This window comes from Fodinibius salinus (assembly GCF_008124865.1).
GTDB classification, from domain to species: Bacteria; Bacteroidota; Rhodothermia; order Balneolales; family Balneolaceae; genus Fodinibius; species Fodinibius salinus.
In genome coordinates this window covers 115,344-230,686 of sequence record NZ_VNHY01000002.1, presented here as the reverse complement: position 1 = coordinate 230,686, position 115,343 = coordinate 115,344, and the positions used below count along the sequence as shown (strand labels likewise).

104 protein-coding genes (2 of these 104 cut by a window edge) are annotated in these 115,343 nt (G+C 42.5%); 53 read left to right on the top strand and 51 right to left on the bottom strand.

The window, feature by feature from the left end; all coding sequences use genetic code 11:
* From LX73_RS05865 to rho, 3 genes are all read left to right on the top strand, one after another.
* A protein-coding gene (locus LX73_RS05865; protein WP_148898558.1) for a hypothetical protein crosses the window boundary here: on the top strand, positions 1 to 1,247 show its 3' portion. The gene continues 40 nt to the left of window position 1, outside the view; only the last 1,247 of its 1,287 coding nucleotides appear in the window; the start codon falls outside the window, past its left edge; the stop codon is at positions 1,245 to 1,247.
* Positions 1,248 to 1,306: 59 nt separating this feature from the next.
* A complete protein-coding gene (locus LX73_RS05860; RefSeq protein WP_148898557.1) occupies positions 1,307 to 2,629 on the top strand; it encodes a tetratricopeptide repeat protein in 1,323 nt (440 codons plus the stop codon).
* A gap of 177 nt (positions 2,630 to 2,806) precedes the next feature.
* Positions 2,807 to 3,994 (top strand): transcription termination factor Rho, encoded by a 1,188-nt coding sequence (gene rho / locus LX73_RS05855; protein WP_148898556.1) that lies wholly within the window; start codon positions 2,807 to 2,809, stop codon positions 3,992 to 3,994.
* A 56-nt stretch (positions 3,995 to 4,050) separates the two neighbouring features.
* Here rho and LX73_RS05850 read toward each other — a convergent pair whose 3' ends face one another.
* The 6 genes from LX73_RS05850 to miaA form a co-directional block, all read right to left on the bottom strand.
* On the bottom strand, positions 4,051 to 4,383 hold the full coding sequence (locus LX73_RS05850) for a rhodanese-like domain-containing protein (RefSeq protein ID WP_148898555.1): 333 nt from the start codon (positions 4,381 to 4,383) through the stop codon (positions 4,051 to 4,053).
* A 92-nt stretch (positions 4,384 to 4,475) separates the two neighbouring features.
* Positions 4,476 to 5,249, bottom strand: coding sequence for an LPS export ABC transporter ATP-binding protein (gene lptB / locus LX73_RS05845; RefSeq protein ID WP_148898554.1), 774 nt, complete (start codon positions 5,247 to 5,249; stop codon positions 4,476 to 4,478).
* Between the two features lie 21 nt (positions 5,250 to 5,270).
* Positions 5,271 to 5,972, bottom strand: a complete 702-nt coding sequence (purQ, locus tag LX73_RS05840; RefSeq protein ID WP_148898553.1) for a phosphoribosylformylglycinamidine synthase subunit PurQ — start codon at positions 5,970 to 5,972, stop codon at positions 5,271 to 5,273.
* Between the two features lie 4 nt (positions 5,973 to 5,976).
* Positions 5,977 to 6,318 (bottom strand): ATP-dependent Clp protease adaptor ClpS, encoded by a 342-nt coding sequence (locus tag LX73_RS05835; protein ID WP_148898552.1) that lies wholly within the window; start codon positions 6,316 to 6,318, stop codon positions 5,977 to 5,979.
* Between the two features lie 12 nt (positions 6,319 to 6,330).
* The gene (gene purS, locus LX73_RS05830; RefSeq protein ID WP_148898551.1) at positions 6,331 to 6,579 is read right to left on the bottom strand and encodes a phosphoribosylformylglycinamidine synthase subunit PurS; all 249 of its coding nucleotides are present in this window, start codon (positions 6,577 to 6,579) and stop codon (positions 6,331 to 6,333) included.
* A gap of 37 nt (positions 6,580 to 6,616) precedes the next feature.
* Positions 6,617 to 7,546 carry a tRNA (adenosine(37)-N6)-dimethylallyltransferase MiaA gene (gene miaA / locus LX73_RS05825; protein WP_148898550.1) on the bottom strand — a complete coding sequence of 310 codons (930 nt, stop codon included), beginning with the start codon at positions 7,544 to 7,546 and terminating at the stop codon, positions 6,617 to 6,619.
* 266 nt (positions 7,547 to 7,812) lie between these two features.
* On the opposite strand from miaA, the gene dnaN reads away from it, so the two are divergent.
* From dnaN to LX73_RS05795, 6 genes are all read left to right on the top strand, one after another.
* Positions 7,813 to 8,928 (top strand): DNA polymerase III subunit beta, encoded by a 1,116-nt coding sequence (gene dnaN, locus LX73_RS05820; protein WP_148898549.1) that lies wholly within the window; start codon positions 7,813 to 7,815, stop codon positions 8,926 to 8,928.
* Entirely contained in the window at positions 8,921 to 9,721 is an 801-nt protein-coding gene (locus LX73_RS05815) for an SAM hydrolase/SAM-dependent halogenase family protein (RefSeq protein ID WP_148898548.1), read from the top strand. The genes dnaN and LX73_RS05815 overlap by 8 nt, the downstream gene beginning before the upstream one ends.
* A 231-nt stretch (positions 9,722 to 9,952) precedes the next feature.
* Entirely contained in the window at positions 9,953 to 10,759 is an 807-nt protein-coding gene (locus tag LX73_RS05810; RefSeq protein ID WP_148898547.1) for a class I SAM-dependent methyltransferase, read from the top strand.
* A 204-nt stretch (positions 10,760 to 10,963) separates the two neighbouring features.
* Positions 10,964 to 11,350 carry a hypothetical protein gene (locus tag LX73_RS05805; RefSeq protein WP_148898546.1) on the top strand — a complete coding sequence of 129 codons (387 nt, stop codon included), beginning with the start codon at positions 10,964 to 10,966 and terminating at the stop codon, positions 11,348 to 11,350.
* 75 nt (positions 11,351 to 11,425) lie between these two features.
* Positions 11,426 to 12,229, top strand: coding sequence for a 6-bladed beta-propeller (locus LX73_RS05800; RefSeq protein WP_148898545.1), 804 nt, complete (start codon positions 11,426 to 11,428; stop codon positions 12,227 to 12,229).
* Complete coding sequence (locus LX73_RS05795; RefSeq protein WP_148898544.1) at positions 12,211 to 12,489, top strand: hypothetical protein; 279 nt, start codon at positions 12,211 to 12,213, stop codon at positions 12,487 to 12,489. Before LX73_RS05800 ends, LX73_RS05795 begins: the two co-directional genes overlap by 19 nt.
* A gap of 305 nt (positions 12,490 to 12,794) precedes the next feature.
* Here the strand turns inward: LX73_RS05795 and argS are convergent, their stop codons facing one another.
* The 3 genes from argS to radC all read right to left on the bottom strand — a co-directional run bounded on the left by argS (position 12,795) and on the right by radC (position 15,570).
* A complete protein-coding gene (gene argS, locus LX73_RS05790; protein ID WP_148898543.1) occupies positions 12,795 to 14,429 on the bottom strand; it encodes an arginine--tRNA ligase in 1,635 nt (544 codons plus the stop codon).
* 120 nt (positions 14,430 to 14,549) lie between these two features.
* Entirely contained in the window at positions 14,550 to 14,747 is a 198-nt protein-coding gene (locus LX73_RS05785; RefSeq protein ID WP_148898542.1) for a four helix bundle protein, read from the bottom strand.
* 103 nt (positions 14,748 to 14,850) lie between these two features.
* Positions 14,851 to 15,570 carry a RadC family protein gene (radC, locus tag LX73_RS05780; protein WP_148898541.1) on the bottom strand — a complete coding sequence of 240 codons (720 nt, stop codon included), beginning with the start codon at positions 15,568 to 15,570 and terminating at the stop codon, positions 14,851 to 14,853.
* A 219-nt stretch (positions 15,571 to 15,789) separates the two neighbouring features.
* On the opposite strand from radC, the gene LX73_RS05775 reads away from it, so the two are divergent.
* Complete coding sequence (locus LX73_RS05775; protein WP_148898540.1) at positions 15,790 to 18,084, top strand: carbohydrate binding family 9 domain-containing protein; 2,295 nt, start codon at positions 15,790 to 15,792, stop codon at positions 18,082 to 18,084.
* Between the two features lie 103 nt (positions 18,085 to 18,187).
* Here the strand turns inward: LX73_RS05775 and LX73_RS05770 are convergent, their stop codons facing one another.
* The 5 genes from LX73_RS05770 to LX73_RS05750 form a co-directional block, all read right to left on the bottom strand.
* Positions 18,188 to 18,973, bottom strand: a complete 786-nt coding sequence (locus tag LX73_RS05770; protein WP_148898539.1) for a hypothetical protein — start codon at positions 18,971 to 18,973, stop codon at positions 18,188 to 18,190.
* A complete protein-coding gene (locus LX73_RS05765; protein ID WP_148898538.1) occupies positions 18,970 to 19,707 on the bottom strand; it encodes an ABC transporter ATP-binding protein in 738 nt (245 codons plus the stop codon). The genes LX73_RS05770 and LX73_RS05765 overlap by 4 nt, the downstream gene beginning before the upstream one ends.
* A 136-nt stretch (positions 19,708 to 19,843) precedes the next feature.
* Positions 19,844 to 20,065, bottom strand: a complete 222-nt coding sequence (locus tag LX73_RS05760; protein ID WP_148898537.1) for a helix-turn-helix domain-containing protein — start codon at positions 20,063 to 20,065, stop codon at positions 19,844 to 19,846.
* Positions 20,066 to 20,067: 2 nt separating this feature from the next.
* Positions 20,068 to 20,709 carry a DUF2975 domain-containing protein gene (locus tag LX73_RS05755; protein ID WP_148898536.1) on the bottom strand — a complete coding sequence of 214 codons (642 nt, stop codon included), beginning with the start codon at positions 20,707 to 20,709 and terminating at the stop codon, positions 20,068 to 20,070.
* An 849-nt stretch (positions 20,710 to 21,558) separates the two neighbouring features.
* Positions 21,559 to 22,749, bottom strand: a complete 1,191-nt coding sequence (locus LX73_RS05750) for a phosphorylase family protein (RefSeq protein WP_148898535.1) — start codon at positions 22,747 to 22,749, stop codon at positions 21,559 to 21,561.
* Positions 22,750 to 23,294: 545 nt separating this feature from the next.
* On the opposite strand from LX73_RS05750, the gene LX73_RS05745 reads away from it, so the two are divergent.
* The 3 genes from LX73_RS05745 (at position 23,295) to LX73_RS05735 (ending at position 26,997) form a co-directional block, all read left to right on the top strand.
* Positions 23,295 to 23,768, top strand: a complete 474-nt coding sequence (locus LX73_RS05745) for a peroxiredoxin (RefSeq protein ID WP_148898534.1) — start codon at positions 23,295 to 23,297, stop codon at positions 23,766 to 23,768.
* Positions 23,769 to 23,780: 12 nt separating this feature from the next.
* The gene (topA, locus tag LX73_RS05740) at positions 23,781 to 26,324 is read left to right on the top strand and encodes a type I DNA topoisomerase (protein ID WP_148898533.1); all 2,544 of its coding nucleotides are present in this window, start codon (positions 23,781 to 23,783) and stop codon (positions 26,322 to 26,324) included.
* 103 nt (positions 26,325 to 26,427) lie between these two features.
* Positions 26,428 to 26,997, top strand: a complete 570-nt coding sequence (locus LX73_RS05735; protein WP_148898532.1) for a hypothetical protein — start codon at positions 26,428 to 26,430, stop codon at positions 26,995 to 26,997.
* On the opposite strand, the gene LX73_RS05730 is transcribed toward LX73_RS05735, so the two are convergent.
* The 11 genes from LX73_RS05730 to secA all read right to left on the bottom strand — a co-directional run bounded on the left by LX73_RS05730 (position 26,994) and on the right by secA (position 42,224).
* Positions 26,994 to 27,284, bottom strand: coding sequence for a hypothetical protein (locus LX73_RS05730; protein WP_148898531.1), 291 nt, complete (start codon positions 27,282 to 27,284; stop codon positions 26,994 to 26,996). The genes LX73_RS05735 and LX73_RS05730 overlap by 4 nt on opposite strands.
* 93 nt (positions 27,285 to 27,377) lie before the next feature.
* Positions 27,378 to 28,559: an NAD(P)-dependent malic enzyme gene (locus LX73_RS05725; protein ID WP_148898530.1), complete on the bottom strand. Its 1,182-nt coding sequence runs from the start codon at positions 28,557 to 28,559 to the stop codon at positions 27,378 to 27,380.
* Between the two features lie 210 nt (positions 28,560 to 28,769).
* Entirely contained in the window at positions 28,770 to 30,665 is a 1,896-nt protein-coding gene (locus tag LX73_RS05720) for a M1 family metallopeptidase (RefSeq protein WP_148898529.1), read from the bottom strand.
* Positions 30,666 to 30,738: 73 nt separating this feature from the next.
* On the bottom strand, positions 30,739 to 31,347 hold the full coding sequence (gene recR / locus LX73_RS05715) for a recombination mediator RecR (RefSeq protein WP_148898528.1): 609 nt from the start codon (positions 31,345 to 31,347) through the stop codon (positions 30,739 to 30,741).
* A 70-nt stretch (positions 31,348 to 31,417) separates the two neighbouring features.
* Complete coding sequence (locus LX73_RS05710; protein WP_246138175.1) at positions 31,418 to 31,750, bottom strand: YbaB/EbfC family nucleoid-associated protein; 333 nt, start codon at positions 31,748 to 31,750, stop codon at positions 31,418 to 31,420.
* 139 nt (positions 31,751 to 31,889) lie between these two features.
* The gene (gene dnaX, locus LX73_RS05705) at positions 31,890 to 33,794 is read right to left on the bottom strand and encodes a DNA polymerase III subunit gamma/tau (protein WP_148898526.1); all 1,905 of its coding nucleotides are present in this window, start codon (positions 33,792 to 33,794) and stop codon (positions 31,890 to 31,892) included.
* A 104-nt stretch (positions 33,795 to 33,898) separates the two neighbouring features.
* Entirely contained in the window at positions 33,899 to 34,981 is a 1,083-nt protein-coding gene (locus LX73_RS05700; protein ID WP_246138174.1) for an MBL fold metallo-hydrolase, read from the bottom strand.
* A 74-nt stretch (positions 34,982 to 35,055) separates the two neighbouring features.
* On the bottom strand, positions 35,056 to 37,155 hold the full coding sequence (locus tag LX73_RS05695) for a S9 family peptidase (RefSeq protein WP_246138173.1): 2,100 nt from the start codon (positions 37,153 to 37,155) through the stop codon (positions 35,056 to 35,058).
* 84 nt (positions 37,156 to 37,239) lie between these two features.
* Positions 37,240 to 38,010, bottom strand: coding sequence for a monofunctional biosynthetic peptidoglycan transglycosylase (mtgA, locus tag LX73_RS05690; RefSeq protein WP_148898525.1), 771 nt, complete (start codon positions 38,008 to 38,010; stop codon positions 37,240 to 37,242).
* 45 nt (positions 38,011 to 38,055) lie between these two features.
* Positions 38,056 to 38,814 (bottom strand): polyphosphate--glucose phosphotransferase, encoded by a 759-nt coding sequence (gene ppgK / locus LX73_RS05685; protein ID WP_148898524.1) that lies wholly within the window; start codon positions 38,812 to 38,814, stop codon positions 38,056 to 38,058.
* A 2-nt stretch (positions 38,815 to 38,816) separates the two neighbouring features.
* The gene (secA, locus tag LX73_RS05680) at positions 38,817 to 42,224 is read right to left on the bottom strand and encodes a preprotein translocase subunit SecA (RefSeq protein WP_148898523.1); all 3,408 of its coding nucleotides are present in this window, start codon (positions 42,222 to 42,224) and stop codon (positions 38,817 to 38,819) included.
* Between the two features lie 216 nt (positions 42,225 to 42,440).
* Between secA and rpmH the strand changes: the two genes are divergently transcribed.
* The 6 genes from rpmH to LX73_RS05650 all read left to right on the top strand — a co-directional run bounded on the left by rpmH (position 42,441) and on the right by LX73_RS05650 (position 47,520).
* Entirely contained in the window at positions 42,441 to 42,596 is a 156-nt protein-coding gene (gene rpmH, locus LX73_RS05675) for a 50S ribosomal protein L34 (RefSeq protein WP_148898522.1), read from the top strand.
* On the top strand, positions 42,577 to 43,008 hold the full coding sequence (gene rnpA, locus LX73_RS05670) for a ribonuclease P protein component (RefSeq protein ID WP_148898521.1): 432 nt from the start codon (positions 42,577 to 42,579) through the stop codon (positions 43,006 to 43,008). The genes rpmH and rnpA overlap by 20 nt, the downstream gene beginning before the upstream one ends.
* Positions 43,005 to 43,238 (top strand): membrane protein insertion efficiency factor YidD, encoded by a 234-nt coding sequence (gene yidD / locus LX73_RS05665; RefSeq protein WP_148898520.1) that lies wholly within the window; start codon positions 43,005 to 43,007, stop codon positions 43,236 to 43,238. Before rnpA ends, yidD begins: the two co-directional genes overlap by 4 nt.
* A 13-nt stretch (positions 43,239 to 43,251) precedes the next feature.
* Complete coding sequence (gene yidC, locus LX73_RS05660) at positions 43,252 to 45,066, top strand: membrane protein insertase YidC (RefSeq protein WP_148898519.1); 1,815 nt, start codon at positions 43,252 to 43,254, stop codon at positions 45,064 to 45,066.
* A gap of 119 nt (positions 45,067 to 45,185) precedes the next feature.
* Positions 45,186 to 46,109: a type I restriction enzyme HsdR N-terminal domain-containing protein gene (locus LX73_RS05655; RefSeq protein WP_148898518.1), complete on the top strand. Its 924-nt coding sequence runs from the start codon at positions 45,186 to 45,188 to the stop codon at positions 46,107 to 46,109.
* Positions 46,110 to 46,185: 76 nt separating this feature from the next.
* The gene (locus LX73_RS05650; RefSeq protein WP_148898517.1) at positions 46,186 to 47,520 is read left to right on the top strand and encodes an aminopeptidase P family protein; all 1,335 of its coding nucleotides are present in this window, start codon (positions 46,186 to 46,188) and stop codon (positions 47,518 to 47,520) included.
* A 49-nt stretch (positions 47,521 to 47,569) separates the two neighbouring features.
* Here the strand turns inward: LX73_RS05650 and LX73_RS05645 are convergent, their stop codons facing one another.
* The gene (locus tag LX73_RS05645) at positions 47,570 to 49,243 is read right to left on the bottom strand and encodes a UDP-N-acetylmuramoyl-tripeptide--D-alanyl-D-alanine ligase (protein WP_148898516.1); all 1,674 of its coding nucleotides are present in this window, start codon (positions 49,241 to 49,243) and stop codon (positions 47,570 to 47,572) included.
* A 117-nt stretch (positions 49,244 to 49,360) separates the two neighbouring features.
* On the opposite strand from LX73_RS05645, the gene LX73_RS05640 reads away from it, so the two are divergent.
* On the top strand, positions 49,361 to 50,368 hold the full coding sequence (locus LX73_RS05640; RefSeq protein WP_148898515.1) for a sugar phosphate nucleotidyltransferase: 1,008 nt from the start codon (positions 49,361 to 49,363) through the stop codon (positions 50,366 to 50,368).
* A 126-nt stretch (positions 50,369 to 50,494) separates the two neighbouring features.
* Here LX73_RS05640 and LX73_RS05635 read toward each other — a convergent pair whose 3' ends face one another.
* Positions 50,495 to 51,427 carry a cation diffusion facilitator family transporter gene (locus LX73_RS05635; RefSeq protein WP_170245597.1) on the bottom strand — a complete coding sequence of 311 codons (933 nt, stop codon included), beginning with the start codon at positions 51,425 to 51,427 and terminating at the stop codon, positions 50,495 to 50,497.
* 162 nt (positions 51,428 to 51,589) lie between these two features.
* Between LX73_RS05635 and LX73_RS05630 the strand changes: the two genes are divergently transcribed.
* From LX73_RS05630 to sucC, 7 genes are all read left to right on the top strand, one after another.
* On the top strand, positions 51,590 to 53,002 hold the full coding sequence (locus LX73_RS05630) for a CCA tRNA nucleotidyltransferase (protein ID WP_148898513.1): 1,413 nt from the start codon (positions 51,590 to 51,592) through the stop codon (positions 53,000 to 53,002).
* A gap of 213 nt (positions 53,003 to 53,215) precedes the next feature.
* Positions 53,216 to 54,091, top strand: a complete 876-nt coding sequence (ispE, locus tag LX73_RS05625) for a 4-(cytidine 5'-diphospho)-2-C-methyl-D-erythritol kinase (RefSeq protein WP_148898512.1) — start codon at positions 53,216 to 53,218, stop codon at positions 54,089 to 54,091.
* A 295-nt stretch (positions 54,092 to 54,386) separates the two neighbouring features.
* Positions 54,387 to 55,967, top strand: a complete 1,581-nt coding sequence (locus LX73_RS05620; RefSeq protein WP_148898511.1) for a BspA family leucine-rich repeat surface protein — start codon at positions 54,387 to 54,389, stop codon at positions 55,965 to 55,967.
* 168 nt (positions 55,968 to 56,135) lie between these two features.
* Entirely contained in the window at positions 56,136 to 58,589 is a 2,454-nt protein-coding gene (locus LX73_RS05615) for a glycogen/starch/alpha-glucan phosphorylase (protein ID WP_148898510.1), read from the top strand.
* A 150-nt stretch (positions 58,590 to 58,739) separates the two neighbouring features.
* Entirely contained in the window at positions 58,740 to 59,171 is a 432-nt protein-coding gene (locus tag LX73_RS05610; RefSeq protein ID WP_148898509.1) for a MarR family winged helix-turn-helix transcriptional regulator, read from the top strand.
* A gap of 7 nt (positions 59,172 to 59,178) precedes the next feature.
* Positions 59,179 to 59,532, top strand: a complete 354-nt coding sequence (locus LX73_RS05605; protein WP_148898508.1) for an antibiotic biosynthesis monooxygenase family protein — start codon at positions 59,179 to 59,181, stop codon at positions 59,530 to 59,532.
* Between the two features lie 162 nt (positions 59,533 to 59,694).
* On the top strand, positions 59,695 to 60,909 hold the full coding sequence (sucC, locus tag LX73_RS05600) for an ADP-forming succinate--CoA ligase subunit beta (RefSeq protein WP_148898507.1): 1,215 nt from the start codon (positions 59,695 to 59,697) through the stop codon (positions 60,907 to 60,909).
* 149 nt (positions 60,910 to 61,058) lie between these two features.
* On the opposite strand, the gene LX73_RS05595 is transcribed toward sucC, so the two are convergent.
* Positions 61,059 to 61,967: a DMT family transporter gene (locus LX73_RS05595; protein ID WP_148898506.1), complete on the bottom strand. Its 909-nt coding sequence runs from the start codon at positions 61,965 to 61,967 to the stop codon at positions 61,059 to 61,061.
* A gap of 152 nt (positions 61,968 to 62,119) precedes the next feature.
* Positions 62,120 to 63,265, bottom strand: a complete 1,146-nt coding sequence (gene bshA / locus LX73_RS05590; protein ID WP_148898505.1) for an N-acetyl-alpha-D-glucosaminyl L-malate synthase BshA — start codon at positions 63,263 to 63,265, stop codon at positions 62,120 to 62,122.
* 190 nt (positions 63,266 to 63,455) lie between these two features.
* On the opposite strand from bshA, the gene LX73_RS05585 reads away from it, so the two are divergent.
* From LX73_RS05585 to LX73_RS05565, 5 genes are all read left to right on the top strand, one after another.
* Positions 63,456 to 64,217, top strand: a complete 762-nt coding sequence (locus tag LX73_RS05585) for a YebC/PmpR family DNA-binding transcriptional regulator (protein ID WP_148898504.1) — start codon at positions 63,456 to 63,458, stop codon at positions 64,215 to 64,217.
* Positions 64,218 to 64,279: 62 nt separating this feature from the next.
* On the top strand, positions 64,280 to 65,017 hold the full coding sequence (locus tag LX73_RS05580) for a tetratricopeptide repeat protein (RefSeq protein WP_148898503.1): 738 nt from the start codon (positions 64,280 to 64,282) through the stop codon (positions 65,015 to 65,017).
* On the top strand, positions 65,001 to 66,773 hold the full coding sequence (locus LX73_RS05575; protein ID WP_148898502.1) for a BatD family protein: 1,773 nt from the start codon (positions 65,001 to 65,003) through the stop codon (positions 66,771 to 66,773). Before LX73_RS05580 ends, LX73_RS05575 begins: the two co-directional genes overlap by 17 nt.
* Positions 66,773 to 67,558 carry a tetratricopeptide repeat protein gene (locus LX73_RS05570; RefSeq protein ID WP_148898501.1) on the top strand — a complete coding sequence of 262 codons (786 nt, stop codon included), beginning with the start codon at positions 66,773 to 66,775 and terminating at the stop codon, positions 67,556 to 67,558. The genes LX73_RS05575 and LX73_RS05570 overlap by 1 nt, the downstream gene beginning before the upstream one ends.
* An 80-nt stretch (positions 67,559 to 67,638) precedes the next feature.
* Positions 67,639 to 69,009, top strand: a complete 1,371-nt coding sequence (locus tag LX73_RS05565; RefSeq protein WP_148898500.1) for a dipeptidase — start codon at positions 67,639 to 67,641, stop codon at positions 69,007 to 69,009.
* Positions 69,010 to 69,104: 95 nt separating this feature from the next.
* Here LX73_RS05565 and LX73_RS05560 read toward each other — a convergent pair whose 3' ends face one another.
* From LX73_RS05560 to LX73_RS05525, 8 genes are all read right to left on the bottom strand, one after another.
* A complete protein-coding gene (locus tag LX73_RS05560) occupies positions 69,105 to 69,296 on the bottom strand; it encodes a hypothetical protein (protein ID WP_148898499.1) in 192 nt (63 codons plus the stop codon).
* An 86-nt stretch (positions 69,297 to 69,382) separates the two neighbouring features.
* Entirely contained in the window at positions 69,383 to 70,435 is a 1,053-nt protein-coding gene (locus LX73_RS05555; protein ID WP_170245596.1) for a TPM domain-containing protein, read from the bottom strand.
* 296 nt (positions 70,436 to 70,731) lie between these two features.
* Positions 70,732 to 71,163: an aspartate 1-decarboxylase gene (panD, locus tag LX73_RS05550; protein ID WP_148898497.1), complete on the bottom strand. Its 432-nt coding sequence runs from the start codon at positions 71,161 to 71,163 to the stop codon at positions 70,732 to 70,734.
* A gap of 10 nt (positions 71,164 to 71,173) precedes the next feature.
* Complete coding sequence (gene panC, locus LX73_RS05545) at positions 71,174 to 72,022, bottom strand: pantoate--beta-alanine ligase (RefSeq protein ID WP_148898496.1); 849 nt, start codon at positions 72,020 to 72,022, stop codon at positions 71,174 to 71,176.
* A gap of 114 nt (positions 72,023 to 72,136) precedes the next feature.
* Positions 72,137 to 73,939 (bottom strand): 2-oxoglutarate dehydrogenase, E2 component, dihydrolipoamide succinyltransferase, encoded by a 1,803-nt coding sequence (gene sucB, locus LX73_RS05540; RefSeq protein WP_148898495.1) that lies wholly within the window; start codon positions 73,937 to 73,939, stop codon positions 72,137 to 72,139.
* A gap of 230 nt (positions 73,940 to 74,169) precedes the next feature.
* The gene (locus LX73_RS05535) at positions 74,170 to 74,733 is read right to left on the bottom strand and encodes a DUF3267 domain-containing protein (protein WP_148898494.1); all 564 of its coding nucleotides are present in this window, start codon (positions 74,731 to 74,733) and stop codon (positions 74,170 to 74,172) included.
* 46 nt (positions 74,734 to 74,779) lie between these two features.
* Positions 74,780 to 77,152, bottom strand: a complete 2,373-nt coding sequence (locus LX73_RS05530; protein WP_246138172.1) for a TonB-dependent receptor — start codon at positions 77,150 to 77,152, stop codon at positions 74,780 to 74,782.
* Positions 77,153 to 77,208: 56 nt separating this feature from the next.
* Positions 77,209 to 77,592 (bottom strand): hypothetical protein, encoded by a 384-nt coding sequence (locus LX73_RS05525; protein ID WP_148898492.1) that lies wholly within the window; start codon positions 77,590 to 77,592, stop codon positions 77,209 to 77,211.
* 39 nt (positions 77,593 to 77,631) lie between these two features.
* Here LX73_RS05525 and LX73_RS05520 point away from each other — a divergent pair, with 39 nt between their 5' ends.
* On the top strand, positions 77,632 to 78,516 hold the full coding sequence (locus tag LX73_RS05520; protein WP_148898491.1) for a helix-turn-helix transcriptional regulator: 885 nt from the start codon (positions 77,632 to 77,634) through the stop codon (positions 78,514 to 78,516).
* 68 nt (positions 78,517 to 78,584) lie between these two features.
* Positions 78,585 to 79,460, top strand: a complete 876-nt coding sequence (locus LX73_RS05515; RefSeq protein WP_148898490.1) for an NHL repeat-containing protein — start codon at positions 78,585 to 78,587, stop codon at positions 79,458 to 79,460.
* A gap of 216 nt (positions 79,461 to 79,676) precedes the next feature.
* Here LX73_RS05515 and LX73_RS05510 read toward each other — a convergent pair whose 3' ends face one another.
* Complete coding sequence (locus LX73_RS05510; protein WP_148898489.1) at positions 79,677 to 80,795, bottom strand: trans-sulfuration enzyme family protein; 1,119 nt, start codon at positions 80,793 to 80,795, stop codon at positions 79,677 to 79,679.
* A gap of 344 nt (positions 80,796 to 81,139) precedes the next feature.
* Here LX73_RS05510 and LX73_RS05505 point away from each other — a divergent pair, with 344 nt between their 5' ends.
* Positions 81,140 to 81,568 (top strand): endonuclease domain-containing protein, encoded by a 429-nt coding sequence (locus tag LX73_RS05505; protein ID WP_211359373.1) that lies wholly within the window; start codon positions 81,140 to 81,142, stop codon positions 81,566 to 81,568.
* A 68-nt stretch (positions 81,569 to 81,636) separates the two neighbouring features.
* On the opposite strand, the gene LX73_RS05500 is transcribed toward LX73_RS05505, so the two are convergent.
* Genes LX73_RS05500 through LX73_RS12940 form a run of 3 tightly spaced genes read right to left on the bottom strand, consistent with a single transcriptional unit; the run spans position 81,637 to position 83,435 of the window.
* Positions 81,637 to 82,866: a M48 family metallopeptidase gene (locus LX73_RS05500; protein WP_148898488.1), complete on the bottom strand. Its 1,230-nt coding sequence runs from the start codon at positions 82,864 to 82,866 to the stop codon at positions 81,637 to 81,639.
* Positions 82,867 to 82,899: 33 nt separating this feature from the next.
* Complete coding sequence (locus LX73_RS05495; RefSeq protein ID WP_148898487.1) at positions 82,900 to 83,271, bottom strand: type II toxin-antitoxin system VapC family toxin; 372 nt, start codon at positions 83,269 to 83,271, stop codon at positions 82,900 to 82,902.
* Positions 83,262 to 83,435, bottom strand: coding sequence for a hypothetical protein (locus LX73_RS12940; RefSeq protein WP_170245595.1), 174 nt, complete (start codon positions 83,433 to 83,435; stop codon positions 83,262 to 83,264). Before LX73_RS12940 ends, LX73_RS05495 begins: the two co-directional genes overlap by 10 nt.
* A gap of 166 nt (positions 83,436 to 83,601) precedes the next feature.
* Between LX73_RS12940 and LX73_RS05490 the strand changes: the two genes are divergently transcribed.
* Complete coding sequence (locus LX73_RS05490) at positions 83,602 to 84,324, top strand: SDR family NAD(P)-dependent oxidoreductase (RefSeq protein WP_148898486.1); 723 nt, start codon at positions 83,602 to 83,604, stop codon at positions 84,322 to 84,324.
* Here LX73_RS05490 and LX73_RS05485 read toward each other — a convergent pair.
* Positions 84,321 to 85,124 carry a patatin-like phospholipase family protein gene (locus LX73_RS05485; protein WP_148898485.1) on the bottom strand — a complete coding sequence of 268 codons (804 nt, stop codon included), beginning with the start codon at positions 85,122 to 85,124 and terminating at the stop codon, positions 84,321 to 84,323. The two genes, LX73_RS05490 and LX73_RS05485, sit on opposite strands and share 4 nt — an antisense overlap.
* Positions 85,125 to 85,362: 238 nt before the next feature.
* The gene (locus tag LX73_RS05480; protein ID WP_148898484.1) at positions 85,363 to 85,722 is read right to left on the bottom strand and encodes a hypothetical protein; all 360 of its coding nucleotides are present in this window, start codon (positions 85,720 to 85,722) and stop codon (positions 85,363 to 85,365) included.
* 205 nt (positions 85,723 to 85,927) lie between these two features.
* Between LX73_RS05480 and LX73_RS05475 the strand changes: the two genes are divergently transcribed.
* The 5 genes from LX73_RS05475 (at position 85,928) to LX73_RS05455 (ending at position 90,402) form a co-directional block, all read left to right on the top strand.
* A complete protein-coding gene (locus tag LX73_RS05475; protein WP_148898483.1) occupies positions 85,928 to 86,854 on the top strand; it encodes a ring-cleaving dioxygenase in 927 nt (308 codons plus the stop codon).
* 12 nt (positions 86,855 to 86,866) lie between these two features.
* Positions 86,867 to 87,799, top strand: coding sequence for a ring-cleaving dioxygenase (locus LX73_RS05470; RefSeq protein ID WP_148898482.1), 933 nt, complete (start codon positions 86,867 to 86,869; stop codon positions 87,797 to 87,799).
* A 142-nt stretch (positions 87,800 to 87,941) separates the two neighbouring features.
* Complete coding sequence (locus LX73_RS05465; RefSeq protein ID WP_148898481.1) at positions 87,942 to 88,607, top strand: alpha/beta hydrolase; 666 nt, start codon at positions 87,942 to 87,944, stop codon at positions 88,605 to 88,607.
* 284 nt (positions 88,608 to 88,891) lie between these two features.
* Positions 88,892 to 89,440 (top strand): bifunctional pyr operon transcriptional regulator/uracil phosphoribosyltransferase PyrR, encoded by a 549-nt coding sequence (gene pyrR / locus LX73_RS05460; RefSeq protein WP_246138171.1) that lies wholly within the window; start codon positions 88,892 to 88,894, stop codon positions 89,438 to 89,440.
* Positions 89,440 to 90,402, top strand: coding sequence for an aspartate carbamoyltransferase catalytic subunit (locus LX73_RS05455; protein ID WP_148898480.1), 963 nt, complete (start codon positions 89,440 to 89,442; stop codon positions 90,400 to 90,402). The genes pyrR and LX73_RS05455 overlap by 1 nt, the downstream gene beginning before the upstream one ends.
* 156 nt (positions 90,403 to 90,558) lie before the next feature.
* Here the strand turns inward: LX73_RS05455 and LX73_RS05450 are convergent, their stop codons facing one another.
* The 3 genes from LX73_RS05450 to LX73_RS05440 are packed head-to-tail and all read right to left on the bottom strand — an operon-like array spanning position 90,559 to position 93,632.
* The gene (locus LX73_RS05450) at positions 90,559 to 91,905 is read right to left on the bottom strand and encodes a glycosyltransferase family 2 protein (protein WP_170245594.1); all 1,347 of its coding nucleotides are present in this window, start codon (positions 91,903 to 91,905) and stop codon (positions 90,559 to 90,561) included.
* A gap of 49 nt (positions 91,906 to 91,954) precedes the next feature.
* Positions 91,955 to 93,151, bottom strand: a complete 1,197-nt coding sequence (locus LX73_RS05445; RefSeq protein WP_148898478.1) for a hypothetical protein — start codon at positions 93,149 to 93,151, stop codon at positions 91,955 to 91,957.
* 16 nt (positions 93,152 to 93,167) lie between these two features.
* Entirely contained in the window at positions 93,168 to 93,632 is a 465-nt protein-coding gene (locus LX73_RS05440) for a response regulator transcription factor (protein WP_148898477.1), read from the bottom strand.
* A gap of 211 nt (positions 93,633 to 93,843) precedes the next feature.
* Here LX73_RS05440 and LX73_RS05435 point away from each other — a divergent pair, with 211 nt between their 5' ends.
* The 9 genes from LX73_RS05435 (at position 93,844) to LX73_RS05395 (ending at position 107,949) form a co-directional block, all read left to right on the top strand.
* On the top strand, positions 93,844 to 96,303 hold the full coding sequence (locus LX73_RS05435) for a sulfatase-like hydrolase/transferase (protein ID WP_148898476.1): 2,460 nt from the start codon (positions 93,844 to 93,846) through the stop codon (positions 96,301 to 96,303).
* Positions 96,304 to 96,347: 44 nt separating this feature from the next.
* Positions 96,348 to 97,580 (top strand): YaiO family outer membrane beta-barrel protein, encoded by a 1,233-nt coding sequence (locus tag LX73_RS05430; protein ID WP_148898475.1) that lies wholly within the window; start codon positions 96,348 to 96,350, stop codon positions 97,578 to 97,580.
* Positions 97,581 to 97,956: 376 nt separating this feature from the next.
* Positions 97,957 to 98,643, top strand: a complete 687-nt coding sequence (locus tag LX73_RS05425) for a TetR/AcrR family transcriptional regulator (protein ID WP_148898474.1) — start codon at positions 97,957 to 97,959, stop codon at positions 98,641 to 98,643.
* Between the two features lie 103 nt (positions 98,644 to 98,746).
* Entirely contained in the window at positions 98,747 to 100,261 is a 1,515-nt protein-coding gene (locus LX73_RS05420; RefSeq protein WP_148898473.1) for a TolC family protein, read from the top strand.
* Between the two features lie 15 nt (positions 100,262 to 100,276).
* Positions 100,277 to 101,317 (top strand): efflux RND transporter periplasmic adaptor subunit, encoded by a 1,041-nt coding sequence (locus tag LX73_RS05415; RefSeq protein WP_170245593.1) that lies wholly within the window; start codon positions 100,277 to 100,279, stop codon positions 101,315 to 101,317.
* Positions 101,318 to 101,338: 21 nt separating this feature from the next.
* Positions 101,339 to 104,683 carry an efflux RND transporter permease subunit gene (locus LX73_RS05410; RefSeq protein ID WP_148898471.1) on the top strand — a complete coding sequence of 1,115 codons (3,345 nt, stop codon included), beginning with the start codon at positions 101,339 to 101,341 and terminating at the stop codon, positions 104,681 to 104,683.
* Between the two features lie 270 nt (positions 104,684 to 104,953).
* Complete coding sequence (locus tag LX73_RS05405) at positions 104,954 to 105,361, top strand: DUF4293 family protein (RefSeq protein ID WP_148898470.1); 408 nt, start codon at positions 104,954 to 104,956, stop codon at positions 105,359 to 105,361.
* Positions 105,362 to 105,379: 18 nt separating this feature from the next.
* Positions 105,380 to 106,294: a DMT family transporter gene (locus tag LX73_RS05400; protein ID WP_246138170.1), complete on the top strand. Its 915-nt coding sequence runs from the start codon at positions 105,380 to 105,382 to the stop codon at positions 106,292 to 106,294.
* Between the two features lie 134 nt (positions 106,295 to 106,428).
* Positions 106,429 to 107,949 carry an MltF family protein gene (locus LX73_RS05395; protein WP_148898469.1) on the top strand — a complete coding sequence of 507 codons (1,521 nt, stop codon included), beginning with the start codon at positions 106,429 to 106,431 and terminating at the stop codon, positions 107,947 to 107,949.
* Here LX73_RS05395 and LX73_RS05390 read toward each other — a convergent pair.
* The 5 genes from LX73_RS05390 to LX73_RS05370 form a co-directional block, all read right to left on the bottom strand.
* On the bottom strand, positions 107,936 to 109,663 hold the full coding sequence (locus LX73_RS05390) for a SpoIIE family protein phosphatase (RefSeq protein WP_246138169.1): 1,728 nt from the start codon (positions 109,661 to 109,663) through the stop codon (positions 107,936 to 107,938). The genes LX73_RS05395 and LX73_RS05390 overlap by 14 nt on opposite strands.
* A 5-nt stretch (positions 109,664 to 109,668) precedes the next feature.
* Positions 109,669 to 110,091, bottom strand: a complete 423-nt coding sequence (locus tag LX73_RS05385) for an ATP-binding protein (RefSeq protein WP_148898467.1) — start codon at positions 110,089 to 110,091, stop codon at positions 109,669 to 109,671.
* Positions 110,092 to 110,102: 11 nt separating this feature from the next.
* Positions 110,103 to 110,462 (bottom strand): STAS domain-containing protein, encoded by a 360-nt coding sequence (locus LX73_RS05380; RefSeq protein ID WP_148898466.1) that lies wholly within the window; start codon positions 110,460 to 110,462, stop codon positions 110,103 to 110,105.
* 301 nt (positions 110,463 to 110,763) lie between these two features.
* Positions 110,764 to 111,774, bottom strand: coding sequence for an alpha/beta hydrolase (locus LX73_RS05375; protein ID WP_148898465.1), 1,011 nt, complete (start codon positions 111,772 to 111,774; stop codon positions 110,764 to 110,766).
* 51 nt (positions 111,775 to 111,825) lie between these two features.
* Entirely contained in the window at positions 111,826 to 112,338 is a 513-nt protein-coding gene (locus tag LX73_RS05370; protein ID WP_148898464.1) for an SPOR domain-containing protein, read from the bottom strand.
* A gap of 358 nt (positions 112,339 to 112,696) precedes the next feature.
* Here LX73_RS05370 and LX73_RS05365 point away from each other — a divergent pair, with 358 nt between their 5' ends.
* The 3 genes in view from LX73_RS05365 to LX73_RS05355 are tightly spaced (at most 22 nt apart) and all read left to right on the top strand, a layout consistent with a single transcriptional unit that may run on beyond the window.
* The gene (locus LX73_RS05365; protein WP_211359372.1) at positions 112,697 to 114,112 is read left to right on the top strand and encodes an ABC transporter permease; all 1,416 of its coding nucleotides are present in this window, start codon (positions 112,697 to 112,699) and stop codon (positions 114,110 to 114,112) included.
* 3 nt (positions 114,113 to 114,115) lie between these two features.
* Complete coding sequence (locus LX73_RS05360; protein WP_211359371.1) at positions 114,116 to 115,159, top strand: ABC transporter ATP-binding protein; 1,044 nt, start codon at positions 114,116 to 114,118, stop codon at positions 115,157 to 115,159.
* Between the two features lie 22 nt (positions 115,160 to 115,181).
* On the top strand, positions 115,182 to 115,343 hold the 5' portion of the coding sequence (locus LX73_RS05355) for a hypothetical protein (RefSeq protein ID WP_148898462.1). The gene runs 126 nt beyond the window's last position; only the first 162 of its 288 coding nucleotides appear in the window; its start codon is at positions 115,182 to 115,184; its stop codon lies off the right edge, out of view.

Below are 115,343 nucleotides of genomic sequence, written 5' to 3'. Positions count from 1 at the left end.
CAATATCTGTTAGTTTTGCTCAAGCAGAAAGCCAAGCTAGCAATGGGTCAGTATATTCAAGAATTGGCGTTGGGTATCCTGTAGAAACTGCCAACACATCTGCCGGTTCAATGGGGATACTGGGTGTTTCATATAATGATATACCGATAGGGAACTTGTCAAATCCTGCTCATTGGGGAAGTACTATTTATGGGTTGGGTTCTGGAGGACTTAATATTCAATCCTTTAGTGCAGAGCAGAATGGGAATACTGCTACCAGTTCGAACTTTTCTGTTAATAACTTTCAATTACAGTTCCCAATTATACGAGAAAAATTAGGTATTTCCGGATCATTTACCCCTCTAACACGCTCTAATTTTTCCGCTGTTCAGAATAATACAAGATTTGTTAGTCGGGGTAGCACGCAAGATACCTTACAGTATAGGATAAAAAATGAAGGGACCGGTGGTTCAAATCGTGCAGAACTGGGTATTGGATGGCAAATAAATAAAAATATTGCTATAGGATATGCGGCGTCAGCAGTATTTTTATCTCAGGATAATTACTATTCTGCTATATTTAATAGTGGAAGCTATAGACCGATAAATTATAGATTTGAAACTTCCGGTATTGGGTTTGGTAACCGGGTTGGTACATTGATTAATTTGCCTAGTTTATTTTCGGAAGAAGATGAATTAAGCATTGGGCTAACAGTAGATTTACCTGTAACTATTAATGCTACTAAAAAACAAGTGTCTGAAGCTATTGTTCAGGCTCCAGATCCGATAAACCTGGGAGATGGTGAGGTTAAAATGCCTATGAAAATGACTGGAGGCATAAGTTATCGTCCCAGTAATTTAACACTTATAGCTGTTGAGGGATTGTATCAAGACTGGTCGAACTATAGTAATGATTTTAGTTCTACCCAGGGGAATGCCAATTTTGTTAATCGCTATAAAGTAGGAGTGGGGATGCAATATTATCCCTACCGAAGTGGATCTGATAAATTTTTATCATATTTTAAATATCGATTTGGCGGCTCTTATGATACCGGTCATTTGCGATTAAGGGGTAATCGCATTAATACATTAAAGTTTTCACTGGGATTAGGTATTCGCTCGCCAAGCTCCAATTCTTCTGTTGATTTGGGACTCGAATACGGATTTCGGGGAACAAATTCCAGCAATTTAGTGAAAGAACAAATATGGGGAGTTAGTTTAACGCTTAACCTAACAGAAATCATGTTCTTCCGTCCTAAATTGCAGTAAACAATAAATTTGTGTTGCATATAGTTTATAACCTGAACGATACATTAAATCTTAAGACTATGAAGAAGCTTTTACTATTTTTATTCTTGATTTTCAGCAGTAGTTCCCTGATGGCTCAAAATGCCACATCGCCTCCTGATGGGATGAGTGAAGTAGGAGCCTATTCGCTTTTTTTAGAAAACTACAAAAGTGATTCTTTTGAAAAAGCTGTAAAGTTTGGCCGGTGGATCTGGGAAGGGATGCCGGAAAGTATTGAAGGCTATAGTCGGTTTGAGCTAAAAAGAAATCTGCGACGTCTTGCCAATTCTTACAGTGGATATGCAGAAGAATTGGAAGACCCCGCTATGCAGGAAGCCTATGCAGATACGGCATTGCAGATTTATGATCAGATGTTTAAGAAGTATTCTGATAAGTCAAATCATTATAGTTGGTATATAAATCGTGGACGCCTTTATCAAACCCATTCTAATGTGTTCGATAATGCTTCTGCAAAAGCTTCGGAAAATTACTATAAAGCATTTGAATTGCGTCCAGAAGAATTCACTAACTATGGTGATGGGTATTATATACAGGTAATGTTGCAAGAAATGATTGCTCAAGGAAAGAAAGACAAGGCTCTCAGTGTTATGAAAAAGGCAGAGCCTTATGCTTCTGAAAAGTTAAAAACGACCTTTAATGATAAACGGAACCAGCTTTTTGAATCTCCTGGAGAACGGATCACCTTTTTGGAAGGGCGTTTGAAAGAAAATCCTAAAAACCAGAAGGTATTGTCTTCGCTGCGTGATCTTTATAGAGAGCAGGAAATGACAAAAAAAGAGCGATCGGTAGCAGAAAAGTTGTATAAGCTAAATCCCAGCTATGGAAATACAATGGCCTTGGCGGATTTTGCTGTCAGCAATGCCAATCACAATATGGCTATTAAGTACTTTAATGAAGCGATGGACAAGGCCCAATCGGATAAACAAAAGGCTGAAATTTCGATTAAAATCTCTGATGCATATTTGAATAGTGGAAGACTAAGAAAGGCTCGTGAATATGCACGTAGTGCTACTGACTATGACAGCGATTGGGGCGCTCCATATATCCAAATTGCAGATATTTATGCTCGGGCTGTAAGTAAATGTGCAGAAGGGCGTAAGATGGAGCGAAGAGATAAAACCGTTTATTGGTTGGTGCTCGACTATTTGGATAAGGCAAAACGAATAGATCCCAATACTACTAATGAAGTAGAACGTAAATATAAATCTTATAGTCCGGTTACGCCCACAAACGAAGAAAAATTCTTCTGGGATCCTCCCCTTAATTCTGGGGATGAATTTAAAATTGACGGATCACTGATGGAATGCTACGAATGGATTAATGAAACAACAACCGTACGCTAGTTTTAACTGTCACCTGATATTATTATATTAAAATTCGGTACAAAGCAGTGCAGTTGTGGAGACCGCACTGCTTTTCTTTTCTCAATTCGTAAAACTAATTCAATTCCTGCATTTCTACGCTCGAAGCTTTGATATTCGAAGCATTTTGGAATAAGGATAACATAAAAATCGACTGCAATGGGACGTTCAAGAAACAATAATCGCGGACACAATAATAATGTGTTTGTTCCCCGATTTAATGAAAATCATGACCTGGAAGTGGCGGGTAGTTATAAAGGTGTAGTTGAAATTAACGCCAAAGGCTATGGTTTTGCACGTGAAAAGGATTATGAATTCAGCTATGAGCCGAGCGATCCATTTCTAAAGCCTGATGAAGTTGAAAAGCATAATTTAAGACCGGGCTTGGAAATTGAGGGAGAATACGAAGAAGACGGTAATGGGCATCGTCATATTTATTCTATCGAAAAAATTAATGGGCGTGATCCTATGGATTGGCAACGATCTACCCGTTTTGAATTACAAACGCCCATTATGCCGATTGAACACATCAAGTTAGGTATTGATTCGGATAATATTGAAATGCGTGTTATGGACTTGGTGGCCCCGGTGGGTAAAGGGCAGCGAGCGTTAATTGTGGCCCCACCCCGTACCGGAAAAACGGTACTTCTTAAAAAGATTGCTGAATCTCTTACTGCTAATCATGAGGATATTTCTACCGGAGTGCTGCTGGTGGATGAGCGTCCGGAAGAAGTGACTGACTTTTTGCGGTCAACGGATGCGGATGTATTTGCCTCATCGAATGATAAACCCACGGAAAGCCATGTTCGCATCACGGAATTAGCTCTTGGTCATATGAAGCGCAAGGCCGAAATGGGCGACGATGCTGTACTGCTTGTGGATTCTCTTACTCGACTGGGACGAGCTTACAACAATATTCAGGAAAGCAGTGGACGTACTCTTTCGGGTGGTCTTGACATTCGCGCGCTCGAAATCCCTAAAAAGATTTTTGGTTCTGCCCGCAAAATTGAAGGTGGCGGATCGCTGACTATTGTTGCGACCTGCCTCATTGAGACGAACTCTAAGATGGATGATCTTATTTTTGAAGAGTTTAAGGGTACCGGTAACATGGAGTTAGTGCTAGATCGGGAACTAGCCAATGATCGTATTTTTCCGGCTATTAATATTAGCGCATCAGGAACGCGTAATGAGGATAAGTTTATTGGAGATTCTGTTGAGGAACGTAATATGGTTCGGCGCTATCTGCTCAAAAAGTCGCCCAAAGAATCAATGGAAAGCCTGTTGAAAGTGCTTAAAAATACCGACAGCAACGAAGAACTACTGAACCAGATTGCGGCTATGGTCTGATCTTATTTAGTATTTGAGTATTGAGTTATGAAATGTAGGTAATTTGATACTGAATACTAGTATACCGGCAGACTGTTATCAATATCTTTGGCCCATTGGTTAATGCCGCCTTTCAGGTTCATTACGTTTTCGAATCCTTTCTTTTCTAATAACTCACAAGCTTGGGCACTACGGCTACCGCTGCGGCACATACAAACTATTTCTTGGTCTTTATGTGATTCAATTTCATCGAGCCTGTTTGGCAGCTGGTCAACCGGTATTAAAGTTGAGTTGTCATACTCAATTTTAGACTGATATTGCTCAAACGGTTCCCGTACATCCAGTAGTAGTACATTGGAGTCGTTATCTTCTAACTTTTCTTTAAACTCTTGTACAGTAATTTCTTCCATAGTTTATCGAATAAAATTTTTAGAGACGAATCCTATATCCAATTTATAATGAAAATCTATTTTAGAAACGTATTTCATATAAAAACGAGAAATTATTCTTCCTCTTTTGGCGGTCCGCTGTATCGGTCCAGGCGAAACTGGTTACCCAGATACAGCCGTCGCGCTTCTTTATCTTCGGCCAGCTGATCAGCAGATCCTTCTTTAAGAATTTTTCCCTCAAACAGCAGATAGGCCCGATCAGTAATAGCCAGTGTTTCGTGGACGTTATGATCGGTAATAAAAATACCAATGTTACGATATTTAAGTTGGGCTACAATATCTTGTATATCCTCAACAGCAATAGGATCAACGCCGGCAAATGGTTCATCCAGCAGAATAAAGTCAGGATCAGTGACAAGCGCACGAGCAATTTCGGTTCTACGGCGCTCTCCGCCCGAAAGGCTGTGTCCCTTACTGTCGACTACCCGTTCCAGCCCGAACTCTTCAATAAGCTGATCTACGCGCTCATTAATATCTTGGCTAGACAGATCAAAAAACTGTAAAATAGATTCCAGGTTTTGGCGTACGGTCAAATTACGGAATACACTGGCTTCTTGCGACAAATAGCCAACGCCCATCCGTGCGCGTTTATACATGGGCAAACCGGTAAGGTTTTGATCATCAAGAAAAATTTGGCCGCTGTCGGGTGTAACTAAACCTACAAACATATAAAAAGTTGTGGTTTTACCCGCTCCGTTCGGGCCGAGCAGTCCTACAATTTCGCCCTGCGTAACATCAATAGAAACATCAGAAACAACGGTACGCTTTTTGTAGCTTTTGGTGAGGCCCTTACTATATAGCGTTTTGTTTTTTGATGCCTCTGCCATATTGGTGGGAATGAATTATAATTATGCGACAGCTAATTCCTCAAGCACAGATTCGAAAATTTGTTTTCCGTCATCAGAACCCAGCAACTTTTCAACAGCACGTTCAGGATGTGGCATCATTCCCAAAATATTACGATTGGTATTACAAATACCGGCAATGTTATCGATTGAGCCGTTGAAGTTGGCTTCGTCAGTAGTTTCTCCTCCCTCGTTGCAGTATCGAAATACAATCTGGTCGTTATCCTGCAATTGCTTCAGCTGATCTTGATCTGTAGTGTAATTACCTTCGCCGTGGGCTACGGGAACTTGCAGCACACTGCCAGGGACAATATTGCGGGTAAAAAGCGTGTCGGATGTTTCGCATCGAATGTGCGTGTGCTTACAGACAAAGCGCAGCTGTTCATTATGAAGCATTGCACCGGGCAACAGCCCCGCTTCAAGCAGAATTTGAAACCCATTACAAATTCCCAGTACCGGTCGGCCTTGGTTGGCAAATTGTATAACCGATTGCATAATGGGGGAAAAGCGTGCAATGGCACCGGATCGAAGATAATCACCGTATGAAAAACCGCCGGGAATAAGTAAAAAGTCGATATCAGAAAGATCGGTATCTTTATGCCAGAGAAAAGTGGTTTCGGCATTCATGATATGAGCGAGTGCATGATACGCATCATGGTCGCAGTTAGAACCGGGAAAAACGATTACTCCTAATTTAGCAGACACAGATTTATCCTTTTATTTCGGTGATAAGTTGTATTTCCTTAAGTACGCCGTTCACTTTAAAACATTCTTCAAAGTTTCCTTTAAAGACTTCGGCTTTGCCCTCGTTATGTACCTTCCGGGTTAATTTTTCGGCGCGTGCTTGATTACATTTTAGTGCTTTTTTGAGTTGTCCGATAACCTCATCAAAGGTATGGATATCGTCATCATATAAAATAACTCTCCACGGGGTCTTCTCTTCTTCGTCCTCCTGTTCTTTTTGCAGAACCTCAACCCCTACCCCGGGTTTGTCTTCTTCTTTTTCGACATCGGGATCAGATCCCCAAATGCTAAAAAGCGAATGATACATACCGAGAGAGAATTAATTTTCGTGGATCTCAATTTCAAAATCTTCCATCACTTCGTTGGCTAGCAGCTTCGAGCATGCCGTTTCGGCAATATCGAATGCCTCATCTTTATCGTCGGCATCAATATCCAACTCTATTAGTTTGCCGATCCGTACGTTATCGATATTTGTTAAGCCGAGATCAGTGAGGGCATGCTGTGCAGCTTTGCCTTTGGGATCTAAAATAGACTTACGAAGTGTGACGTTTACAGTGGCTTTATACATTAGCGTAAAATTATGCTGTCTTTTGTTGAGGGTAAAGTTAATTGTTATTTGCCTTAGCTGCTAATTGTTGAAGGATAAAATCTTGAGCCTGATCTTGATTATATTTTTCTAAGTTAATCCAGTTGATAAACTCCCAACGCCGGAACCAGGAAAGCTGCTGCTTGGCATAGCGCCGAGTCTTGGTTTTCATATTACTGATCATCTGTTCGCGGCTCATTTCGTTGTTTAAAAATGCGATAGCCTGCTTATATCCTACGGTGTTAAGTCCCGGATCATCCAGCGAGTAGCCCTTCTCGAGGATGGCACGCACCTCATCCAAAAATCCTTGTGCAAACATATTGTCCACGCGGCGGTTAATGCGGTCATATAACTGTTGCCGCTCGCGCTGCAGGCCAAAGACAATCATATCATTAGGAACGGTAAGAGTATCGTCATCAGAATGAAAAGAACTAAAAGCACGGCCGGTTTGCATCCACACATCGAGTGCACGAACGATGCGCTGGGTGTTTTTGCCGTCCATGTTGTGGGCATACTCTGGATCTACTTCCCTGAGTTTTTGATACAGGGGGTCTATCCCCTCTTTCTCTATGCGGGCTTCGAGATCGGCAATATTTTGTTCATTTGCACTGGGTACGTCATCCAGCGGCTGTATAACGCATTGGGTATGCAGGGTGCTGCCGCCTACAAAAAGAACATTGTTATCACGGGATTGAATTTCGTTTTTCCACTGCATAGCGCGCTTGTGAAAGTTTGCGACATTGTCTTTCTGGTCCGGGTCGATAATGGAGAGGTTATAATGTGGAATGCCGTTCTGCTCTTCTTCGGTGGGGGTGGCTGTACCAATGTCCATATACTTATAACACTGTCTGGAATCGACGGATATAATTTCGGCATTGAGCTGCCGGGCTAAACTGGTTGAAAGTGCCGTTTTGCCCACTGCTGTAGGACCGAGCAAGAGTATTTGCAAAAGATCAGAGAGTCAGGAATTATTGAATATTACGAAGCAAAAAGATAAGCAATAGTTCTCTTTTTGAATAATAGAATTAGGGATATGAGGCGTTGTTTTTTTGTAATGATAAGCAGTGGTCAAAGGATGAGTTATACGGTCTATTTGATCCAAAATACACCGTGTAATTTGGTTGCTAAGAGAGTGGAGATTTATTAGTATAAGGTATTATAAAATGAGGTTATATTTGACCTGCGATGAACGCTTAGCCTAAAATAGTATTACTTATGAAATTTAATATCTCAAGTGATGAATTAGTAGACGCTCTGTCTGCAGTTTCGGGAGCTGTTCCCAACAAAGCAACTCTTCCTATTCTCGAAACTATTTTATTTGAAAGTGAGGGAGAGCAGTTACGCCTTACTGCTACCGATCTGGAAATTTCAATTGTAGAATCTGTTGATGCAGATATTGACGAAGGTGGTGCGGTTGCTATTCCTGCACGCCGGCTGACAGAGACACTTCGTCAGCTTCCCGACATTCCGGTGGCTTTTGAAGTAGATGAAAAATTTAATATTAAGTTTCGGACTGACAAAGGTACATATAAGTTAGTGGGCGAAGATCCCGATGAGTTTCCCGAAATACCTGATCTTGATGAGGGCCATACGTTGGATGCGGGCAAAGACAATATCCTGAAAGCTATTGACAAAACGCTCTTTGCCGTTTCCAATGATGACTTGCGTCCTGCTATGATGGGCGTTTATTTTGATATTGGTCCCGAAGAGAGCAAATTTGTAGCCACTGATGGTCATCGCCTTGTTAAATATATCAAAGAAGATTTAACAAGTGATGAGGAAATTGATTTTATTGTTCCGGAAAAGGCGTTAAACCTGGTTCAAAAAGCATTGCATGATGAGGAGTGTAAGATGACCATCACTGACGACCATGTGCGCTTTAAGAGTGGAAATACGATTGTCATCACCCGGTTAATTAACGAACAGTATCCCAATTATGAGTCGGTTATCCCTAAAGACAATCAAAAAGAACTGTTCATTACGAAAGATCAAATGCTGGCAACGGTGAAGCGTGTAGCCATATTTTCAAGTTCTACTACACGGCAAATTCGTTTACAGATGAATTCGGATAATTTGACCATCCGTGCCGAGGACATCGATATGAGCAGCGAGGCCAAAGAGACTATTGCTTGTGAGTATGATGATGATGAGATGGAAATTGGGTTCAATGCTAAATATTTGGCAGATGTACTTAGCAATGTTGATGGTGAAGAGGTCTATTTTGAATTTTCTACTCCCAACAGGGCCGGTATTGTAAAACCTTCTGAAGAGGAAGAGGATGAGCAAATTCTTATGCTTGTGATGCCAGTGATGCTTAATACCTATGCGTAATGTGATTACCCTTACGACCGACTTTGGTCTGCAGGATTACTATGTGAGTGCCATGAAGGGGGTTATGTTGGATATTGCTCCTGATGTACGCATGGTCGATATATCACACGATATTCCTTCGCAGGATATTATGGCTGGTTCCTGGATCCTTAAAAATTCTGCAATGCTTTTCCCCAAGGGAACGGTGCATGCTGTGGTAGTTGATCCGGGAGTGGGAACTGACCGCGATCCCATAGCGATCAAAATTGCTGATCAATATTTTGTAGGTCCCGATAATGGTATTTTTTCACTTCTAATTGAAGAGCATCCCTACGAGGCGGTTCGGTTAACAAATGCAGAATATTGGAGAGATAATCCTTCAAATACTTTTCATGGACGAGATATTTTTGCTCCCGTTGCCGCCCATCTTAGCCAAGGTGTGAACTTGGAAGAGCTAGGTGAATCTGCTGAGGATTTAAAAACCTACCGGTGGACGGTACCTATTACTGATAAAAACGGTATTGAAGGTATGGTTATGCATATCGACAAGTTTGGAAACCTGGTGACAAATATTACCGCCGATCATGTTGAGGATGTGATAGGTGATAGGAAGGTGCGTATTTATATAGGCAATACCATCCTGGATAATATTGCGGACACTTTTGGTGATGTAGCCGATGGTGAGCCTGTGGCTTACATCGGTAGTTCGGGTATGCTAGAGGTAGGTATTAATAAGGGAGATGCCCAACAGATGCTTGGAATCCAAAAAGGAGCACAAATCTCATTAATTCTGCAGAAGCAGGCCGAATCCTGAATACGAAACACCTCAACAAATTCTACGTATAATCTTGGTGTGAATACTATTTGCAGGTTTTGCAAAACTAGAAGATTATTTCATTCTGAGCTCGTTTCAGAATCTTATATGAACTAATGTGTTTTACTTAAGGTCTTGAGACAGTCCCAGTACATGATTTGGGACGAAATGTTGTTTGCTAAAGCCTCCTATTTCTATAACCCTTACCGGATTGGTTAATCAGGTACTCTTATGGCATTGAAATTACGGTCCCCTCAATTTGAACGTGCTTCGCTATTAGTCCCCGAAGAAACATCGAAGCTTCAGAAAAAAATTAACGGTAATATCTGCTCGAAAGAAGGTGATGAGTATGATATCACCAACAATATTATTGATCTTTTGGGTAATGACCAGGTGCCAATGTCGTGGGCGCAAAGTTCCAATCACTGGAAAGTGACAGCCGCGCTCTATGAAGATATTTGGCGTAAACGATCGCTTTCTATTCTTACCGGTGAAGAATTCCCCATCGATAAAGAACGCGAACTGTTGATTGACTGGTTGAATCCACAGCCTGATAAGCTGTATCTGGATATTGGTTGTTCTACGGCACTTTACGGCCGACTGTTAAAAAAGTCGGAACCAGAATGCAAGGTTGTATCACTTGATTTCTCTCGGCAGATGCTGGATGAGGCACGGCTCAAGTCGGAAGCGGAGGGCGCCGACCATTATTTACTGCGGGCAGATGCGCGCCATCTTCCATTTTTTGGGGCTACTTTCGATGGACTGATGATGGGCGGTACGCTTAATGAGCTTACTGATCCGCTGAAAGTGTTGTACGAAGCACGGCGCGTGGTCAAAAAGGACGGGACTTTTTTTATGATGCATCTCGTAAAAGCGGATGCTTGGTATGTCCGGTTGCTGCAGGATTCGGCCGAGTTTGGCGGAATCAAATTCTGGACGATCAAGGAGAGCAACCAGCTGTTTGAGCGAGCCGGATTTACCGTAGCTGACCAGTTCTCAAAAGGCATAGTGTGTTTTACGAAGCTAATTCCCGCCTAAAAGTTCCAGTATGCAGGATTTTTTCGGGGTGTACGCTGAATCTTGTGTCTTGGAAATCACATTTTTTCCGGTGCCGAAATTGCAATAATGCTCGTCTTGTATCTTCATTCTTGCTTTTCTTTATTTTTAAAAATATAGTTGAAAAACAATTGAATAGTATTCATCAGTTTATTATTTCAATTTTAACTAAAATGAGAGGTCAAAATGGAACCTTTATTAAAGAGAGCACTATTAACACTTCTTGTATTCGGTCTTTTTTCTATAAATGGAATACAGGCTGGAGATCGAAATGAAGAGAACCCCATAAAATACTCGAATGACTACAAAAAATATGGTGATAAAGTGGTCAGTATGAGTGTGAAAAATTTTGAATCTTTTGAAGATATTTCTAAAATATTTTTGGGAGACTGTAGCACAGGGGGTTTAGCCAATGTTTGTTGTCCTTATTGGAATGTTACGGTAGAATGGGGATTTATGGGACCAACTATTACCTGCGAAACAGGAGGAGAGTTTAAGTGTCAAGATAACTGTGGAGACGATGGAGATGGCGGGGACATAGGTGAAGGTGATCCCGGATTTGAAGAGGGATAACGAGATTGGCTATTAATTTAATTTTCATCACTGCCAGTGTATTTGTAACACCGGCAGTGATAAACTTATTCAAAGATGAGAAAATTATTATTAATTATTCTTTTGTATCTGTTTTGCAATTCCTTAGTAGTGGCTCAATCTCATCAATATAAGGGTGAGCAAAATAAGGTGGCTTTACATTTAAAGAAGACCATTCCTTTGCAGGAAAACTTACAATTATTAGGTAAGGTGAACGATTTTACTGTAGGTTCGGATGGGGATATTTTTGTTGTTGACAAGCAAAACGCAACAATAATAAAATACAATACAAAAGGGATTCAAGAACAGATTATTGGGAAAAGAGGACGAGGGCCTTTTGAATATCTAAATCCGTCGTTAATTTCAAACAGAGATGATACATTATACCTCTGGGATTCAAAGCAGTTACGTTTTACAGCAATTACAAAATCGGGCAAACATCTTTTGCAGTTATCAGATTTTAGTACTGCAGTTGCTGATATTAGAAAGTACCAGAATTATGTTATAACATATAATACCGGAGGTGGTCATGATTCTATTATCACAGTATATGATCTGAAAAATCAAAAGAAAATTAAAGAAATTGGTGCCAAGACTAATGAGCACATTTTATTAATGGTACTTAAAGGAAGTGGGGCATTAGATATTCAGAATGGTGAATTATTTTATGCAAGAGCTGATGATCCTAATCTACACAAGATCAATTTGGGGGATTTTTCACAAGATACATATTCGGTAACCATTCCTGATTTTTCTGTTGATAAGGTTCAGGGTTCTGCCCGCCAAATAGTAAATACTGACAAAAAAAGTTGTTTGATTACCTTTCGCAAAACAGCAGGACAATGGAAGTATATGCCTTAAAAGACTTCTGTGTTGTAGAAGTACAAACAGGAGAATTGAGTAAAGGGGCTGGTCGGTTTGAAGATAGGGTCACAAATTTTGCGGTGCTGGATGAATCTTTCAATCAAATCGATACAATTCATTTTAAAAACACGGATTTTGTCTCAAGTCATTTAAGAGCCTCTTTGGGGAATAAAATTTTTATTTTGAATAAAAAATTATCAGGTTACAAGGCACAAAATGTTCTGAGTATTTGGGAATTTAAATCTCTGGGTGATTAAACTTTAAAATGATGTCAATCTCTTCTCCCTTAGTATTGCTTTTGGCTATAATGTACTTCTTCACCATGGTTTTTGCGGTTTTTTTAGTAATACAAGAAGAACGTTATGGGGTATTTATTAAAATTTTCTTGGCGTTATTTTTCTTCTTTGTCCCATTTTCAGGATTAATTTATTTACTCCTGAATTATAAGAAAATACCACAACTGGTGAACTGATATACGATTACACGTCAATTGGATGATAAATGGAATAAAATATAAAATTTGTTAAATAATATTGTTAGCCAACTTAGAATTACAGGCTGATTACATTTGATCAGGAGCGGAAATACCCAGAATACTCAACCCATTTGCCAGTACTTGGGCTGTTGCTTTAGCCAGTAGTGTCCGTGCCTGTACAAGCTCCTCTTCTTCACCCAAAATGCGGCAATCGTGATAAAAAGAAGTGAATGCCGACGCCAGGTCATCAAGATAATTAACCAGCCGGTGCGGTTCACGATATTCCGCAGCACTTTGGATGATCTCCGGGAAGCGAATCATGCTTTTAATCAGCTTTGTTTCGGATTCGTGAGTAAGCAGCCCTAAATTAGGGTTGCTATCAAAGTTATACTCTTGATCTACTTTGCCCAGAATACTATGGATACGGGCATGCGCGTACTGCAGATAGAATACGGGATTTTTGTCGCCGGCTTCTTTGGCTTGCGTAATGTCGAATTCGAGATGCGTATTGGGATCGCGCATCTCAAAGAAAAAGCGCGTAACGTCGGCGCCCACCTCATCCATCAGATCGTCGAGCGTTACAAAGTTGGCCTTGCGGGTGCTCATTTTAAAGGGCTCTCCATTTTTGACGAGCGTCACAAACTGATAGACGACCACATCCACCTTAGATTTGTCATAGCCCAGTGCCTCAATACCCGAGAGCACATCGGGGTAAGTATCAATATGATCGGCGCCAAAGACGTCGATGCACTGGTCATAGCCGCGATCGAGTTTATTGGCGTGATAGGCAATATCGGGCAGGCGGTAAGTGGGCTCACCGCTGCTTTTGATGAGTACGGTATCCTGATCTTTGCCAAATTCGGTTGTACGAAACCATGTAGCTCCGTCTTTGTCGTAAGCTAGGTTTTTGTCACGCAGCTTTTTTACCGTTTCGTCTATGGACCCGTTGTCGTACACCTGTTGCTCGTTAAAAAAGGAGTCCATCGCGATATTCATTCGCTGCAGTGTGGCTTGAATATCTTTAAAAATGACGGCTTCGGCTTTCTCTTTAAATGGCGTAATATCGTCTGATTCTACAAGATCGTTGCCGTGTTCGTCTATTAATGTTTGGGCGATATCACGGATGTATTCTCCTTTATAACCTTCTTCGGGGAATTCAGCATCTTTTCCGAGTTCTTGCAAGTACCGCGCGCGGACACTTTGGCCCAGCATGCGCATTTGTCGCCCGGCATTGTTAAAGTAGTATTCACGATCTACTTTGGCACCGGTCCATTCTAGCAGGTTGGCGATAGTGTCCCCCAGTACGGCATTACGACCGTGTCCTACAGTCAGCGGACCCGTGGGATTGGCGCTTACAAATTCTACGAGAATGTGTTTTTCTTTTTGGAGATCGGATTTTCCAAACTCCGCACCTTGGTTAATAATTTGCCACAGTTCATCAAAAAGGTAATTTTCAGCGTATCGGAAGTTGATAAAGCCTGGTCCCGCAATTTCAACGGCATCAATTTTTTGGGAGTTGTATTCAAGTCCCTCAACAATCTGCTCGGCGATATTTCGGGGATTGTCTTTAAGCACGCTAGCCAGATTCATGGCAATATTGGCAGCGGCGTCGCCGTGCTCGGGCTGGTTGGGCTTTTCAATCTGTATCTCGGGGATTTCTTCGTCATCAATATTAAACTGCTGGAGAGATTCTCGAATTATTTCTCGTAAGTATTCCTTCATTGTCTAATACCATTGCATTTGCGGGAAATTAATAACCGCTAAATATAAGACTTTTGAAGCATGAATATCGAATAGGTTGGAATGAAAACTTAATAATGAGAAAATGAAAAATGATCTCTTTTATTCTTTATTGAGTGTGGTAAGTATTGCTCCCAGAATACATTTTAGTTCGTAACAATCATCAAGCATAGATTTTACTTCTTTACTAGTAATTAATTTACTATCTCTCAAGAGACGTAACCAATAGTGCGTTTCGCGCGCTTCTTTATATGCGATGAAGTAGTTTAGCGCGGAAATCTTTTCTGCTTTGTCTGCCAATTCCTTCTTCTACAATTGCTCCCATAGACGTTCTGCTTTAAGTATCTGCTTAGAAAGAACAAATCGGTTCGATTGGTTTAATCTTATGAAAGCTGGACAATTTTTAATTGATAAACCCTTTAGAACGGAAGCTTGTGAAGCCGTCGCCTGCGATGATGATGTGGTCATCAACAGGGATGCCCAGTAGTTTGCCCGACTTAGCGATGCGTTCTGTCAGCTGGATATCTGCCTTCGATTCGCTATTGTTGCCGCTGGGATGATTATGCAGCAGTAAAATACTATTAGCTTCATTCATTACCGCCTGACGCATGACTTCAGATGGGTCTACAATAGTAGCTGTGGCACCGCCGGAACTGATTTTCTTGTATCCCATTACCACTTTGGCATTATTCAGAAAAGCCACCATGAACACCTCTTTGGTAAGGTCACGCAGCTTGGGACCGAAATAGGCAACGGCATCTTCAGGAGAGGTAATTTGCACCTGTTCGCCCAAGCTAGCCATCTGGATACGGCGCGAAAGCTCAAAAACGGCCTCCAGCGTCAGCGATTTTACTTTGCCCATGCCTGGAATAACCTTTAAGTCTTGCCATTCTTTGCGAGCCAAATAACGGAGTCCATCGAATTGATCGAGCAGGGCTTGTGCCATCTGAATGACATTCATCTTGCGACTGCCCGTGCGCAGAAGAATGGCCATAAGCTCGGCATCCGAAAGGCTTTCGCTGCCATAGTTCATCAGCTTTTCGCGTGGCTGCTCATCGGGATTCATTTCTTTTACCGTTCGCTTTAAAAAATTGTTCGCTTCGAATTGTTCTTGATCAGACATAATAGCATCTCACTTGTAGTTAGGTTTATAAGTAAGACTGTCTTCGTTGGGAATCCTTACAGAAAAAAGAATTTGTGCGGCTATCTTTAACGGCATTACTGATCAATTTTATGATTCTTTAATCGTAAAAAATGTGATCTTTTATCCTTATTTTTCCCATTCGTTTTGAAATCGAATGAACAAATTTTGTAAGGATTGAATCAGATTTTCAGAAAGAACATGGATCAAAAGAAGGTCAGCAGTTTAATATTGAGATTACGGTTTCAGTATCATTTTATTTTTTTAATCGCTGTTTTATTAGTTGGGGTACTTCCTGACTCTTACGCCCAATCCCCCTCCGACAGTGTCTCAAAAGTACACCCTTATCAAATTGATGAGGATTTTGAGGTTACGGCAGATCTTGATCATACCGCCTGGGAACAAGCGTCTTCAGTATTTATTAAGCATCAAATGCAGCCCAATGACGAAGAAGAAGCCCCCGTTACAACCGAGGTTAAAGTGTTATACAGCAAAACCCATCTGTATGTGGGATTCAGTAGCCAGGATGTTTCTCCTGGTCGTATTCGGGCCAATGTAACAGATCGCGATGATTTTTCCGGTGACGACTATGTCGGTGTTTTTCTAGATCCCTACAATAACAACCAAAATGCCTATGAGTTTTTTGTGAACCCCCTGGGCATACAGATGGATGCTATACGGACGGGAAATTCCGAAGATATGAATTTTGATGCCCTGTGGTATTCTAAGGCTACTATCACCGAAAACGGTTATACTGCCGTGATGAAAATACCATTTAAAAGTATCAATTTTCCCGATCGCAATCTCCAAGATTGGTCAATCCAGTTTTTCCGTAACTACCCGCGTAATAATCGATATCAACTTTTATGGACTGATGTGAGTATAGACAACTCCTGTTTGCTCTGCCAAAACGGAAGGTTAGTAAACATGCAAGATGTGGAAAGTTCCAACACAGTAGAGCTTTTGCCCTATGCTGTGGCTACACAGAGTGGAGCTCTTAATGATCCGTCGGATCCAAACTCAGGATTTGATAATGGTCCGGTACAGCCTAAGGTTGGTGGGAGTATTTCATATTCTCCTACCTCTACCAGCTCGTTGGATTTGGTGATCAATCCGGATTTTAGTCAGGTAGAAACAGATGCAGGACAAATTAGTGTCAATGAAACCTTTGCTTTGTTTTACCCTGAGAAGAGACCGTTTTTTGTACGGGGATCTGATCTGTTTAGTACCAGCGAAGATTTGTATTATTCGAGAACAATCAATAATCCCTTGGCCGCAGGTAAATATACCCAGAAAGGAGATGACTTTAGCATTGCATTCCTATCAGCATACGATCGCAATACCCCTTTTATTATTCCGGGCAAGGAACGGAGTTCTCAGGTAAGGTCCGATCAGGGAGCATACAGCAATATATTACGGGCAAAGTATAATGTGGGTCAGGAGTCTCACATAGGTGGGTTGGTTACCACGCGCAACCAGATAGATGGAGCTAATTATGTGGGTAGCCTGGATTGGGACTTTTTGCTTACGGACAACTATTATTTTCGGGGACAGACTGCTTATTCCAGCACCCAGGAGCTCAACGATACGACTGTGCATAATGATCAACGAACCTTTGGCGAAACGTCATTTGACGCTGCTTTTAACGGAGAACAATACAGCGGATTGCTTGTAAACACTGAGTTTGCAAGGGAGGCCAAGTATTATAACTTCTCGCTTGGATACAGGTCGTATTCCCCGACTTTTCAGTCGCAAACAGGATTTGTTAATGAAACAAATCGCCGGATCTTTGAGGGCAACCAAAGTATTTCGTATTACCCCAACAATGATTTCTTATCTCAGGGATCATTGAGTATGAGTGGTGCCTGGAGATATGATTTCTCAGGTAAGTTTCAGGAACGCTATATTTTTCTCCGGTTAAGCAACACCTTTGATGGACAGAACAGCCTTAATATTAGCTACCTTCCATTGAATGATGAGCGCTTCCGGGGACAGATGTTTCGTAAAATTAATCGTTTAACCATCAGTTTTAACTCTAATACCTGGAATGTCTTTTCGTTTGGCGGCAGATTTGAAGTTGGTCGGGATATTAATCGCACGACGAATCCTGAATTAGGTAAAGGCTACAGTATTTCTGGTAATGTTACCATTAAGCCCACCTCCCGATTTCGTCTTACAATGGATTATAATTACTCTACGCTTTCGGATTTGGATGGGCCTCAGACTTTCTATAGCGGTAATATTTATCGGCTGAATAGCCGTTACCATTTTACCTCTAAGCTATATACAAGACTGATCAGTGAGTATAATTCTTTTAGGGATGAACTGCAGATCTACCCATTGGTTTCTTACAAAGCCAATCCATTTACAAAATTTCATATAGGTGTAACCAGTTACATTACCGAATTCAACCAGTCGGGTGCCGGTGGATTTCGAGGCTATAAAGAAACCAGTCGTCAATTTTTTGTAAAGTTTCAGTACTTGATTCGAAGTTAGCCTCCGGCAAGGGGCGGAAGTGAAACGAAATGATTAGAAATAGATCGTTGACTTCTCACTCATTGCACAATGACACTACGAAATATTCTACCGGTTATGTAAATTAGAATTCTTTTTTTTGCAGTAAATAATAGCTCAACAATGCGAATGGTAGGCATGAGGCCAACACAAAGGCTAATAGTCCACCGTCGATGGCTGAGAATCCACCGGCATATACTTGCCCTACAATTTTTTGTATTCCTCCCGCACTTGGTATCAAATAGCTAAGAATATCCATGAAAGTACTTGCAAAACCGGATTGAAGGCCAAGCATGCTCAATATTTTGTCGCTGTTTAGAAATACCGAAGAGAACCCTGTTACAATCCATCCCAATAGTGCCCCGCCCAAGTATGAGTCGGTGAGTATCAGGAATAAAACGATGCTGATATAGTATGTCATGATCAAAAGCGGAAAAAACAAGAGCTGTGCCAAGAAAAACTGAACAGGAAATATTGCTGCCTTTACGCCCAGCAGAATGGCCATCAAAACCATGCTTATAATGGTGTAAGAGAATAATACAGCAGATACCGAAGCAAAGTCTGAAAAGAAGAAGTCCCTGCGTGATATCGGTTTTGATAACAGAAGAGATCCCCGCTCAGGTGTCAGGTTTTTGGAAAAATGGTTAGGCAATCCAATGATACAAATAAGGATGACCAGACTCGTTAATTGAGACATAACGAGGGACATGGGAATTTCGCCTTCTCCCAATATGACGGTAAAGGAGTAGCTATTTTGGGCAGCTCCAATATCACCCCAGTATAACATAGCGACCACAAACAATAGAAATAAACCCGGCCAGGCCCATAACGTTTTATTTTTGAACAGTTGGTATAGATTAAGGCGTATCATGGAGTTGTCTCAGTTTTATGTTCAAAATTGTTTAAGTAGTAGTCTTCAACAGATCCGAATTCTCCTTGGATCTCGGTTTTAGATGCCGTGTTAATGATTTCTCCGTCTTTTATAAGATGGAGCGTATCACAGGTTTTGTCGATATCCGAGAGGATATGTGTAGTGATAAGAATAGAGATCTTGTGTTCAGCCTGTAGATGGAAGATGTAATCCATAATAGCCTTTTTTTGTACCGCATCGAGTCCGTTAAAGGGCTCGTCGAGAATATAGAACTTATCATCAGACAAAAAGGTATGCATCAATGCCACTGTTTGGGTCATCCCTTTGGAGAGCTTTTTGATCTTTTTGTCCAGGTAATCAACGTTAAAGGCCTCGGCCAGTTCAGCAATCTTTGCATCAAGGTCATCGGGGTTATTATCCTTGAGATTTGCAAACGTATGGAGCATTTGCTCTACAGTTAAATTTTTCGGGAAAGAAAAATTTTCAGGAAGATAGCTCACTTTCGATCGTGACTCCTTGTTTTTGTGGCTGGTGCCAAGCAGAGAAATTTGGCCGGTATCGGCAAACAAAAGGTTGAGAATGGTTTTTAGAAAAGTTGACTTACCAGAGCCGTTGGGGCCGAGGATAGCCGTAAAGCTGCCTTCCGATATCTCCAGCTCGTCGATTTGCAGCCTAAAAGCATTGCCTCCTGATTTTTTAAAAGTCTTAGTGACGTTCTGAGCCTTTAGCATCATAACTTTTTGGTATGTAATTAGTATTTGATCGTTGTGTACGACTGTTCTTTATTCAGGTTTCAGTGATAGAACGAATAGACATAAAGCGTGAATTGAAAATATATTGCCGAGGAATAAGGTCCAATGCGTTTGTGTTTCACCTCTCATCATTGGTGTCTGTCTCGTATTCCAAAATATCGCCTGGCTGGCAATCCAGTGCTTCGCAGATAGCGTTGAGTGTCGAAAATCGTACGGCCTTGGCTTTTCCCGTTTTTAGGATTGAGAGATTGGAAATCGTAACGCCGACTTCCTCAGAAAGCTCGGTCAGCGTCATGTCGCGCTTTACCAGCATCAAATCCAAATTTACTTTTATAGCCATGGTTATACTGTAAGCTTTTGTTCCTCATACAGCCGTGTGCCTTCCTCAAAAATGTAGGCGACCAGCAGAACCGCGAGCCCGGCTAGTCCCAGTTCCCATGCAATGGGTGGCCAGAACAGGGAGATATTTTCCGGCAGTTGAACTTGCTGAATGGTCAAATAGGAAAGCCAGCCGATACCGTACTTATAGGGGACTGCAAGCACCATCAAATAGCCGATTATTCGTAAGTTTTTTGAATTCTGTTTGCTCCAGGGTTGTTCCCGTTGGAGGCTTTGTAAAATTCGCTTGAGTAAGGTAAGTCCATACAGGATAATCCCATTGAGACCGAGGATCATTACACTTGCTAAAGAAGTGGTCCACGTGCGTTGGATCTCAGTGCCAAGTGTACTGACATCTAGTTCCACTATAGGACTTCCAAAGATATCCATGGTCTTGCTATTGGCAACTACTTTTGTAAAGTCTTGGATTTTAAACTGGGCCGGCAGATCAAAAGGAGCAAATATTCCAGACCCTAATAGTGTTCCCAATAGAAACAGTGCCGAGTACACTATAAACGAGAGGAGGTACATCGCCCACGCAAACTGAGCACAAAAGAGCAGGAATCCGGCAATGCTCCAGTCGTTTTTAAACCATTTCCAAGCCATAAATGTCAATTATTTCTTGATGTTCACCGGTAAATAATAAAAAATATTATTGAATAACAATAAATTTTTGTTGTTAAACAGTAAAGTATTGTTGTTTTAGGTGTAACATCATGAGGGGGATAATGAGGTGGAAAGGGTAGGCATTAAATAAAAACCCCGGCTATATTAAAGTTAACCAGGGTTAGAAATAAATTTGAAAGGAAATTGTTATCTATAAAGTCATTATTACCAAATAAATTATTATGGCAGTAATACCCAGAAGGTATGGAGCAAGCTTTGACTTATATTTGCTCTTATCAGTCTTGAGCAAATATATGCCAAATAAAAATAATCCCGTTCCGCCAATAATGTAAATTAGAATCATATTAGCAAAATTGGCGAAAGTAAGTAAAACGGCAGTAATCATAAAAATACCTGATACAATACGAAGCGTATTATTGGAAAGTAATTTCATTATTCCCGGGTATTATTTTTGTTTACATGCTAAATAAGCATCTCTGCATTCTGATAATCAGAATAATAAGGAGTTTGCTCTGGGAACCTATTGGCACAAGCACACTCTAGTACCTGTACATTTCATCCTTGTAATGCAAAATACACAAAGATGATAACCAATATTAAAGTGACCATGTTAATAGTGAAATAAGGTGTTTCAAACTGTTTTTCCCTGTGAAAATTAGACATTAAACCTGGTGTTAAGCCTAGTAATAAAAATACCATGATGTATTTGGCGGATCCGGGCCAAAAAAGCAAAACACAGATACTGATTACACAAGTGAGGGGTGTTATAAGAGGGAACCAAACAGAATTTAATATCTTATTTTTTTGTCCATTTCGACAGAAGTATGTTTAGCTATCCTCATCAGGTCCACCCATAAGGGGTTCATTCATTGCGCGGATGCTGGCGTTGGGCAATCCTTCCGGATAGCTTTCTTTGCAAATATCCAGGGCTTCAAGCACGATATCCAAGTGCATTTGCTTGGAGTCTTCATAAAAATTTTGTGCCTCATCACTGAGCTTGGGTTTGCCGTGCAGGGGCTTATCGCTCACGCAGAGCAGCGTAGCATTGGGGATACGATATCGGTAGCCGTTGGTGGCTACGGTAGCCGATTCCATATCCACAGCGATACTGCGGCTCATATGGATTTGTTCGACAGTCCGTCCTTTGACGAACTCCCAGTTACGATTGTTGGTACTATATACTGTGCCTAGCCGATGATCACGATTATAAGAATCGAGTACTTCCTTCAGATATACATTAAGCAGGTAGTTGGGTGTGATGGGGATGTTGAGCGGTAGAATCTCATCAAGCACCCCGTCGGCACGCATAAATCCGGTAGCTAATACAAAGTCGCCAATGGCTTGGTGATTACGGAGCCCGCCACAGTGGCCGACCATAATCATGGCATCGGGACGCAGTACAGCCACGTGATCAGTAATAGTTTTAGCATTTGAGGGTCCTACGCCAATATTGATAAGGGTTACGCCTTTATTATTGGGTAACTTGTGATGAAAGGCCGGCATTTGTACGCCGCCCCGACTCGGCTTTACACAGTCAGGATATTTTTTCAAAAACTCTTCTACGTGCATATCGTAATTGGTAAACAGGATATAGCGTTGAAAATCTTCGGGATCGGTGCCAGTGTAATGACTGAGCCGGTTCAGCGAAATTTCAATACGTTCAGGACTAAAGAGAAAGAGTTTCTTCTGGGTGATATCCCAGTCGTCCTCGTCAGTGTTTTCGAGCAGTTCCGGATCGTTGAGCGGGCGGCGTTCGCGTGAGGGTATCACCTTAATTTGAGCTCCTTTCTCACCCAATTTTTTTAGCTCCCGCAGCAGGTACCAGCGGTAGGCCTTAGGCTTGGCCATTTCTCCGGTGATAATGGGATTGTGTTTTGACCACGAACGTTTAACTAACACCTTCGGATATTCACCATCCTCATAAATAGATTCCATCAAATCACAGGCTTCTTCCATTTGCTGATGGAGTTCTTCAGTAGAGTCAATATCCTGAGTATTAAATTCGAATCGGTCTGACATAAATTTTAATCTTCTGGGTGAGTGATAATTTTAACGGCCACACTATATGTGATTGTTCAAGAAAATAAGGAATATCAGGCAGGAAATGGTAATGATTTAATGCCGTTATGTAGGAATAAATCAGAAATAACAATGAATTGCTACGTATTTTATCAGCAAGCAATACTTAGATGGTATAGATACAGCCGCATGGCGCAATTGGAGAGCTAAACTATTGCGGAAAGTGATATATAAGAGCAGATGGTTAATTTCATGAATGGTTATTCATAAATAGGATGTTGTTGCTCTATAATACTTGCAAATTGATTTTTTAGATATTGCGTTTACCCGCTATCTTACTTCCGCCGTCTTACATTTTATGGCTTCCGCCTTCATCTAATCTTCAATTACAGACCGTACCTTCGGCAATCAAAAGATTTATTGCAGTATCCTGCGGATCATTTTATTATAAAAGAATAAACATCGAATGAGATGAACGATTTTGGGTTGTAGTATAGTTAATACAAATCGTGAAACATTAATAAGCCAGGATTTTAAAAAACAATATGGTAAAGCAAGGAACACAAATAGATACCGATTTTGCGCTGGATATCGTGAAGGACGGCACTGAGCAGACGGTTACTTTTTCTGAATTGCTGGATCGTCCCACAATTGTTTCGGTGTATATGCGGAATAATACCTCAGGTTGCGACAAGCAAAATAAAAGTTTGGCAGATCAGGCGGACTGGTTTGATGAGCGCGAGTACAACCTGGTAGCTGTTAGTAAAGACAGCTGCGGCTCGCACAAGAATTACGCCGAGAAGCTTGATATTAACTATATATTGGCCTCCGATCCAGAATATAAGTTTGCCGAAGCAACCGATTCTATTGTTGATAAACAGATGTTTGGTAACGAATATCAGGCGCCCAGCCGTTCGGCTTATGTAATAGGTACCGATGGTACTGTACAAGCAATTATTGAAAAAGTTAATACCAACGATCACGCTGAAGAGCTCAAAGAAGTGATCAAGAATTTGTAGAAAAGTTATTATATGAAGTCTCTTGTAATTGTAGAGTCACCCACAAAAATTAAGACCCTCAAAAAGTATTTGCCGGACGATTATGTGATCGATTCGTCGATGGGACATATTCGTGATTTACCGGCGAATGCCAAAGAAGTGCCTAAGAAATTTAAAGGTGAAGAGTGGTCAAACCTGGGAGTGAATACCGATGACGGATTTGAGCCGCTCTACGTTATTCCATCCGGTAAAAAGAAGGTTGTACGCCGACTTAAAAAAGAGCTCAAAGATTCGGATGAACTAATTCTTGCTACTGATGAAGACCGCGAAGGTGAAGCCATATCGTGGCATCTCACCGAAATTTTAAAGCCCGATGTACCCGTTAAGCGGATGGTCTTTCGAGAAATTACCGAAGAGGCTATCAAAGAGTCACTTAATCATTTTCGGGATATTGATATCAACCTGGTGAACGCGCAAGAAGCACGACGTATTATCGACCGTCTTGCAGGATATACTATTTCGCCACTGCTGTGGAAGAAAATTGCACCCGGCCTTTCGGCGGGACGTGTGCAGTCGGTGGCCGTACGGTTTTTAGTAGAGCGGGAGCGCGAACGCATGAAATTTCGTTCTGCCCGCTACTGGGACTTAAAAGCGAAGCTGCACAAATTAAACGAGTCTGATATCTTTGAGGCTGATCTTACGCGTCTTGATGGAAAGCGTTTGGCTTCTGGCAAAGACTTTGATGAAAACACCGGCAAGCTTAAGAAACCGGAAAAGGTGGTATTGCTGGATGATGATTCAGCTTCAGAATTGCGTGATGATTTAAATGGAGCAGAATGGGAAGTATCAGAAGTAAAGAAAAATCGTCGCAAACGAAATCCGTCAGCGGCTTTTATTACTTCTACTCTACAGCAGGAAGCGAACCGCAAGCTGAACTTTTCGGCCAAGCGGACGATGGGTGTGGCACAAAAACTGTATGAAAATGGTCATATTACTTACATGCGTACCGATTCGGCGCGACTCTCGGGACAGGCCATTAACGCAGCCCGGAATGCGGTAAAAGATGAATACGGCAAAAAATATTTATTTGATCGTCCGCGAAATTACGGCGGACAAAAAGCAGCACAGGAGGCCCATGAGGCCATCCGTCCGGCGGGCAGTTATTTTAAGAAACCTCAAGAGGCCGGTTTATACGGTGACCAGTTTAAGCTGTATGATCTAATCTGGAAGCGTACCATAGCTACCCAGATGGCCAAAGCCGAGTTGGAGTTTACTAACGTGACTATTAAGGCTGATGCCGATGGCAAAGTAGCTGAATTTAAAACAAGTGGAAAAGAAATCATCTTTCCGGGTTTCTTCCGTGCGTATGTAGAAGGCAGTGATGACCCGAATGCGGCACTAGCAAATCAAGAACGATTTTTACCGAAGCTTGCCGAAGGAGAAGAAGTTACCGAAGAAGGTATCGAGCCAACCTCTCACGAGACACAGCCTCCTTCAAGATTTACAGAAGCGACACTGGTGAAAGAGCTCGAAAAACAAGGCGTGGGCCGACCCAGTACCTATGCATCTATCATAAGTACGATTCAAAATCGGGGTTATGCTGAGGCCGACGGCAAGACGCTGATTCCTACTTTTACAGCCTTTGCCGTAACGGAGCTTCTGGAAGAGAACTTGCATGATGTAGTGGACAGTGATTTTACATCCCAGATGGAAGCAAAGCTAGACCAAATTGCCCACGGTGAGCTTGATACTGATCAATATTTAAGTGAGTATTACAAGGGTGAAAAAGGCCTAAAGGCAAAAGTCGATGAGCAAGAAGATGAGATTGATCCCGATGATGCACGACAGCTCAATTTGCCGCTGCCGGGACTAAATGGGATTAATATTCTAGTGGGTCGGTACGGTCCCTACATCAAAAAGGAAGTAGAGGGCGAAGAACTGACTACTTCTATCCCTGAGAGCTGGAAGCCCAGTGATATAACGGTTGAAAAACTTGAGGAACTTATTGAGGCCGAAGAAAAGGGACCGCAGTCTATAGGTCAGCATCCTGATACCGGAGAGCCTATCTTTGTGTTGAATGGACGATACGGTCCTTATGTACAGGTTGGGGAAGTAACGGACGACAACAAAAAGCCTGACCGTGCTTCGTTGCTTGATGATATGAAGCCCGAAGATGTGGATGTAGATCTGGCACTGCGCCTGCTGGAACTCCCGCGTCCGCTGGGCGAACATCCCGATACTGGAGAAGTGGTACGTGCCGGGGTTGGCCGGTATGGGCCTTTTGTAGTGCATGACGGAACTTTTGCATCGCTCAAAAAGAACGATCACGTACTCGATGTAACTTTAGATCGTGCTCTGGACCTACTGGAGCAGAAGAAAAAACGATCATCAAAAAACAAAAAAGTTATTAAAGATCTTGGGAAGCATCCCGAAGAAAACAAAAAGGTACGTGTGATGAACGGGCGGTATGGTCCGTATATTAAATTTGGCAAGACGAACATTAGCCTCCCCGACGATTTTGATCCCGAAGATGTGAACATGGATATTGCCAAGCAGCTAATTGCTGAAAAGGGATAGCAATATAGAGGGGGATGTGAAATGTTTGGCAACGGTCGTCACGCATCTCACGTCCTGCAAAAAAAAATGATAATTCGGTTCCAGTTTTCTACCTTAAAGTGTGATGGAAAAACAGCCGGAAACATATTTTCGATACCCTTCGAATCTGCATGAGTTGGATTTGGCAACTCTGGTTTCGATGTATCGCGACCGCGGCATTCCTAAAAAAGCCAAGCCGGGAGAGTATTTTGTCTGTACGGTATCTAATAAACTCATCAAAGAGGGTAAGTGGTGGTTTGGCTCGTATTACAGCCAAGCGGCTTGGAATAAAACGCTTACTAAAGGGTGTGAGGGATATCCGCTGACGAAGGTGGAAATGAATGTGCTGGGACTCGTTTTTTCAGCTGAAAATGAAGCACCGCGCCGGGAGTATGTGGAACAGAACTCGGGGGCAGTTAGCAAGCTTGCCTATATGATTGTGAATGATTTAAAAGAGTTTGGTTTTCTTTCGCTGGATGACCAGGATCGATTGCTCATCACCCCACGTGGAGAGAAAGCACTGCAGGGTATCGCCAAGCGAATTACGGGCAAGAAATTTAAACCCGAAATACTTAAGGTCAATCAGGGAGAGATTAGAAATCCCCAAATTGAACGGGCGCCCAAAGAAGATAACGAACAGGCTGATTTATTTTAGTTGGTGTTTGTTTTAATCACAAAATCGCCGCTAATGCGAACTTCGTTGCTAAATGTTCCCCGTTCGGTTTTAAAGGTGTACGTATTTCCTTCCAATTGCCCTCGGCCTATACCTTCCCATTGCCCAACTAGTTTTCCGTTGGAATAAAGCCGGATGTCTTCGGTAACTTTTAGGTTTTCACTCTCTTTTGCAGTGGTTCCAGTATTATTGCTACTCACATATCCCAGGATTAAGGCGGAGGATAAAATAATAAGTACAGTGTTTTTAAGGTTTTCAATAGTCATCATAGTAAGCTCCTTAATTTGAATTGTAGTACCCCCCCTCAACATCAGGGGATATATAATCGTTTTAGGAGCTGTTTACTGAGAGGGGAACGTAGGCTAGAACGTCATGGAGTTATTTTGTTCGCAGACATCCTCTACAATATCGGCTACTTGCTTTGCTACGCGCTTATCAAAAGCACTGGGAATGATTTCTTCGGGTGTGGGGTCTTCAACACAATTTGCAATACCGTAGGCGGCGGCTACGTACATCTGGTAGCTAAAGTTGGATGTACGGGCATTAAGTGCTCCGCGGAACAGCCCCGGAAAGGCCAGAACGTTATTAATTTGGTTGGGAAAGTCAGACCGGCCGGTTGCTACAATACCGGCTTTTGCTTCGTGGGCTTCGGCGGGCATTATTTCGGGAATGGGGTTGGCCATGGCAAAGATGATGGGATTTTTTCGCATCCGTTTAATCATCTTTTTCTTGAGTACGTCTGGCACGGATACACCTATAAAAACATCTGCATCTTCAAGAGCATCACCGAGTGATCCTTTAACCCTTGTTCGATTGGTGATTTTAGCCATTTCCTTTTTAACACTGTTCATTTCTCCTCGGCCTTTATAGAGAGTACCCCGACTGTCGCACATAATAGTTTCACGAACGCCCACGTGTTGCAGCAGTTTTACAATTGCTACTCCGGCTGCACCCGATCCGTTAATAACGACTTTCAGGTCGTTAAGGTTACGTCCCGTTACGCGCATAGCGTTAATCATGCCGGCCAGTGTAACAATGGCAGTACCATGCTGGTCGTCGTGCATTACGGGAATAGAAAGTTCATCTTTTAGTCGTCTTTCGATTTCAAAACAGCGGGGGGAACCGATATCCTCCAAGTTTATTCCGCCATAGGTACGTGCTATATGCTTAATGGTAGTTACCATCTCATCAATATCCTGCGTGTCCAGCACTACGGGAACGGCATCAACGCCGGCAAATTTTTTGAACAGTACGCACTTACCTTCCATCACTGGCAGTGAAGCTTCGGGACCAATATTACCGAGTCCCAGTACCGCAGATCCGTCTGAAACAACAGCCACTGTATTTTTCTTCCAGGTATAGTCGTAGGCTTTGCTGTTATCGTTGTTAATTTGACGGCAGGGTTCAGCCACGCCCGGGGTATAAGCAACGCTCAGATCCTCACGAGTATCAAGCGGCATTTTGGATTCAATACGAATCTTGCCGCCGTGCTTTTTGTGGGCATCGATTGATCGTTGATCGTAATTATTTTCGTCTGAGGACATGTAAGGTGTTAACTGCTAATTAGTTTTTAGAGTAAACCCGAAAGATAACGGTTTTTTTGGATACAAAGAATCAAAAAACTGTTAAAAAAACAGTGCCAGAAATCTTTTGTAAAGATCATCGGACGTCTGAATTGGCTGTTTGATGGAAAAATAGAAGCAAAAAAAGAAAACCCGAGTAACAGAGACCCGGGTTTTCAAATCAATATAATATTAGTTGTTCTTGTATTGTTTTATATAATCCTTCATCCGGATAACATTATTACTGCGATCAATATCCGCCATGCGTTGTGAGGGATCTATTTCGACTTTTTTGATCTTTGAAGTAGGTGCGTCAACCTCAAGTGTATAGGTAGGATTGACCCACGGCCAATCGGGTTTAATAGTTCGCTGCACATCCGACATTTCATGATTTTTAGCATTCCGCATAATGCGTAGTGGCATATAAAACAACTCCTTACTGCCATCTTGATAGGTAACCATCAGGTCAATAGGCATAGGCATAAGCGCATGGCGCTCAAGAGTTATATGGGTAGATTGATCATTCCCTACAACTGAGCTGATACCGTAATCAATATGTTTGGTGGACTCAATGAAATACTGGTAATACCAGTCGAGCACCATGTTTGATTCTTCTTCCATCACGCGCAGAAAATCACGGCCATCAGGATGCTTAAACTCCCATTTGTTAAAGTAAGCTTTCATCCCCTGATCAAATGTTTCAGCGCCGATGATATAACGCAGTTGATTCAAAAAGACTGCCCCCGTTGAATACGATGCTGTTCCGTATCCGCGGTTGGTATGAAAGTGATCAGCATGAGTGTCCAAGGCCTCTTGTTTGCCATCTTCAATGATATTGAAATATGATTGGTATGACCGTTTATGCGGACGTTCGGTACTTTCGTTATTGAACAGATGATTCATCGTCAGGGTCGAAGTGTAGGTTGTAAATCCTTCGTCCATCCAAGGGTATCGGCTTTCATTGGTAGCAAGTACGCCGTAGTACCACATGTGGATAAATTCGTGTACCGTAACGCCTACGAGGCTACCAAATGATCGGTTCCCCGTAATAAGCGTACCCATAGGGTATTCCATGCCGCCGTCGCCACCCTGGATAACTGTAAATTTATCATAGGGATATTTACCGAAATTCTTGCTCATAAACTGAAAAGCACGCACCGTGTATTCAGGCAACCGCTCCCAGTTTTTGGTGAGCTTTTTCTGTGAACGCTTATCGGCATTGACGGCTACCGTATCTTGCTGATACAGAAAGTGTAATGTAGGTCCGTCGGGAACTTGTGCCGTGGTATGGGTAAAATCCGGATCGGCGCCCCACATAAAGTCGTGTACGTTTTCGGCCTTCCAGTGCCAGGTTATTTTTTGTGATTCGGGGCGATCGTATTCCTCGGCATAGCCGTAACCAATTTCATCTGCATTTTGCAGGTGGCCGGTTGCGCCCATTACGTACGAGCGGTCAATGGTAATTTCTACATCGAAACTACCCCAAACACCGTGAAATTCACGTCCGATGTATGGGTTTGGATGCCAGCCGTCTTCATCATATTCTGAAAGTTTCGGATACCACTGGCTCATTGAAAACTCAACACCTTCTTTATTCATCCAGCCTGAGCGACGAATTTGCCGGGGTACCTGGCTTTCAAACTCCATATTAAATACTGTGGACTCCCCAGGTAAAATGGGCTCATTCAGAGTGACTTTCATTACCGTACCATCCACTGAATAGCTGACATCATCACCATCTTGTGTAAGGTTATTGATGTGATGATAGCCTATTTCGTCTTTTGGTAGCTTTTGGATTCTGTCGCGCACTCGGCTGTCGGGATCTTCGATGGTTCGCGAGCGTACGTCCATCATGCTGTTCGGCTGAAAGGCATTAAAATATAGATGGTAATAAACCTGCCGAAGTGTATCCGGAGAGTTATTAGTATAAGTCAATTTTTGCGTACCGGTGAACTGGTGGTTTTCGGCATCAACATTAATGTCCATTTCGTATTCTACCTCTTGCTGCCAGTAGCTCGTTCCTTGCCCAAAGGCAGTAAGGGTGAATAGGGATAGAAAAATCGTAAGAAATAGTTTTGTTGATTTCATGTCTTATGATTGTGAATTAAGAATTAGCAATTAAGAATTCAGCATTCTCAATTGCTAATCCCTAATTTTAAAGCTAAAAAGTATTTCTGCTGGCAAAAGCTCTTCCGAGGGTGGCTTCGTCAATAAATTCGAGTTCCGTTCCCATGGGTATGCCATAAGCAATACGCGTGACCTTTATATCGTCAAATGGTTTTAACAGTTTGTTGATATAATAAGCAGTTGCTTCACCTTCGGAGTCGGGATTCAGTGCCAGGATAACCTCTTCAATATTTTCTTCCTCATCATTGATGCGTTCCATCAGCTGTTTAATGCGCACATCGTCGGGACCGATATTGTCGAGGGGAGAGATGACTCCGCCCAGCACGTGGTAACGCCCGTGAAACTCATTGGTCTTTTCAATCAAAAAAACATCCTGGGACTCTTCAACCACGCAAACTTTGCCGGTCTGGTGTTTTACGCTACTGCATATTGAGCACGGATCACCGTCGCTAATGACGCCGCAGTTTGTGCAGCGGGTGATTTCCTTTTTAAGGTTTACCAACGCCTCACCGAGCTCCATAACAGAAGATTCATCCTGTTTAAGTAAATATAGGGCGATACGCCGCGCCGATTTTCGTCCCGTGCCCGGCAGCTTAGCCAGCTGTTCAATGGCCTGCTCAAGTATTTCAGAGGTTCCTTCCATGTGATATTTGTTGAATGTTAAAAGTTAGAAGTTAAAGGTTTTCAAACCCTCAACTTTCAACGTTCAACAATTAAAGTCCCAGCTTACTCATGTCCATGCCGGGAATACCGCCGCCGGGCATCATATCCTTATAGGTTTCTTGCATGCGTTCTTGGGCGGCTTCTTCAGCTTTGTCGAGCGCTTTATTAACGCCGGCTACGACCAGGTCTTCCATCATCTCTGCATCATCTGGATCGATGACATCTTCATCGAGTGTAATACTCAAAACTTTACGCTGTCCGTTGGCTTTTACTTTAACCATTCCGCCGCCGGCTTCAGCTTCAACTTCAAGCTTAGAGAGTTCGCTTTTTGCTTCCTTCATTTTTTCTTGCAGTTCGGAAAATTTACCGAACATATCTGCCATATTTTGATCCATAATATTTTGTGTCTAGGTTGAAAAGTAATTCTTGTTAAGCTTTTCCGATATTCTGGATTTACTATCAGTAGATCCAGAAACAAGTTCAGTACAATAGTTCAGGATGACAAGCTTGAAAATTGTGTACTTACTGATTCAAATTATAATCAAGTTCAGCTCCAAAAAGTTCAACGAGCTTTTTAATTTTCGGGTCGCGTTTCTGTAAATTCTTAAACCGTTCATAGGGACTCATCGACTTTTCCGTATCGTTATCTTTTTGGCGCACAGTACAATTAAAGCTTAGAAAAGCCCCAATTTCATCCTCCAGCAGTTTGCTGAGCCGTCGATCATTCTCAGCTACAATTTTCTTTGCAAAATCATCATTACAGCGCAGCATAAGCTCTCCGTTTTTTAGCTCAACCGGGTCAACACGCTGCATCTGAAAATACAACATCTGCGGCACATGGTGACGTAATTCTTCGAGATAATCTTCCCACTGACTGTTGATTTCTTCCAGCGAAATATCCTTGGGTGCTTTGCTGGGTGACTTTGTTTTTGTTTGTGGCTTCTTGGACTTTGTCTGCGTAGTTGCTTTTGGTGATGAAGAGGGGGATTTGCCAAGAGACGATTTGCCAAATAAATTGGTGAAGTCTTCGTTCTCTTTTCCCGCTTCGGTTTCTTCGTGATCTGTTACATTGTCCTTCCCATTGGTTGAAGAGGAATCGTAAGTTTTATCGTCAGATTCTGCAGATACTTGTTTCTTACCAGTGTTTTCTGTTTTGGCAGGTTCGTCCTTTTGGGTATCGGCCTGTTGTTTGATGGATTCCCTGCTTTTTTGCTGTATGTCCTCTTCGCTCTGTCGCCCGTTTGTAGATTTTGTCTTGAAATTAGATTCTGTGTTTTCTTCTGAACTACTAGTCAGCTTTTGCCGTTTGCCGCTCTTTTTTTTTAAGTCTTCAAGTTGCTTCAGTAGTTTGTTAAGATTTTCCGTTCGCTCCATGTGGATGAGTTTCAAGAGCGTAATCTCAAACTGAATTTTAGGCTGCTGTGCTTCTTTAAGCTTATATTGGGCCTCACTTACAATATGCAGCATTCGCATAAGGTCATCTTCCGAAAAGTCCTCGGCCGATTTTTTATAGCGTTTTTTGTTATCCGGGGACGCTTCTACCAAATGCATCTTGGCTGAGCTGGCGGCAACATATAGATTGCGCAGGTGTTCAGTTAATCCCACTAAATATTCCTGGATGTCATAGCCTTCTTGCAACAGCTCATTGATTAGGTTAAGTCCCTTTTCGGCGTTTTTTGTTTTGACGGCTTCCATAAAATCAAACATCCGTTCGGTACTAACCACGTTCAAAGCGCGCAGCAGTTCTTCGTGCTGAATATCGCTACCGCAAAAAGCAATAGCCTGGTCCATCAGTCCGAGCGCATCGCGCAGGGCGCCATCGGCTTTTTTAGCAATAACATGCAGTGATTCTTCATCAATACGGATTCCCTGATCTTCGGCTACATTGTTGAGCCGATCTACAATCTCGTCAATACTGATGCGCTTAAAATCAAACCGCTGAACACGTGACAAGATAGTAGGCAGTACCTTGTGCGGTTCGGTGGTAGCAAAAATGAAGATAACGTGATCGGGGGGTTCTTCCAGTGTTTTCAGCAGAGCGTTAAAGGCCGACTTGCTGAGCATGTGTACCTCATCGATGATATAAATCTTATACCGACCGTTCTGTGGTGGTACCCGTACCTTTTCACGCAGGTCGCGGATGTCATCCACCTTGTTATTTGAGGCAGCATCAATCTCAATTACATTCAGCGTTTGGTTGAGCGATTCCCCATCTACTTCTTTGTCAATACTGTTTACCGTACGGGCCAACACGCGGGCCATAGTGGTTTTGCCCACACCCCGCGGACCACAAAACATATACGCATGTGCCAGCCGATTTTTTTGGATAGCATTTTTTAATGTACTGCTGACGTGTTGCTGCGAAACAATATCATCGAACGTTCGCGGCCGGTATGTGCGTGTTAAAGATCGGTAATTTTCAGACATCCAAGAAGTCTCGTTGGGCTATAACTTATTCATATAAACAACACATAAATCTACAAAAAGTGAAGTCCAATTTCGGGGAAAATTGAAAGTTTCCTTTTTATAAATCAAGCTTGCATGACTGTTGAAGAAAGCAATGTCTTAGTTTCCCCTTCTTCAAGCGTGTAAAATTCTGATTCTGGGATGATATGCTTTTCACGAGCTTTTTTTAGATCAGCCGGTGGGTCGTGCATTCCTTCATCGCCCAATGGAAAAGTCCCAAAGTGCATGCCAATACTTTGGCTGCTATTTACATCTTTGTGGATTTGGACTGCTTGCTCGGGATCAACATGGATGGGGTTCATGAACCAGCGCGGTTTGTAGGCGCCGATGGGAATAAATGAGAGGTCAATGTCAAACCGGCGGCCAATTTTGGTAAAGATGCCGTCGTAGCCTGTGTCCCCGGCAAAGTAGAGCGTACCGGCAGTGGTTTCGAGTACGTATCCACACCAGAGTGTTTCGTCTCGGTCGGAGAGGCCACGTCCCGAAAAGTGCTGAGCGGGTACGGATGTTACCTGCAGGTTGGCTGCAATCTGTTTGTCTTTCCACCAGCCAAGTTCAGCCGTCCGGTGTACTCCATGACTTTCGAGGTAGCGCGATACACCTAATGGCACTACAAATAAGGGATCATGAGTACTGCTTAGTTGCTTAACAGTGTGAATGTCGAGATGGTCGTAGTGGTTATGGCTGATGAGCACCAAATCAATATCAGGCAGATCTTCGAAATCGATGCCCGGCGGACGCATACGTTTGGGACCAATCCATTGAAAAGGGCTGGCACGTTTGCTCCAAACGGGATCAATAAGAATATTACATTCCCCAACTTGTATCAAAAAGGTAGCGTGGTTGACGAAGGTAATGTTGATTTCCCCATCGTTGGTTGAGGGGTTGGGCGCTTTGCCGATGGTTACATCATCACGGCTGAGCTCCTGCCATTCCTCCGGGTTTTCCGTTAAAGCCCACTTAAAAACGTCAAGCAGACTTCGTGCTTTTGTTTTGCTGATGTTGTGAAACTGTTTACCGTCAAAATGTTCCGTAGGTTCTCCTTGGTACCCCGGAGCTTTAATAATGATATCAACAACTTTTGTAGCCACCATCATTACTGAGATGGCAACAGCAAATCCTATAAAGTACGTTAATAGAGCAGGCATTTATTAATCTGTCGAGATGTGTTAGGTAGATAGAAATCAGCAATACATAGATTTATGAAAATAAGTTAAACGTATCATTGATTTGCGTCGGTTTCTTTTAAATGCTTATTAAAAAACTCAAAAATGCGGCTATATTCATCGTACCAAGCATCAGGGTCCGTAAAGCTGTGCCGCTCGGAGGGATACATCATCATTTCGAACTCTTTATCTTCTGCTTGAATTAGTTTTTCGATGTATTGTGCCGCATCCTGAAACCCTACATTATTATCAATTAGGCCGTGTAAAATAAGAACCGGTTGTTCAAGCTGGTCCACATAAGTGATAGGTGAACTTTGAGCATAGTTAGCGGAGTCTGCTTTTGGCTTACCGAGCCGTGGCAAAGTGTACCAGGGATTAGTATGGTAGTAATTGTCCCAGTTGGTGACAGCGCGCAGCGCCGCAGCGGCATCAAAATATTTTGGGGCTACACTGGTGGCATAAAGTGACATAAATCCACCGTAGCTGCCACCGTAAATGCCTACGTTGCTGGTATCTGCTTTGGTATAGTTTTCAGCCAGATAGTTAATACCGTCAATAATATCCTGCGTCTCATATTTACCCATCCAGTTTGTTACATCTTCGCGGAATTCGCGGCCATAGCCGGTACTGTGCCGATAGTCCACTTCAATAACATAATAGCCATGCGCATTGAGGTACTGATGGAACATGTATTCGCGGTAGTAATGGTCCGACCATCCCTTATACACATTTTGTAACGAACCGGCACCATGCACAAACACAGCTACAGGATACGTTTTGTCCTCCTCCATATTGTGAGGTTCCAGTACTGACATAGAAAGTTTTGTTTCTCCATCGCGCCCGGTAAAGCGGATATAATCCTCTTTTTGCCAATCAATATTGGTAAAACGTTCGGGAATAGTTTGAGTAAGCCGTACTTCTTTTCCGGGATCTTGGAGATCCAGCGCGTAGAGTTCAAAGGGCTCATTAAAATAGCTGTATTCATAGACAAGGTGCTGTTTGTCGTTGCTTAGTTCAAACCCTTGTCGGTAGCCAGCCTTACTGGTCAGTTTTAAAGTGTTATTATTCGTGGTGTTAAGGGTATAAATATGACGTTCACCGGGATCCACTTCCGTAGAAGCAAAGACCATAGAATGTTTACTCGTCCACGCTACCCAGGGTACTTCATAATTACCAGAAGTATGTTGCTTCATTTCAGAGCCATCGGGATTGATGGTATAAATGTGATTCCAGCCATCTCTTTCGGATTGAAACATCAGTTTTTGCCCTTTGGGAGCAAACTCCATTTCCGTACCATAGAGCCAGCCGTCAGTGGAGTCTTCAAAAACAGTAGTCCATTTTGAGGTCTCCATATCATATACTTTGATATCGCGCTTCTTCATGGGCGGCCCCATAATATCGAGTGCCAGGTACTGTCCATCAGCGCTTATACTGGAGCTGGTGTAGCCTTTGTGTTCATATACTTGTTCAACCTTACTGGAATCTAGATACGCAACCGAATAAATTTGACGAGCTATACCGCGTCGAGTTGCTCCGGTTTTTACATAGTGATTGACATATTCCGGAAAGTAATATTCTTCGTACTCAGAAGTATCATACTGCGAAAGAATAATCTTGTCATCGCCTGCCCAGTCTGCAATACTATAGCCGGTCTGGTCTTCTTTTTTGGATGTTACCTGGGTGAGCCCCGAGCCTTTGATATCCAGGATCCAGACATCCCCTTCTTGTACATAAGCAATGCGCTTGCCGTCGGGAGACCACGTGGCATTATATTCAGGCACTTTGGACTTTGTGAGCTGCTGCTTATTCTCAAAATTCAGGTTAGCCATCCAGATATCGCCACGGTCGTTATACAGTAATTTTTGTCCGTTTGGAGAAACAGTGAAACGATTTTTCACTCCTTTTGGAGCCGGTTTGCGGTTTTTGCCGTTCAAGCCTACCTGGAATAGTTCCTCCTTGGTCATAGCTGAATCATTGGCCTGATAGTAAATTTTGGAGCCGTCAGGAGAAAAAGTGGTAAGGTCGGGACGGTTACCCGCCAGCAGCGGCTCATAAAAAATGGATTCCAGGCTCAGCGTATCCAGGCCGCTCTGTGCATGTGCTAAACCAGGAATAAAAAGAAGTAGTAGACAAATGTTGATCAGTTTTTTCATCATCGGGGAAATCTTATTTCATTTTCAATTGGGCAATAAATAAAGGATTTATGAGAGGGGCAAGAGCACAATATATTTTTACTCTACTCATTTTAGCTTATCCAAATATTGTTGTGTACCTAACAGGTGCATGTAGCGTAAAATCCAGCTGCGGCGTTCCAGCATATATTGAGAAGGGTTAGCCAGGTTATAACGCTTTGGGGCCGGCAGGGCCGTTACCATCATTGCACTTTGCCAAGCCGACAAGTCTGCGGCTGTTGTATTGAAGTACCGTTCGGCCGCGGCCTGTACGCCATAAATACCGTCCCCAAACTCCACAATATTCAAATATACTTCGAGGATACGCTTTTTGGACCAAAGTAACTCAATAAATAGGGCAATATTAGCCTCAATGCCTTTTCTTAGATAGGACTGGCTTGGCCAAAGGAATAAATTTTTAGCGACCTGCTGCGTAATGGTGCTGGCGCCGCGCAGATCTTCTCCCCGCTCATATTCATTAATTGCTTTTTGGATAGAATTAAAATCAATGCCCCAGTGTTTGGCAAACCGCTGATCTTCGGATGTAATAGCTGCCATTTTAATTTCTGGAGCAATTGCTTCCCAGTTTTGCCAATCATATTGCTGTTCGAGAGATTGATTATTTTGCTGGGCTTCGAACTGCCGCTGTAGCATGAAAGAAGTTGTGGGTGGAGCTACCCATCTAAACAGGATGATTGCTATAAGTAAATAAGTTGCAATGGAAGTACAAATACCGCCTAAAAAAGCTGCTGCATAATACATCACCGATGATTTTGAAAGAAATATAGTTTCTTCGGGTGGCAGTCCGGAAATACGATTGAGTTTGTCGAGGTTACTCATTTGTAACAATTGGAGTTACAATCGTCATCCATAAGAAATAACAGGTTAGCGGAAAAATACTTTGTCTTTGTGGTCGGCAGCAACCATTGCAGCACCAACAATGGCGGCATCTTCTTGAAAGTCAGCGGCTTTAAACGAGGTGGTGATTTTTATAAAAGGAAAGACTTTTTCAGTCTTTTGGCCCAGTTCTCCTCCAAGGATAAAAAGATTAGGATGGAAAATGGTTTCAAAATGTTTAAGGACATTTTCTATTCGTTTTGCCCAGCTTTTTTTGCGTAGTCCTTCTTCTTTCCGAGACTTATTGGATGCATGAGTCTCTGCTGTTTTGTTGTCTATTTCCATATATCCCAGTTCGGTATTGGGGATAAGCTTGTTATCCAGAAACAGGGATGAGCCAATATAAGAACCCACGGTCAATACTATTGTGAGCCCCCGTTGGTTTTGGCCTGCTCCAAAATACATCTCGGCTAATCCCATGGCGTCTGTGTTATTGACAACAACCACCGGATTATCTGTGATATCAGAAAAGAGTTGCTCGGCATTGGCATCCACCCACGAATTGTCAATACGCTGTGCTGATAATACTATACCGTTACGAACCGGAGCCGGCAGGGAACATCCTACGGGGCCCTCCCAATCAAAATTATTTTTTACAAGTTGATGAATTTGTGCCAGTACCTTGTGGGGAGTGGTGTCTTCTAGCGGCGGGGTCTGTTGACGATCAGAAATAATTTCGCCCTCTTGGGTATCAACAATACCTCCTTTAATACCTGAACTGTCGATATCTATTCCCAGAACTTCCATGACTATTTTTCAATAAGCACCCAGCCGTCCTCCTCAATCATGCGCTTGGCTTTTTTCCATTTAATATCGATAACGTCACCACTGCTCATTTCCTGTATTTTGACGTAGTCGTTGCGCCCGGGCTCTTCTTCTACAGTAACAGGTTGTGGTTTTTGGTCACTGCGCTGCTGTTCTGAACCATCGGAACCATTTTGCTGTTGTTTCGCACCGGACTTAAAGCCCATGTTGGTAGCATCAGAGTGTTTGGTTTCGGCACGATTCATGTCAACTTTGGCTCGTTCTTCGGGTGCTTGCTGCATCTTCTTCTGGTCGGCCTGCATCTCGGGAATAGCCTTCCAAATCAGTGATATAGCCTCTTGGTTAATTTCATCGAGCAGCTGCTTAAACATTTCAAATGCTTCGCGTTTGTATTCCAGCAATGGATCTTTTTTTCCATATGCCCGCAGTCCAATACCTTCTTTTACGGCGTCAAGCTCCCGCAGGTGATCCATCCATTTACTATCAATAGTGGAAAGTACAGCAGTGCGTTCCAATGCGCGGGCTACTTCATGTCCCTCATTTTCAAGAGCACTTTCTACGTCAACGACTACACGCATGCGGCGTATGCCGTCTGTAAAGATAACTTGTACCTTATCGGGCTTATTGTCGGCATCGGAATCCTCAATATTTTTAATGACTTCGTGCAGTGGTTCCGAAATCATTTCTTCTTTTTGTTCATAAGCCTCGTAGGCCCGCTCAATGATATGATCAATAAGCACATCAGGACCCATTTGGCCCATCTCATCACGATCCAGTTTAATATCCACGGCTAGAAGACGAAGAATCGTATTTTTCAGTTCTTCAAGTTCTCCCTGTGGATAGTGTTCGTTAACTACATTTGCCACCAACTCTTCGAGCATATCATAGATGTCGCTGCGCAGCTGTTCACCGGAAAGGGCGTGTTTTCGGCGCTTGTAGATGACCTCACGCTGGTTGTTGAGCACGTCATCGTATTCAAGCTGTTTCTTACGGATGCTGAAGTTGTTTTGTTCAACCTTGCTTTGGGCGCGCTCTAGTGATTTGGTAATCCATGAGTGTGTAATTACTTCGCCTTCTTCAAAATTCAGCCGATCCATGACGTTGGCAACGCGATCTGAGCCGAATAGCTGCATGAGATCGTCTTCGAGCGAAACATAGAATTGAGATTCACCCGGATCTCCCTGCCGTCCGGCACGTCCACGGAGCTGTAGGTCAATACGCCGAGACTCGTGACGTGCTGTTCCCAAGATAGCTAATCCTCCTTTTTCTTTAACACCCGGAGCTAATTTAATATCCGTACCACGACCAGCCATGTTGGTGGCTACGGTAATGGCACCCGGCTGACCGGCACTTTCTACAATGTCACTTTCTTTGGCGTGATGTTTAGCGTTGAGAACATTGTGCGGTATATTTTCTTTTTTCAGCATGCGGCTGATGGTTTCAGATACATCTACGCTGGTAGTACCAACAAGCACTGGCTGTCCCTTTTCGTGATATTCGTCAATTTTTTGTATTACAGCATTGTACTTTTCGCGCTTGGTACGGAATACCAGATCTTCTTTGTCATCACGGATTACCGGTTCATTCGTGGGGATGATTACTACATCAAGGTCATATATTTCATTGAACTCCCCTTCTTCAGTAGCCGCGGTACCTGTCATCCCGGAGAGCTTATTATACATCCGGAAGTAGTTTTGCAGCGTAATTGTAGCATAAGTCTGAGTAGAAGCTTCAACCGTTACATTTTCCTTGGCCTCAATAGCCTGGTGGAGTCCGTCGGAGTAGCGCCGGCCCGAAAGTACGCGACCAGTATGCTCATCCACAATTTGAACCTTACCTTCTTGTACAATGTATTCCTCTTCGCGTTCAAAGAGCGTGTAAGCTTTTAATAGCTGGTTGATCGTATGGAGGCGATCGCTTCGTTCGGCAAACAGGCGATGCAGCTCATTAAAGCGTCGTTCTCGTTCTTGTTCAACTTCTTGCTTAGCTTCAGCAATTTTTTCTTCCTTGTATTCTTCACTGAACTCATCGTTTTCTTTTATCTCCTGAATCTTTTCTTCCCGAAGAGCATCAATTTCTTCCTCAATTTGGGTGGTTTCGGTGCCCAGATCGGGAATGACGAAAAACTCTTCATCCTCGTCCTCTTCCAGCAAGAACTCCTGTCCCTTTTCAGTCATCTCGATACTATTTTTCTTCATATCGACCGAATAGTAAAGGGCTTGGTCAACTTCAGGGAGGCGACGTGCGTTATCTTGCAAGTAAAATGATTCAGTTTCTTGTACCAGCTTTTGGTTCTTAGGGATCTGCATCATCTTGCGAAACTTTTTGTTCTTTGGGAAGCCCCGCTGTGCTCGATACAGTGCTAACCCAGCCTCTTCTTCTTTACCCTCATCGAGTAGCTGTTGTCCTTCTTTAACGAATGATGCAACTAGTTTTTTCTGTGCACTAACCAGTGATTTTACGCGTGGTTTAAGCTCTTCATATTTTTCAGATCTGTTATCTTCGGGAACGGGTCCGGAAATGATGAGCGGTGTTCGGGCCTCATCAATTAAGATCGAGTCAATCTCGTCAATGATGGCAAAATTGTGATCGCGCTGTACCAACTGATCAGAGTTACTGACCATATTGTCACGCAGATAGTCGAACCCAAATTCATTATTGGTGCCATAGGTAATGTCGGCACGATAGGCTTGGCGACGCTGCTCAGAGTTAGGTTCATAAAGATCTACACAATCCACTTCGAGACCATGAAAATTAAACAGCGGTTCATTCCATTCAGCATCTCGCTTGGCTAGATAATTATTAACAGTTACAATATGAACACCGCGTCCGCTGAGTGCATTGAGATAGGCCGGCATAATAGCAGCTAGCGTCTTACCTTCACCGGTTTTCATCTCTGCAATTTTGCCTTGGTGCATGGCAATAGCACCGGCTATTTGCACGTCATAGGGTACCATCCCCCATTCATTCATGCTGCCGCCGACCATCCATTTTTCACCCAGAAAGCGCCGGCAGGTGTCTTTCATGACGGCAAAAGCTTCCGGCATAATTTCCATCAGCGTATCTTCAATAATATCGGTCTGTTCTTCTTCCAGTTCTTCCAGCTCTTCGGCCAGTTGTGCACGTTCATCTACCGAGAGTTGTTCACCGCCGTTAAGCCGTTGCTTAATACTGTTAATTTCTTCTTCGACTTCTTCGGTAGCACTGCTGATTTTATCCCGAAAGTCTTGAGTCTTTTGTTTGAGCTCGTCATCAGAAAGTTCTTCCAGCCCTTCGTAGTGTTCGTTAACCTCTTCAACCATGGGCCAGATTTTCTTAAGGTCACGCTCGCTCTTGGATCCGAAGATACTTGTTAAAACGTTGCTTACTGTATCGCCTAAATTCTCGAACATAAAATAAGGTTGTCCTCGTGTAATTTATATGATCTATTAAAGTTACAGCTTACAGAGAGCCTGTTCAAATGAATTGACAGTATAATTTAGTTTTTACGAATGATTATTTCTGCCCTTGGATTGATATAACCGATAAATTATGGTTCTTATTGTCTAAATTTATTTTTATTTTAGGAGTCTGTTTGAGAATCAAAATTTCATTAAAAAATTGTTGTTATGAAACGTACGTATCAACCTAGTAATAAAAAGCGCAAGAAGAAGCACGGTTTCCGTAAGCGGAAAAGTAGTAAAAATGGAAAAAAAGTGCTTAAGAAGCGTCGCAAAAAAGGACGTCATAACTTAACAGTCAGTAATGAGAAAGGGCCGAAGTAACGCTTCGAGCTCCCATGATGATTACAGCTTACCCAGAGCTAAAATCCTGCGGGGCCGAAAGAATTTTTCGCGTCTCTTTCAGCGGGATGCCTGTGTCATCCGAGAGACCCGTGTTGATTTACGGTTTCAAATTGTAGATAACACCTCTTTTGGATGTCAAATGGGCTTTATTGTTAAAAAAAGTCTGGGTAAGGCTACCAAACGCAACAGGATGAGGCGGCTTTTGAAAGAAGCCTATCGGCACCATCAGCACAAGCTTACTGGCGTTCTTAATGAGCTTCAGGTTACACTACATGGGGCTTTTATGGCAAAATCTGTTGGTGTATCCTATGAAGATGTAGAGCAAGATGTGGTGATGTTGATCGAGCATCTTTGTAATAAAGATCCCATCTCGGGAGATAGCAAATCATGAAATATTTATTTATCGGGCTTATCCGTTTGTATCAGAACATAATTTCTCCGTGGATGCCCAGCAGTTGCCGCTACCATCCCACCTGCAGTCAATACAGTATCGAGGCGTTTCGGAAACACGGTGCTTTTAAAGGTTTTTGGTTAACAGTAAAACGCATATCGCGATGTCATCCTTGGAGTGACGGTGGCCATGACCCCGTGCCCGAACAACACAGCAACCCGAAAATTTAATTGAGGACTTCTCTTGGATCGTAATACAGTAACCGGTTTAGTATTAATTTTTATAGTGATGATTGCATGGGCCTACTTTTCCATGCCATCGCAAGAAGAATTGAAACAACGAAAGGAACAGGCGCGTCAGGATAGTATTGCTGCTGCGCAGGCTGATACCCAACAAACACCTGTTCAGCCAGAAAATAGTGATACACAAGATGTTACCGCATCCCAAGAAGTATCATCGGAATCTCCTGCTGAAACTACGCAATCCGAAGAGGGACAAGAGCAAATGGGGATGTTTTCTACAGCCAGCGTGGCTGATACTACTGAAACAATTGTGAAAACTCCTCTGTATCGGGCAACATTTACCAATCTGGGAGCAGGTCCTTCTCAAATTGTTTTAAAAGATTACGAAACTTGGGATCACAAGCCGGTGCACATGATAAAAGGTATGTCGCGTTCGGCTTATTCAATGGGGTTTTTAACGGACGAAAATTACAATGTAGAAACCGACAAGCTTGTATTTAAACCGCTTACCAATGCGGATTCTATAAATATTACTAAAAATGATACAACGCAGCTGAAGTATGCACTCAATATTAGTGATAACAAGCGAGTGGTTTATACCTATACTTTTAGTGGAAGTTCACACGAAATTGGACTTGACATTTCTTTTGAAGGGCTGGAACGTAATATTATAGGTGGGGAAGTGGATTTTGGATGGACAGCTCCGCTTAACTTTACGGAAAAAAATCCCGCAACTACCGAAGCCCGTTATGCTGCTGCTTACGTTTATACCGGTGGAGAAATGGAGCGCCTGAAGGTTAGTGAAGCGGGTAGCAATGAGCAGGATTATAATGGTTCTATTAGCTGGGTGTCTACCCGGACCAAGTTCTTTACGCAAATTATAAAGACATCGAACACTACGCAGGGTGCACTGTTGACTGGTGAACAAACCGGTCCTGCCGATGATTCATTAACAAACCATCGTTATACGTCGTATATTTCTAGCAACATTTCGCAGCGGGGCAATATCTCATTTCAGCTTTTTGCAGGCCCTATGTCATATGATGCGCTGCATGCTTATGACAGCCAGGCTTACGGAATGGTGGATACCGGATATTCGTGGCTCAGCTGGATGTCTGATCCGATCGTTGAATATATCATTATCCCTTATTTTGGTCTTGTGGACGGATATATGGGGATGGGTTTTGCCATTATCCTGTTTGCTATCTTAGTGAAGATGATACTGTATCCGTTGACCAAGAAAAGTTACCGCAGTATGGCAGCCATGAAAGAGCTGCAGCCCAAAATGGAGGAGATTAAGGAGAAGTATGAAGATGATCCCGAGAAGCAGCAAAAGGAAACGATGAAACTTTATAAAGAAGAGGGCGTCAATCCGCTGGGCGGATGTCTGCCTAACTTGCTGCAGCTGCCTATCTTGATTACGCTCTGGCGATTTTTCCAGAACTCTATTCTCATTCGCCAGCAGGAGTTCTTGTGGGCATCGGATCTTTCTGCACCGGACTATATTTTAAGCCTTCCATTTGACGTTCCATTCTTGGGTGATCATCTGGCCGGCTTTGTACTGCTGATGACAGCAGCTATGATGGCCCAAAGCCAACTTACGGGTGGTATGGGACCCGGTGGTGGTGGCGGAGGCGGTGCCGGACCAAATATGAAGGCACTACAATATGTCTTTCCGTTTATGTTGTTGTTTATCTTCAACAATTTTGCAGCAGGTCTCAGCCTCTACTATTTGATTTATAACGTAGTATCTATTGGCCAGCAGTTGATTATCTACCGCCAGATGGATAAAGAAAAAGAAGCTGCTGCGGCATAGTTTATAGGACGCAGATAACTTTCGATCGAACGGGTTTTTACAGAACTATATTGTATGTTGGCGTAAGCGTCTCGCTTGCGCCAAACCTTTAAATAAACTGCCAGGTCATAATTACTGTAATGTCTAGCATTGCGGAACATATCTTTCCACGTGTGGTGTGGCGTGATCGTGCAAAAAAGTTATGGAATCCCATCCAAAAAAAGGCCCTTAAAAATCGTCCAGAAGAACGTGTGAGATTACGGGTCATTGAACATCTAATGCAAGCCGGCTGGTCAAAGCACCGTATTTCTACCGAAGAGTCTATCGGTGAGATGGCTGATAAAGAAATGCGAACTGATATAATTTGCTACAATCAGGACTTTGAACCTAAGCTCTTGGTTGAATGTAAAGCAGAGCATGTACCTATATCAGAGAAGACTGCCGAACAGTTGGCCCGATACAATCAAAAGGTAAATGCTCCCTACTTGCTAATGACTAATGGCCGCAGTGATTATTGGTATGTTATTGAGGATGCTAAACCGAAGGCTATAGATCGTGAAGAGGTGCCGGCTCTTTCAACGAATGAGGTTAATACTCTGGAATGTGATTTCAAATACTGGTGTGACCGAGGATTTGCGGGCAAAAAAGCATCGCCCGAATTGAGAACCTGGCTTACAAAAACCTTGGATGGGTTGTGTTTCCCTGAAGAAGAAAATGCCATACAGTTTTTGTCTTTCGGACAGGGTCCGTCTGATGTTGAACTAAGTCATTATTATCGCATTGGCTCATTGTCTGATAATAAGCGATTGGCCGTTACCACACTGCAGACAGCTTACGGGGGTAATCGGATGATTATCATTTTTAATAAAGATGATGAGAATAAGGCCGTTCTTGAAATTAATTTGGGTCTGCTATTTGATGATAAGAAGGGAAATAGTAGCTTGTATGATAAGTCCGGTATCCGAACATTTGATCTTGGCAAGCACTGGAATCTTCAGGAAAAAAATTCACCGGAAGTAATTATGGAACAAGCGAATGCTATTTTTGAGAAACATGTAGAATAACAAGATGCCATTTTAGTTTCGTAGGTATCAAATTTACCGTAAGTTTCATTCATTGAATTTCAACCAATCCGTTAGTATGCATCATTTACACCGCGAAAAACTCTTTTCTCTGCTTGACGATGATAAATCTGAAATTGTTTATATGAAGGGAGCTGAGCTCATGTATCGGTATGATACCGATTATGAGTTTCCTTTTAGGCAGGAGTCGAACTTCTGGTATTTGACCGGTGTAAATGAACCCGATTTTCATCTTATTTTAGACCTGCAAACCCAAGAATACCATTTATTTGCGCCTGATCGGAGTGCACAGTATGCGGTTTGGCATGGGATTGTTAAATCTAAAGATGAGCTGCAGGATGAATATCAGCCGGATCACTTACATTATGAAGGGGCATTGCCTAAAGTGCTTGATGAGTTAAATCCGGAAACGATATACTGTATCAATGAAAAGCAGGCCGAGTTTATTGAAGAGTTTGATCGCAAGACGCCTATTGATTTAGATGCACTTGAAAATGCTATCACCCATTGTCGCGTGTTCAAGACCGACTGGGAGCTGGATCAAATACGGGAGGCCGCTCGTGTGAACAACATTGCTCACAAGGCAGTGCTTAATGCCCTAGAACCGGGCAAGTTTGAGCACCAGATGAAAGCCGTGTTTGATTATCACCAAATTGAAAATGGGTTAACGCAGGATGCCTACAACGGAATTTTTGCATCTGGGAAAAATAGTGCTATCCTGCACTATGTCGAAAATAATCGTCCTATTCATGACGGGGATCTCTTTCTGATTGATGCCGGCTTTGAATGTAACGGCTATGCCTCTGATTTTACGCGGACGTATCCTGCAAATGGTGAATTTTCGAGCACGCAGGCTGCTATGTATGAAGCCGTGCTTGAAGCGCAAAAGCAGGTTATAGAATCCTCAGTACCCGATGCGAAAATGGAGGATCTGCATATGCTTGCGGCGCGAATCATCATGCAGGGACTCAAAGATGCCGACATTGTGCAGGGATCTATTGACGATATGATGGAGGAAGATATCTTTGCTTTGTTCTTTCCGCATGGGCTGGGTCATTTTCTAGGTCTCGACACCCACGATGTGGGTGGGTATCCGAAGGGCGTAGAGCGTATCGAGCGGCCGGGTATTAAGTATTTGCGGATGCGTCGAACGTTGCAGCCGGGCATGGTGCTTACCATTGAGCCGGGACTCTATTTTGTTCCTGCCTTGCTACAGCCAGCGCTTGAAGATGAAAAAGCTTCAAAATTTCTTAATGGATCTAAGCTGCAGGACCTGATGGATTTTGGTGGTATCCGCATAGAAGATAATTTAATTATCACGGAAAACGGCCACGAAAACCTGACGACGGTACCCAAAGAGCGTGCCGATATCGAAGAAGTGATGGCGGGATAAAAGGTGATATTCGAAAAAAGTGAGGTGGTTAGTTTACAGCAATTAATATTTACTCATCAAAGCTGTCGGGTAGATCATTTTCGTAGAGCACTACATCTCCATCTTCAGCAGTATCTTGCATTAAACGGTTAGCCTCATCCAGGCTTTGCACGGTGTGTACCTTCCCCATATCAAATTCTGTGGATGCAATGCCCTTTCGTATTGCCTCGGTTTGGCTAGTGCCCACAAGAATGACGAGATCGAGCCCGGCTTGACCGATTTGCTGGCCGAACTCCCGATTCTTTTTATCCTGCAGATCACCCAGTTCAATCATACCTGGCGTTATGATGATACGTCGGCCGCTGTTGAACTTAGCTAGTGTATTGACGGCATTTTTTGCGCCAATGGGATTGGCGTTAAAGGCATCATCAATGATAGTCAGGGACCCTTTATTTTTAAGCTCCAGCCGGTGCTCGACCGGTTCAATGCGTTTTGCTGCAGCTGACATTGTACTGAGTCGCAAGTCCAGGGCTTGCCCCACGCCCACAGCCAGCAGCATATTTTGCACGTTGTGAGTGCCAAGCAGCTGCATAGTAAATAGCTTGGAATTATTATCTAAAGACACCGTAAACTGCATGCCCTCAGAACTGTATTGAATATTAGTTCCCCGAATATCTCCATTTTGCAATCCCGTCGTAATAAATTCTATATCATCGCGTAAGTTAGCCATCTTGGCCACGCGCTGGTCATCTCCATTCAGGATGGCAGTACCATTTGATTTGGCACGTTTTACCAGTGTAGATTTCGTGCGGGCGATAGCATCCTGAGAGCCGAAAGTTTCGAGATGGGCAATGCCTACATTGGTCACCACCGAAATGTCAGGTTCGGCAATATCACAAAGCTCGTCTATATTGCCTTCGTAGCGAGCCCCCATTTCAAGCACTAGCACTTGGTGACGGGCGGTTAAATCATTGTTTATAACTTTGCAGATGCCCATGGGGGTGTTATAGCTGCCGGGTGTGGCACAGACGGAATAGCGCTCGCTGAGTAGATCCCGAATCATAAACTTTGTACTCGTTTTGCCATAGCTGCCGGTGATGGCAATGACGGTGAGATCGGGCATTTGGACCAGCTTATTTTGGGCTTGTCTGATAAAATAGCGATGCACGTAATTTTCGTAAGGCTTGGTGATGAATGCTGCCAAGAAAATAAAAAACGGGACAAGCGCATCAGCTACAATCCATCCGAATGCCAGCAGATAAATGTCGGCTGAGTATAAAATGGAAGTTTGAAATTGAAGATTAGTAAATGGAATGTGTCCGGTATATGAAAAGTATGTTACAAAGGAAGGCAGCAATAGAGCCAGAAGGGCAAATGGGATAGTCAGCCGGATCATCCGCGGGGTAAAGGCGAGTGGTTTCTTGGAGTTGTCACTGGCATAATAGTTAAAAGGTACAAACCAGAAAGCGGCAAATGCAGAAAGAATGATAACAGCGCTGCTGCCGGTAAGAGTGTTCGAAAGCAGAACAATCATGGCGGCAATCACAATGTTGAACAAAATATGTTCAGCTGTGATGACACGCCTGAAAAAGTGTTCAATAAGCCAGTCTCGATACTCCCCCAGCTTATAACCGTTTTGTTGGAAAATGTGCAAAAAGTAACGTCCCCTGAGCAACAAGTGGCGGGTCATGACGAGGACAAATCCGAGAAGAAGAATATCAATAAGTTGTAAATACCAGCTCAACTGTAAGGAGTTATGTTATGAGATTTCAATGCTTAAATGGTCGCTAAAGTACGGAACATCCGTTATATTAATGACTAACAAAAATAGATAATTTATCATCCTAATCGATTCAAATATATGAAATTAATAATACCAATGGCAGGCCGTGGAACAAGAGTTCGGCCCCATTCGCATACCGTTCCCAAGCCGTTGTTACCCGTAGCAGGAAAGATGATTGTGGAACGCATCGTAGAGACTTTTGCGCGTACTTTAGATCGCAATATTGATGAGATCGTATTTATACTGGGACCTGATTTTGGCCAGGATATCAAGGATGCGTTGAGTGCCATGAGTGAGCGCCAGAATGCTAGAGCGACTTTCCGGGTTCAAGAGAGTGCTGAGGGTACGGCCCATGCCGTGTATTGTGCCGAAGAGGATCTTAGTGGTGAATGCATTATTGTTTTTGCGGATACTATTTTTGATATGGAAGGCTCAGTATCCATCGAAGATGCCGACAGTGTAGTTTGGTTGAAAGAAGTTGATGATCCCTCGCGATTTGGTGTGGCTGTCGAAGAAGAGGACCAAATTACTGATTTTGTGGAAAAGCCAGACAACCCAATCTCAAATCTGGCAATTATAGGCGTATATTATTTTAAAGAAGGCGAGCAGCTGAAAAAAGAAATTGAATATCTGTTGGAGCATGATGTGCGCGGGCACGGGGGAGAGTTTCAGCTTACTGATGCCCTGGACCGCCTGCTCAAAGATGACAAAGTGTTTCGCAAGGCGACCGTTGATGAATGGATGGATTGTGGAACATTGCCAGCCTGGTTGGAAACATCAGGCAAGGTAGTTGAGAAAGAATACGAAGAGGTGGAGGGAGATCGTTTTACAGACACTAAAATCATTCCGCCGGTATATATCGGGGATGATGTAGAACTTGAAAACTGTATTATAGGTCCCCATGTAAGCATTGACGAAGGGACTCAGATGACGAAATGCACAATCAAAAACAGCCTTGTCCAAGAGCATGCTACACTAGAAGGTTGTAATATTGAGAATTCAACTATCGGCCGATACACTGAGCTGAAAGATGTTGACCAAGAGATTCATGTTGGTGATCACTCAAAAATTGGCGTAGAGATATAGTTTTTGGGCTAGTGACCTACCTAATCTCCTTCCACTGCTTTGCTGTGGAAGGAGTACCTTGCTTGTGGAGCAGAGTACCGGATACAGATGGATAAATGTAATGTAAAGCAATGGTAGGTTACTATCTTATATAAAATCCTCAAGCGGGCGATTTTGGTCTGCATCCCTTAGCTGGTCATGCATTTCCTCGTGATGTCCCTCTGGTTCCAGATGGATAGTAACAATCACATCACCTTTAATAGCATTGATGAGCCTTTTTTCGAGCACTGTGGCATCGTCGTGCGCTTTTTTAAGATTTACATCTGCCTTCGATACCGTATGGAGTTCAATCCAGGTAGTATTTCCAGTGGTACGGTGGCGCAAATTATGCACATTGATCATATCGCCGGGCAGGTCGCCGGAGAGCTCCTCGCGAATAGCGGCATCCACTTTGGGATCGCGCGAATCCATCAGGCCGTCTACCGAATATTTAAGCAGTTTAACCCCCTCATACATGATGTATCCGGCTAGCAGCAGGGCTACAGCAGAGTCTAGAACTTCAAAATTTGTAAACTTGATGATCAACAGTGTAGCAACAGCTCCGGCACTTGTCCATACATCTGTAAGGGTATGCCTGCCATTGCTTATGACCATCATATTCTCTTCGCGTCTCCCGACCTTGAGCAAATAATTGCCCAGAATTAAGTTAATAATACCGGCCCCACCAATGAGATAAACGCCGTTGAGCAGTTGCTGTAGCTGATAACCGTACAGATAGTTTTCTATTGACTGGTAAATGATGGTGATGCCGGCCAGTATTATGACTGTACCTTCAATTCCAACGGATAGAAATTCCACGCGCTCATGTCCGTACAGATGTTTGTCGTCGGCCGGTTTAGCGCTTAGCGACAATCCATAATAGACGAAACCGACAGCAAGCAGGTGAATGACAGATTCGGCTGCATCAGAAAGAGCCGTGGTAGCACTGGTAATCCAGAAGCCGCTGAGTTTTAGGATCAGCGAAATGACAGATACCCCCAAGCTGATACGAAGTGCTGTTTTGGCGGATGATAATTTCACACATAAATAGCTAATGAAAGAGTGGCTTAAAGATGAGAGAAAGAATATCTGAAAGCAAGCGTATTAGTTCTTATTTTTATGCTCGTTTTAATGGCCACTAAATCACAAAACACAAAAATCTAATTTTGATGTTTTTGTGACCAAAAAAGAAAGATTGCAATCGTGGAAGATATTAGTCCCAAACATAAAGAAGTATTCAACGTTATTTCTGCTGCCGGTGCAGCGGTAGAACAACCAGTGTATGTAGTGGGAGGCTATGTACGTGATTTTTATCTTAATCGGACCAAAGATGCTGATGAGCTGGATATTGATTTTGTAACGGTTGGATCCGGTATTACGCTTGCCAAAGAGATTGCTGATCGGCTCGATGCTGATAACCTGTCGGTTTTTAAACAGTTTGGGACCGCGCATATCAAACACGAAAATATGGATTTGGAATTTGTAGGTGCGCGCAAGGAGAGTTATAATCGTGATTCGCGCAAGCCCGTCGTAGAGGATGGCACGCTCGAAGAGGATCAGCTCCGGCGCGATTTTACGATTAATGCTCTCTCGTGGTCGCTCAATGAAGACAATTTTGGTGAGTTAATAGATCCTTTTGAGGGTATTCAGGATTTGAAGAAGCAGCTCATTCGAACGCCTGTAGACCCGGGACAGACGTTTGATGACGATCCCCTGCGGATGATGCGTGCGATCCGTTTTGCTACGGAGCTGCAGTTCGATATTGCTCCCGAAACGTATAAAGGCATTGAAGAGATGGCCGAACGCATCACTATCATATCCAAAGAGCGGATTATCGAAGAGCTCAATAAAATTGTAATGTCACCGAAGCCTTCCATTGGTTTTAGCCACTTATTTAAAACAGGAATATTGCACCACTTTTTCCCGGAATTAGTGAAGCTTCACGGCGTGCGCGAAGTGCGCGGGGTACGCCACAAAGATAATTTTTGGCATACGTTAAAAGTGCTCGATAATGTGGCCGAAATGGGTGGAGATCTGTGGCTGCGTTGGGCAGCGATTATGCACGATATTGCCAAGCCTGCAACGCAGAAGTTTAAAGAAGGAACCGGCTGGACATTCCACGGGCACGATGCGCTGGGTGCCAGCTGGGTAGAATCTATCTTTCGACGATTAGGGCTACCGCTGGATGAACGGATGCGATATGTTCGTAAGTTGGTGCGTCTGCACCTACGTCCCATTGCGTTGGTATCGGATGAAGTAACGGACAGTGCCGTACGGCGGCTCATTTATGAAGCAGGAAATGATATTGACGATTTGATGATGTTATGCCGTGCCGATATTACCAGCAAAAATGATTACAAGGTGAAGCGGTACAACCAAAATTTTGACCACGTAGAAGAGAAGATTAAAAAGGTTGAAAAGAAAGATCGCATCCGTAACTGGACGAACCCTGTGAGTGGCGATGAGATAATGGATGCCCTAGACATTGACCCAGGTCCGGTAATCGGGGACATCAAAGATGCTATCAAAGAAGCTATTTTAGATGGAAAAATTCCCAACGAGCATGATGCCGCTTTCGATTATATGATGGAAATTAAAGATGAGTATGTTAATTAATGGTTATTTGTTGGGAAGCTTACAAGTAAACAAAATTAGTTGGCTGCGTAGATGAATATTTACTATAGCTGACCATATGTTAGTTTTCTAATGTTGATTACTATAGTATGGGACAACCTGTATTATCCTGAACGAAACGCTGAGTTTGTTTTAGTATCGATTTCAGGGCTCGATAAGTAAGTCTGTAATATATTTTAGAAATGTTGGAATGTTATGAGTAATGAAACTTGGATAGCAGATTCTTATGCGAAAATTAACCTCGGACTGCACGTACTGGAACGGCTGTCCACCGGGTACCATCATATAGAGACCGGGTTTTGTTTTGTAGACTGGCGCGATCGTTTCGAAGTGAAGCAGGCTCCGGAGATGAAATTGGAGCTCAGCGACGAGGAGATCCCCACTGACGGCAGTAACCTTATTAATAAAGCCGTGGCCGCCCTTGATCGATATGTAGGACTAAAACATAATTATTTGATTCGGGTAGAAAAGCGTATTCCTACCGGCGCAGGTCTTGGTGGTGGGAGCAGTAACGCCGCCCTTACGTTGCGGATGCTGAACAAAATTGAACAGATGGGGCTTAGCGATGATGAGCTTATTGACCTGAGCCGTGATCTTGGGGCTGATGTCCCTTTCTTTATCAAAGGAGAGACCGGCATCGGTAAAGGCATTGGTCATGAAATAGAGCAACTCGATATTCAGCCTCACCTTCCGATTTTAGTTTGCTTTCCAAATGAATCAAGTAATACGAAGGAAGCTTATAAATACTGTCAACCCGACCCGGATCCTGATTTTGATCTCAAAAAAACGCTTACTGAAACGCCTGTGGACGAGTGGCGCTATACTTTGTTTAATGATCTGGAACAGGCTGTTTTTCCGCAGGTGCACGTATCAGGAAATCTCAAAGATCAGATGTACGAGTTTGGAGCTATTTATGCTTCTATGACCGGCAGCGGTTCCGCTGTCTTTGGGATCTTTGAGCAAGATTTTGTGGCCACGGATGCTTATAAGCGTTTACTGGATCTGGATTTTCCCTGTAGTCTCACCAAACCCGGTTTTGAACCGGATTATGGCATTTATCGAAAGGGTTGATTAGAATTGTAGTTACATGGGAGATACACTCCCGCAGAGACATATTTTCAGTAGTGTAACTCCTTTAGAGCTTAGGCAATCATTGCGATTTAAAAAACCGAACCGCAGAGCAAGTTGCACATTTGGCTTAGGTATTAATTTTGGACCCGCACAGGACTTTTTAAAGAGAGGATATTCTCTTTTCTAAAAAATGGCCTATTTCTCAATTTTTTACGCATAAAACTAGTGGAGGGCCAAGTGTTTCAGCCGCTCCAAATATATTTTAACCAATCATCATGAATAAACCGTTACTATTATGAAATCGTTACAATTTATAGCTGTATTCCTGGGCATGCTTTTGGTGCTTGGCGGCTGCGGCTCTTCGGGTTCGACCCCACAACATACTTTAACGCTCAGTGCCTCTCCCGGCCAGGGCGGCAGCGTAGCCCCGGCCGACAGCGCCTACGATGAGGGCACCACCGTCACCATCAGCGCCACCGCCAACCCACAGTGGCGGTTTGACCACTGGGAAGGGGACTACAGCGGAAGCAGTGCTTCGGGGTCGGTGACCATGGACGCAGATAAAACCATTACGGCAATCTTTGCCAAAAAGCAGTATGCCCTTACCGTGGATACCACCGGACAGGGCACCGTGGACGAGCAGGTAGTCTCCCCCAAGCCCACCGATTACGAGGCCGGCACGGTGGTAGAGCTGACCGCCAATCCCGATACGGATTGGAAGTTCGTAAAGTGGCAAGGGGACATGACCGGCAGCAAGAATCCGGCACAGATTACCATAGACCAGGCAAAGCAGGTGACAGCTGTATTTGAGAAAAAAACCTACAAGCTTGATATAACGACACAGGGTAGTGGAGCCGTTGATGAAACCGTAGTACAGGCTAAAAATTATGAGGCGGGCACGGTCGTAGAATTGACAGGAAATCCCGCCACTGGCTGGGAGTTTGTCGAATGGCAGGATGATCTTAGTGGTAGCACAAACCCGGATCAGATCACCATTGACGCCCCCAAACAAGTGACCGCCGTATTTGGACAAGCGGCATTTTACCTAGCCTCCAACGGAGTGACTATTAAGTGTGAGAACGCCAGCGTGGGTGATACCGGCACGATCGGTGGCACCACCTATACTAAACGACGTGTGGGACAGATCACTCCTTCCAATGCGCCTACTACTTGCACCAGTGGAATCACCGATATGAGTAATTTATTTGATGGAGCCAGCAATTTTAACGGCAACATTGGCAGTTGGGACGTGTCGGGGGTTACTAATATGGGGAGTATGTTTAAAGGAGCCAGTAGCTTTAACCAAGATATCGGTGGTTGGGACGTTTCGCTTGTGACGGACATGAAATTTATGTTCAGGAATGCTAGCAACTTTAATGGAGACCTCAGCAACTGGAATGTTGGAAATGTAACTGATATGGCCAATATGTTTACCAGTGCAAGTTCTTTTAACCAAGATATTAGCAGTTGGGATGTTTCCTCTGTGACAAATATGACCGGTATGTTTTTCTTTGCGCGCTCTTTTAATCAAGATATAGGCACCTGGGATGTATCATCTGTGACAACTATGGGAGGTATATTTTCCGGTGCTTCCGCCTTCAACGGGGATATCAGCAATTGGGAGGTGTCGGCGGTCACCAGTATGTATAGGATGTTTAGCGGAGCTAGTAGCTTCAACCAGGACCTCAGCAGTTGGGACGTATCCAATGTGACCGATATGAAGCGCATGTTTGAAAATGCCACCAATTTTGACCAAGACATCAGTGGCTGGTGTGTGAGTCAGATCGGTTCAAAACCATCAGCATTTGATGACGGTGCCGGTTTCGACGGTAATAGTGGTATTCAACCACAGTGGGGTACGTGTCCCAACCCGTAAAATAGTAAGGTAACATTATAAAGGGCGGTCACTTTACGGTGGCTGCCTTTTTTATTTAGAAAGTATAGTCGCAGAGGGTACTGGGTGATATGCGAAGGTGAGTAAAAGGATACATAAACCCCATTTTGACATTAATTCTTTTATTGCGCACGTTGCGGTTCTAAAACTATGAGTACAGATCCTAATATATCTCCCCGCACCGGCATGGATATAGATTCCTTTCGGGAGGATATCCGTCAGCACCTGCACTATACGCTGGCCAAAGATAAATTTTCCTCAACCGAGTGGGACCACTATCGCAGTGTAGTTCTGGCCGTCATGGATCGGTTGCACGATCGGTGGATAAACACCCAGCAAAATTACTATCAGCATAAATCAAAGCGGGTGTATTACCTATCGATGGAATATCTTATTGGCCGTCTGATGGATAATATGCTCATTAATCTGGGGCTGCAGGACGCGGCCGCTGATGCTATCGAAGATCTGGGATTAGACTATGATAAAGTGCGTGAGGCCGAGGTTGATGCCGGTCTCGGTAACGGGGGGCTGGGACGTCTTGCCGCCTGTTTTTTGGACTCCATGGCTACGTTGGGGGTACCGGGACTTGGCTACGGCATCCGCTACGATTATGGTATTTTTGATCAGGCTATCAAAGATGGCTGGCAGGTTGAAAAGCCGGACCTTTGGCTGCAGTATGGTTATCCATGGAGCGTCGTGCGTCCCAAGAAAAAGTATCCGGTAGAATTTTACGGCGAAACTACCACACACAAAGATGAAAATGGACGCACCCATTTTAGCTGGATAAATACCGATACTGTTACGGCCCTTGCCTATGATACTCCCATCCCCGGTTTTCGAAATGATGTAGTTAATAACTTACGACTTTGGAAAGCAACCTCCGACAAAGGATTTGACCTGAAAAGCTTTAACCAAGGAGACTATATTAATGCCGTGCGGAACAATCTACTTGAAGAAAATATTTCGCGCGTCCTATATCCCAATGACAAAGTGTTTAAGGGGCAAGAGCTGCGGTTAAAACAGGAATATTTTTTAGTTTCGGCCTCGCTGCAGGATGCCATGAACCGGTTTAAAAAACAGTTTGACGACTTACGTAAAATTCCACAACAAATGGCGGTGCAGTGCAACGATACCCATCCAAATTTGGCGATTCCCGAGCTGATGCGGGTGCTGATGGATCAGGAAGGTATGAAGTGGGAACCGGCCTGGGATATTGTTACCCAGACGGTCAACTACACCAACCATACACTTATGCCCGAAGCACTTGAAAAGTGGCCGCTTTCGCTGATGTCGGAGCTATTGCCGCGGCATACGCAGATTATCCGGGAAATCGATCGTCGTTTTTTGAATACTCTTGAAATATCCGGCGGTGAAGGAAGCAAGCAGGATCGCATGCGGATTATTAGTGATGAGAAGGACGCCATGATTCGTATGGGGAATCTTGGCATTATCGGATCTCAGAAAGTAAATGGTGTTTCTGAGTTGCATAGCCGACTCATGAAAGAGACGATTTTTCGTGATTTTAGCGACATTTATGATAATAAATTTACGAACGTTACCAATGGCGTTACGCCCCGCCGCTGGCTTCGTCAGTGTAATCGTCCGCTGGCTGATTTAATTACGGATCGTATTGGAGAGGAGTGGATTACCGATTTAGATCAGCTAAATCAAGTAGAGCAATTTGCAGAAGATGAATCTTTCCAAGAATTGTTCAGTGAAATTAAGTTGCAGAATAAGAAAGCGTTAGCCGGGTACATCAAGAAGACTATGGATATTACGGTGGATCCGGATGCTATTTTTGATATCCATATTAAACGGATTCACGAGTACAAGCGCCAGTTACTGGCTTTGATGCATGCTATTACGCTTTACAATCGGCTTAAAGAAAATCCCGAAGCCGATATTGAGCCGCGTGTACTGCTGTTTGCCGGAAAAGCTGCTCCGGGTTATAAAATGGCGCAGCTGTATATTAAGCTGATCAACAATGTTGCTAACACTATTAATAACGACCCGGAAGTTGGGTCAACGCTGAGAGTGCTTTTTTTGCAAAATTACAGCGTCTCGCTGGCCGAAAAAATGATTCCGGCGGCTGATCTTTCTGAGCAGATATCCACAGCGGGAATGGAAGCGTCGGGAACTGGAAATATGAAATTTGCCCTTAATGGTGCACTAACTATTGGGACGCTGGACGGAGCTAATATTGAGATCCGTGAACAGGTTGGTAAGGATAATATCTTTATCTTTGGCCATACAGTTAATGAAATCCAACAGCTGCGCGACAGCGGATATGATCCGCAGCGGTTTTATAAATCGGATGAGGAACTCAAAAAGGTTATTGACCAAATTCACGGCGGTTATTTTAGTCCTGATCAGCCCGATCTTTTTCATCCTATTACTAACGCACTGCTAAACCAGGGTGATTACTTTATGATACTAGCTGATTATCGGCAGTATATACAGAAGCAGCGAGAGGTTGAGTATAATTATCGCAGTTCGTTCGATTGGAACCGCAAGGCTATAATCAATATAGCCAATATGGGATACTTTTCGTCAGATCGGGCTATTAAAAACTATTGCAAGCGCATTTGGGATGTGGAGATATAGGGTTAGCAAGATGTACGCTTTAGACCCCTCTTATGATTTCTTGGGACTCGGAGTGGTAAACTAAGCGACAGGAAGCCAAGTTCTGACTGGTTTGTATAAGTGTTTTTTAAAGGCTATACTTTATTTGTATGTGCAAACAAAATAGTTGATATGACAGACCAATCAGATTCGATACTAGATGAGAATATCTTTTTCTTGGCCGGTGCGCTGGCTCGTAAGCTGAGCTCTGAAGCTGAAGATCAGTTTGCTCGGTTTGGTTTGTCTGTATCCCATGCCCTGATATTAATGCTGGTAGATCAACATCCTGATATACAGCCGAGCATGCTTGCTCAAAAGCTATATCTAAAGCCTTCTACTATTAGTCGCTTAGTGCAAAAGCTGGAGCAACGGGAGCTGGTTCAACGATCCTCAGAGGGAAGAAAATCACTAATTGTATGTACAACTAAAGGAAGTGAGCGAGCTAAGGAAATTGGTGGGCAGTGGGAGCAGCTCAAAGAAAATAAGAAAGAAGTCCTCGGAGAACGCTATATGGAAGTTCTTTCCGAGATGATATCAAATGCCTTGGAAAAAATAGAATCATAGGTCACAAATGGAAGCAAATATACGAGAGTTAAAAAAGCGGATTCAAAGTGAAAATACACCAGTATATTCGGCAACCTTTAATTTTCGTACCAAGGAGCTGGATGATGATTTTGAGTGCCTGAATGATGCAATAGACGAAGCGGCTCACGACAGTCCCGGATTCCTGGGGAAACGATGGTGGCAAGATCCTGAGACCAATACACAGTCGGTTATATATTATTGGGAAAGCAGAGAAGAGCTGCAGGAATTTTCCCGGCATCCCAAACACCAAAAAGCTAAACAGCAGTACGAACGCTGGTATAGTGGCTATGAAATTATTATTGCTGAAGTGTTATCAATAAATGTGGCCGGTGATATTTAGTATTGGTTCGACTATTAAATAATTTGGTAATTGCCTGAATTTCTTGCCATTCATTTATTATATTAACCGCTCAAATTTATTGCATATAGTTTATGAAGGGATAGATTTATAGTATCCCATATTTCGAGTTTAGATCTAATTACTAATTACAGCATTGTTGTTATGAAAATTCACGAGTATCAGGCCAAAGAAATTTTAAAAGATTATAATGTACCGGTTCCAGCTGGTGTTGCGACTACGGAAGTCGATGAAGCCGTTAAAGCTGCTGAAGAAATGAAGGCCAATGGCGCCACCCTCTTTGTGGTTAAGGCACAGATTCATGCCGGCGGGCGCGGGAAAGGCGAAACGAAAAACAGCGGTGCCAGCGGCGTTATTCTCTGCGATACTATAGATGAAGTCCGTGACGCTGCAGAATCAATGCTCGGTGATGTGTTAGTGACTAAACAGACCGGTGAAGAAGGACAAAAAGTTAAACGTATTTACGTAACTGACGGCGTGGAAATTGAGCAAGAGTTTTACCTGGGCATTTTGCTTGATCGCGCGAAGAGCAAAAACGTGATTATGGTCTCTACCGAAGGAGGAATGGATATTGAAACGGTAGCCGAAGAGACACCTGAAAAGATTGTCAAAGAATGGGTAGAGCCGGGTATGGATCTGCAACATAACCAAGCGCGGCATTTGGCCTTTGCGTTGGGACTTGAAGGCGATGCTTTTAAGAAAGCGGTCAAGTTTATTATGGCGCTTTACAATTGTTATCTGGAGACGGATGCTAATCTTGTCGAAATTAATCCGCTGGTACTTACGCCCGGTGGTGATGTGATGGCGTTGGATGCCAAGATGACTTTTGATGACAATGCGCTTTACCGACACAGCGATATTGAGAAGCTGCGGGATAAATCAGAAGAAAACCCTGTTGAGCTGGAAGCTTCCGAGTTTGGCTTGAATTACGTGAATTTGGACGGCAACGTAGGCTGTATGGTCAATGGTGCCGGACTTGCGATGGCTACGATGGATATCATTAAGCTTTCGGGCGGTGAGCCGGCTAACTTCCTGGATGTAGGCGGGAGTGCCAATGCCGAAACAGTGAAAAATGGATTTCGCATTATTCTGGAAGATGAAAATGTACAGGCTATCCTAATTAACATTTTTGGCGGTATCGTTCGCTGCGATCGCGTAGCCAACGGTGTAATTGAGGCAGTTAAAGATCCTGAAATTGCACAAAAAGTGGATGATGTACCTATTATTGTTCGCTTGCAAGGTACCAACGCCGAAGAAGCCAAAGAGATTATCGATAATTCTGATCTAAATGTAATCTCGGCAGTATTGCTTAAGGATGCGGCGGCAGAAGTGTCAAATGTACTAGCACCGGCATCATAAACTGAATAGTATTTTGTTTCCAGGCCTGCTAAAATTCAAAACTTAGCAGGCCTTTTTTATTTGTTACTATGCCATGTTGTGGCGATACAGCGGGATTGGTATTTACAATGAAAGGGTATTGAGAGAAAATCAGCCCATGAATTTATTTCTCAGGAATCACCTTTTTTACTTTTTGTAGATCCCAGATAAATAGCACCCAACACAACAGCCGCGCCCACGTATTCGAGTGCAGTTGTGGGGCGACCAAAAAACAGGATATCCCACATAAGAGCGAGTGCTGGTTGTAACAGCAGCGCCAGTCCACCTATCGAAGCATCTACTTTGGGCAATCCCTTGGAGATGCATACCCAGCCCAGTACTTGTCCCATGATGCCGAGACCTATTAAGGCACCCCAGGTTTGCAGGTCAGGAATTACAAAATGTGCATGGGGTTCGACCAATACAGTGATGCCCAGCAATAAAGCAGATAGCAAGCTGACCCACGCCATGTTGGGGATAAGGGAATACTGCAGCTTTTGTCCGGTGGTTTGTGATTTACGAAGGATAAGTATGTACAGTGCGTACGAAAGAGCTGTAAGTAACCCATAGAGTACGCCTAATTTTACGGCACCCCCCTGTTGTCCCCAGCCAGTGCGTACGATCAAAAATAATCCCAGTACGGCGAATGGGATCGCAACCATCAATCGCCAGCCTAACTTTTCTTTGAGAAACCAAACGGCAAAAAGGGCTACAAAAAATACCTGCATATTGCCGAGAATAGTTGCTAGTCCCGGCCCCACAAAATTAATGCTACGATGCCAAAAAAACAGGTCCAGGCTAAATAGGAAAGCACATAGTAAAGGGATTCCCAGACTTTTAATGCCCAGCCAGATACGGTCACCCCGAACAAGTGTGATCCCGAATAGAATAATGCCACCGAAAAACATCCGATAGAAGGCAGTAGCCGTGGCACCAACATGTGCTACTTCTACCAGTACAGAAGTAAAACTCACCATCGCAGCGCCGAAAATGATATAGGCTAAGGCACGCAGCGGAGGGGAGGATTCAGAATAGTCCATTCAAGTGAAAATTATGAAGAGGGTTTGAAGAATTGTTAAGGTTGTCTATTACGAATAAAGTAATGACCGTTCGAATAGTATTTTCAAAGTATACAGAGCATTAAACATCACAAGTATTATTATTACAAGTTGAAAAATGATGAAGCGATGGATCAGCCCGTCTGTTCTGTTATTTCAGCGCGGCATTGCTTGTAATATTCTTCGTACTGTGTGATGACCTTACTCATCTCAAACTTTTCAGCCTGCTTACGAGCATTTTTTGCTATTCGTTTGTGAAGATCCTCATCCGAAAGGATATCTACTGCATATTGTCCCATCTCATCAATATCACCCAGATCGCAAAGAAAACCTGTTTCGCCGTGAATGTTTACTTCCGGCAATCCACCAATATTCGAGCTGATTACCGGCACGCTGCAGCTCATAGCTTCCAAAGCTGCCAAGCCAAATGTTTCTGAACCAGAGGGAATAAGGAACAGATCTGCAATAGAAAGCACTTCTTCTACCTGGTCCTGTTTGCCTAGAAAGCGAACCTGGTCGCAAACTCCCAGCTCGCGGCATCGTCGCTCGGCACGATTGCGATCGGGTCCGTCACCTACAAGCAGTAACTTGGCCTTGATGTCGTTTTTTAATACATGATCAAAAACAGATACTACATCGGGTACGCGCTTAACCTCGCGGAAGTTGGAGACATGAACAATGATTTTTTCATCATCGGGACTTATGGCTTTGCGGAAGTGCTCTTTATCCGATCGTTGAAAACGCTCTAAATCAATAAAGTTGGGGATGACGGCGATTTCTTTTTTGATGTCGAAGCGGTCGTAAGTTTCATCCCGTAGATATTTAGATACTGCCGTAACGCCGTCACTCTGATTGATGGAAAAATCAACTATACTTTTGTAGCTGGGATCGCTACCCACAATTGTAATATCAGTACCGTGGAGAGTGGTAATCAAAGGAACGTCGGTTGCCTTGTCACCCAGAATCTGTTTAGCCAGATAAGCACTGGTGGCGTGGGGAATAGCATAATGAACGTGCAGTACATCAATATCCTCATACTCAATCAAATTTGCCATCTGGTTAGCCAGAGCCAAATCATAGGGAGGATATTCAAACAGTGGATAGGTATTCATGTTCACTTCATGATACGAAATATTGGTCCGGAACGTATCCAGCCGTGCAGGACGGTCGTAGCTTAAAACGTGTACATTATGATCGCGTTCGGCCAGGCCCTTGGCTAGTTCAGTGGCAACGACGCCGCTTCCTCCAAAAGTGGGGTAACAAACAATTCCTATATTCATTATATCAGTAAATAAATTGGCTGAAAAGATAGTTCTCTACGCTAGCTAACAAAATAAATTCCATTCTCATTTCCATTGCAGGCTATTAGGTGCAACGGTTGTTATCTGTTATATTTAAGCTTATGTGCTTGTAGATTATTGCTGAAAATACAGTATTTTTACCATACACTTAAAACAAAGTATTTTCATTATGGCGGGTCATTCCAAGTGGTCAAATATTAAGCATAAAAAGGCCAAAGAAGACAAAAAGCGGAATAAGTTATTTAATAAACACCTGCGTGAAATTACGGTAGCAGCTCGTGAAGGTGGTGGCGATCCAGAGATGAATCCCCGTCTGGATACGGCTATTGACAATGCCAAAAGTGACAACGTTCCCAAGGATAATATAGAGCGTGCCATAAAAAAGGGAACGGGTGAACTTGATGAAGGAGACGGAAAATACGAAGATGCTACCTACGAGGGATACGGTCCAGGAGGTATTGCCTATTTTATTGAGGTGACGACCAATAATTACAACAGAACTGTAGGTGATATACGGCACATTTTTTCAACACATGGTGGTAATTTGGGTACCGATGGATCGGTGGATTATCTTTTTGAACAAAAAGGAATGATTCGCGTTAAAAGTGATGATCATGATGAGGAAGAATTTATGCTTAATGCTATAGATGCCGGGGCCGAAGAAATTGATACTGAAGGTGAGTTTTTTAACGTGACGACTAGTCGTGAAAGCATGTACGACGTACGTGAAGAGCTTGAAGAGATGGAGTATGATATTGAGTCGGCCGAACTTATTCGCATTCCCATGACGGATGTAGCCGTGGAGCCGAATGTGGCTGAATCGAACTTTAAACTGATGGAAAAGTTTGAAGATAATGATGACGTATCAAATGTGTTTACAAATATGAAAATGGATAAAAAAACGCTGGAAATTGCCGAAAACATGGATTAATGGCTACAATCTTCAGCGGCTTTTGCTCGTTATATTAGGCAAACTTAAAATTACAGAATAGTATGAGATATTTTTTAATCTTGTTTATTGCCTTTTTGTTGACTGGTGCTGTTTCTGATAATGCGCGAAAGGCTAATGAAGCTTATGAAAACGCCAATTATGAAGAAGCAATAACCCTTTATAAAAAGGCAATAGATGCCAATCCCAAGAATGCAAAACTATTTTTTAATCTAGCTAATGCACAGGCCAAGGCAGGTAAATCCGAAGAAGCTATTCGTACCTTTGAGCAATATAAAACAATGGTTGATGGTCCGAAGGATAAGGCGCGGGCTAATTATAACATTGGCAATGTATTAGCTAAGGATAAAAAATGGGAAAAAGCATCAGAGTATTATAAGCAGTCGTTGCGCCATATGAATGCCGACAGCGATGCCAAGCATAATTTTGAGCTGGCCCTCAAGAAAAAGCAGGATAATCAGAAGAATAAAAAGAATCAGAACAAGAAGAACCAACAACAAAATAAGGATCAGCAAAAGAAGGACCAGCAAGAACAGAATAAGGACCAACAGAAAAAGAATCAGAAGAATAAGCAACAGCAAAATAAACAGAAGCAGCAGCAGAATAAGCAAAAACAAGAGAACCAGAAACAGAAAAAGCAACAAAAACAGCCACAGAAGGTAAGTCAGGCAGAGGCAGAAAAGATTTTGAAGGCTCTTGAGCAAAAAGAAAAGAAGTTGTTGCAACAGTTTAAGAAAAAGAAATCAAAGTCCAGCAAGAGTAAGAATGAGAAGGATTGGTAAACGGTTTGGGATATTTCTTTTCGGGCTCTGTCTGTTAGGAGCAATTTTTGACTCGGCGCATGCTCAGTCTTCGGTGTCGGTGAGTGCCAGTGTTTCACAAACGACCATTTATCACGGAGAACGTGTTAAGTTTTCAGTAAAAATAAGTGGTAACTTTAATGATGTATCCCGCCCACAGTTGCCCGAATTTGAGGGGGTGCGCCTGCTCAGCAATACTCCTTCTACTTCTCGAAGTTACAGCTATGTAAATGGACAAAGCAGTACCAGTTATACCTATACCTACTATTTGACGGCGCAGAATAAAGGTGCGTATCAAATTCCCTCGGCCAGTATAACCATTGATGGTAACACGTATCAGACTGATCCCATTGATATTGAAATTATTGATCGTAATAAAGCGGCGGAGTCGGGCAGTTCTGGTCAGCCGGAAATTTTTCTGAAGATGGAGGTTTCTGATCAGAAACCCGTTACGGGACAGCAAATTATAGCTGATGTTATTCTCTTTTTTAAGGATGGGCTGGAAGTTAGTTCTTATCAACCGGTGCCGGGCTGGAAGGCTGAAGGTTTTTGGAAGGAAGAACTTAAGAATGCAAGTCGTCCCCAAGCCTCTTCAACTGTAATTGACGGTGTCCGTTATCGCAAAGCGCGACTGCTGCAGTTTTCTCTTTTCCCCACTAAGGCGGGAGAACTAGAAATTAGTCCCTATGAAATTATTGTGTCCGTACAGTCAGGGAGAGGCAGTGGCAATCCATTTAGTAGTTTCTTCGGTTCAGGCAATAGGCGTAAGGTTGAGTTAAGCAGCGATCCGCTTAAGTTGACTGTTAAATCTGTTCCTGATGCGGACGATAGTAATTACTTGGGAGCAGTCGGATTTTTTAATATTTCTCGTTTTATAAATACCAACAGCACAAAGGTTGGAGAGACCGTTGAGCTAACTACCCGGATTGAGGGAACCGGCAATATCCCGCTGATAACTAAGCCTGAATACCAGCTGCCTGACGGACTGGAAGTGTATGAGCCACAGCAAAATTCCACACTCGATCGCAAAGATCATAAAATTAGCGGACGCAAGACATTTACTGATGTCGTGATTGCACGATCTCCCGGCAGCTATACCATTCCGGCTCATAAGGTTTCATACTTTAACCCTTCACAAAATAAATATATTACCACAACACTGTCAGAAATTAACTTTGAAGTGGCTGCTAATCCCGATGCTGCAGTAGCATCAAATAGTCAGCAAGAGTTTCCTGTACGGCCTGTTACCGGACTTGCATCATGGATTACACCTACTTCAGTAACTTTGGTTAGTAGCTGGTGGTTTTGGGTTGGGGGGCTGTTCCCGTTAATTATTTTTGGAGTCGGTTACTGGCAAAAGTCATATATCGAAAAAATGAATACTGATCAAGCTTTTGCCCGTTCGCAACAAGCAACCGAAAAGGCGCATGATCGACTACAGGAAGCTATCAGCAGATCCAAAAATGGTAATATCAAAGAAGCGTATAATATGCTGCAAAAAGCACTTACCGGATTTATAAGTGATCGCCTCAATTTGCCGCAGGCCGGTCTCTCTAATGCAGATTATGTTGATGCGCTTGCGGACAATAATGTAGATCAAAATCTTATTAAAAATGTACGTATGCTATTGGATAAATGCGCATCTATTAGTTATGCTCCCGACAGTTCGCATGCATATTTGAAATCGCATGTAGGTCTGGCCGAAAGTACGCTCGAAAAATTGAAAAAAGTATTATAATGGTAGCTCGATCGCGTTTCTTTTCTAATATTTTTTTGTCAGCTGTGTTCTTTTTGGGGTGTGTCAGCGTTGCAAAAAGTCAGCAGCCGCAAGCTGTGTTCGATCGTGCTAACCAGCAGTTGCAGTCTGCCAATTACAGCAAGGCACTATCGTTGTATAAGCAGCTGGAAGATGACAATACTGTCTCTGGGGCGCTATTTTTGAATATGGGTGTTGCCTATGAGCGGGTGGACTCTCTCGGCAAAGCCAAGTATTATTTGCTGAAGGCATCGCGTTTTGAAGAAACTGAGTCAGAGGCTAAAGAAGGGTTGCAATTTGTAGAATCGAGGTTTAGCCGGCAGTCGGCGGTACTGCCTAAATTTCCCTGGAATGTGGCTGTGGATTGGCTTCGCCATAATATTGGAGCTTCCAATATTTTGCTGATAGGTATCCTCTTATTGAATATTGGTGTTATTCTTTATGTGGTTCGCTGGTTTGTGGAATGGTATCCCGGACTATTGCGTATTTTTGGTTTATCCACGGTGGTCGTTTCGCTGCTCTTGATCAGCTGTAGTTTTTACACTGATTATGTAGACAATAGATATAGTAAAGCGGTGATGGTCACCGAACAGGCGCCAGTGCTTGAAAATCCACAGCAAGATGCTTCGTTGATCAGTCAATCTTTTGAGGGCTATACTTTTACTGTGGATCACCATCGTAGTCGAAAGGTCAACCAATGGTCGTATGTGCGAATGAGTAACGGCCTGTATGGATGGATTCAAAGCAGTGATATTCGTACACTTTGACATCAGCTATGCATAATTCGTAATGCGTATCATTCGTTATACGCAATACGAAATATGCAATGATAATATAAAAACTTACTATGTCTAACGTTTCTGATTATATAGATTCGAATAAAGAACGCTTTAAAGCAGAACTTTTTGATTTTCTGCGCATTCCCAGCATCAGTACCGATTCTGATTATAAAAATGATGTCAAAGATGCAGCCAATTATATCCTTGATAAATTATCGTCGCTTGATTTGGACCGTACCGAGCTTTTTGAGACTGACGGTAATCCTATTGCCTATGGAGAACTGATTACTGATGAGTCTAAACCCACGGTATTGGTTTACGGTCACTATGACGTGCAGCCGCCCGATCCCATGGATCTCTGGGAGACCCCGCCCTTTGAGCCCACGATGCGCGAAGGAGATATTTATGCCCGAGGTGCCAGTGATGATAAAGGCCAGTCTTTTACTCATGTAAAAGCGCTGGAGTCGTACCTGAGGTCGGATACTGATTTCCCAGTCAATATTAAATTTATCTTTGAGGGTGAAGAAGAAATTGGTTCCCCTCATTTGGTGCCTTTTATCGAAGAACATAAAGATCTACTGGAATGCGACATGGTACTGATTTCTGATACCGCCATGTTTGCCGAAGATACACCCTCTATCACCTATGGATTGCGCGGGTTGGCTTACATGGAGGTGGAAATCCAGGGCCCCAATCGTGATTTGCACTCCGGTGTTTACGGTGGTGCGGTTGATAATCCTGCTAATGTACTTTCTGATATTATTTCTCAGCTTAAAGATGAAGACGGCGTTATCCAGATTGATGGTTTTTATGATGATGTGATTGAGCTTTCTGAAGATGATCGCGAAACCTATCGCCAGCTGCCGTTTGATGAAGAAGAATACAAAGAAAAGCTGGGTCTTGCGGCCTTGAAAGGTGAAAAAGGATATAATACACTGGAGCGCACTTCGGCGCGTCCCACCTTGGATGTAAATGGCATGTGGAGCGGCTACCAGGGAGAAGGTGCTAAGACGGTGCTGCCGGCCAAGGCGGGTGCAAAAGTGAGTATGCGATTGGTGCCTGACCAGGACCCTAAGAAAATTGCCAAGCTGTTTAAAAAACATGTTGAATCACTGGCGCCAGATACGGTGAGTGTGGAGGTTACTGAACATCACGGCGGTCATCCGGCCATTACGGATCTTTCTTTTTATGGACTGCAGGCTGCGGCTGATGCTTTTGAAGAAGTTTATGGCATAGAGCCGCTGTTTACCCGAGAAGGTGGTTCTATTCCGATTGTGGCTGACTTCCAGAAAGTGCTAGGCGCCCAATCTATTTTGATGGGTTTTGGTCTCAACAGTGATGCCATTCATTCTCCCAACGAAAAGTTTGCGCTGAAGGATTTCTACCGCGGTATTCGCACCTCGGCGAAGTTCTTTGAGCTACTTCCTGAGCACAGCTAGAAATATTGCCGGACATATCACTCTGCTATCTCAAGCGTGGATGCTTGGGATAGCTTAGTGAGATTAGCAAAATGGTTGTTTTTATCTCTGTTGGTTTAAGAAGAATCTTTAGGTTCTTTAAAATAGGAGTAGATACTGAAAATAAGTAAAAAGGCTCCAATCAATACGGCACCGATTTGCCCGGATTCATATGCAGTATTCCCATTAGAGGGATTGGAAAGAAACCAGTTAATGATAATTCCTGCTCCCCAAATAGCACCAATAACGCTAAGTATTTTTTTCTTCATCTTCTCTTTTTTTGAACTGTAATTAACTTTTTAAAGGCTAAATACTATAGTCGAAGTATTTCAAAGATTCCTGTTGTTTTTGGAGGCTAGGAATTCTTTTGAATATCAACTTGTACAGGAAGTTCTCTGTTGTCGCCATCTTTAAAACGGTGATAACCCCTTATGTTGACAAGTAAATCGTTAAATGTAGTCGTAAACTCACCCTTGCTATCAGTATTAAATGCCCATGAGTAAACCCCACCGACATGGTTTTGACTATTCCTTATTTCAGCTACTATATTCATTCGCCATTTTCCATCTATTTTATTAAAGAATAATGGTGTAGCCAACGGATCATCGGTGAAATAGAGGATAGCTAAATCCTCACGCTTGATGATTTTATGTTGATTTCCCACAACCATCATGAGGATATAGTCAAAATAAGCCGGTGTCATGGGGAGGTTGTTTAAAACTGGTATGCTGTCTTTCGTAAAAAGGTCCACATCTGGATCAAACTTGCGACCATAAAGCCAGGCAATGTAATTATTGAAAGTCCCTTTTACTGTGTTAGTAGCTACAAATTGTTTTTTATCTTCATTGTCATACTGATCATCCATAAATGGTTGGTCCGAACCGTCCGTCCCGACTTTTTTTGATGCCCCGGCGCCGCCTGATAAATGTGGTAACTTTACTCCATTTTCTAGTATACTCGGGTCATACTTTTTGTTTAAGGCAGCTTCACGGATCCTGTGTTGAAGAATACGAATTAAGAGTCTTAACCCCAGGCTTGGGTTAGAAGCCTCAAAAAAAGCATCAGCATGATTTCTAATTAGATAACCAACAAATATATCTGGCAAGTATGCCTCAAGTCCATAGCCTACTTCTATTCTGAGTTTTTGCTTATCTAATACGAATAGGAAAAGAATTCCTCGTTGCTTCTTCCCTTTGCCGCCTATCCCATATTCATCCATTTTGTTTACGGCTACCTCTTCAACCGTAGTATGTCTTATTGTCTTTAGGAAGAGGCACTTTATATCGATACCTGATTCTTTTTGTATCAGGTCAAGCAGCCATTCAAACTTAGGTTTATCTGAAGTGCTGATAATTCCAGCTTTATCAAAAATATGGTTATCAACCCTGTTCTTTTCTGGTTGATCCATATTACAGCCAAAGGTGTAAAAAACGAGCAGGAAAAGGAGGGTAAGCGGAAGCGTAGTCTTAAATATTTTCATGGTTAAGAGGTGCTATCAAATAATGTATTCGCTTGATATTTGAGTATAATCTCTCTGAGGAATGTTACTTTGTAGTTTTGTTATCCCGGGATTTTTCTAGGAAAAGTACCTATCTAGTATCGTTGATTATATTATAATTGAAAGGGTAACTAAAAAATAACAAATCAACAAGAATACACTCCCTTGAGGCTTCGGTGATAGAGGAGGGGTAACTTTATGGGAAGCTAAACGTCTTGGTCCAGCTTTTGATTGCTCAGTGTGCCATTATTTAAGTCATATTGATCGCCATGCGTGGTTTCGTCAACAATGGTTTTGGGATCGTTATTCTCATCTACAATAACCACCTTAGGTTTGTGGGCTTCGGCATCCTCGGGCGACATCTCCGCATATGAAATAATGATAATGCGATCCCCGACTTCTGTCTTGCGAGCGGCAGCTCCATTCAAGCAACAGACGCGCGAACCTGCTTCTCCAGGAATCGTGTATGTTTCAAGACGGGCTCCGTTGGTGATATTTACGATTTGCACTTTTTCGTAGGGAAGGATCTCCGCTTCATCAAGCAGTTGCTGGTCAATAGTAATGCTTCCCTCATAATGAAGATTGGCTTCAGTTACCTTCATTTGGTGCAATTTCGATTTGAACATCGTCAGCTTCATAGTTGTACGGCTATTTTTCAATAATAATATTATCTATTAAACGTGTTTCGCCTAGGTAAACGGCTCCGCCTAAAATATATTTATTGTTGCCTTTCGGGTCTGTAACGGGAGCTACTTTCTCAAACGAAAACAAGTTAACATAATCAATTTTGAATCCTTTTGCTTGCAATTCATCTTTTTGATGGTCAAGCAGTAATTCTACGTTTTGTGCTCCTTCCTTAATTTGCTTGGCTACATATTGCAGAGAACGATAAAGACCGGGAGCCAGCTTGCGTTGCTGGTCATCCAGATATGCATTACGGCTGCTTAGCGCCAGTCCATCATTGGCCCGTTGTATAGGACCCATTATAAGTTCAATATCATGGTTAAACTCTTTAACCATCTGTTGTAGAATGCGAAACTGCTGAATATCCTTTTGGCCAAAGACAGCGATATCCGGTCCGATGATATTGAATAACTTATTAACGATAAGCAAAATTCCCTCGAAGAAGCCGGGACGTGATCCGCCGTCCATGTATTTGTTAAGTTCATCAATGTGGATACTCAACAACTGCTCACCGGGATACATAAGGGTATCCGAGGGAGCAAATACGGCTGCGATGCCTTCTTCTTCGCATTTGGCAAGATCATTTTCCAATTCACGGGGGTATTCATCAAAATCCTCATCGGGGCCAAACTGCTCAGGATTTACGTAAATGGAAACAACCACCTCATCGGCATGTTGCTGGGCAAGGCGAAAAAGTGAAAGATGTCCTTCGTGAAGGGCGCCCATGGTAGGGACAAACGCAACAGACTTTTCCTGTTTTTTTAAAGATCGAACCTTGGTTCGAATGTCATCAATGTTGTCAATAGCTTCCATATATCGAACACAGAGTTAACGGATTGTGCGGATTGTCCGCAGAAAAGCATTTGAACATACCTTCTCCGCTGTGATTATCTAGCAAATCCGCTTCATCCGTATTTATTACACCTATTATACCGCTCGGTCGGGATCAAAGTCTTCAAGCAGTTCTTTTACGCGGTTGAGGAAGGCCCCGCCGTGTGCACCGTCAATAATGCGGTGATCGTAACTCATAGAGAGATACATCATGTGGCGGATGGCGATTACATCACCCTCGGGGGTTTCGCGGACAACCGGACGTTTTTCAATGACGCCGGTTCCCATAATAGCGACTTGCGGCTGATTGATGATTGGCGTACCCATCAGGTTGCCTACGCTACCATAGTTTGTTAGCGTAATGGTACCGCCAACTAAGTCATCGGGATTTAGATTTTTATTGCGTGCCTTGATAGCCAGATCGTTAACAGAATTGGCCAGTCCCACCAGGTTTTTATTTTGTGCCTGTTTGATGACTGGAACGATCAGTCCGCCTTTGCCGCCTTCTCCCAGTGCAACGGCCAGTCCAAAGTTGATGTCGCGCTTCAGAATGATCTCATCATTATCAGTGTCCACTGAGCTGTTGATCAGCGGAAATTCGCGCATCGCCTGTATGATTTTTTCGAGAAACAGTGGCGTATACGTCAATTTTACGCCGGCTCTTTCCTTAAACTCGTCTTTATTTTCTTCGCGCCAGCGTACCAACTTGGTGACGTCTACTTCAGAGAATGTGGTGACATGCGCCGAGGTTTGCTTGGACCGAATCATGTGCTCGGCAATGGTCTTACGCATACGATCCATCTTGATGCGCTCCACATTTTGAGATGGACGATCGAGATCAAGCTCACCGGCCGAGATAGATCGCTCTTCGCTTTGGGCAGGAGACGATTTTTTCGTTGTCGGTTTGCTGAGTTCGTCGGATTGCTGTGCCGCCGGTTGAGCAGGTTGTGTTTTACCTGCTTTGCGATCTTCGAGGTAACCTAAAATATCTTCCTTCGAAACGCGTCCGCCCTGTCCGGATCCCTCAATGCTTTCCAATTCTTCTTGTGAAATTCCTTCCTCACTGGCAATAGAGCGAACCAGCGGAGAGTAAAAGCGACCGTCGCTTCCGATACGTTGTGGTTCTGTGCTACCGGAGGGCGCGCCATTAGTACTGCCAGAAGCAGTCGCCGGCTGCGATTGTGTTTCTTGTGATGGAGTTGAAGTGGTGGTTTCTTCCTTATCTTTAGTCTGAGTTTGGGAAGTGCTTGCAGAAGTCGAACTGCCGGAAGGGGCTTCTCCTGTAGTAAGGATGGCAATAGTTTGGCCTACCTCAATTGTTTCTCCTTCTTCGGCAAGAATTTCTACAAGTGTTCCAGCCTGTGGTGACGGAACTTCAGAATCTACCTTGTCCGTCGAAATTTCAAGCAATGTTTCATCTTCTTCAACCTCGTCGCCTACGTTCTTGGTCCATTCAATGACCGTGCCTTCCATGACAGATTCACCCATCTGAGGCATCTGAACTTCAATACGTTCACCTTCATCGTCATCTCCTGAAAGTGTATCAGCAGTTTCCTGGGCCTGGACCGGTTCTTGTTGAGTAGTCTCTTCGGTTTCTTGTTGCTGTGTTTCAGTTTCTGATTCTCCGCTGTCTCCGCCGGAAGTGTCAACTGCGTCAGCATCGGTTTCGATGACGGCAATGACCTGCCCTACTTCTATGGTATCACCTTCTCCTGCTAGTGTTTCTACGAGCGTTCCGGCTTGTGGAGAGGGTACTTCGGTATCCACCTTATCGGTGGCAATTTCAAGTAGCGTTTCATCTTCTTCTACTTCGTCGCCAACATTTTTGGTCCACTCGATGACGGTGCCTTCCATTACCGATTCGCCCATCTGGGGCATTTCTACTTCTACTTTGGCCATTGGTACTCAGATTAAGTTATTGAAAATTCATATATAAACGCTGCTTTTGGTGTTCAGTAAACAGCGCTCAAAGATCTTAATAAATGGGGTTAGATCAAAATATTTGGGTCTTTATGTCCCTAATTTAAGTAACTAGTTGGTTAATAAAAGAAAGCTTTTAGCGTCTTTTTAAGCAATATTGAAGGAAAAGTGTTATAAGCTGAAATTTCATGATGCTCTCTATTTTTAAATTAGTCGACCGTGGTTTCGCGATAAATAATGCAGCCTGCTTTTGAGGGGTGGTCTTGCACCCAATCATCCTTATTTTCGTTGCGAAGCAGGTAAATGATCATAAAATCTCCGATGGCGGCAATAGTAAAGAAAGTCCCAAAATAAAGCAGTCCTGTACTGCCAATGATGATGGCAGCCAGTGCGGGTAGAAATCCCAGAGCGATAGCGGGCACAACAGCCCCCCAAAGGTAGCTGCGTACGGTTAACGGTTCCTTACAGTGACAGTAGGGGGTCAGCATCTTCCACATCACACCAAACTTTATTGACTCGAATCCCTTACTGGAAAATCGGGCCCAGGTGATTCCATGAAGTAACTCATGAACAATAACGCCGACTACCACAGCAGTTAAGAACATAATAATGTTTGATGTGCCCCATTCCGAAATGCTTAGTCTCCCGTGTAAAAGGTAAAAGGGATATCCAAATATAAAGGCAACGGGCAGCATAAATAGCAAGCCATAAAGATTGGCTTTGACCACACTGATAGTTAAGATTTCTTTTTCTAAATTTTCGAGATCTTTCATGTGTATATATAAGATATATATTTAGAAATAAAAGACAGCTTTAGTATTAAATATCTATGACAATACCCAGAGTTGGCAAGGCAGCGCTGTTATCTGGAGCCATTATCTGGACTAATTGATTGGGGGATACAGGATCTCCGCTTTGATTTCTTTTTAGGCCGTATTCAGGGGGTGTGGGAATTTCGCTTCCTAATATATTGGTGACCTCTAAGTAAACATTCAGGGCCCATTTTCTAAAATTCCATTTTTTATCCACGCGAATGTCGAGTGATATAAAGGGATCAAGCCGGTTAGAGTCTAATGTTGAATAGTCAAATACCAGGATAGGATATTGATTTTCTGTTGCGGAACGGTTAATAGAAGCGTAGGGCGAGCCGCCGGAAATCCGAAGTCGTGTCCCAATTTCCCAATTCTGTTTCAGTTTATAGCCTCCGGTAAATGTTAGCAGATGACGATTATCCCATACAGAGGGGAGATATTGGTTATTATTTAGTCCGGAAAACTTGCTCCAGTAGAGTGTGTAGGCTAATATTGTATAGAAGTTATCTTGCAGCTTCTGCTGATAGGTAAACTCAAAACCATAGGCTCGCCCCCGGCCTATACTTTGGACATTTTCATTACCAAAGACATCAAAATTAGTGCCCAAATTAGCAAGTGATACGCTATCTGTTACCGAAACCGGATAGTCACTGTATTGCTTTAAAAACCCTTCTAATGAAAACTGTGTTGATTGGCGCGGCTGGTATGAAACTCCTGCTACATAGTGATCACTACGGATATATTCTACATTTTTATTTACAAAACTTCCGCCGTTCTGATATCCTAAAAGCGTGGCTGGAGGAAGTTTATAATACCGTCCTGCCGAGGCATTAACGGTCCATTGGTTATTGGGATCCAGGTCAAAAGAGAGTGCGATCCGGGGAGAAATAGTTTCCCAAAGAGTGCTCGACTTTGTAAAGGTATTGGCATCAGCCCGAATGCCCAGTGAAGTTGACAACCGGGTATTCCATTCGGTCGAAATCTGACTGAACAATCCATATCGTAGAAAATTAAAGTCAGTATTGAAATTCACATTGTTTCGTGATCGAAAGGTTCGTGCCGAGTAGCTTACTCTTTTGGTTTCTATGCCGCCGGCCAGCTTCCACTTACCAATAAAGTGATTATACCTGCTTCTTAGTGTTGAAAGCCATTCGCGAGAATTGGTACTTTGCAGTAGTCCCTGCTTGTTTTCATTGTCGCGATATCGACGCAAATCATTATTAAAAATACTGGTGCTAAGGCTGGTTTCCAGAAATCCATCGTAGTTCTCGAATCGGTGTTTCCAGCTAATACCATGAGTGGTACTATTTTGCTTAATGATTGGAATTTTATCGAGCGTGGCTTGTTGCTCAGCCGTTATATTATCGGGTTTATTAATACGAAAATCATCGATAGATCCCACCCCGGTGATATTAATTTCATCAGTGTTACTGATTTTGTGGTTAAGTTTGTACTGGTAATCCCAGTAATCTGGTAAAAAGGGCAGATCAATAAGCTGAAACAGCAGTTGTAGATATGAGCGCCTGACCGATGCGATAAAGGTGGTATTCGAATACGTTTCGTCATCATCTTTAAAGAGTGGGCCTTCAACCGTTAAGGCCGCTTCACTGGCTCCTATGCGTGTGTTGGCTGCTATATTTTGGGCATTGCCATTACGCTGATCAAACTGTAATACGCCCGAAAGTACATTGCCATAGCGAGCAGGGAACGAACTGGTGCTTAGGTTAACGTTTTCAAAAAAAGAGACATTGAGCAGGCCTACCGGTCCGCCGGCACTGCCCTGCGTGGCAAAATGATTGATAACCGGAATTTCGATGCCGTCCAGATAGTATACATTTTCACTTGGCCCTCCGCCCCGAATGATAATGTCGTTTCGAAAGCTGCCTACTGAGCTCGATACTCCGGGCAGAGATTGTACTACTTTGGCGATATCATTATTGCCTCCGGGATAGGAAGTTATCTGAACCTGAGACAACTCTTTGCGTGAGAGGGGATTTTCGGCTGGTTTTTGATAAGGATCGGGGGAGATCGTAATATTATCTAATTCTTGAACTATCGGTTTTAAGCTGAAATTGATGTCTGGATTACTCCCTGATTTAACGACAACATTATATTTTGTTTGAGGTTGATACCCTACAAAACTTACTCTTACTGTATATGTACCGGTCGAAATATTACTAATTTTGTAATAGCCGTTTTTATCGGTAGCGTCGCCTGTGGTAGTACTTGCAATTTGTACTGTGGCACCGGGCAGGGGTTCTCCGGTTTTTTCATCAGTTACAAAGCCGGATATAGAAGCATTTTGCTGGGCATTCGCTTGAGTTATTATTACTGCTATCCAAAGGATAATTGATGCAGCAGATATAAAGCTTTTTCTCATCTTCATTTGATGTTTTTATTCACATTACATTTAATACAATGTGATTTTTTTTAACATTAAACGGTCGTACGCCAAAGTAAAAGAAGGCATGTTATGCCAAACAGGATTCCAAAGATAGTGAACAAATGATCAGAAATTAATTTGGGTAGAAATAAATCTGCTACTGATCCTACTTCGGCACCTTGCTGTTCGGCCAGATCAGTGAGGGGGCACCGCCAGCCGTTGAGCATTAATGCTAGTAATTCTACTATGGCAATGCCAAAGGCAATCCACGTAAGATTGGTGATGTGACCAAAAGTAGCAGTAATAAAAACATAGATAGTACAGATGCCGATCAGGACAAACAGGAAAGAGTGAATGAGTTTTATATAGAATACGGAACGAGACATTTTGTAAAACAGCAATGAGGTCGTTGTATGATTCTGTGCAAATACTACCATCTTTAATAGTTTAATAAAAATTACAAAAAGTGAATCCAGATGGTGACATTTAACGTTCCCCAACTTTTTGATGATTCTCCCCATGACAGCATTCAGGATGATGGGGTAAGGATTATGGCTTATCACCAGAATCAAGAAATAGAAAGGGTTAATACCCGACTCAATCACAACCTGATTGTTTTTGTCTCCAGCGGATACAAAGAAGTGTTGGGGAAAAAGCAACAAATTACTATTGGGCAGGGAGAGGGATTTTTTCTGCGTAAGGGGCGATACCTGTTGTCAGAAAAGTTTGGCAAACAAGAGCAGTACAGAAGCTACTTGTTCTTTTTTTCTGATGAAGTTGCCCATCGGTTTTCAAGGGATCATTCCAAGCTGATCTCTCAACAGGATTCCAATAATATTAATCTTTCTAAATTCAAAGCAACTACAGGCCTTACAACTTTTTTGAACAGCCTGTCGATCTACTTTGAGGATTCTTCATGGGCCGATTCACCGGATATTGCCAACCTGAAACTAAGAGAACTTTTTTTACTCTTGGCTAATTCTGATAACGGTCATTCGTTTAAAGGACTTTTAAGTCAACTAAGTACCAATCCGGCCCAGCAGCTTGGGGATGTAATGAACCTACATTACAAAGAAAATCTAAGCCTGGAACAATTTGCGTTTTTGGCCGGATATAGTCTGTCCACATTCAAACGGCGTTTTAAAGAAGAGTTTGGTACTACACCCGGCAAGTGGATTAAGCAAAAGAGGCTAGAAGAGGGAAAGTTTCTGCTTCACTCAAGTCGAAAAAATGTATCCCAAATCTGTTTTGATGTAGGTTTTGAGAATCTTTCCCATTTTATTCAGTCCTTTAAAGAATATTTTGGTGTCACTCCCAAACAATTTCAGCTTGAACAGTCAAACACAGAATTTGAATCGTAGAAAATATTTTCTCTGAGTATATTTATCTATTTTTTTACAGACATAAATTCCAACTAAAACTTTATGCGATGAAAAGGTTAGTCATTCTGATCGCTACTGGATTATTACTGGCCCTGATCGGCAATTTGAAAGCACAATCCATTTCTCAGACACTGGATGTGTTTTCCTATCCCGAAAGTGTAGTCGCTACAGAAACTCATTTTTATGTGAGTAACATAGGAGCCCAAGGGCAATCCACAGCTAAAGATGGAGATGGATTTATCAGCAAGGTAAAGAAGAACGGCGACATTGAGAAGCTTCACTTTTTGCCGAAAGATGATTCGCTCAATGCACCAAAGGGAGTAACGGTTATTAACAACACCTTATATGTAACCGACATCGACCGAATACTGGGATTTGACTTGGATTCTGGTAACAGGGTGTTTGAGTTAACTATTTCGGAGGCGAAGTTCCTTAATGATATCGTAGCCAAAGCTCCGGAAACGCTATTCGTCAGCGACAGCAATGCAGGCAAAATCATCCGCATAAACGTTGGACAAAATTCCTATCAATTACTAGACCTGCCGGCTATGAAGGGGCCTAATGGGCTGACTTTATCTGAAGATAATATGACGCTGTATTGCGTAGGATTTGGGGACGATAACAAACCGAATGGTCCAATCTACCGAATTAATCTCGATCCGCTTTCCCATGAAGTAATCGGCGATTACAAAGGGCAACTGGACGGTGCGCAATATCGCGATGGCATGCTTTATTTCTCAGATTGGGTTGGTTTTGAAAAGAAGGGGGGCATCAAAAAACTAAACCTAAGTTCAGGTGAAATTACTTCAGTCAAGCTGGGTGCCCCATTGGGCGGACCTGCTGATTTCTTTATCGACTTCGAAAATAACACCATGTTTATGCCTGCACTGCTCGAAAATAAATTTCACATTATAAGCTTGTAATGAATGTTCAGGCTGAAAAAGAATTCAGCCTGAACATTAAGCTATAAAAAGTTTGAACTAACCGAATGGTTTCTCCAGGCAGAGCGATACGGAATGTCACTCGATAAAACCATTACGTATTACAATACCAGCGACCAAAAATAACAAAATCGTTGACGCAGATAGATACATTCACTGGGATAATGACTTTACATTCTTACTGGTAATACTACTAGTTTAACCCAGCGCCTGCTCCAGATCTTCCAAAAGATCATCGGGATGCTCTAGTCCCACGCTAATACGAATTAGGTTTTTGGGTGTTATCGAGCCTTCGCCTTCACTGCTGCGGCGATGTTCCCATGTGCTTTCTACGCCCCCCAGACTAGTTGCTCGGCCAATCAGTTTTGATCTGCCAACAATTTCGATTGCGTCTTGTTGGGGTCCTTTAATCAAAAAGGAAATCATCCCTCCAAATCCGCTCATTTGTTTTTTGGCAATTTTATGCCCGTCGTGGCTGGGTAATCCCGGATAAAAGACATCTTGTACTTTGGGATGATCTTGCAGATAAAAAGCAAGGCGTTCTGCATTGTTATTATGACCTTTCATCCGATAGGGCATGGTGCGTGTGCTTCGAGCCAGCATCCAGCAGTCATCGGGTGAGGGCACGGCGCCTCCTGTTCGTTGAACCATGCGGATCTGCTCAAAAAAATCATCTTGCTCCTTGCTGATAACAGCTCCGCCTAGAATATCACTGTGCCCGCCAAAGTATTTTGTTGTAGAATGGATAACCAAATCTGCCCCTAGCTTTAGCGGCATCTGGTTGACAGGCGTGGGCCACGTGTTATCTACACAAACCACAGCCCCATTTTCATGCGCTAAATCGCAGATCGCTTCAATATCCATGATATTCATCAATGGGTTGGAGGGACTTTCAATCCAGATGAGGCTGGTATTTTCTTTGAGGTGGTTTTTGATGTTTGTAAGATCCGTCATGTCAATAAAATCAGATTCCAGTCCCCACGGGTTCATGATATTATTGACTAACTTGCGATTTCCGGCATATACATCTTCGGGAATAATAATATGATCTCCGGGTTCAAGCGATTGAAATACTCCTGCTGCTGCCGCTACACCACTGGAAAAAGCTGCTGCGGCCTCTCCATCTTCCATCACTTTTAATACATGTTCCCATTGTACTCGATTGGGATTTTCGAGCCGCGTATAATGCCAGTCCCCCTCGCTTCTACCTTCTTTATCCAGCTGGTACACCGTAGAGCGATGCACCGGCGGCACGATATCGGGATTATTGTTGACCACTTCCATGGCGGCATGGATCGCTTGGGTTTCTTTGTGCATTGAGAGTCCTTTTTATTGGGATTACAGAATGACAAGTAACAAAATTAACTGCAATTTTGCACGGATGGGATTTGACCTAGTTATTACATTATCAATCCTCCTGACTTCCTTCGCCCACCGAATTCTCGCAGGCAAGGAAGAAGTCATTGTTTAAGTTGAGGAATCCAAAAGTCCCTATTAGAAAAGAGGGATTTAGGGAAATTGACCACATGTAACTCATAATTTATCTATTTAGCGGAAAGATCAATCCTTCTGCCTACCTTTTCTAAGCAAGAACCCATTTATTACATTAAAAATACTTCAAAGAAAGAAAAGAGATTACAACCAGAAAACATCAAGAGATAATGGATAAAAACAAATCAAACTACAACAAAAAGCATAAAGAACTGGCCCGGAAGCTTCGGAAAGATGGCACTAAGGGAGAGGCTATACTTTGGAGCGAAGTTTTACGAGCAAAAAAGTTTCATGGATACCAGTTTAACCGTCAGTTTTGTATTGATGACTACATCGTCGATTTCATTTCCCGCAAACTAAAGTTGGTTATCGAAGTAGATGGATACTCTCATAAATTCAAACATGAAGAGGATAAACTACGAGATAAAAAATTAGAAGAGCTTGGATATACCACTGTGCGATTTTCAGAGCGGGAAGTACAATGGTTTAGAGAATGTAATCAGGGTACTGGAAAATTATCTGCCTGGCAAATAATTAAATCAATCCTCCTGCCCTCCTTTTCTAAGGAGGAACTCTTTGTTTGGACTACGGAATCGTAAAGTTCCTCTTGGAGAAGAGGATTGAGGGAGATTGAACTGCAATAAATTCAATACTTCTATTCTTCTTTTTAGTTTTTCTTTATGGTTTCAATACGTTCCAGCACTGGCGGATGTGAATAATTAAGGAACACATAAAATGGATGAGGGGTAAGATTCGAAAGATTATCCTTAGATAACTTTTTCAAAGCTTCAATCATTGGTTCTTTCTGGTAGGTTGTCGAAGCAAATTCATCAGCCTCAAATTCGTATTTTCGCGAAAGTACCTGCATAAAGACGGATACAATCATATCAATGGGAGCATAGAGCATTCCAAAGAAAATAAGCCCCGTATAAATAGAAATTTGTTCCATATAAAAAGCATCATATAATCCCTGTGAGTTGAGGAACACTGAGAGTAGAAAAAACATAATACCCGTTTGGGCAATGCTGATAGCCATATTTTTAAAAATATGCTTCTTTTTATAGTGACCAATTTCGTGAGCTAGTACCGCTACCAGTTCGTTTTCAGTGTGATTTTCGATCAGTGTGTCATACAGTGCTATGCGTTTGTTTTTCCCGAACCCTGTAAAGAAGGCATTAGATTTGCTGCTGCGCTTGGATCCGTCCATCACATACACTCCCTCGAGTGCAAAATTAACTTTATCGGCATATTTCCGGATTTTCTGCCGTAAGTCGCCTTCCTCAAGGGGTTCAAAATCATTGAATAATGGCATAATCCATCGTGGGGCAACAAACTGAATGATCAGTGTAAAAGCAGTAACCGCTCCCCATGCATACAGCCATGCATATTGGTCAATAAACGTAAAGAAAGCCAGGATACCTGCTAGCAAGGGACCGCCAAGCAGAATACCTAGCCCAAGACCTTTTACCAGATCTAAAACAAAGGTCTTTAGGGTTGTTTCGTTAAACCCGAACTTTTCTTCAATTACAAAAGTGGAATACAAGCTAAAGGGTAGTGAAAGTATACTTTTGGCAAGCAGCAGGGTTCCAATATATGCCAGGCCCGTCCAGATGGTGCCAAGCTCCCAGCTGCGGATGAGCCCGTCCAGCCAGTTAAAACCACCCGCAAACCAGAAAACTAGCAGTATCACCAGATTAAAAGCCGAGGTCAGTATACCAAACTTGGTTCGAACCTTGGTGTAGCGCTGGGATTTATCATAGGTTTCTTCGTCATAGACATCACTGAATTCATTGGGTAATCCCTTGTCCAGTGATTTAAGATTGTAAAAGTCGGCTGCCAGATTAAGCAGAAAGTCAATGCCCAGCGTAGCTAAAATGATGATGGCAAAAATATTCATATCAATTATTAAATGTTGAAGATCTTTAAAGTATTATAGTTCATATGAAAACAATTGTAGATCGTGAACTTGTGCAAAATCTTTATCTGCCGATAGAAAAGGGAGTTGTTTAGAAATTGCCGTTGCGGCAATAATGGTATCAGGCAGTTTGATATTTGATTGTTGCCAAATGGTAATTGTCTTTTGTTTAATAGGGGGATTGATATCAACAACTACGCATTCCTGAATGAAATTATTGATTGATTCTTGTTCTTTGTTATCGAGTTCGGGGTAGGAAAGTAACTCCAGTTCAGAAATAAAAGATAAATAGATGATTGCATTATCAAGTAGGTTAGTCAGCTTTTTATCCCCTGTTAAAAAGTAAAGAGCAATATTCGTATCAATGAGTATGTTCACTAATTCCACTCATCTCTGATTCGTTTTTGATAGGCAACGGGATCTTCTTTAAGCGTGATGGTACCAGAGTATTTTCGTGCGCTGATTCCGTCAATAATATTTTGAGCAAAATCTAATGTTTCCTTCAGCTGCTCAATATCTTCACTTTTTTTGAGACTTATTACGTTAGCCATTTTCTTTATCTTAATTGATTACCTACTAATTAAAATAAAATTATCTAAACTGATATTCACATTAATATTAACTTATGCAAGAGAATTAACAGTTTTTTGACCTTTTTTCTGGTAGAATTTGTTGGTAAATATTGATGAAAAGCATCTTAACTAAAATAATTGACTAATGGGTTTTAACTTTGATGATCGACACATTGTGATTACAGGTGGAGCTGGTGTTTTAGGTTCTGCCGTGGTTCAGTTATTGGCAGGCTCGGGTGCTCCCTGCAGCGTGCCTTGTTTTAACGAGGCTGAGCAAGAAACGTTTGAGTTGAGCAGTCACGAGAATGTTTTTACACAAGCTGGTATTGATCTAACGGATGAAGAACGAGCTCAATCTTTTTATAAGGATGCTATTGAATACCAGGGACCGCTTTGGGGATCCATCCACATTGCCGGCGGATTCGGGGTGGGAAATATTGAAGATACTCCGCTTACGGATTTCAACAAGCAGATTCAGTTAAACACGGTGACTTGTTATAATTCATGTCGCACTGCGGTTCAAGCTATGCGGTCATCTGGCTATTCAGGCGGACGAATTGTCAATATTGCTGCACGTCCTGCCTTAGAACCGCGACAAGGTAAAGGGATGACGGCCTACACTGTTGCCAAAGCCGGAGTTGCAGCGTTGACCGAATCTTTGGCTGCCGAAGTAGTTGAGGATGATATCCTTGTGAATGCTATTGCGCCCTCTGTTATTGACACTCCCCAAAATCGTGATGCCATGCCAGATGCTAATTTTGAAGACTGGCCGAATCCCCAGCAGCTGGCTAAACAAATTGCACATCTTGTCTCTCCAGAAAATGAGGTAACACGCGGTAGTGTCGTTACAGTGTATGGAAAGAGTTAATCGACTTTCCCTGTCTTTCTTTTTAACGAATCTTCAGCCGCCTGAAATCCTCTTTCTATCATCTCGGCCGTATTTTCTGTTTCCGAACGGCTAAACTGTGCTAGTTTAGGTTGGATTAGCAGATCAATGTTATTCCGATTCACATTTGCCAAATGCTTAAGTGCAATTTCAAGAGTATTATTCAGGATGTCCAAAATATTCTCTGGACGTTCATAATTTCTGTATGCATTAAGGTCTACACCGATTTTAAAATCTGCTCCCATATCCAGAATAGCTGAAAGAGGAACACTTTCTCTTAATCCACCATCTACCAATAATCGACCATCAATTTCCACAGGTTCAAAAAGTACCGGAATACAGGTGCTGGCCTTTACCGCATCCGATACGTCTCCTTTCTTAAGAATAACTTTTTCTCCATTTGAAATATCCGTTGCCACTGCTGCAAAAGGAATATTAGCCTCATTAAACTTCACATCTCCTAAATGTTTGTCGAGTTGTTCACCCATGGCATTATTAGTCAACAGGCCCATTTTAGAAAGGGCAAGTCCGGAAACATCCGGCCAATCAATATCCAGGGCAATATCTTCAATTTTATCTACCGGCATGCCAAATGCATAAAATGCTCCTACCATAGCCCCAATGCTGGTACCTGCTATGTAGTCAATCTCGACTTCAGATTTTTCCAATGCCCGTAATACTCCTACGTGGGCAGCCCCCAACGCTGCACCGCCACCCAGCGCCAGTCCTATTTTTTTCTCCGATTTTTTACCATTCCAGAGCTTTTCAATTGTTTCTTTCATTAGTGTCCTGCTATTTCAAAAAATCATTAGTTAACTTTCTTACCTTTGAGTGTACAAATCGTTAGACAAAATTGGAATTACTTAATCGACATATTAGTTTAATATTGAACTATATAGAAATACAAATTTCTGATGTCTAATATAGGAATCCACCACATAACGATTAGTTCACATCCCAACTTCTTTAAGGAAGTTTTATAAATGTGATAGGCAGGGTTATTGCGATTGGTTCTAGGCTTTAACTTTCATCTTCTTTTTCTAATTCTAAAATACTAACTAAGTTGCTTATAAAATAAGTTAGGCCAAAGAGTCCTAACGTCATAAACATTAATATATATAGCTGCTCTACCTTAGCCACGAAAACTATGATAGCATAATAAAAATATAGTATGTTGATTGATCTTTTAATTGCTTCCAGTTTATCGAATTCATCATCACGAAAAAACCAGTGCAAAAAGATGAATATCAAAAAAGCCCCTGAAAAAATATTCAAGTACAACTCAAAATTTGGGGCATCGGCAATGAAAGCGAGTAATATAATTGGTGGTGCGGCTACCGCACCACCAAGAGCTGTTTTGGATATTATATTTTTATCCATTGGATATGAAGTCTTAAAATTAATTTTTATAACTATTCAAAATTAAAGTACATCTAATCGAAACCCTTCCATTTCAAAAATCATCATTTAACTTTCTTACCTTTGAGTGTACAAATCGTTAGATAAAATTGGAATTAATGAATTGCCATATTAGTTTGATATTGAACTAATATGGTTTTAGCTGTATTAGTAAAAATCTTAAGACATGGCAGAAAAAGGAATACATCATATTACCGCAATAGCCGGTGATCCTCAACGGAATTATGAATTTTATACCCAAGTAATGGGACTTCGCTTGGTAAAGAAAACAGTCAATTTTGATGACCCGTCGTCCTACCACCTATATTATGGCAATGAGTCGGGAGATCCCGGAAGCATTATCACATTTTTTACCTGGCCGCATATGCAAAAAGGAAAGCCCGACCGCGGGCAGGTAGTGTCTGTTGCATTCGCTGTTCCCACTACATCCAAACAATTTTGGATTGAACATCTTGAGGATCAGGATGTCAGTTTTGAAGATCCTTTCGAACGTTTTGGCAAAGAAGTAATAGGTTTTCAAGATCCTGATGGACTCTACGTTGAACTAGTGTTTTCGCCCGGCGTTGATGGTACAGAAGGGTGGGGTGAAGGTGTAGTCCCACAGAAGCACGCCATTAGGGGTATCCATGGGGTTAGCCTGGCAGAGAAAAATTATGAGGGCACAGGGAGATTGCTGGAATACGAGTTGGGATTTGAGTTAACCGACCAGTTAGATAATAGGTATTATTATACTTCTGGTTCTGAAATAGGTTCTGTGATTGAAGTCATTGACCAGTTTCAACCCAATGGCCGGGCTGGGAGAGGTACAGTGCATCACATTGCTTTTCGATCTGAAGATGAACAAGAGCAACAAGCTATATGTGAACAATTGTACCACAAAGGTTATCATCTGACGGAAGTGAAAGATCGAACTTATTTTAAGTCAGTATATTTTCATGAGCCGGGGGGTATACTTTTTGAAGTGGCTACTGACCCTCCTGGTTTTACAGTTGATGAAAACTTGGAAGACCTTGGAAGTTCGTTAACGCTTCCCGATAATCTTGAACCCTACCGCCACAAGTTAGAGGCGGATTTACCTGAACTAAACAATTAGTTAGTATAGTATATGAGTAAATATCGCGGACTGCATCATATTTCAGTCATTGCCGGCGACCCCCAAGAGAATTACGATTTCTATGTCAAAAAGCTGGGGATGCGTATGGTAAAGAAAACAGTCAATCAAGATGACCCAACGAAGTACCATCTTTTTTATGCTAATTCTGAAGGAAGTCCGGGATCTAGTCTCACTTTTTTCCCTTGGCCGCGGGCACGGCAAGGTGATTCCGGATCTGGTGAAGCTACAGCTGTCTCTCTGGCCGTACCGGAAAGCTCGCTGGATTATTGGCAAGAGCGATTGGATGAACAGAATATTCCATACAGCGGTCCTCTTATTCGATTTGGCAAGAAGTATCTTTCATTTAAAGATCCGGACGGGCTTCAGTTGCACTTGGTATTTGACGGCCAGAAAATTGATCTGAAAAGTTGGAATAAGTCTCCCGTACCGGATAAATATCAAATACAGGGATTTTGGAGTACGACTCTTCGGCTGCATGAGATGGATCATACTGAACAAGTATTGACTTCTATCTTAGGATTTAAAAAGGTTGCTTCGGAAGAGAATGCCACCCTCTACAAAACTGAGAGTGAGCTTGGCCACTCTGTCATTATTGAGGAAGTGCCATTTAGCCAAGGACAAAGTGGGGCTGGCATTGTACATCATGTAGCCTTTCAGACAGAAGATGCTGAAGATCTGAAGGAATTGCGTCATGAGGTATTGCGATTTGGGTTGCAGCCGACAGAAATTATTGACCGGCACTTTTTTAAGTCTGTCTATTATCGCACGCCGGGCGGGGTGCTATTTGAGATGGCTACACACGGTCCTGGTTATTTTGTTAATTCCGATCCGTCTGAGGATCAGGCTCAAAAACTGGAGCTAACGCCCTGGCATGAGACTCGTCGAACAGAAATTGAAGCGGCACTGCCCACGATAGAAGTTTAGAAAATTATTAGTGTTTCAATCTCCCGCTCCTCCTTTTTCAGGGGAATTTGATGCTTTAACTCATACTGGGATAATCTCTTAAAAAGGGGGGGGATTGACTTTAAAAGCCATAATTTCAATACCTTGCTCCAAAATAAATTAAATGTCTTTATTTCGAGTTGATCCAGACAATCCATTCAGCGGTCCCCATCAAAACCAGCCGGTAGTAACCGGTGGGGTATCCATGGATGATGCTAATATTGGCATGATTCTCATTCATGGCCGCGGGGCTTCGGCCCAAAGCATGATGTTGTTTGCCGAAGAATTTACCCGTGATGATATCCATTATCGGGCTATCCAGGCCAGTAGGCACACATGGTATCCCCGGTCATTTTTAGCTCCCAAAGAGATGAATCAGCCGGGTATATCCAGTGGTTTGCAGTTTATCCATGAAGAAATTACCCAAATTAACAATGCCGGTATACCAACGAACAAGATTATGTTACTAGGATTTTCGCAAGGTGCCTGCCTTACTACTGAGTTTGCGGCGCGCCATCCACAATACTATGGCGGAATTGTTGGATTCAGCGGTGGATTGATTGGTGAAGAAGTAAAATCTCAAAACTACAGCGGGTCACTGAAACAAACACCAGTGTTTTTGGGATGCAGCGATCGGGATCCCCATATTCCGCAAGAACGGGTGGACCGGACAGAGCAGATATTCAGCCAGCTTGAGGCTGATGTTACTAAAAAAATTTATAAGGAAATGGGCCATACCGTCAATGAGAATGAGATAAAGTTTGTAAATGGAATGCTTAATAATATGTAACCAACTGGGCAAATACTGAGATAGATTTTTAATTAGGGGGGGGGATAGTCTATGTATTTAGAAGTCGAAAATTTTTTTAAATCCAGTAGAACTATTTGCCTGTTTTGACAATGGACCACCATCCCTTCTGCTCCCCGTTGAAGAAGAACGTGTGGTATTTTTCCGTGTAACGGAGGGTGACAGCAAAGGTTTGGCAAAGCTCTATTCCATTTCAAAGCCTTCTTGAGTTATCATCCGGCATTTCCTAACTTCATTCAGCAAAAACACACACCAAAAGTTTTCGTTTGAATACTGTTAAAATCATGTCGGCCGATGATCTGGATCGCACCTACCTGCGATTTGCTCATCAGATCGTGGAGCCGCACGATAAGCCCGAACAATTAGCGCTCATTGGGATGCAGACCCGTGGTGTCTATATGGGTAAGCGCATCGTAAAATTGATTGAGCAACAGTTTGATTTTGCGCCCGATTTTGGAGTGCTGGATGTAACCTTTTACCGTGACGATTTTCGTACAAATCTAAAGATGCCCCAAGTAAAGGTTACCGAAATTCCTTTTGATCTGTACGGTCGTGACGTCATTTTAATTGATGATGTGCTTTATACCGGACGCACTGTTCGTTCGGCTATGGATGCACTGATGGACTACGGCCGTCCTCGTAGCATTAAGTTTTGTTGTATGGTTGATCGGGGGCATCGTGAACTCCCCATAGCTGCTGATTATGTGGGGTCTGACCTACCTACCCACGTTCAAGAAGAGGTACGCGTAAAGGTAAATGAGCTGGATGGTGAAGATGCAGTATATGTGATACAAAATCCGGAGGAGGAAAGCTGATGGCCGAAGAAATTGAATTGCAACATAACGATCATGACTTTGAGCAGCAGCATCTGTTGGGGCTTGCTGATTATTCGAAAGAGGATATACAGTATGTGCTCGATCAGGCACAATATTTTCGGGAAATCTTAGATCGTCCCGTGCCTAAGGTACCTACCCTGCGGGACAAGACTATTGTCAATCTTTTTTATGAGGATAGTACGCGCACCCGTCTTTCGTTTGAGTTGGCCCAAAAGCGTATGGGTGCTGATGTAGTAAATTTTTCGAAAGGTTCTTCAAGCGTTAAGAAGGGGGAATCTCTCAAAGATACCATCCGTAATATTAGCTCTATGAAGATTGATATGGTGGTTGTTCGGCACAGCAGTCCCGGCGTACCCCATTTTCTAACGCGTTGTGTAGATGCGGCAACTATAAATGCCGGCGACGGACAGCACGAGCACCCTACACAGGCCCTTCTCGATATGTTTACTATGCAGCAGGTCCATCCCGATTTGGCAGGTAAAAATATTGCTGTAATTGGTGATATTGCTCACAGCCGTGTAGTGCGTTCCAATATTATTGGCTTGTTAAAGTTGGGAGCTAATGTTACTGTCTGTGGCCCAAAGACTATGATGCCGGCCTATGTGAATGAGCTTGGAGCTGATGTTTCGTATAACTTGGATCAAACACTGGAGTGGTGCGATATTGCGATGGCGCTGCGCATTCAGCTAGAACGGCAGGAAGAAGGTACCGAGCTGTTCCCCAGTATCCGTGAATATCACCAGATGTTTGGTATTAGGATGGAGCATCTCAAAAGATATCCCGATTTTGTGATCATGCATCCCGGCCCGGTAAATCGCGGGGTGGAAATGGAGAGCCAAGTGGCCGACAGTGATCGGTCGATAATATTGAGCCAGGTTACCAATGGAGTAGCCGTGCGAATGGCCATTTTATACCTGCTCAGCGGCGGTACACGGATATAAAATTAATACCCTAGAATTGTCGGTGGAACTTATTTCACTATTTTGTTTCTTATCCACTTCATGGGTAAGACATAATATGGCTGCTAACCATATATCCATCCATCAAATAGAATAGTCTGTTATTTTCAGGGTAATAGTTCTCTATACAATAGAGAACTATTGGAACCCTGTACGGCTTATTTCGCCCCAGTTTTTCTTTCCTCTAAAAAAATCGATAAGTCCTTTCAGTTGCCAAAAACCATGGATCTGTCGATAACCGATATTTTCTACGAAGGAAAACAGGCTTAGAATAAAAATATCTTTAAAACTACTATAGCTTTTAAATGCTATCTCTTCAGCCAGTACTGAAATTAGTGATATGACCATTCCATATAAAATGGAAACTGCCAGAAACAGTAGTATAAATGGAAGGTTAAAAAGAGACGGTAAAAATAAGCTGACGGCTAAATAGATATAGCTAAAAAACTGTATGACAGGTCCTAGCAGTTCAAAAAATAAGAAAAAGGGCATTACGAATAATCCTATATGCTTATAGGTTTTATCGAAGAGCATATACCTGTGCCGCCACAGTGAGTCGGCAAGTCCACGATGCCAACGGTTACGTTGGTTTTTCAAGCTTGTATAGTCCGTAGGTACTTCAGTCCAGCAAATAGGTTCAGGAAGAAATCGTATTTGATAATCCGTGTTATTGCGAAGGTGATAACTGTGAAGGCGAATAATGAGTTCTATATCTTCTCCGACCGTATCGGTCAAATACCCGCCCACCTTAATAACAGCTTTGCGGTCAAAGATTCCAAAAGCACCAGATACTATGAGTAAACTTTTAAAATAATCCCAGCCTACCCGACCAAATAGGAATGCGCGGATATATTCTACCGATTGCAGACGAGCCCAAAAATTTTTGGGCGTGTGAATCTCTTTAATTTCACGACTCTCTATTTTACAGCCGTTAATCACTCGAACAACACCACCTGCCGCCACTGTGTTTTTATGTTCAATAAAGGTTTGGATAAGTTTTTTTAGGACATTCTGTTCCAAAATGGAATCGGCATCAATCGAACAGATAAGGTCAGTTTCTGCAAGGTCAATGCCAGCATTAAGTGCATCGGCCTTTCCGCCATTCTTTTTATCAATTACTGTTAGAATTGGTATGTCGGGGCTTTGATAGATTTTTTGAATCGGCTGGTGGCCTATCTGTTTGTTGTAATAAATCTCTGTTTCAACTAAATCAAAATGGTCAATAAGTCGCTGTAAGGTGTCGTCGCTGCTGCCGTCATTTATGACAATGATATGATATTCCGGGTATTCGAGCTTGAGTAATGATTCAATCGATTCTACTATGTTTTCGGCCTCATTGTAGGCAGGCACAAGGATACTAATTGATTTAAAAAGCTCAGTCTTAAAAAGTGCGTCTGCCTCTACAACATCGCTTTGTAATAGTTGTTTCCGAACATAGATGAGTGCACCTACAGTGAGAAGTAGATACACGGAATTTATTGTCATAAAATAGCTGACAATAAGTTTTTCAATAATACTAAATAAATAAAATTCGTTAAGCATTGGTATTCATCAAACGGTGGCTGAGAGTTATCTGAATTCCTGCTGCGATACTATCGATTTTATCTAAAAATGGATAGATATGTTTTGGAGGTTGTTTTTGATCTTTAATCTTTCTGATCAAATCCAAGTTAGATATTACATATTGCAAAAGATACTCAAGACGTTTTTTGTCATTGAGTATGAACTCTTCGATGATAGCCTTCCGTACAGCAAATTCTGCATTCTGTAGATTGTTTACTAAAAAGATTAGATTTTTTTCTCCTCCTAGAGTACTTAGTGTTTTTACACCCGCCAGCCGTATGTCTGTGGGCATGCCTTTTTGAGTATATGCTCTAATTACAGAGGACGCATTTATATTGTGTAATTGTCCTAGTGCAATAATTAATGCCTGGATAAGTGGAGCTTTTGCGTTGTTATATTGCAGGCGTTTTAAATACTGAAATAAAAAATTGCTTTGTTTATAAAACCGTTGGCATCCTAAGTAGCGGATAATAACGATTTTGGCAGTCTGACCAATATTCTCAATTAGAAGGCTCTTAAGTACACGGCCTATTTGGGGACGATAAGCAGTATTACCAGGGTCAAGTAAATAAAGAAGTTCGGGAACCATGAGTTCGGAAAAGTCACTACGTTTAAAAAATCGGAGCAATGTAGTTTTTTGAATAGTTGGTTTTCCAGAAGTAATAATGGCTTTTGTTGCTGCATATGCCAGTTTTATATTCGATGTTCTACTCATAGAAATTAGTTTAGCCAGAGTACGCTGATCAATATCTTCGGCAAATCGAAAGTATCTGCAAGCAAGTAATTTCGAATTAGTAGAATAGTCAAAAAGTCTCTCTTGGAATAAAGACAAAAAAGCAGGGTGCTCTATAAAATCATTTAGTCGTTCTCGATCTTCGCCATCTAATATATTGACAAGTTTATTGAGCAATCTAAGAAAGAAAGCATAATCTTTTGTACGTCTGCTTAATTGCTTAATAATATCGTCAGCGTCTTGTTTGGGAGAGGTCTGTTCAGCGTAATCTAAAATGAGTGAAAAAAAGTAACTGCGGAACTTTTTTTCATACCTTTCCCAATAATTTTTCGTTAGACGTGTCCAGAATGTATATCCTAATAGAAAAAAGAAAAGAATAAAAAGAAAACTTACTAGGGCTATAAGGGTTCTGAATGCAATTGTAAAATCAAACATATCCTTATATAAGCAGCTAGGCCGCTTTTGTTATCAGCTTTCGGATGCGGGCTATGAATTCTTTCGGTTGCAAGGGTTTGGTAATATATTCATCTGCCGAAAGATCAAAACCACGCTTAATATCCTCAGATCTTGATTTGGCAGATACCAGTACGACCTTTGTATTTTGAAAGATAGCGTTTTTCCGGACGTTTTGGAGCACTTCATAGCCACTCATCCCGGGGAGCATTAAATCCAGAATCATCAAGCAAGGTATATTTTCTTTCGCATACTCTAATGCTTTAAGACCATTACTAAAGAGTACTATTTTTTTATCAAATTCTCGATCTAAAAGCCTGTTAAATAACTGTCTGGTCAACTCGTCATCATCAACGATCAAAATTTCGTTAGAGGGGGATGGTGAGTTTGCAGAAGCACCGGAACTATTTTCGGGACTATAGTAGATTCCAATAGAAGGATAAAGAGGGTCCAGTGTATTCATACTGCCTGTATTTGAGATTAGATATTATTATATATTGGCAGCTTATTTTATTATGTCTATACAATAAAGTAACAAATTTATTTACATTAAAATATTTTTTCTACTTAAATAATTAAATACAATGTTATTCGAAGATAGGGAGGGATATATTTTTTGGAAGAGAAGAGCTATTTTATTTTAAAGCAGGAAATATATAAATCTACAATTGCTCATGGATACCAAGCTCGTCCCCAAAAAAAAGTTTTACCTAGCGCAATTTAGTATGTTTTTCATAGCTTTCCTTTTTGCCAGGTGCTATGAGTGGGTTGGTATGTCTGTCTATCATGGTTTTAATACGATAGGACTAGATTATGTGCTTATGGCACTCGTCCATGATTTACAGATCTGTGTTGTGTTAACGGTCTTGTTTTTATTGTTGGCAATACCTTTGCAATTAATCTACCGGCAAGAGGCTGTTCAAAATATTACGGCTCATCTGACAGTGATTGTGACAATGATTTATATTTTTTTGATATCATATTTTACGATCACCTTAAGGCCATTGGGGGCTGACTTTTGGGGTTATTCAATTACTGAGATCTTCAATACTGTACTGGCTACAAACTATATTACAGTTTGGAGTGTGTTATTTCTTGTAATGAGTTATTTAATGCTTTATTGGCTTGTGCGCACGATCCAATCTTTAGAGGTTTTTGCAAAAGTTAAGGCCAAAGGTGTTGGGGCTGGAGTTGTTGCTATATTAGTGATCTATATAGTTAGTGTGGCTTTTGAAGCAGATAGGGATGTAAATGTCATTCAAAAAGAAAAACAGGAGAACAAACTTTCTTACTTTGCAACACGTAGCTTTTCAGCGATAGGGCTGTTTGGAGATAAAGTAACTGCTTTTGAAAAGAATGAATATCCTTTGTTGCGAGAAGCTGAGCAAAAGGATGTACTGGGCCCTTTTTTCAACAAGTTTAATACGCCCCCTAACATAGTTTTTTTATTTGTCGAGAGTATGGGTGGAGAATTTATGGGTCCTAATGGCCAATGGGCCGGTTTTACTCCTTACTTGGATTCGCTTTCCAAAGAGAGTTTATATTGGGAAAATGGCCTTAGCCTGTCTGGCCGCACCTTTGGACTGGTACCTTCAGTGTTGGGCTCACTGCCTTTCGGCAAACATGGATTCATGGAATTAGGACCCAGTTATCCAAATCATCAATCACTCATTAGTTTACTCGACCAGCGCGGTTATTATACGGCATTCTACAGTGGTTATGATACTTATTTCGATAAACTTGATTTCTTTTTGGATTATCAGGGAATAGATTATGTGCTTAATAAGCAGAAATTGGAGAAATTATTCCCTGAATCAACTAAAAGTTCCAATTACTGGGGCGTAGATGACAAAACAATGTTTAGTTTATCTTCTACGCTTTTGGATACTGCCAAAGCTTTTCCGCGCCTTGAAATATACCATACGTTACAAAGTCACTCTCCATTTACAGTGCCGAATGCTGGTAAATATGAAGCGCAATTTAGAGACAGGCTTAATAAGCTGGACGTTTCTAAAGAAAGAAAAAAGGGCTATAGGCAATATCGTGCTGAACTTACGACACTTCTATTTGCTGATCAGTCGATTAAACAATTTATGGAGTCATATCGTCAGCGAGATCAGTTTGAGAATACAATATTTATAATCACAGGTGATCACTGGCTTGTTCCAATACCACAACCATCAGTTATTTCGAGATATCATGTACCCATTATGATTTATTCGCCTAAGCTGAAAAGAACAGGCCATTTTAAATCTGTAAATACCCATGCAGAAATAGTACCAACCTTTACAGCATTGTTAAGAAGTCAAACCAAGTTGGAGATGCCGCAATCAGTGCATTGGATAGGTGGTATAATGGATACTAGCAGAAAATTTAGAAGCCGACAGTCGGTACCGTTGATGAGGAATAAGAACCGTATTTCTGATTACCTTGACGGGGAATACTATTTATATGACGACCAATTATACAAATTGGGCGAAGGTCTAACATTAACTCACAAGGAGAATAAAAAGGTGAAAGCAAGGTTAGAGGAAAAGTTAAGCCGTTTTAAATCCATCAATCAATTTGTTATAGAGAGTAATAGGTTGTACCCGGGTGACTCTAAAGCTGTTGGTCCCGAATATACTTTTTTAGAAGAGTACGATACCCTATTTGCACAGTTAGATAAACAAGGACTGTCAATAGATCAGCAGTATCAGGAGGCACGTCAAATGGCATTTACTGGTAATTATGGGAAGGCTCGTGCAATTGCAAAGCGTATATTAATGAACCATCCAGGATATCACGACGTGCGCATTCTTATTGGCCGAACGCATGCGTGGGAAGAAAACTATAGCGAAGCTCGTAAGCACTTTAAGGAGGTTCTGAAATCAGACTCAACTTATTATGATACTTACAGTGCATATTTTGATAATGAATATTGGGCAGGTAACTATGAGGATGCTTTAGAAGTAGTAAACCAAGGACTTAAATATCATCCCCAGCGTAAACAATTTCTGAAACGTAAAATTAAGGTTTTAGCAGGATTGAAAAGGTATTCCGAAGCGAAAGAGGTATATAATCGTTTTAAAAAACAGATTTCTCCCGCCGATAGCAGCCTAAAAGAATTCGAAAATATCGGTCTCTATAAATAATTAAAGTTATTTTATAAGTGGTTAATATTCTTAATATTGATAATATGAAACGAGTTCTTACAATTTTGGGAGCTTTTTTACTCATTACCCATGCCACATCGGTTGCACAAAAGCAATTATCAGTAGATCAACTTTATGAAAAGGCTCGTATAGCAGCTTTTGATGAGGGGGATTATAAAAAGGCCCGTGGATATGCTTATAGTGCATTAGACCGAAGTCCAAACTATCATGGTATACGAATTTTTGTTGGTCGCCTGTTTAGCTGGGAAGGAAAGTATCAAAAGGCAAGAGAAGAATTGACATATGTGTTAGAGAATGATCCCGATAACCGAGAGGCGTTACTAGCGATAATAGATGTCGAAAACTGGTCTGGTAATCAGCGAAAGGCAATGCAAATTGTGAATCGCGCGATCAACTACTATCCCGAAGATAACGAACTTCTGCTTCAGAAAGCTTCTATATTTTACAAATTGGAAAAATATGAGGAGTCCGAAGAGGTATATAAAAAGATTTTACGATCCTCTTCTGCTAATAGAGAAGCACGTGAGGGATTGCAAGAGGTGCAGCTAAAACAGATGAAATACAAAGTTAATGTATCATACCGGTATGACTATTTCACCGATATTTTTGATCCTTGGAAATTTTCGGAGTTTGGGTTAACTCGTCAGACACCGTATGGCTCCATTATTGGGCGCATTCAGTATGCTCAGCGATTTGGTTCTGATGGTACGCAATTTAATCTGGATGCTTATCCTTCGATTACAGAAGGATTATATGCTTATATAAGCGGGGGATATTCAAAATCCTCAATTTATCCTGAATATCGATTTGGGATCTCTTTATATAAATCTCTGCCGTCGTCATTCGAGCTGGAGATCGGGATGCGTTATCTCGATTTCAACACTTCACAAACAGATATCTATACTGCTTCGCTAACTAAATATTCGGGAAGCTATTTATTTACATTGCGCACTTATTTGGTACCATCACAAGCCAGAAGTTCAAAATCATTGAGTTTGATTGTTCGCAGATACTTTGGATCGGCTAATAGTTATTTAAGTCTCAATGGTGGGTTTGGATCTGCCTCTACCACTACTGACATTCAGTTTCCCCAAGATATACAAACGCTGGATTCTTGGTCGCTTGGCATAGACGGGCAGTACCCTTTGTCTGAAAGGTTGTTTATAGGAGGCAATGCGGGCTATGATTCTTCTGAATATCCAAATTTTACCAGAAAACGCTTTAGTTTCAAAGCATTTGTAGCCTATCGATTTTAATTTTTATTGGTAGTTTGCGTTTTACCTATTCATTGAGGCTTTTTATGTCTCTTGAATTAATACATGCTGGTTATAGCCAATTGTGTAGATGTATTATGGGGGCAACGGAGTTTGCAGGATAGAAGCTGAGTACACGATTCCCAGGCAAGTGTGAGTAAAAAAAGACGAATTTTGTGATACCTTTCTTTAAGAAATTTACGGATGCCTGCTATTGGAATGGTTGCAGTTAAGAAGGCCTACTTTTCCATACTGTCTGATTGACTGCCAGTAAGGTAGGCCAGTAACGTAATTTTCACAGTTCGATTATTTGCATAACATATTCAATAGTCTTAACTTTGGTCACTTTCTGACTGATAGTCATTTCAATTGAAAATTTATGGGTAAAGAAGAGCGAAAAAAACGAGAAAAGAAGCGTCGGTGTAATCAGATTATTGATGCTGCCGAACAGGTTATTTTTTCGAAAGGTCTCGAGAAGGCTACAATGGATGAGATTGCTGAAGAGGCCGAGCTCAGTAAGGGTACATTATACCTTTATTTCGAAAATAAGACCGAACTATACATTGCTATTACCCAGCGCGGGTCAGATATGTTGAATAGTAGGTTTACTAAGATTTTTTCGGAGGCTCATGATCAGAAAGGGCTGGAACTTATCCGCGAAATGGGAGAGACTTATTTGGATTTTGTACGGGAGTATCCTAACTATTTTACGGCTTTTATGTATTACGAGTCGTTAAGTGATCTTGATGCCCTAGAAGACAGTACTTATGCAAAGCAGTGTAATCAAAACAAGCGCGAAGATTTGAACTTTATGGTTCGAGCTCTGCAGATTGGCATGCAAGACGGATCGGTAGATGACAGCTATGAGCCCAAGGAATTGGCAACTATTATTTTTGCCAGCACAAGAGGATTAACTGCAATGGCACATGCCAGCGGAAGAGGGCTTCATGCTGAGCTTTTAGAGGAAATTGAGGTGGGGATGAGTACTATATTTGAGAACTTTCTTAACTTATTAGTAAAGGGGATGGCTTCTGAAAAGGAATTACATAACTCAAAAGATGGTTAAAATGACTGTCATTCATTTAATGGGTAATAATAGTATATAGATACCATACCTTACGACGCACATATTTAATTGTAAATAACTACACTTTGTAATAGAATTCTTTATGTATCCAGCGAATATTCTAAAAATTGGATTAACATTCGTCCTGTTATTGTCGCTTTCCACAACGGTTATGGCGCAACAGGATGTATCTCAATCGGGTATTCAAAAAATTGAGGAAGCACCGGGAGCAATTTCGATTGATCAGGCTATACAAATTGCTTTGGCCAATAATACTGAGGTAAAACGATCACTCCTTTCGGTGCGTGATGCAGACCAGCAGGTACGAACAGCCTGGAGTAATGTCTTGCCTGAGGTTACCTCTTCCGCTAATTATACTCGTAATCTGGAAATACCGGTGAATTTTATTCCCGAAGTTGTTTTTAATCCCAATGGTGATCCGGATAAGCTAGTGCCTGTGGCCTTTGGTACTGATAATAATTGGCAGGGTGGATTTACCATCTCTCAAACTATTTTTAATGGGCAGGCTTTTGTAGGGATAAGCACTTCCAGCTTATATAAGGCAGCACAATCCGAAGGCTTGCGAGCTACCGCACAGGGTATTGTTACCCAAACGCGGATGGCTTATTACCAGGTGCTTATTGCGAATGAGCAGGTGCGTTTGCAGCAAAGTCGATTAGATCGAGTACGCAAAAATATTAAAGATACCCGCAAGAGTTTTGAGCAGGGATTGGTTGATGAATATGCAGTAATGCAGCTCGAAGTTCAGCTTGAAAATATTAAGCCCCAACTAACCAGTGCTAAATTTTCTAAAAAAGAAGCCGTACGGAATTTATTAGATACTATGGGCTTGCCTGTTAACCTGAGTTTAGAAGTGAAGGGGGACCTTAACAGTTTTAATATTCAGGCTCCAGATGCATCCGAAGAAGAAAACAAAGCACTTAAAAAAGTAGATCAGGCAACGCCGCTTTCCCTGGAATCTGATTCTACAATGTTGCAAAGAGCGTTTGAGATGCGCGGAGATTTGCGGGTGCTTGATATTCGACAGCAACTTCAGCAGAAACGAATAAAAGCCGAAAAAAGTAAATATCTACCCAGTATTGTTGCGAACTATAATTTACAGTGGTCGGCCTCTCAGGCTGGTACCCCAGTATTCTTTGGTACTGACCAACAGCGAGCTCGGTCACAGACATTTATGGTGGGAGTACAACTGCCAATTTTCCAGGGATTTCGCAGGAATGCTGCTATCCAGCAGGCTCAAATCCAAAAGAAAGATTTACAGCTGCAAGAGTATCAATCTCAGCGAAATGCTGAAAGTGAGATCACTTCAGCTGAAGAGAGTATTAAGGAAGCCTTCCAAGTAGAGTCGGCGCGTAAGCGGGCTTTAGATTTGGCACAAGAAGGATATGATCGGGCTTTAAAACGTTACCAGGCCGGGTTGGGTTCGCAACAGGAAGTTAAGGATGCAGAGCTTCAACTGCGTGAGGCAGAAGTTGGTTATGCGCAGATGGTATTTAATTATCTGGCTGCAAAAGCCCAATACGATCAGGCAGTTGGCCAAGTCCCTTTTGTTGAAGAAGATATTGAATCTATTAAAAATAAGATTGAACTCGAATAAATGAACACACGAACAATGAAAAAAATTTTAGTAATTGCATTAAGTACACTGATGTTTGCGTCGGCCTGCAGTAACGGACCGGCAACAGAAAATAAGGAAAATGGTGATTTGGTAGCAGTCAATGTAGAAGAGGTGACGCCCTCTACATTTAATCATTATTTGAATATTCAGGGAACTGTTGAATCTGACAAGACGATTTCGATAACCCCAAAGGCTGCAGCAACGGTTGAGGAAATTAATGTTCAGGCTGGAGATGTGGTTAGAAAAGGTGCAGTATTGGCCAAGCTTGATGGGGAGGTTACCCGAACACAGATCGCAGAAGTAGAGTCACAGCTTAAGCTGGCTAAAACGCGATATGAACGGCAGAAAAATCTCCGCGAAGACGACATTGGGTCTGAAATCCAGCTTTTGGAAGCGGAGACACAAGTACGGTCGCTTGAAAATAAGTTGGCTACATTGCAGGAGCAATATGATAATTATACCATTACGGCCACAATTGGCGGCACGGTAAACCGGGTGTATATCAAAGAAGGCGTTAATATTGGACCAGCTGAACCGGCGTTTCAAATTGCTAATTCTGAAGCCTTGAAGGTGACGGCCGAAATTTCAGAAGCTTACATTACGCGTGTTGACCGTACCGACAGCGTAAGAGTGCAACTGCCCAGTCTGGATCGTCAGCTTACTAAGACCATTGATGTAGTGAGCCAGGTGATTGATCCGTCGAATCGCATGTTTACCATTGAAGTTTACATTCCCAATATAGATGGAATGGTACGCCCCAATATGCTGGCGAAGCTTCGGGTGAATGACGTTACGCGCTCCAATGAAGTAACCATACCGCTTAATGCTATTCAACAACCTGAAGGTAACGCTTTTGTGTATGTAGCAAAGCAGGACAATCCCAACTGGGTAGCCAGCAAGCAGCCAATTAAGTTGGGGCTGACCTATAACGATCAGGCGCTCATTGAAAAGGGGTTACGCCCGGGAGATCGGCTGATAACGGTGGGGTACAATGCCCTGAGCGATCAAACACCCATTACCATCCAAGAAAATTAATTTCAAAAGACGAATTCTATAATGAGCTTCAAAGAATTTAAAATTTCGAGTCTTTCAATAGATAATCGGACCACCGTCTATTTGATGACGGTTCTGATTACGCTTATGGGAGTTTTTTCGTACCTGACACTGCCTAAGGAACAGTTTCCCGAAGTGCAGATCCCGACCTTTAATATTGTTACAATTTATGCCGGTGCGTCCCCAGCGGATGTTGAGAATCTTATTACGCGTCCCATTGAGCAGGAGCTGAAAGGTATTGACGCCGTTGATGAAATAAGCAGTGTCTCGAAGCAGGCCACCTCGGTCATTACTATTGAGTTCGAGACCAGTAAAGATAAGCTGGTGGCTCAGCAGGAGGTCAACGATGCGGTTGATAAGGCACGCACTGAGCTCCCGCAGCAGCTTACCCAAGAGCCGTCGGTGGATGATATCAATCCCTCCGACCAGCCAATTTTGAACGTCAACCTCTCTGGTAATTTCGATATTGTTGATCTTAAGCAGTATGCCAAAGACATCCAGGATAAGGTAGAAAGCCTCCCGGGAATCAACGAAGCGCAGATTGTTGGTGGACTCGAGCGCGAAATTCAGATCAATACCGATATGGCCAAAATGCAGGCCACGGGTATCACCTTTCCGCAAATCAGACAAGCCGTTGCGCAGAAAAACGTGACCATTTCCGGCGGTGGCCTTGATTTGGGACGCATGGAGCACGCCGTACGCGTTGATGGGAAAGTAGATAGTGCAAAGCACCTCAAGAACCTGATTTTGAAAAATGCGCGGGGCAGCGATGTGTATCTCAAGGATATTGCAGAAATCAAGGGGGGCTTTGCCGACCGGGAAAGTTATGCTCGCCTTGGTGGGAAACCGGTAATCACCGTGAACGTGAAAAAGCAGGGGGGGGCTAACCTTATTGAAGCAACCGATCGTACGCGGGCGGCCATACAGGATATGCAGCAGACCACTCTGCCCGAAGGTCTTGATATTACGTATACCGGTGACCGATCTGATGATACCCGGCAGAGTGTTTCCAACCTGTTTAACACGGTGATTATGGGGTTCCTGTTCGTTGTGGTGGTGCTCATGTTTATCATGGGCGTCGAGAATGCTATATATGTTGGTCTGGCTATTCCATTTTCCTCCCTGATTGCTTTTGCAGTGATGCCGTCTCTTGGCTTTAGTATCAATATTGTGGTACTCTTTGCCCTTATTCTGGGGCTGGGTATTGTGGTCGATAACGCTATTGTGATTGTTGAAAACATCTACAGGTATATTAATGAGAGAGACTACAGTAAAATAGAGGCGGCCAAGCGAGCGGCCGGAGAAATTGCCCTGCCGGTAATTACCGGCACGATCACGACTATTGCTCCTTTCGTACCGCTGTTATTCTGGGGTGGTATTATTGGGAAGTTCATGGTGTATCTGCCGATTACCATGATTTTAACGCTGATAGCCTCGCTGGTTGTTGCCCTTGTAATAAATCCGGTCTTTGCTGCTTCATTTATGGAAAAGGAAGATGGAAACGGCGGCAAGGACGAACACAATGGTGATAATAAAGGCCTTTGGATTAGCGGCGGCATTTTTGCTGCCCTTGCTGGTATCTTTTACCTGTTTGGGAACTGGTTTGTTGGCAATCTGTTGCTATTCCTCTATGGATTGTATTTGGTGGAGCGATTTGTGCTTAAACCGCTGATCGCTAAGTTTAATGAATCGGTACTTCCGCGTATACAAGAAAACTACAAGGCAGCAATATCTTGGATTCTGGAAGGTAATCGTCCGTGGTATACGCTGGGAGGCGCTATTGCGGGACTGGTAATGAGTGTGGTATTATTGGGTATTGTTTCGCCCAAAGTGGTATTCTTCTCCGAGAGCCAGCCCAACTTTGTGTATATCTATAACCAGATGCCAGTGGGTACCGACCTAGAAACGACCAACGAGGTAACCAAGGAGATTGAAGACCGCGTTTATGAAGTTATTGGCAGGGATAATCCCATTGTAAAGTCAGTAATTTCCAATGTGGCAGTTGGGGCTGCTTCGCGTTCTGATATGGATAAAACACAAAGTGCCAACAAGAGTAAGGTCAGCATTTCTTTTGTTGATTATCAGTATCGGCAGGGCGTTTCGACACAGAAAATATTGAATGATATCCGCAAAAATTTGCGGGGTATCCCCAGTGCCGAAATTGTAGTCGAGCAGGAACAGTCGGGTCCGCCCACCGGAAAACCGGTAAATATTGAAATTGCCGGAGAGGATTTCGATCGGCTTGTAAGCCTTTCGAACAAATTACAGCAATATATCACCTCGCAGAATATCGCGGGTATTGAAGAGCTGAAATCCGACCTTCAGGTCAATAATCCCGAGATTCTCGTGAATATTGATGAGGTGAAAGCTAACAGCTACAACATCAACAACGCACAGCTGGGTAGTCAGATACGAACGGCCCTTTTGGGCATACCGGTTTCTACATTCCGCGAAGGAGAAGATGAATACGATATTACGCTTCGAGCACAGAAGGAAGATCGTTCCAATATTACTAGGCTAATGAGTATGCAGGTGCCTACCGCCGGTGGCATGATTCCGATCTCGGCGGTTGCAGATGCAAAGTACACCAAAAGCTATGGATCGATTAATCGTATTGACCTGCAGCGGGTAGTCACGCTTTCATCTAACGTGTTGGAAGGGTATAACGCCAATGAAATTAATACTCAAATCCGTACGGCCCTGCAAGACTTTGAAGTTCCCGAAGGTTATTCGGTGGCTCTTACCGGTCAGCAGGAGGATCAGGCGGAAACCATGAACTTCCTGAGTGTAGCGCTGGTGGCTGCGGTATTACTCATTTTCTTAACGCTTGTTGCCCAGTTTAACTCCATCGGCAAGCCCGTAATCATCATGTCGCAGGTTGTCTTCAGTCTGATTGGCGTTTTTATCGGCTTTGCAACCTTTGGGATGAATATTTCCGTGGTGCTAACGGGAATGGGGATCATTGCCGTGGCCGGAATTGTGGTCAAGAACGGAATTATTCTGGTCGATTATACCGATATCTTACGCAATGAGGGCAAAGATCTGCGGGAGGCTGTCATCGAAGGTGGCAGGGTCCGATTGAATCCAGTAATCCTGACAGCTGCGTCCACGATACTTGGGCTATTTCCGTTGGCAATAGGATTAAACATCGATTTTTACGGGCTGTTTGCCAGTTTGGATCCCAATATATATTTCGGTGGCGATAGTGCAGCTTTCTGGGGTGCCTTGGCTTGGACCATCATCTTTGGTCTTGGCTTTGCCACTCTGCTCACGCTATTCTTGGTACCGTCGATGTACTACATTGGCGTGCAGACCAAGCGTAAGTTTAAAGAGAAATTCACGGGATAATAAGTTTAGGGGTAGCAGTTGCGTCTTCTACCCCTCCCCTTGGTGATTTCAATGCCTTGTTTTGAGGGTGAGCGATCCCAAATACGATAGATGCATAACCTTCAGCATTTGAAAAGGGATACCCTTTTAACCAGATCTTTATCTATTCAATATTCATGGTTTCTTCTTTATTGGGAAGAGTCATATAATAATAATGTTTGCGGATGAGTAAATAGCTGAAAATTACTATCTTTAAGTTTTTATCACTAACAACAATAAGCTCTTACTTTCGTGATTCAACGCATCCAAACTTTATTCTTATTCATTGCTTTTCTGCTAAATGGCAGTGTGTTTTTTAATGCTCTTTACCGCCATGCTATGGATGACCCCCGGGGATGGATTGGCATTACCTTTGCCATCATGCTGACCATAGCATCATTGGGTTCTCTGGGAGCTATTTTCCTTTATAAAAATCGAGAAAGCCATCTCCGTTGGGTTAGTCGTCTTTTAATTCCACAAGTTGTTAGCTTTGGTTTCGCTGTAGGTATTTATATCTCTCTCGGCGGATTTGGTACTTATCTTTGGGATGAGACCATAGGCTTGTGCTTGTTGTTTTTGGCTTTTCTCTGCCAGCTCTACGCCCGTAAAAAAATTAATGATGATATCGAGTTGGTAAAATCGATGGATCGTATCCGCTAATTTTTTTAGACTTCTTTCATGTCTTCTGATTATCCGAAGATCCAGGTTTTAGCAGCTCTGGCAGCGGGCCTTGCCTCATTCGGCTTTGCTCCTATTCTGGTACGTTTTGTACCAGAGACTTCTCCGTTTGTCTTGGTTGTATATCGCACTGTTTTTGCTGCCCTAATGTTGCTTCCTTTTTGGCTCTGGACGCGTAACAACGATCAACGGGCAGGAAAATCAAAGGAACGAATGTGGATGGCATTGTCTGGTGCCTGTTTGGGCCTCCATTTTACATGCTGGATTGCTTCGATCTATTATACCTCTGTTGCATCGGCCTCGGTACTGGTTACCATCCATCCTATTATCATGATTTTAGTGGAGCGGTTTTGGTTTAAAAAGAGTTTTGCTACTGCAACATGGATTGGTGTTGTACTAGCCTTTGCCGGTTCAGTATTACTGGGAATTTCTGACAGTCAAATTGAACAGTCGTTTGCAGACCCTCTTTTTGGCAACTTTTTAGCTTTTTCGGCCGCCCTTATTTTTGTGATTTACTTGCTTATAGGCCAGCAGATTCGTCAAAAGAGAGCATGGATCGACTATGTCTTTCCAGTTTATTTTTATGCGGCTGTTACTTGTATATTGATTGCCGTAGTGTTGGGTAAAGATTTAACAAATATATCAACAGTTGGTATTTGGGCGGGAGCAGGCCTCGCATTTGGTCCTCAGATATTGGGACACGGATCTATGAATTATGCCGTTAAATATATTTCACCAACTTTGCTTTCTACCCTCATCCTTGTAGAACCGCTTTTGGCATCAGTGTTGGCCTTTATAATTTTTTCTGAAATGCCGCCTATTGTTTCAATATTAGCAATGGTCATCATTTTGTTTGGCGTAGCCCTAACATGGAAGCGATCGACAGAAAAGTCCGGAAAAAAATCACGAGAATAGCAGCTCAATATCCTTACATTAGAAATTATTAAACGAAATATTGCCGATTTTTCATTATTTTGCAGTATAAAGTGACAGTTAGAGACGTTATTAGTTTATAAGCAGGTACATTGGCGATAACTTAATTTTGCATTATGCAAAAATACAAAGCAACATCACTCAGGTTTTGCCTGGTTGCAAGCGTTGCATTAAGCTTATCACTGGGGAGCTGTTCTTTCAATGGCGAACCTGACCCACAAGATAATCCCGACGGGCTTAGAGTAACCGTTACCGAGCCTGTTGAGCGTGATTACGCCGAAATTAAAGGGGATGGCGTGCTGCGTATGATCACGCGGTATAGTTCAAATACGTACTTTTTGCACCAAGGTGTTGAATGGGGATTTGAATATGAGTTGGTCCACCGTTTTGCCGATAACCACGATCTGGCACTTGAGGTTATTATAATCGGACCCGATGAAAATCCATATGATATGCTTAATAGTGGGAAGGGCGATATTATTGCCGCAAACTATACGCGTACGCCCGAGCGAAAACAATATGTAGAGTTTACCCGTCCATACAATTTGGTGAATCAGCAGATGGTTTTTTCTGGTGAAATTGCTAACCCACCACAGACTATTGAGGAAGTTGCTGAGCGTAAAATTCCGATCACCGTTCGTCGGAATAGTTCGTATTATCACCGCCTAAAAGAACTACGTAGTCAGGGACATAGTATTCCTATTCATTTGGTATCCAATAAAAAAGATACAGAGTCTCTACTTTATGAAGTTTCTGACAATAAATATCCGGCAACCGTTGCTGACAACAATATTTTCCAGGCATCAGATAAGTATATGAAAGGCTTGGTTCGGGGACCTGTTATAGCTGAAAATGATACTATCGCCTGGGCTGTTCGTAAGAATGCTTCCGATTTAAAGACCGAACTCAACAAGTATCTTTACGACCATTTTCGATTTGGTAATACAGGTGAAGATCCTAAACGGTCAACATTTCTAAATGTGTTGCGCAAACGGTATTTTGAATCCGGTCCTCAAATTGCGCAGTATTACAATCCCGAGTCAAAGATTTCAACGGCTGGAGTTATTTCGCCGTACGATCAATTGATTAAGCGCGTTGCCGATTCCGCGGGAATTGATTGGCTGTTGGTAGCTTCAGTTGCAGCGCAGGAAACAAAGTTTAATCCTAATTCCAAAAGTTGGGCCGGTGCTGTGGGACTGATGCAGGTATTGCCCCGGTATTCGAAAGTTTCTGATGAGGAGATGCTTTATGATGTAGAAACAAATATTCGTGAAGGAGTACGTATCATCAAAGAACATTTAGCTCATTATTCTTATATGGATAGTACTGATCAGTGGTCATTTGCTCTTGCTGCTTATAACGCGGGGCAGGGGCACCTTGCAGATGCCCGCCGCTTAGCTATTGATCAGAACAAAGATCCCAATGATTGGAAGAATGCTTCTGATGCTTTGCTTAAACTTATGCAGCGGAAATACTACAAAGATGCACGCTATGGATTTTGTAGGGGCATTGAGACAGTACGGTATGTGAAAGAGATTAAAAATCGTTATAAAACTTATGAGACGATTTTGGCTATGAATGAGCAGAGCGAAGGCGATACTGGTTTGGGTGTGATGGGATTGTTTAATGTACCTTGATGATGATAAGTGTAATATCATCATGCTGAATATCATCAGAGAAGGTCAGTACTTTGTTAATAATTGATTGCTGAATATCAGCAGCTGTTTTTTCCTGATTGTTTTTGATGCAATTGATTAATCGTTGCTCTCCAAATTCTTCAGTCTGAGCGGGATTTAATGCTTCTGTAACCCCGTCAGTATAAAAAACTAGGATGTCGCCATTTGATACCGTTATTGTTTGCTCGGAATAGGTATTGCTTGTAGGCATAGCGCCCAGAATGAGCCCGCCTTCGTCAAGTCTTTCAACCTTGTCACCGTCATTTTTTAACCAAATAGGAGCAGTATGACCAGCATTTACGAACTGGAACTCCGAGCTTTTAGGATCATAAAGTCCCCAGAAGAAAGTGATAAACTTATCAGGGGGTGTGTTTTTAAAAATAATGTCATTAATCTGCCCCGATGCTTCGCTGAGTGAAAGGTCTACCGGTAGCAATACATGCAACATAGCCTGCAGGTTGGCCATCAGTAGAGCGGCCGGGATACCCTTTCCTGTAACATCACCAATGGCAAAGAGCAAGCGTCCGCCGGGTGTTTCCAGGATATCAAAGTAATCACCTCCCACTTGGTAGGATGAAAGGTTCCGAGCCGCAATATCTAGCTGATCGTACTGGGGAATAGGATCTGGAAGCAGCCCCTGCTGAATACTTTTGGCAATATTGAGTTCTTCTTCCAGCCGTTCTTTTTCAATGCGTTCTTCCAGTAAATATGTTTTTTCGATAGAAAGGACGGCGAGGTTGCCTAGCGAACGTAAAAAATTATAGTCTGATGTAGTGTAAGGTTCGCCATTAGCTCTTGCGCCAACACCCACTACCGCGACTTTTTCATCTTGTAAATGGAGCCCGATCAGCGCTGTAATATCATTTTCATCAAGAAATGGTATTTCACTGGCCAGTGTATTATCTACTTCAATCAGGTTTTTCTCATAGTCAAATAATTGATTGATTTGCGCGGTTGTTAGCTGTCCGGCAATGCCGCTACTGGCCACCATCTCACGAGAACCCTCATGGTCGAGAATAAAAAAGAATTTGCGGATGAGCATTTGGCCGAGCAGGGCGAATTTAAAGGTACGGACAATCTCCTGCCGGTCCACCATAATGTTAAAGTCTTTGCTGAGATCGAATAGGGTGTTAAGATCATACACCTTTCGGTCGAGCATACGATTGGTACGCCGCAGTTCAGTAAACATGCGCGAATTGGCAATGGCTACCGACGAAATGATAGCCAAGCTTTCAATAAACTCTACCTCTTCTTCTTGTAGCCTGTTATTGTCGCCTTTTGCTCCCAGACACAGAAAGCCGATATGATTATTACTGGTACGTAAGTTAAAAAGGGTACAGTTACCACTGCCGATAAGGTTGCGAAGGTCAAACTCCTCGTGTTCGCAATGTATTACAGACTGTTCTTTGAGAGCTTCTGCATTTTCAAAAGAATATGATGCTCCTTCCGGCATGCAATCGGCACCTTTGGATTTGGAAACTTTGTAATTGTCACTACCCGGCTGATAGATCAGGATCATGCCTCTGCTAACCATCAGTTTACCCATGGTAATGAGTAGCAGGTTGTTAAGGACGAAATCCATATCCTGAGACTCAACTAGCATTCGCGAAGTCTCAAGCAGTGTTTGTAGCTCAAAACGGGAGTTGGCATTTTCTTGCGTAGAATTACTGCTCACAATCGTTACCTTTTTTTTATCATCCGAATTGTGTTCACTGAACCGTCGGTGTGATATTCTACATTATCCATTAGCTTTTTAATGAGATAAACGCCAACACCACCTCTCTTCTTTTGTCTAATTTTTTGGCGTACATCAGGTTTTGAATAATTGCTGGGATCAAATGCATTACCGGTATCAATCAAAGAAATCCAAAATTCGCAGTCATCGTATCCTATTTCGATATCAACTGTTTTGTGATTGTCGCTGTGGTAAGCATGCTTAATAATATTGGTATAGGCTTCATCAACGGCAAGGCGTATATTAGCTATTTCCTGCTCATTGAACCCAATAGCAGAGGCATGTTCACCCGCAAAGTCACGCACCTCTGATAAATGTTTGGTTGAAGCGTCAACCGACTTATTATATGTGGCAATGGGTTTTGACAAGGTAGTTATGCTTATTCTTCTTCGTCATTATTAAATTTTTGAATAGCCTTGGTTTCTTTATCCAAGATGTCATAAAGCGTAGGGAAGCCCAGCAGATCAAAGACATTATATACTTGGGGATTCATATTAGTGAGCTTAATGTCACCTCCCATATTCCGTACATTTTCGATATAAGCCATAAAAACACCGAGACCAGCACTGGCTATATAGTCGAGCTCTTCACAGTTTACGACAATCTGATATTGGTCATTTTCGATTAGCCTTTTTAATGAATCTTCGAGTTGTGAAGCGGTATGTGCATCGAGCTCACCACTAAGCTCGAGCACAATAATAGAATGAACTTCTCTGTGATTGATTTTAAAATTTTCCATTATGGCGTATTTGTTGTTAAAAACTTATCCGGCAAAAACAGTTTTATAAACATATAAATTTTAGCACTGGCAGTATAAATAATTATCAGGCCTAATTCTGTGCGGAAAGGCATTATAAGTTTGATGGTACGAAAAGAAAAACAGAAGGGTTCAAAAAAAATAAGGCCTCACAAGTATCAGTTGTGAGGCCCTGACTATTCATCAAGAGAGACGCTACTTGAGCGCTTTGTAATATACGTGAATTCTGATATTCGAATCAAGTTTTTTTGTTAAACATTTGGTGATTTAATGTTTAATTGATTTATGAAGTTTCAGTTGTACTAGTGTTATGGCAGTCAAGGTTTTTCAGAAACTGGATGGTTTTTGATGATACACGATTTGCTGATTTAGAAACCAGCGAACTGCAAATAACATGATTTTGAGCATCGGGAAAGTTCCTGATGTGCACATTGTCTGTTTGTAATTGTTGGCTCATTTTTTTGAGTGCTGGAACCGAAATAACCTTGTCTTGCTGCTTTTTATTTTTATAGTAGTATCCAACAAACGTAGGACAGTTAATAGATGAGAAGAGAGATTTTGTCATATTGTTCTGAATAAAAGTCCCCAGCGCCAGTGCACCGCCCAGCGCATATTTGTTATTCCAGATCCTTTTTTCAGCTTTGGTAGCGTTAGTGGTTTTAAGCAGATATCGCCTGCCGGGTATTATGCTCATTAGCTTACGAATGGGAGCGTGCGTCAATAATTGGTTGGTGATGCCATAAAACTGTATTAGTGGTGAGTATAATACAAGAGCAGAAATTTGCTCTTTGAGCTTTTTCTGTGCTGCTAGATATAAAGCAAGCGAGCCGCCCGTTGAGGTACCCATGAGTACGACCTTTTTACCAATTTTCTTTCCTATTTCAAAGGCAAAGCGTGCAGACGTAATGAGTTTTTGTTCTGTAAGGTTAAGTAGAGGATAACTGCTTTGGATACCATGTTCTTGCATCCTGCTGAGAAATAAATTACATCCGCAGGCTTTTGCTACCTGTCTGTGAACAGGGTCGCCCTCAGGGTGAGAGGCGCGGAAGCCATGTAAATATACAATAGCAGTGTCAGTTTGTGAGGGTGCATTGGAATTGTGCCAATGAATGTTAGCAGCCGTACCTGGTTTTACGTTAGCTGCTGCTTCTTTTTCTGCGATGTATTTTTCAAGGTCTGCCGGCCGGTCAGGAATTTGATCAAAAGAATCATTCATCTTATAAAACTGAGTGCGAAAGGTGAAGCGATATAAAAAAGCACCAAGAGAGAGCCTTGGTGCTTTGATGATAATCATAAAATGAGCGAATTGTCATTGATGGGATTCACTCATTGAATCTTCTTTTTCTTAATCTGTGGTGTTTTTGCTGGTGCCATCCGTTGTCAATGAAATCCACGATGGTTCACTGTACTTACGCTGAATTTTATCTTGAAGTTTTTTAGCCATCTTTTTGCTGGGCAGGTGCCCTAATCGCACGCGAAACCATACATCACCGGTTTCTTCATTCCCAAACTTTACGGTATAGGCATTTTCATATCCCCGCTCAACCCATTTTTGGACTTGTTTTTTGGCCTTGTCCTTTGATCGCCAAGACTCTACTTGAACAGCAAAGGCACCATCACTGTCAAATGTAATGCGGTTACGTTCACGCTTTCGTTTTTTGGCAGCCTCAATACTGTCTTGCCGAGCCTGTTCAATGCTGTCTTGTTTCATTTGTGCTAATCGCTGCTGGCGGACACGCTCGAGAGAATCTTGCCGAGCCTGTTTGCGACGTTGTATTTCTTCTTCACTGGGTCCGCAGGCATTCATCATCCCCAAAGCAATCGATGAGGTTATTAGGAAAACGAGTAACTTCTTCATGGAAAATAAGTTTAATGAATGTGACTTTATATTGATTGCCCGAAAGCTAATTTTACGAAAAAAAGTTACGGTGCAAAAATGGATAAAACAAAAAGTATATATTACTGTCTCTAATACGGATAACTTGTACCAAACAGTTGCTAAATCGCAACTTTTTATTTAGATTTATTCTAATCTATTCTCCTCCTAGCACTATATAAGAACTATTTTTAGCAGACTGATACATAAAAAATCTCCCCCTTGGTATCTGTTACTCTTTGCTTTGATTATATCGCTGGGGGTTTTGCTACCGTTGGTATATCTGCTCATTCGCGCATTCGATGCTTCCCCTCAGATATTAAACGATGTAGTTTTTCGGATGCGCAATCTCCGTCTGCTCGGCAATACATTATTACTTACTGGCGGTGTGTTGGTGATGGATGTCTTTATTGCTTTACCGCTGGCATATCTTTCTGTACGATGTGATATAAAATTTCGGAAATTAATTACAATTCTGGGTGTGCTTCCCCTCGCTATTCCTGGTTATGTAATGGCCTATGCACTCTTGGGATTAGGTGGAATAAACGGTCTTTTTGATGCTTGGATAGGATGGAACTTCCCGCGTATAAGTGGTTTTGCCGGATCGTTAATTGTACTTAGCCTATGCACATTTCCGTATTTGTATCTCAATTTGCGTACTGCTCTTTTGGGGATGGATCAGTCGGTTGAAGAAGTATCCCGTTCGCTGGGACATGATGCGAAATCTACCTTCTTTCGCGTAATTCTGCCCCAGCTTAAGCCTGCATTTTTGGCTGGATCACTACTTATTAGCCTACATGTAATTGGCGACTTTGGGACCGTTTCGCTTATGAGGTTTGAGACTTTTAGCTATGCGCTTTATCTGCAGTATATTGCTGCTTTTGATCGTATTTATGCCGCATGGCTGGCTCTGATGCTGCTGGCTTTAACAACCGGTGCCCTGGTATTGGAGTATAAATTGCTCAAAAAGGCAATCTATTACCGATTGGGAAGAGGAGTGGCAAAAGCCAAAACGTTTTTAAAACTTGGCCCATGGAAGTTCCCGGCCTATGCTTTTGTAGTCGTTCTTTTTCTGGTAGCTATTGTATTGCCCGTTTCATCTATTGCGCATTGGCTTAACCAAACAGCTTTTTCTAGTGTGGCAGGAGATCTTTGGCAGGCCTTTTTAAATTCAGTGAAAGCATCGGCTCCTGCTGCTGGTCTTACAACCCTGTTTGCGCTTCCGTTGGCATATATCGGTGTTCGATACAAAACAAAATTAAGTGGTCCTATTGAGCGTGTAGCATACCTGGGATATGCCACCCCACCATTGGCATTTGCGTTGGCCTTTGTGTTCTTTTCGCTACAGGTGTCAACTGTGTTATATCAATCGTTGGTTTTACTTGTTATTGCTTACTCTCTTCATTTTTTGGCCGAAGGCATTGGGCCGGTGCGCAGTGCCTTGTATCAGGCATCTCCAAAATATGAAGAAGTAGCACAGTCCTTGGGATACTCCTCAATAAAATCCTTTTTTAAAGTAACATTACCGTTATTGCGCGGTGGAATTATTGCATCGGCAGCATTGGTTTTTTTATCTGCAATGAAAGAACTTTCTATTACGTTCTTATTAGCACCCATTGGTTTTGATACATTGGCCTTGAATGTATGGTCATACACCGGAGAAGCCATGTTTGCCGAAGCAGCTCCTTTCGCCTTGGCAATCTTGTTGTTTTCGTCGCTCTTTGTGGGGTTTTTGTTTAAAAATGAAGGGGAATGAATAATGAATAAATTACTTTCTGTATCTAATTTAACAAAATCGTTTGATGACCATGGTCCCGTCGTGGATGAAATTAGTTTTGAGGTTTATGAAGATGAGATTTTTGCGCTTCTTGGTCCCAGTGGATGCGGAAAGACAACTTCCTTGCGATTAATTTCTGGCTTTGAGCGAGCAGATCATGGAAAAGTTGAGGTAGAAGGTGAGGTATTAGAAACACCCGGTGAACATGTTGCGCCGCAAGATCGGGGTATTGGATTTGTATTTCAGGATTATGCGCTGTTTCCCCATTTATCTGTGCTCGAAAATGTGGCCTTTGGACTAAACCATATCCCCGAGCATAAACGACACGTTTATGCTGAAGAAGTATTGTGCCGGACTGGGATGGGTGATTATAAAGATCGCAATCCCAGTGAGCTTTCGGGTGGGCAGCAGCAGAGAGTAGCATTGGCGCGCGCTATTGCTCCCAAGCCCAAGCTGGTGCTTCTTGATGAGCCGTTTTCGAACCTTGATGCCATGCTTCGTGATACGATGCGCAAAGAGGTACGTGATATTCTCAAAAAGGCGGGAATGAGTGCGCTGCTGGTTACGCATGATCAGGAGGAAGCACTTTCATTTGCGGATCGCATTGCGGTGATGAACGATGGTAAAATTGAACAGATTGGCACACCCGAGGAAGTATATTATAAGCCAAAGACAAAATTTGTAGCTAACTTTTTGGGACGTACCAATTTATTTTACACTGATGCCAATGGCAGTCAAGAAGTTTCAACAAATTTGGGCCCTGTAAATCTAAATAATGAAGATGCTACGGGACGGGTGCTATGTTCCATCCGGCCGGAACATTTAACGCTCGAAGAGGTAGAAAATGAAGACTTGCAAAAGGTGGGTACTGTAGTGGAGCGGGAATTTAAGGGACACGATATCACCTACCATGTACAATTGCATGGCCAAAAATATTTGGTACATACTGATAATCGCATCATTTTTGAGCCCAACGACGCCGTTGTTATTAAGCCTTTAGAGCCAGCAGTAGTACTTGAAAGCTAAACCCAATTAAATATTCATCATTATGACATTTACAGGTCTGTTACTTCTTCTTTTAATTGCTGCCATTTGTGGAGGGATTGGTCAAAGCATTGCTGGATATTCTCTCGGTGGATGCGTGATTTCAATTGTTGTTGGTTTTATTGGCGCGCTGATAGGCAAATGGCTTGCTGCCAAAATGGGGCTT

What these genes read in the sequence shown, in the direction of transcription:
- LX73_RS05860 (WP_148898557.1), top strand. Translation starts at nt 1,307, where the DNA reads ATGAAGAAGCTTTTACTATTTTTATTCTTGATTTTCAGCAGTAGTTCC.
- rho (WP_148898556.1), top strand. Translation starts at nt 2,807, where the DNA reads ATGGGACGTTCAAGAAACAATAATCGCGGACACAATAATAATGTGTTT.
- LX73_RS05850 (WP_148898555.1), bottom strand. Translation starts at nt 4,383, where the DNA reads ATGGAAGAAATTACTGTACAAGAGTTTAAAGAAAAGTTAGAAGATAAC.
- lptB (WP_148898554.1), bottom strand. Translation starts at nt 5,249, where the DNA reads ATGGCAGAGGCATCAAAAAACAAAACGCTATATAGTAAGGGCCTCACC.
- LX73_RS05835 (WP_148898552.1), bottom strand. Translation starts at nt 6,318, where the DNA reads ATGTATCATTCGCTTTTTAGCATTTGGGGATCTGATCCCGATGTCGAA.
- purS (WP_148898551.1), bottom strand. Translation starts at nt 6,579, where the DNA reads ATGTATAAAGCCACTGTAAACGTCACACTTCGTAAGTCTATTTTAGAT.
- dnaN (WP_148898549.1), top strand. Translation starts at nt 7,813, where the DNA reads ATGAAATTTAATATCTCAAGTGATGAATTAGTAGACGCTCTGTCTGCA.
- LX73_RS05815 (WP_148898548.1), top strand. Translation starts at nt 8,921, where the DNA reads ATGCGTAATGTGATTACCCTTACGACCGACTTTGGTCTGCAGGATTAC.
- LX73_RS05810 (WP_148898547.1), top strand. Translation starts at nt 9,953, where the DNA reads ATGGCATTGAAATTACGGTCCCCTCAATTTGAACGTGCTTCGCTATTA.
- LX73_RS05805 (WP_148898546.1), top strand. Translation starts at nt 10,964, where the DNA reads ATGGAACCTTTATTAAAGAGAGCACTATTAACACTTCTTGTATTCGGT.
- LX73_RS05800 (WP_148898545.1), top strand. Translation starts at nt 11,426, where the DNA reads ATGAGAAAATTATTATTAATTATTCTTTTGTATCTGTTTTGCAATTCC.
- LX73_RS05795 (WP_148898544.1), top strand. Translation starts at nt 12,211, where the DNA reads ATGGAAGTATATGCCTTAAAAGACTTCTGTGTTGTAGAAGTACAAACA.
- argS (WP_148898543.1), bottom strand. Translation starts at nt 14,429, where the DNA reads ATGAAGGAATACTTACGAGAAATAATTCGAGAATCTCTCCAGCAGTTT.
- radC (WP_148898541.1), bottom strand. Translation starts at nt 15,570, where the DNA reads ATGTCTGATCAAGAACAATTCGAAGCGAACAATTTTTTAAAGCGAACG.
- LX73_RS05775 (WP_148898540.1), top strand. Translation starts at nt 15,790, where the DNA reads ATGGATCAAAAGAAGGTCAGCAGTTTAATATTGAGATTACGGTTTCAG.
- LX73_RS05770 (WP_148898539.1), bottom strand. Translation starts at nt 18,973, where the DNA reads ATGATACGCCTTAATCTATACCAACTGTTCAAAAATAAAACGTTATGG.
- LX73_RS05765 (WP_148898538.1), bottom strand. Translation starts at nt 19,707, where the DNA reads ATGATGCTAAAGGCTCAGAACGTCACTAAGACTTTTAAAAAATCAGGA.
- LX73_RS05760 (WP_148898537.1), bottom strand. Translation starts at nt 20,065, where the DNA reads ATGGCTATAAAAGTAAATTTGGATTTGATGCTGGTAAAGCGCGACATG.
- LX73_RS05755 (WP_148898536.1), bottom strand. Translation starts at nt 20,709, where the DNA reads ATGGCTTGGAAATGGTTTAAAAACGACTGGAGCATTGCCGGATTCCTG.
- LX73_RS05750 (WP_148898535.1), bottom strand. Translation starts at nt 22,749, where the DNA reads ATGTCAGACCGATTCGAATTTAATACTCAGGATATTGACTCTACTGAA.
- LX73_RS05745 (WP_148898534.1), top strand. Translation starts at nt 23,295, where the DNA reads ATGGTAAAGCAAGGAACACAAATAGATACCGATTTTGCGCTGGATATC.
- topA (WP_148898533.1), top strand. Translation starts at nt 23,781, where the DNA reads ATGAAGTCTCTTGTAATTGTAGAGTCACCCACAAAAATTAAGACCCTC.
- LX73_RS05735 (WP_148898532.1), top strand. Translation starts at nt 26,428, where the DNA reads ATGGAAAAACAGCCGGAAACATATTTTCGATACCCTTCGAATCTGCAT.
- LX73_RS05730 (WP_148898531.1), bottom strand. Translation starts at nt 27,284, where the DNA reads ATGATGACTATTGAAAACCTTAAAAACACTGTACTTATTATTTTATCC.
- LX73_RS05725 (WP_148898530.1), bottom strand. Translation starts at nt 28,559, where the DNA reads ATGTCCTCAGACGAAAATAATTACGATCAACGATCAATCGATGCCCAC.
- LX73_RS05720 (WP_148898529.1), bottom strand. Translation starts at nt 30,665, where the DNA reads ATGAAATCAACAAAACTATTTCTTACGATTTTTCTATCCCTATTCACC.
- recR (WP_148898528.1), bottom strand. Translation starts at nt 31,347, where the DNA reads ATGGAAGGAACCTCTGAAATACTTGAGCAGGCCATTGAACAGCTGGCT.
- LX73_RS05710 (WP_246138175.1), bottom strand. Translation starts at nt 31,750, where the DNA reads ATGGCAGATATGTTCGGTAAATTTTCCGAACTGCAAGAAAAAATGAAG.
- dnaX (WP_148898526.1), bottom strand. Translation starts at nt 33,794, where the DNA reads ATGTCTGAAAATTACCGATCTTTAACACGCACATACCGGCCGCGAACG.
- LX73_RS05700 (WP_246138174.1), bottom strand. Translation starts at nt 34,981, where the DNA reads ATGCCTGCTCTATTAACGTACTTTATAGGATTTGCTGTTGCCATCTCA.
- LX73_RS05695 (WP_246138173.1), bottom strand. Translation starts at nt 37,155, where the DNA reads ATGATGAAAAAACTGATCAACATTTGTCTACTACTTCTTTTTATTCCT.
- mtgA (WP_148898525.1), bottom strand. Translation starts at nt 38,010, where the DNA reads ATGAGTAACCTCGACAAACTCAATCGTATTTCCGGACTGCCACCCGAA.
- ppgK (WP_148898524.1), bottom strand. Translation starts at nt 38,814, where the DNA reads ATGGAAGTTCTGGGAATAGATATCGACAGTTCAGGTATTAAAGGAGGT.
- secA (WP_148898523.1), bottom strand. Translation starts at nt 42,224, where the DNA reads ATGTTCGAGAATTTAGGCGATACAGTAAGCAACGTTTTAACAAGTATC.
- rpmH (WP_148898522.1), top strand. Translation starts at nt 42,441, where the DNA reads ATGAAACGTACGTATCAACCTAGTAATAAAAAGCGCAAGAAGAAGCAC.
- rnpA (WP_148898521.1), top strand. Translation starts at nt 42,577, where the DNA reads ATGAGAAAGGGCCGAAGTAACGCTTCGAGCTCCCATGATGATTACAGC.
- yidD (WP_148898520.1), top strand. Translation starts at nt 43,005, where the DNA reads ATGAAATATTTATTTATCGGGCTTATCCGTTTGTATCAGAACATAATT.
- LX73_RS05655 (WP_148898518.1), top strand. Translation starts at nt 45,186, where the DNA reads ATGTCTAGCATTGCGGAACATATCTTTCCACGTGTGGTGTGGCGTGAT.
- LX73_RS05650 (WP_148898517.1), top strand. Translation starts at nt 46,186, where the DNA reads ATGCATCATTTACACCGCGAAAAACTCTTTTCTCTGCTTGACGATGAT.
- LX73_RS05640 (WP_148898515.1), top strand. Translation starts at nt 49,361, where the DNA reads ATGAAATTAATAATACCAATGGCAGGCCGTGGAACAAGAGTTCGGCCC.
- ispE (WP_148898512.1), top strand. Translation starts at nt 53,216, where the DNA reads ATGAGTAATGAAACTTGGATAGCAGATTCTTATGCGAAAATTAACCTC.
- LX73_RS05620 (WP_148898511.1), top strand. Translation starts at nt 54,387, where the DNA reads ATGAAATCGTTACAATTTATAGCTGTATTCCTGGGCATGCTTTTGGTG.
- LX73_RS05615 (WP_148898510.1), top strand. Translation starts at nt 56,136, where the DNA reads ATGAGTACAGATCCTAATATATCTCCCCGCACCGGCATGGATATAGAT.
- LX73_RS05610 (WP_148898509.1), top strand. Translation starts at nt 58,740, where the DNA reads ATGACAGACCAATCAGATTCGATACTAGATGAGAATATCTTTTTCTTG.
- LX73_RS05605 (WP_148898508.1), top strand. Translation starts at nt 59,179, where the DNA reads ATGGAAGCAAATATACGAGAGTTAAAAAAGCGGATTCAAAGTGAAAAT.
- sucC (WP_148898507.1), top strand. Translation starts at nt 59,695, where the DNA reads ATGAAAATTCACGAGTATCAGGCCAAAGAAATTTTAAAAGATTATAAT.
- LX73_RS05595 (WP_148898506.1), bottom strand. Translation starts at nt 61,967, where the DNA reads ATGGACTATTCTGAATCCTCCCCTCCGCTGCGTGCCTTAGCCTATATC.
- bshA (WP_148898505.1), bottom strand. Translation starts at nt 63,265, where the DNA reads ATGAATATAGGAATTGTTTGTTACCCCACTTTTGGAGGAAGCGGCGTC.
- LX73_RS05585 (WP_148898504.1), top strand. Translation starts at nt 63,456, where the DNA reads ATGGCGGGTCATTCCAAGTGGTCAAATATTAAGCATAAAAAGGCCAAA.
- LX73_RS05580 (WP_148898503.1), top strand. Translation starts at nt 64,280, where the DNA reads ATGAGATATTTTTTAATCTTGTTTATTGCCTTTTTGTTGACTGGTGCT.
- LX73_RS05575 (WP_148898502.1), top strand. Translation starts at nt 65,001, where the DNA reads ATGAGAAGGATTGGTAAACGGTTTGGGATATTTCTTTTCGGGCTCTGT.
- LX73_RS05570 (WP_148898501.1), top strand. Translation starts at nt 66,773, where the DNA reads ATGGTAGCTCGATCGCGTTTCTTTTCTAATATTTTTTTGTCAGCTGTG.
- LX73_RS05565 (WP_148898500.1), top strand. Translation starts at nt 67,639, where the DNA reads ATGTCTAACGTTTCTGATTATATAGATTCGAATAAAGAACGCTTTAAA.
- LX73_RS05560 (WP_148898499.1), bottom strand. Translation starts at nt 69,296, where the DNA reads ATGAAGAAAAAAATACTTAGCGTTATTGGTGCTATTTGGGGAGCAGGA.
- LX73_RS05555 (WP_170245596.1), bottom strand. Translation starts at nt 70,435, where the DNA reads ATGGATCAACCAGAAAAGAACAGGGTTGATAACCATATTTTTGATAAA.
- panD (WP_148898497.1), bottom strand. Translation starts at nt 71,163, where the DNA reads ATGAAGCTGACGATGTTCAAATCGAAATTGCACCAAATGAAGGTAACT.
- panC (WP_148898496.1), bottom strand. Translation starts at nt 72,022, where the DNA reads ATGGAAGCTATTGACAACATTGATGACATTCGAACCAAGGTTCGATCT.
- sucB (WP_148898495.1), bottom strand. Translation starts at nt 73,939, where the DNA reads ATGGCCAAAGTAGAAGTAGAAATGCCCCAGATGGGCGAATCGGTAATG.
- LX73_RS05535 (WP_148898494.1), bottom strand. Translation starts at nt 74,733, where the DNA reads ATGAAAGATCTCGAAAATTTAGAAAAAGAAATCTTAACTATCAGTGTG.
- LX73_RS05530 (WP_246138172.1), bottom strand. Translation starts at nt 77,152, where the DNA reads ATGAGAAAAAGCTTTATATCTGCTGCATCAATTATCCTTTGGATAGCA.
- LX73_RS05525 (WP_148898492.1), bottom strand. Translation starts at nt 77,592, where the DNA reads ATGGTAGTATTTGCACAGAATCATACAACGACCTCATTGCTGTTTTAC.
- LX73_RS05520 (WP_148898491.1), top strand. Translation starts at nt 77,632, where the DNA reads ATGGTGACATTTAACGTTCCCCAACTTTTTGATGATTCTCCCCATGAC.
- LX73_RS05515 (WP_148898490.1), top strand. Translation starts at nt 78,585, where the DNA reads ATGAAAAGGTTAGTCATTCTGATCGCTACTGGATTATTACTGGCCCTG.
- LX73_RS05510 (WP_148898489.1), bottom strand. Translation starts at nt 80,795, where the DNA reads ATGCACAAAGAAACCCAAGCGATCCATGCCGCCATGGAAGTGGTCAAC.
- LX73_RS05505 (WP_211359373.1), top strand. Translation starts at nt 81,140, where the DNA reads ATGGATAAAAACAAATCAAACTACAACAAAAAGCATAAAGAACTGGCC.
- LX73_RS05500 (WP_148898488.1), bottom strand. Translation starts at nt 82,866, where the DNA reads ATGAATATTTTTGCCATCATCATTTTAGCTACGCTGGGCATTGACTTT.
- LX73_RS12940 (WP_170245595.1), bottom strand. Translation starts at nt 83,435, where the DNA reads ATGGCTAACGTAATAAGTCTCAAAAAAAGTGAAGATATTGAGCAGCTG.
- LX73_RS05490 (WP_148898486.1), top strand. Translation starts at nt 83,602, where the DNA reads ATGGGTTTTAACTTTGATGATCGACACATTGTGATTACAGGTGGAGCT.
- LX73_RS05485 (WP_148898485.1), bottom strand. Translation starts at nt 85,124, where the DNA reads ATGAAAGAAACAATTGAAAAGCTCTGGAATGGTAAAAAATCGGAGAAA.
- LX73_RS05480 (WP_148898484.1), bottom strand. Translation starts at nt 85,722, where the DNA reads ATGGATAAAAATATAATATCCAAAACAGCTCTTGGTGGTGCGGTAGCC.
- LX73_RS05475 (WP_148898483.1), top strand. Translation starts at nt 85,928, where the DNA reads ATGGCAGAAAAAGGAATACATCATATTACCGCAATAGCCGGTGATCCT.
- LX73_RS05470 (WP_148898482.1), top strand. Translation starts at nt 86,867, where the DNA reads ATGAGTAAATATCGCGGACTGCATCATATTTCAGTCATTGCCGGCGAC.
- LX73_RS05465 (WP_148898481.1), top strand. Translation starts at nt 87,942, where the DNA reads ATGTCTTTATTTCGAGTTGATCCAGACAATCCATTCAGCGGTCCCCAT.
- LX73_RS05455 (WP_148898480.1), top strand. Translation starts at nt 89,440, where the DNA reads ATGGCCGAAGAAATTGAATTGCAACATAACGATCATGACTTTGAGCAG.
- LX73_RS05450 (WP_170245594.1), bottom strand. Translation starts at nt 91,905, where the DNA reads ATGACAATAAATTCCGTGTATCTACTTCTCACTGTAGGTGCACTCATC.
- LX73_RS05445 (WP_148898478.1), bottom strand. Translation starts at nt 93,151, where the DNA reads ATGTTTGATTTTACAATTGCATTCAGAACCCTTATAGCCCTAGTAAGT.
- LX73_RS05440 (WP_148898477.1), bottom strand. Translation starts at nt 93,632, where the DNA reads ATGAATACACTGGACCCTCTTTATCCTTCTATTGGAATCTACTATAGT.
- LX73_RS05435 (WP_148898476.1), top strand. Translation starts at nt 93,844, where the DNA reads ATGGATACCAAGCTCGTCCCCAAAAAAAAGTTTTACCTAGCGCAATTT.
- LX73_RS05430 (WP_148898475.1), top strand. Translation starts at nt 96,348, where the DNA reads ATGAAACGAGTTCTTACAATTTTGGGAGCTTTTTTACTCATTACCCAT.
- LX73_RS05425 (WP_148898474.1), top strand. Translation starts at nt 97,957, where the DNA reads ATGGGTAAAGAAGAGCGAAAAAAACGAGAAAAGAAGCGTCGGTGTAAT.
- LX73_RS05420 (WP_148898473.1), top strand. Translation starts at nt 98,747, where the DNA reads ATGTATCCAGCGAATATTCTAAAAATTGGATTAACATTCGTCCTGTTA.
- LX73_RS05415 (WP_170245593.1), top strand. Translation starts at nt 100,277, where the DNA reads ATGAAAAAAATTTTAGTAATTGCATTAAGTACACTGATGTTTGCGTCG.
- LX73_RS05410 (WP_148898471.1), top strand. Translation starts at nt 101,339, where the DNA reads ATGAGCTTCAAAGAATTTAAAATTTCGAGTCTTTCAATAGATAATCGG.
- LX73_RS05400 (WP_246138170.1), top strand. Translation starts at nt 105,380, where the DNA reads ATGTCTTCTGATTATCCGAAGATCCAGGTTTTAGCAGCTCTGGCAGCG.
- LX73_RS05395 (WP_148898469.1), top strand. Translation starts at nt 106,429, where the DNA reads ATGCAAAAATACAAAGCAACATCACTCAGGTTTTGCCTGGTTGCAAGC.
- LX73_RS05380 (WP_148898466.1), bottom strand. Translation starts at nt 110,462, where the DNA reads ATGGAAAATTTTAAAATCAATCACAGAGAAGTTCATTCTATTATTGTG.
- LX73_RS05375 (WP_148898465.1), bottom strand. Translation starts at nt 111,774, where the DNA reads ATGATTATCATCAAAGCACCAAGGCTCTCTCTTGGTGCTTTTTTATAT.
- LX73_RS05370 (WP_148898464.1), bottom strand. Translation starts at nt 112,338, where the DNA reads ATGAAGAAGTTACTCGTTTTCCTAATAACCTCATCGATTGCTTTGGGG.
- LX73_RS05365 (WP_211359372.1), top strand. Translation starts at nt 112,697, where the DNA reads ATGCGCAATCTCCGTCTGCTCGGCAATACATTATTACTTACTGGCGGT.
- LX73_RS05360 (WP_211359371.1), top strand. Translation starts at nt 114,116, where the DNA reads ATGAATAAATTACTTTCTGTATCTAATTTAACAAAATCGTTTGATGAC.